110 protein-coding genes (1 of these 110 running past the window's edge) are annotated in these 110002 nt (G+C 70.4%); 51 read left to right on the top strand and 59 right to left on the bottom strand.

Annotated elements, in window-relative coordinates; all coding sequences use genetic code 11:
• Window positions 1-44 carry the beginning of a trans-sulfuration enzyme family protein gene (locus tag IZR02_RS16200; protein WP_025102768.1) on the bottom strand. 1195 nt of this gene lie to the left of the window's left edge, so 44 of the gene's 1239 nt are visible here — the first part of the coding sequence; the start codon lies at window positions 42-44; its stop codon lies off the left edge, out of view.
• Window positions 45-156: 112 nt separating this feature from the next.
• Between IZR02_RS16200 and IZR02_RS16205 the strand changes: the two genes are divergently transcribed.
• The gene (locus IZR02_RS16205; RefSeq protein WP_025102769.1) at window positions 157-624 is read left to right on the top strand and encodes an Lrp/AsnC family transcriptional regulator; all 468 of its coding nucleotides are present in this window, start codon (window positions 157-159) and stop codon (window positions 622-624) included.
• Between the two features lie 42 nt (window positions 625-666).
• Window positions 667-2376: an AMP-binding protein gene (locus IZR02_RS16210; protein ID WP_025102770.1), complete on the top strand. Its 1710-nt coding sequence runs from the start codon at window positions 667-669 to the stop codon at window positions 2374-2376.
• A gap of 3 nt (window positions 2377-2379) precedes the next feature.
• On the opposite strand, the gene IZR02_RS16215 is transcribed toward IZR02_RS16210, so the two are convergent.
• Entirely contained in the window at window positions 2380-2781 is a 402-nt protein-coding gene (locus IZR02_RS16215) for a hypothetical protein (protein WP_162817530.1), read from the bottom strand.
• Window positions 2782-2894: 113 nt separating this feature from the next.
• Window positions 2895-4367 carry an MATE family efflux transporter gene (locus tag IZR02_RS16220; RefSeq protein ID WP_025102772.1) on the bottom strand — a complete coding sequence of 491 codons (1473 nt, stop codon included), beginning with the start codon at window positions 4365-4367 and terminating at the stop codon, window positions 2895-2897.
• A gap of 170 nt (window positions 4368-4537) precedes the next feature.
• On the opposite strand from IZR02_RS16220, the gene cycA reads away from it, so the two are divergent.
• A complete protein-coding gene (cycA, locus tag IZR02_RS16225; RefSeq protein WP_051582169.1) occupies window positions 4538-6007 on the top strand; it encodes a D-serine/D-alanine/glycine transporter in 1470 nt (489 codons plus the stop codon).
• A gap of 3 nt (window positions 6008-6010) precedes the next feature.
• Here the strand turns inward: cycA and IZR02_RS16230 are convergent, their stop codons facing one another.
• From IZR02_RS16230 to IZR02_RS16240, 3 genes are all read right to left on the bottom strand, one after another.
• Window positions 6011-6463: a DUF2871 domain-containing protein gene (locus IZR02_RS16230; protein WP_025102774.1), complete on the bottom strand. Its 453-nt coding sequence runs from the start codon at window positions 6461-6463 to the stop codon at window positions 6011-6013.
• Between the two features lie 78 nt (window positions 6464-6541).
• Window positions 6542-7165 (bottom strand): response regulator, encoded by a 624-nt coding sequence (locus IZR02_RS16235; RefSeq protein ID WP_025102775.1) that lies wholly within the window; start codon window positions 7163-7165, stop codon window positions 6542-6544.
• Window positions 7162-8403, bottom strand: coding sequence for a sensor histidine kinase (locus IZR02_RS16240; RefSeq protein WP_036292299.1), 1242 nt, complete (start codon window positions 8401-8403; stop codon window positions 7162-7164). Before IZR02_RS16240 ends, IZR02_RS16235 begins: the two co-directional genes overlap by 4 nt.
• A 133-nt stretch (window positions 8404-8536) precedes the next feature.
• Here IZR02_RS16240 and IZR02_RS16245 point away from each other — a divergent pair, with 133 nt between their 5' ends.
• The 5 genes from IZR02_RS16245 to IZR02_RS16265 all read left to right on the top strand — a co-directional run bounded on the left by IZR02_RS16245 (window position 8537) and on the right by IZR02_RS16265 (window position 13114).
• On the top strand, window positions 8537-9190 hold the full coding sequence (locus IZR02_RS16245; protein WP_025102777.1) for an IMPACT family protein: 654 nt from the start codon (window positions 8537-8539) through the stop codon (window positions 9188-9190).
• 65 nt (window positions 9191-9255) lie between these two features.
• A complete protein-coding gene (locus IZR02_RS16250; protein ID WP_025102778.1) occupies window positions 9256-10173 on the top strand; it encodes a J domain-containing protein in 918 nt (305 codons plus the stop codon).
• A 69-nt stretch (window positions 10174-10242) separates the two neighbouring features.
• Window positions 10243-10662 carry a Fur family transcriptional regulator gene (locus tag IZR02_RS16255; protein WP_025102779.1) on the top strand — a complete coding sequence of 140 codons (420 nt, stop codon included), beginning with the start codon at window positions 10243-10245 and terminating at the stop codon, window positions 10660-10662.
• 64 nt (window positions 10663-10726) lie between these two features.
• On the top strand, window positions 10727-12196 hold the full coding sequence (locus tag IZR02_RS16260) for a catalase (protein WP_025102780.1): 1470 nt from the start codon (window positions 10727-10729) through the stop codon (window positions 12194-12196).
• Between the two features lie 117 nt (window positions 12197-12313).
• Window positions 12314-13114 carry an alpha/beta fold hydrolase gene (locus IZR02_RS16265; protein ID WP_025102781.1) on the top strand — a complete coding sequence of 267 codons (801 nt, stop codon included), beginning with the start codon at window positions 12314-12316 and terminating at the stop codon, window positions 13112-13114.
• An 87-nt stretch (window positions 13115-13201) separates the two neighbouring features.
• Here IZR02_RS16265 and msrA read toward each other — a convergent pair whose 3' ends face one another.
• From msrA to IZR02_RS16315, 10 genes are all read right to left on the bottom strand, one after another.
• On the bottom strand, window positions 13202-13744 hold the full coding sequence (gene msrA, locus IZR02_RS16270; RefSeq protein WP_025102782.1) for a peptide-methionine (S)-S-oxide reductase MsrA: 543 nt from the start codon (window positions 13742-13744) through the stop codon (window positions 13202-13204).
• Window positions 13741-14208, bottom strand: a complete 468-nt coding sequence (msrB, locus tag IZR02_RS16275; protein WP_025102783.1) for a peptide-methionine (R)-S-oxide reductase MsrB — start codon at window positions 14206-14208, stop codon at window positions 13741-13743. Before msrB ends, msrA begins: the two co-directional genes overlap by 4 nt.
• A gap of 107 nt (window positions 14209-14315) precedes the next feature.
• Window positions 14316-15230 carry a DUF4862 family protein gene (locus IZR02_RS16280; protein WP_025102784.1) on the bottom strand — a complete coding sequence of 305 codons (915 nt, stop codon included), beginning with the start codon at window positions 15228-15230 and terminating at the stop codon, window positions 14316-14318.
• On the bottom strand, window positions 15227-15913 hold the full coding sequence (locus tag IZR02_RS16285) for an N-acetylmannosamine-6-phosphate 2-epimerase (protein WP_025102785.1): 687 nt from the start codon (window positions 15911-15913) through the stop codon (window positions 15227-15229). Before IZR02_RS16285 ends, IZR02_RS16280 begins: the two co-directional genes overlap by 4 nt.
• Window positions 15910-16842, bottom strand: a complete 933-nt coding sequence (locus tag IZR02_RS16290) for an ROK family protein (RefSeq protein WP_025102786.1) — start codon at window positions 16840-16842, stop codon at window positions 15910-15912. The genes IZR02_RS16285 and IZR02_RS16290 overlap by 4 nt, the downstream gene beginning before the upstream one ends.
• Window positions 16842-17786, bottom strand: a complete 945-nt coding sequence (locus IZR02_RS16295; RefSeq protein WP_025102787.1) for a dihydrodipicolinate synthase family protein — start codon at window positions 17784-17786, stop codon at window positions 16842-16844. The genes IZR02_RS16290 and IZR02_RS16295 overlap by 1 nt, the downstream gene beginning before the upstream one ends.
• Window positions 17787-17801: 15 nt before the next feature.
• Entirely contained in the window at window positions 17802-18602 is an 801-nt protein-coding gene (locus tag IZR02_RS16300) for an ABC transporter ATP-binding protein (RefSeq protein ID WP_025102788.1), read from the bottom strand.
• Entirely contained in the window at window positions 18599-20650 is a 2052-nt protein-coding gene (locus tag IZR02_RS16305; protein ID WP_217316532.1) for a dipeptide/oligopeptide/nickel ABC transporter permease/ATP-binding protein, read from the bottom strand. The genes IZR02_RS16300 and IZR02_RS16305 overlap by 4 nt, the downstream gene beginning before the upstream one ends.
• 1 nt (window position 20651) lies before the next feature.
• On the bottom strand, window positions 20652-21608 hold the full coding sequence (locus IZR02_RS16310) for an ABC transporter permease (protein ID WP_025102790.1): 957 nt from the start codon (window positions 21606-21608) through the stop codon (window positions 20652-20654).
• A gap of 76 nt (window positions 21609-21684) precedes the next feature.
• Complete coding sequence (locus IZR02_RS16315; protein ID WP_025102791.1) at window positions 21685-23280, bottom strand: ABC transporter substrate-binding protein; 1596 nt, start codon at window positions 23278-23280, stop codon at window positions 21685-21687.
• Window positions 23281-23408: 128 nt separating this feature from the next.
• On the opposite strand from IZR02_RS16315, the gene IZR02_RS16320 reads away from it, so the two are divergent.
• The 5 genes from IZR02_RS16320 (at window position 23409) to IZR02_RS16340 (ending at window position 27776) form a co-directional block, all read left to right on the top strand.
• Window positions 23409-24131 carry a FadR/GntR family transcriptional regulator gene (locus tag IZR02_RS16320; protein WP_025102792.1) on the top strand — a complete coding sequence of 241 codons (723 nt, stop codon included), beginning with the start codon at window positions 23409-23411 and terminating at the stop codon, window positions 24129-24131.
• A gap of 48 nt (window positions 24132-24179) precedes the next feature.
• On the top strand, window positions 24180-25097 hold the full coding sequence (locus IZR02_RS16325) for a DUF808 domain-containing protein (protein WP_025102793.1): 918 nt from the start codon (window positions 24180-24182) through the stop codon (window positions 25095-25097).
• A 2-nt stretch (window positions 25098-25099) separates the two neighbouring features.
• The gene (locus IZR02_RS16330) at window positions 25100-25627 is read left to right on the top strand and encodes a GNAT family N-acetyltransferase (RefSeq protein ID WP_115642541.1); all 528 of its coding nucleotides are present in this window, start codon (window positions 25100-25102) and stop codon (window positions 25625-25627) included.
• A gap of 2 nt (window positions 25628-25629) precedes the next feature.
• The gene (gene pnuC, locus IZR02_RS16335) at window positions 25630-26337 is read left to right on the top strand and encodes a nicotinamide riboside transporter PnuC (RefSeq protein WP_025102795.1); all 708 of its coding nucleotides are present in this window, start codon (window positions 25630-25632) and stop codon (window positions 26335-26337) included.
• 74 nt (window positions 26338-26411) lie between these two features.
• Window positions 26412-27776, top strand: coding sequence for an LLM class flavin-dependent oxidoreductase (locus IZR02_RS16340; protein ID WP_029989156.1), 1365 nt, complete (start codon window positions 26412-26414; stop codon window positions 27774-27776).
• A 70-nt stretch (window positions 27777-27846) separates the two neighbouring features.
• Here IZR02_RS16340 and IZR02_RS16345 read toward each other — a convergent pair whose 3' ends face one another.
• A complete protein-coding gene (locus tag IZR02_RS16345; RefSeq protein ID WP_025102796.1) occupies window positions 27847-28023 on the bottom strand; it encodes a hypothetical protein in 177 nt (58 codons plus the stop codon).
• Between the two features lie 9 nt (window positions 28024-28032).
• Entirely contained in the window at window positions 28033-28398 is a 366-nt protein-coding gene (locus IZR02_RS16350) for a hypothetical protein (RefSeq protein ID WP_025102797.1), read from the bottom strand.
• 54 nt (window positions 28399-28452) lie between these two features.
• On the opposite strand from IZR02_RS16350, the gene IZR02_RS16355 reads away from it, so the two are divergent.
• Window positions 28453-29202 (top strand): DeoR/GlpR family DNA-binding transcription regulator, encoded by a 750-nt coding sequence (locus IZR02_RS16355; protein ID WP_025102798.1) that lies wholly within the window; start codon window positions 28453-28455, stop codon window positions 29200-29202.
• Here IZR02_RS16355 and IZR02_RS16360 read toward each other — a convergent pair.
• Window positions 29135-29935 carry a MerR family transcriptional regulator gene (locus IZR02_RS16360; RefSeq protein ID WP_231729530.1) on the bottom strand — a complete coding sequence of 267 codons (801 nt, stop codon included), beginning with the start codon at window positions 29933-29935 and terminating at the stop codon, window positions 29135-29137. The two genes, IZR02_RS16355 and IZR02_RS16360, sit on opposite strands and share 68 nt — an antisense overlap.
• Window positions 29936-29996: 61 nt before the next feature.
• On the opposite strand from IZR02_RS16360, the gene IZR02_RS16365 reads away from it, so the two are divergent.
• The 6 genes from IZR02_RS16365 (at window position 29997) to IZR02_RS16390 (ending at window position 34438) form a co-directional block, all read left to right on the top strand.
• Window positions 29997-30455, top strand: a complete 459-nt coding sequence (locus IZR02_RS16365; RefSeq protein ID WP_025102800.1) for a DUF6194 family protein — start codon at window positions 29997-29999, stop codon at window positions 30453-30455.
• A 5-nt stretch (window positions 30456-30460) separates the two neighbouring features.
• Window positions 30461-30961 (top strand): putative immunity protein, encoded by a 501-nt coding sequence (locus tag IZR02_RS16370; protein WP_367997123.1) that lies wholly within the window; start codon window positions 30461-30463, stop codon window positions 30959-30961.
• 150 nt (window positions 30962-31111) lie between these two features.
• Window positions 31112-31789 carry a response regulator transcription factor gene (locus tag IZR02_RS16375; RefSeq protein ID WP_025102802.1) on the top strand — a complete coding sequence of 226 codons (678 nt, stop codon included), beginning with the start codon at window positions 31112-31114 and terminating at the stop codon, window positions 31787-31789.
• Window positions 31782-33107 carry a sensor histidine kinase gene (locus IZR02_RS16380; protein WP_025102803.1) on the top strand — a complete coding sequence of 442 codons (1326 nt, stop codon included), beginning with the start codon at window positions 31782-31784 and terminating at the stop codon, window positions 33105-33107. The genes IZR02_RS16375 and IZR02_RS16380 overlap by 8 nt, the downstream gene beginning before the upstream one ends.
• A 169-nt stretch (window positions 33108-33276) precedes the next feature.
• The gene (locus tag IZR02_RS16385) at window positions 33277-34182 is read left to right on the top strand and encodes a hypothetical protein (protein WP_025102804.1); all 906 of its coding nucleotides are present in this window, start codon (window positions 33277-33279) and stop codon (window positions 34180-34182) included.
• A gap of 28 nt (window positions 34183-34210) precedes the next feature.
• Complete coding sequence (locus tag IZR02_RS16390) at window positions 34211-34438, top strand: RNA-binding S4 domain-containing protein (RefSeq protein ID WP_025102805.1); 228 nt, start codon at window positions 34211-34213, stop codon at window positions 34436-34438.
• Here IZR02_RS16390 and IZR02_RS16395 read toward each other — a convergent pair.
• On the bottom strand, window positions 34378-35370 hold the full coding sequence (locus IZR02_RS16395; protein ID WP_240183547.1) for a DMT family transporter: 993 nt from the start codon (window positions 35368-35370) through the stop codon (window positions 34378-34380). The genes IZR02_RS16390 and IZR02_RS16395 overlap by 61 nt on opposite strands.
• 32 nt (window positions 35371-35402) lie before the next feature.
• Here IZR02_RS16395 and IZR02_RS16400 point away from each other — a divergent pair, with 32 nt between their 5' ends.
• Complete coding sequence (locus IZR02_RS16400) at window positions 35403-36008, top strand: TetR/AcrR family transcriptional regulator (RefSeq protein WP_025102807.1); 606 nt, start codon at window positions 35403-35405, stop codon at window positions 36006-36008.
• Here the strand turns inward: IZR02_RS16400 and IZR02_RS16405 are convergent.
• On the bottom strand, window positions 36005-36481 hold the full coding sequence (locus IZR02_RS16405; RefSeq protein ID WP_025102808.1) for a hypothetical protein: 477 nt from the start codon (window positions 36479-36481) through the stop codon (window positions 36005-36007). The genes IZR02_RS16400 and IZR02_RS16405 overlap by 4 nt on opposite strands.
• Window positions 36482-36572: 91 nt before the next feature.
• Between IZR02_RS16405 and IZR02_RS16410 the strand changes: the two genes are divergently transcribed.
• The gene (locus IZR02_RS16410; RefSeq protein WP_085605250.1) at window positions 36573-37205 is read left to right on the top strand and encodes a winged helix-turn-helix transcriptional regulator; all 633 of its coding nucleotides are present in this window, start codon (window positions 36573-36575) and stop codon (window positions 37203-37205) included.
• A gap of 9 nt (window positions 37206-37214) precedes the next feature.
• Here the strand turns inward: IZR02_RS16410 and dnaB are convergent, their stop codons facing one another.
• On the bottom strand, window positions 37215-38588 hold the full coding sequence (gene dnaB, locus IZR02_RS16415) for a replicative DNA helicase (RefSeq protein ID WP_025102810.1): 1374 nt from the start codon (window positions 38586-38588) through the stop codon (window positions 37215-37217).
• Between the two features lie 516 nt (window positions 38589-39104).
• Here dnaB and IZR02_RS16420 point away from each other — a divergent pair.
• Window positions 39105-40169: a hypothetical protein gene (locus IZR02_RS16420; RefSeq protein ID WP_025102811.1), complete on the top strand. Its 1065-nt coding sequence runs from the start codon at window positions 39105-39107 to the stop codon at window positions 40167-40169.
• A 102-nt stretch (window positions 40170-40271) separates the two neighbouring features.
• Complete coding sequence (locus tag IZR02_RS16425) at window positions 40272-42134, top strand: beta strand repeat-containing protein (protein ID WP_025102812.1); 1863 nt, start codon at window positions 40272-40274, stop codon at window positions 42132-42134.
• Between the two features lie 206 nt (window positions 42135-42340).
• On the opposite strand, the gene IZR02_RS16430 is transcribed toward IZR02_RS16425, so the two are convergent.
• From IZR02_RS16430 to rpsF, 6 genes are all read right to left on the bottom strand, one after another.
• On the bottom strand, window positions 42341-42706 hold the full coding sequence (locus tag IZR02_RS16430) for a cupin domain-containing protein (RefSeq protein ID WP_062637798.1): 366 nt from the start codon (window positions 42704-42706) through the stop codon (window positions 42341-42343).
• Between the two features lie 16 nt (window positions 42707-42722).
• Entirely contained in the window at window positions 42723-44858 is a 2136-nt protein-coding gene (locus IZR02_RS16435) for a CapA family protein (RefSeq protein ID WP_217316533.1), read from the bottom strand.
• 140 nt (window positions 44859-44998) lie between these two features.
• Entirely contained in the window at window positions 44999-45451 is a 453-nt protein-coding gene (gene rplI / locus IZR02_RS16440; RefSeq protein WP_025102814.1) for a 50S ribosomal protein L9, read from the bottom strand.
• An 11-nt stretch (window positions 45452-45462) separates the two neighbouring features.
• Window positions 45463-45717: a 30S ribosomal protein S18 gene (gene rpsR / locus IZR02_RS16445; protein ID WP_017203799.1), complete on the bottom strand. Its 255-nt coding sequence runs from the start codon at window positions 45715-45717 to the stop codon at window positions 45463-45465.
• Window positions 45718-45788: 71 nt separating this feature from the next.
• The gene (locus IZR02_RS16450) at window positions 45789-46292 is read right to left on the bottom strand and encodes a single-stranded DNA-binding protein (RefSeq protein ID WP_025102815.1); all 504 of its coding nucleotides are present in this window, start codon (window positions 46290-46292) and stop codon (window positions 45789-45791) included.
• 5 nt (window positions 46293-46297) lie between these two features.
• Window positions 46298-46666: a 30S ribosomal protein S6 gene (rpsF, locus tag IZR02_RS16455; RefSeq protein WP_021201450.1), complete on the bottom strand. Its 369-nt coding sequence runs from the start codon at window positions 46664-46666 to the stop codon at window positions 46298-46300.
• A 224-nt stretch (window positions 46667-46890) separates the two neighbouring features.
• Here rpsF and IZR02_RS16460 point away from each other — a divergent pair, with 224 nt between their 5' ends.
• The gene (locus tag IZR02_RS16460) at window positions 46891-47595 is read left to right on the top strand and encodes a hypothetical protein (RefSeq protein ID WP_051582178.1); all 705 of its coding nucleotides are present in this window, start codon (window positions 46891-46893) and stop codon (window positions 47593-47595) included.
• Between the two features lie 59 nt (window positions 47596-47654).
• Here the strand turns inward: IZR02_RS16460 and IZR02_RS16465 are convergent, their stop codons facing one another.
• From IZR02_RS16465 to IZR02_RS16485, 5 genes are read right to left on the bottom strand one after another with little or no spacing between them, the layout of a single operon-like run.
• A complete protein-coding gene (locus IZR02_RS16465) occupies window positions 47655-48494 on the bottom strand; it encodes an ABC transporter ATP-binding protein (protein ID WP_025102817.1) in 840 nt (279 codons plus the stop codon).
• Window positions 48487-49302 (bottom strand): ABC transporter ATP-binding protein, encoded by an 816-nt coding sequence (locus IZR02_RS16470; protein WP_025102818.1) that lies wholly within the window; start codon window positions 49300-49302, stop codon window positions 48487-48489. The genes IZR02_RS16465 and IZR02_RS16470 overlap by 8 nt, the downstream gene beginning before the upstream one ends.
• Window positions 49299-50210: an ABC transporter permease gene (locus tag IZR02_RS16475; protein WP_025102819.1), complete on the bottom strand. Its 912-nt coding sequence runs from the start codon at window positions 50208-50210 to the stop codon at window positions 49299-49301. Before IZR02_RS16475 ends, IZR02_RS16470 begins: the two co-directional genes overlap by 4 nt.
• A complete protein-coding gene (locus IZR02_RS16480) occupies window positions 50207-51268 on the bottom strand; it encodes an ABC transporter permease (protein WP_025102820.1) in 1062 nt (353 codons plus the stop codon). Before IZR02_RS16480 ends, IZR02_RS16475 begins: the two co-directional genes overlap by 4 nt.
• 10 nt (window positions 51269-51278) lie before the next feature.
• Entirely contained in the window at window positions 51279-52862 is a 1584-nt protein-coding gene (locus tag IZR02_RS16485) for an ABC transporter substrate-binding protein (protein ID WP_062765825.1), read from the bottom strand.
• 151 nt (window positions 52863-53013) lie between these two features.
• On the opposite strand from IZR02_RS16485, the gene IZR02_RS16490 reads away from it, so the two are divergent.
• Window positions 53014-53601, top strand: coding sequence for an Lrp/AsnC family transcriptional regulator (locus tag IZR02_RS16490; protein WP_234024180.1), 588 nt, complete (start codon window positions 53014-53016; stop codon window positions 53599-53601).
• 1 nt (window position 53602) lies between these two features.
• Here the strand turns inward: IZR02_RS16490 and IZR02_RS16495 are convergent, their stop codons facing one another.
• A complete protein-coding gene (locus IZR02_RS16495; RefSeq protein ID WP_231729533.1) occupies window positions 53603-53962 on the bottom strand; it encodes a hypothetical protein in 360 nt (119 codons plus the stop codon).
• Window positions 53963-54027: 65 nt separating this feature from the next.
• Here IZR02_RS16495 and IZR02_RS16500 point away from each other — a divergent pair, with 65 nt between their 5' ends.
• Both IZR02_RS16500 and IZR02_RS16505 read left to right on the top strand, forming a co-directional pair.
• On the top strand, window positions 54028-54933 hold the full coding sequence (locus tag IZR02_RS16500) for a hypothetical protein (RefSeq protein WP_025102824.1): 906 nt from the start codon (window positions 54028-54030) through the stop codon (window positions 54931-54933).
• On the top strand, window positions 54930-56018 hold the full coding sequence (locus tag IZR02_RS16505) for a hypothetical protein (protein WP_025102825.1): 1089 nt from the start codon (window positions 54930-54932) through the stop codon (window positions 56016-56018). The genes IZR02_RS16500 and IZR02_RS16505 overlap by 4 nt, the downstream gene beginning before the upstream one ends.
• A 224-nt stretch (window positions 56019-56242) precedes the next feature.
• Here IZR02_RS16505 and IZR02_RS16510 read toward each other — a convergent pair whose 3' ends face one another.
• Complete coding sequence (locus IZR02_RS16510) at window positions 56243-57556, bottom strand: glycosyltransferase (RefSeq protein ID WP_025102826.1); 1314 nt, start codon at window positions 57554-57556, stop codon at window positions 56243-56245.
• 63 nt (window positions 57557-57619) lie between these two features.
• Between IZR02_RS16510 and IZR02_RS16515 the strand changes: the two genes are divergently transcribed.
• Window positions 57620-58258 carry a TetR family transcriptional regulator gene (locus IZR02_RS16515; RefSeq protein ID WP_025102827.1) on the top strand — a complete coding sequence of 213 codons (639 nt, stop codon included), beginning with the start codon at window positions 57620-57622 and terminating at the stop codon, window positions 58256-58258.
• A gap of 4 nt (window positions 58259-58262) precedes the next feature.
• Here IZR02_RS16515 and IZR02_RS16520 read toward each other — a convergent pair whose 3' ends face one another.
• The gene (locus IZR02_RS16520; RefSeq protein WP_025102828.1) at window positions 58263-59009 is read right to left on the bottom strand and encodes a 3-hydroxybutyrate dehydrogenase; all 747 of its coding nucleotides are present in this window, start codon (window positions 59007-59009) and stop codon (window positions 58263-58265) included.
• Window positions 59006-60391 (bottom strand): MFS transporter, encoded by a 1386-nt coding sequence (locus tag IZR02_RS16525; RefSeq protein WP_025102829.1) that lies wholly within the window; start codon window positions 60389-60391, stop codon window positions 59006-59008. The genes IZR02_RS16520 and IZR02_RS16525 overlap by 4 nt, the downstream gene beginning before the upstream one ends.
• 103 nt (window positions 60392-60494) lie before the next feature.
• Here IZR02_RS16525 and IZR02_RS16530 point away from each other — a divergent pair, with 103 nt between their 5' ends.
• Window positions 60495-61406 (top strand): LysR family transcriptional regulator, encoded by a 912-nt coding sequence (locus IZR02_RS16530; protein ID WP_025102830.1) that lies wholly within the window; start codon window positions 60495-60497, stop codon window positions 61404-61406.
• A 7-nt stretch (window positions 61407-61413) separates the two neighbouring features.
• On the opposite strand, the gene IZR02_RS16535 is transcribed toward IZR02_RS16530, so the two are convergent.
• The 5 genes from IZR02_RS16535 to IZR02_RS16555 form a co-directional block, all read right to left on the bottom strand.
• Window positions 61414-61818, bottom strand: a complete 405-nt coding sequence (locus IZR02_RS16535; RefSeq protein WP_025102831.1) for an arsenate reductase ArsC — start codon at window positions 61816-61818, stop codon at window positions 61414-61416.
• Window positions 61819-61899: 81 nt separating this feature from the next.
• On the bottom strand, window positions 61900-62289 hold the full coding sequence (locus IZR02_RS16540) for a DUF779 domain-containing protein (RefSeq protein WP_025102832.1): 390 nt from the start codon (window positions 62287-62289) through the stop codon (window positions 61900-61902).
• A 72-nt stretch (window positions 62290-62361) separates the two neighbouring features.
• Complete coding sequence (gene exaC / locus IZR02_RS16545; RefSeq protein WP_025102833.1) at window positions 62362-63912, bottom strand: acetaldehyde dehydrogenase ExaC; 1551 nt, start codon at window positions 63910-63912, stop codon at window positions 62362-62364.
• A 170-nt stretch (window positions 63913-64082) separates the two neighbouring features.
• On the bottom strand, window positions 64083-65405 hold the full coding sequence (locus IZR02_RS16550; protein WP_025102834.1) for a GAF domain-containing protein: 1323 nt from the start codon (window positions 65403-65405) through the stop codon (window positions 64083-64085).
• Window positions 65406-65487: 82 nt separating this feature from the next.
• On the bottom strand, window positions 65488-66054 hold the full coding sequence (locus IZR02_RS16555) for a TetR/AcrR family transcriptional regulator (protein ID WP_025102835.1): 567 nt from the start codon (window positions 66052-66054) through the stop codon (window positions 65488-65490).
• A gap of 70 nt (window positions 66055-66124) precedes the next feature.
• On the opposite strand from IZR02_RS16555, the gene IZR02_RS16560 reads away from it, so the two are divergent.
• The 5 genes from IZR02_RS16560 to treZ all read left to right on the top strand — a co-directional run bounded on the left by IZR02_RS16560 (window position 66125) and on the right by treZ (window position 73339).
• Window positions 66125-66694, top strand: a complete 570-nt coding sequence (locus IZR02_RS16560) for a dihydrofolate reductase family protein (RefSeq protein ID WP_025102836.1) — start codon at window positions 66125-66127, stop codon at window positions 66692-66694.
• Window positions 66695-66799: 105 nt separating this feature from the next.
• On the top strand, window positions 66800-67084 hold the full coding sequence (locus IZR02_RS16565; protein ID WP_025102837.1) for a hypothetical protein: 285 nt from the start codon (window positions 66800-66802) through the stop codon (window positions 67082-67084).
• A complete protein-coding gene (glgX, locus tag IZR02_RS16570; RefSeq protein WP_025102838.1) occupies window positions 67081-69255 on the top strand; it encodes a glycogen debranching protein GlgX in 2175 nt (724 codons plus the stop codon). Before IZR02_RS16565 ends, glgX begins: the two co-directional genes overlap by 4 nt.
• Window positions 69252-71600 (top strand): malto-oligosyltrehalose synthase, encoded by a 2349-nt coding sequence (gene treY, locus IZR02_RS16575; RefSeq protein WP_025102839.1) that lies wholly within the window; start codon window positions 69252-69254, stop codon window positions 71598-71600. Before glgX ends, treY begins: the two co-directional genes overlap by 4 nt.
• Window positions 71597-73339, top strand: coding sequence for a malto-oligosyltrehalose trehalohydrolase (gene treZ / locus IZR02_RS16580; protein WP_025102840.1), 1743 nt, complete (start codon window positions 71597-71599; stop codon window positions 73337-73339). Before treY ends, treZ begins: the two co-directional genes overlap by 4 nt.
• An 88-nt stretch (window positions 73340-73427) precedes the next feature.
• Here treZ and IZR02_RS16585 read toward each other — a convergent pair whose 3' ends face one another.
• The gene (locus IZR02_RS16585; protein WP_025102841.1) at window positions 73428-74855 is read right to left on the bottom strand and encodes a CCA tRNA nucleotidyltransferase; all 1428 of its coding nucleotides are present in this window, start codon (window positions 74853-74855) and stop codon (window positions 73428-73430) included.
• 243 nt (window positions 74856-75098) lie between these two features.
• On the opposite strand from IZR02_RS16585, the gene IZR02_RS16590 reads away from it, so the two are divergent.
• The 9 genes from IZR02_RS16590 to IZR02_RS16630 all read left to right on the top strand — a co-directional run bounded on the left by IZR02_RS16590 (window position 75099) and on the right by IZR02_RS16630 (window position 85451).
• Window positions 75099-77660, top strand: a complete 2562-nt coding sequence (locus IZR02_RS16590) for a fibronectin type III domain-containing protein (RefSeq protein ID WP_025102842.1) — start codon at window positions 75099-75101, stop codon at window positions 77658-77660.
• A 142-nt stretch (window positions 77661-77802) separates the two neighbouring features.
• Window positions 77803-78828, top strand: coding sequence for an Lrp/AsnC family transcriptional regulator (locus IZR02_RS16595; protein WP_025102843.1), 1026 nt, complete (start codon window positions 77803-77805; stop codon window positions 78826-78828).
• Between the two features lie 115 nt (window positions 78829-78943).
• Window positions 78944-80434 (top strand): aldehyde dehydrogenase family protein, encoded by a 1491-nt coding sequence (locus tag IZR02_RS16600; protein WP_025102844.1) that lies wholly within the window; start codon window positions 78944-78946, stop codon window positions 80432-80434.
• On the top strand, window positions 80431-81189 hold the full coding sequence (locus IZR02_RS16605) for a gamma-glutamyl-gamma-aminobutyrate hydrolase family protein (protein ID WP_025102845.1): 759 nt from the start codon (window positions 80431-80433) through the stop codon (window positions 81187-81189). The genes IZR02_RS16600 and IZR02_RS16605 overlap by 4 nt, the downstream gene beginning before the upstream one ends.
• Window positions 81186-81656, top strand: coding sequence for a DUF3830 family protein (locus tag IZR02_RS16610; protein ID WP_025102846.1), 471 nt, complete (start codon window positions 81186-81188; stop codon window positions 81654-81656). Before IZR02_RS16605 ends, IZR02_RS16610 begins: the two co-directional genes overlap by 4 nt.
• A 42-nt stretch (window positions 81657-81698) precedes the next feature.
• Window positions 81699-82781 carry an ABC transporter substrate-binding protein gene (locus tag IZR02_RS16615; protein WP_025102847.1) on the top strand — a complete coding sequence of 361 codons (1083 nt, stop codon included), beginning with the start codon at window positions 81699-81701 and terminating at the stop codon, window positions 82779-82781.
• Complete coding sequence (locus IZR02_RS16620; RefSeq protein ID WP_025102848.1) at window positions 82778-83605, top strand: ABC transporter permease; 828 nt, start codon at window positions 82778-82780, stop codon at window positions 83603-83605. The genes IZR02_RS16615 and IZR02_RS16620 overlap by 4 nt, the downstream gene beginning before the upstream one ends.
• A gap of 2 nt (window positions 83606-83607) precedes the next feature.
• The gene (locus tag IZR02_RS16625) at window positions 83608-84408 is read left to right on the top strand and encodes an ABC transporter permease (protein WP_025102849.1); all 801 of its coding nucleotides are present in this window, start codon (window positions 83608-83610) and stop codon (window positions 84406-84408) included.
• Window positions 84408-85451, top strand: a complete 1044-nt coding sequence (locus IZR02_RS16630; protein ID WP_025102850.1) for an ABC transporter ATP-binding protein — start codon at window positions 84408-84410, stop codon at window positions 85449-85451. Before IZR02_RS16625 ends, IZR02_RS16630 begins: the two co-directional genes overlap by 1 nt.
• 109 nt (window positions 85452-85560) lie before the next feature.
• Here IZR02_RS16630 and IZR02_RS16635 read toward each other — a convergent pair whose 3' ends face one another.
• The gene (locus IZR02_RS16635; RefSeq protein WP_162817531.1) at window positions 85561-86367 is read right to left on the bottom strand and encodes a PrsW family glutamic-type intramembrane protease; all 807 of its coding nucleotides are present in this window, start codon (window positions 86365-86367) and stop codon (window positions 85561-85563) included.
• A gap of 121 nt (window positions 86368-86488) precedes the next feature.
• On the opposite strand from IZR02_RS16635, the gene IZR02_RS17965 reads away from it, so the two are divergent.
• Window positions 86489-87361: an alkaline phosphatase family protein gene (locus tag IZR02_RS17965; RefSeq protein WP_254385405.1), complete on the top strand. Its 873-nt coding sequence runs from the start codon at window positions 86489-86491 to the stop codon at window positions 87359-87361.
• Complete coding sequence (locus IZR02_RS17970; protein WP_254385407.1) at window positions 87358-88251, top strand: alkaline phosphatase family protein; 894 nt, start codon at window positions 87358-87360, stop codon at window positions 88249-88251. Before IZR02_RS17965 ends, IZR02_RS17970 begins: the two co-directional genes overlap by 4 nt.
• 81 nt (window positions 88252-88332) lie before the next feature.
• Here IZR02_RS17970 and IZR02_RS16645 read toward each other — a convergent pair whose 3' ends face one another.
• The 3 genes from IZR02_RS16645 to IZR02_RS16655 all read right to left on the bottom strand — a co-directional run bounded on the left by IZR02_RS16645 (window position 88333) and on the right by IZR02_RS16655 (window position 91676).
• A complete protein-coding gene (locus tag IZR02_RS16645) occupies window positions 88333-88983 on the bottom strand; it encodes a dihydrofolate reductase family protein (protein WP_025102853.1) in 651 nt (216 codons plus the stop codon).
• A 97-nt stretch (window positions 88984-89080) separates the two neighbouring features.
• The gene (locus IZR02_RS16650) at window positions 89081-90139 is read right to left on the bottom strand and encodes an LLM class flavin-dependent oxidoreductase (protein WP_025102854.1); all 1059 of its coding nucleotides are present in this window, start codon (window positions 90137-90139) and stop codon (window positions 89081-89083) included.
• A 28-nt stretch (window positions 90140-90167) separates the two neighbouring features.
• Window positions 90168-91676, bottom strand: coding sequence for a DUF7059 domain-containing protein (locus IZR02_RS16655; protein ID WP_025102855.1), 1509 nt, complete (start codon window positions 91674-91676; stop codon window positions 90168-90170).
• 96 nt (window positions 91677-91772) lie between these two features.
• Here IZR02_RS16655 and IZR02_RS16660 point away from each other — a divergent pair, with 96 nt between their 5' ends.
• The 4 genes from IZR02_RS16660 (at window position 91773) to trxA (ending at window position 97023) form a co-directional block, all read left to right on the top strand.
• Window positions 91773-93968: a DUF6049 family protein gene (locus IZR02_RS16660; RefSeq protein ID WP_025102856.1), complete on the top strand. Its 2196-nt coding sequence runs from the start codon at window positions 91773-91775 to the stop codon at window positions 93966-93968.
• Window positions 93961-95577, top strand: a complete 1617-nt coding sequence (murJ, locus tag IZR02_RS16665; RefSeq protein WP_217316534.1) for a murein biosynthesis integral membrane protein MurJ — start codon at window positions 93961-93963, stop codon at window positions 95575-95577. Before IZR02_RS16660 ends, murJ begins: the two co-directional genes overlap by 8 nt.
• Window positions 95578-95656: 79 nt before the next feature.
• Window positions 95657-96631 carry a thioredoxin-disulfide reductase gene (trxB, locus tag IZR02_RS16670; RefSeq protein ID WP_025102858.1) on the top strand — a complete coding sequence of 325 codons (975 nt, stop codon included), beginning with the start codon at window positions 95657-95659 and terminating at the stop codon, window positions 96629-96631.
• Window positions 96632-96699: 68 nt separating this feature from the next.
• Entirely contained in the window at window positions 96700-97023 is a 324-nt protein-coding gene (gene trxA, locus IZR02_RS16675) for a thioredoxin (RefSeq protein ID WP_025102859.1), read from the top strand.
• Window positions 97024-97133: 110 nt separating this feature from the next.
• On the opposite strand, the gene IZR02_RS16680 is transcribed toward trxA, so the two are convergent.
• From IZR02_RS16680 to IZR02_RS16735, 12 genes are all read right to left on the bottom strand, one after another.
• Entirely contained in the window at window positions 97134-97469 is a 336-nt protein-coding gene (locus tag IZR02_RS16680) for a hypothetical protein (protein WP_025102860.1), read from the bottom strand.
• A gap of 9 nt (window positions 97470-97478) precedes the next feature.
• Window positions 97479-98927 carry a sugar porter family MFS transporter gene (locus tag IZR02_RS16685; protein WP_197426474.1) on the bottom strand — a complete coding sequence of 483 codons (1449 nt, stop codon included), beginning with the start codon at window positions 98925-98927 and terminating at the stop codon, window positions 97479-97481.
• Window positions 98928-98988: 61 nt separating this feature from the next.
• Window positions 98989-99963: a ParB/RepB/Spo0J family partition protein gene (locus tag IZR02_RS16690; protein ID WP_062765882.1), complete on the bottom strand. Its 975-nt coding sequence runs from the start codon at window positions 99961-99963 to the stop codon at window positions 98989-98991.
• The gene (locus IZR02_RS16695) at window positions 99963-100835 is read right to left on the bottom strand and encodes a ParA family protein (RefSeq protein WP_283398922.1); all 873 of its coding nucleotides are present in this window, start codon (window positions 100833-100835) and stop codon (window positions 99963-99965) included. The genes IZR02_RS16690 and IZR02_RS16695 overlap by 1 nt, the downstream gene beginning before the upstream one ends.
• Before the next feature lie 3219 nt (window positions 100836-104054).
• Window positions 104055-104702, bottom strand: a complete 648-nt coding sequence (gene rsmG, locus IZR02_RS16700) for a 16S rRNA (guanine(527)-N(7))-methyltransferase RsmG (RefSeq protein ID WP_025102864.1) — start codon at window positions 104700-104702, stop codon at window positions 104055-104057.
• A gap of 24 nt (window positions 104703-104726) precedes the next feature.
• Window positions 104727-105218 (bottom strand): protein jag, encoded by a 492-nt coding sequence (locus tag IZR02_RS16705; RefSeq protein ID WP_025102865.1) that lies wholly within the window; start codon window positions 105216-105218, stop codon window positions 104727-104729.
• Window positions 105215-106285: a membrane protein insertase YidC gene (gene yidC / locus IZR02_RS16710; protein WP_217316535.1), complete on the bottom strand. Its 1071-nt coding sequence runs from the start codon at window positions 106283-106285 to the stop codon at window positions 105215-105217. Before yidC ends, IZR02_RS16705 begins: the two co-directional genes overlap by 4 nt.
• A 3-nt stretch (window positions 106286-106288) precedes the next feature.
• Window positions 106289-106639, bottom strand: coding sequence for a membrane protein insertion efficiency factor YidD (gene yidD, locus IZR02_RS16715; RefSeq protein WP_025102867.1), 351 nt, complete (start codon window positions 106637-106639; stop codon window positions 106289-106291).
• Window positions 106636-106986 (bottom strand): ribonuclease P protein component, encoded by a 351-nt coding sequence (gene rnpA / locus IZR02_RS16720; RefSeq protein WP_081811539.1) that lies wholly within the window; start codon window positions 106984-106986, stop codon window positions 106636-106638. The genes yidD and rnpA overlap by 4 nt, the downstream gene beginning before the upstream one ends.
• Before the next feature lie 6 nt (window positions 106987-106992).
• Window positions 106993-107130 (bottom strand): 50S ribosomal protein L34, encoded by a 138-nt coding sequence (rpmH, locus tag IZR02_RS16725; RefSeq protein WP_022879826.1) that lies wholly within the window; start codon window positions 107128-107130, stop codon window positions 106993-106995.
• Window positions 107131-107259: 129 nt separating this feature from the next.
• Window positions 107260-107751: a hypothetical protein gene (locus IZR02_RS16730; protein ID WP_029989164.1), complete on the bottom strand. Its 492-nt coding sequence runs from the start codon at window positions 107749-107751 to the stop codon at window positions 107260-107262.
• Window positions 107748-109070: a hypothetical protein gene (locus tag IZR02_RS16735; protein WP_025102869.1), complete on the bottom strand. Its 1323-nt coding sequence runs from the start codon at window positions 109068-109070 to the stop codon at window positions 107748-107750. The genes IZR02_RS16730 and IZR02_RS16735 overlap by 4 nt, the downstream gene beginning before the upstream one ends.
• Before the next feature lie 113 nt (window positions 109071-109183).
• Here IZR02_RS16735 and IZR02_RS16740 point away from each other — a divergent pair, with 113 nt between their 5' ends.
• Window positions 109184-109819 carry a hypothetical protein gene (locus tag IZR02_RS16740; protein WP_025102870.1) on the top strand — a complete coding sequence of 212 codons (636 nt, stop codon included), beginning with the start codon at window positions 109184-109186 and terminating at the stop codon, window positions 109817-109819.
• Window positions 109820-110002 lie beyond the last annotated feature (183 nt).

Genomic DNA, 110002 nt, shown 5'->3' on the forward strand with positions numbered 1-110002 from the left:
CCGCTGTGGACGGCCACGGTGTCGGGATGCAGCGGTGCGGTCATCCCTCCACGCTGGCCGAATCGCGGGGTTCTCGCTGGTCTTCGACAGAACAACTCATCGAATCCGGGATCCTCGCTATTCTGTGCAACATCCGGCCGTACCGTGGAGGGCACGTTGGCGAAAGCGCAACTCGACGAGATCGACCTGGAGCTGCTCGCCGCCCTGAGCCGCGATGCGGCCGTCACCAACAAGGCTCTGGCCCACCGCCTCGGACTCGCGGAATCCACCTGCGCCCACCGGATCCGCGGCCTGCGCGAGCGCGGAGTCATCCGCGACACGCGCGTCCGCCTCGACGGCTCCGCTCTCGGCTACCCCCTGCAGGCGATCATCAAGGTCCGCCTCGCGCATCACACCGGGCCCAAGGTCACGGCGCTCTTCGACGCGCTCGTCGCGATCCCCCGCGTGCTCCAGGTGTTCCACGTCGCCGGGGTGGACGACTTCCTCGTGCACGTGGCCGTCCAGGACGCGACCGCCCTCCGCGACATCGTGCTCGAGCACATCACCGTCCACCCCGTCGTCCGCGGCACCGAGACCCAGCTCGTGTTCGAGCTCCGCGACGGCACGGGTTTCCTCCCCCGCTGAACGAGGGGGCAGGATGGAGGGACGCCGTTGCAAAGGAGCACCATGAGCCGTCGTGCCACCCCCGCCACCGAAGCGATCCGCGGGATGAGGGACCTCCTCTTCACGCACGCCACGGACTACGACGCCGCGCGCCGCGAGTTCGCCTGGCCCGACCCGACCGCCTTCAACTTCGCGCTCGAGTGGTTCGACGTCGTCGCCGGGGAGAACCCCGACCGTCCGGCCGTGCAGATCGTCGAGGCCGACCTCAGCCTCCGCTCCTGGACGTACGGCGAGCTCTCCGCCCGGTCCGACCAGGTCGCCGCCTGGTTGCGCGGCCTCGGCATCGGCCGGGGCGACCACGTGATCGTCATGCTCAACAACACGATCGAGCTGTGGGAGGTGATGCTCGCGATCACGAAGCTGGGCGCGGTGTCGATCCCGACCTCGACGCTGCTGTCGGCCTCCGACCTCGCGTACCGCATCGAGCACGGCCGCGCCGGCGCCGTCGTCACCCTCGGCACCCTGGCCGACCGCCTCGAGGGGATCGACCCCGCGGTACTGCGCATCGGCGTGGGCGCGTCGCTGCCTGCCGACTGGAAGCGGTTCGCGGACGCCGCCGCCACCACGGAGGAGTTCGTTCCGGACGGCCCGACGCCCGCCGGCGACACGGCCCTGCTGTACTTCACGTCCGGCACGACGAACCGCCCGAAGCTCGTGCAGCACACCCACGTCTCCTACCCGGTCGGCCACCTCTCCACGATGTGGTGGCTCGGCGTACGCCCGGACGACGTGCACCTCAACATCTCCTCCCCCGGGTGGGCCAAGCACGCCTGGTCGAGCTTCTACTCGCCGTTCCTGGCCGAGGCGACGGTGTTCGTCTACAACTACGACCGCTTCGACGCGAACACGCTCATGGAGGTCATGGACACCCATCACGTCTCGACGTTCTGCGCCCCGCCCACCGTCTGGCGCATGCTCATCCAGGCCGACCTCTCCCGGCTCGGGCACCCTCCGCGCGAGCTCGTCGGCGCCGGCGAGCCGCTGAATCCCGAGGTCATCGACCGGGTGCGCGAAGCATGGGGCGGCACGATCCGCGACGGCTTCGGGCAGACGGAGATGACCGCCTGCATCGGCAACTCCCCGGGGCAGACGGTCAAGGTGGGATCGATGGGCCGTCCGCTGCCCGGGTACCCGGTCGTGCTGCTCGATCCGTCGACGGGCGAGGTCGTGGAGGACGAGGGCGAGATCGCGCTCGACCTCGCCCAGCCGCCACTCGGCCTCATGGCGGGGTACTACGACGATCCGGAGAAGACCGCGGAGTCGCGGGCCGGGGGCTTCCATCACACCGGAGACATCGCCGTGCGCGACGCCGACGGCTACCTGACCTACATCGGACGCTCCGACGACGTGTTCAAGGCCTCCGACTACAAGATCTCGCCGTTCGAGCTCGAGTCCGTGCTGCTGGAGCACGACCTCGTCGTCGAAGCGGCCGTCATCCCCAGCCCCGACCCCACGCGCCTGGCGGTCCCGAAGGCGTACGTGTGCCTGACGCCGGACGCGGGCGCGGACGAGGCCGCCGCCGCGCGCGCCGTGTTCGGCTACGCGCACGAACGGCTGTCCTCGCACCTGTGGGTGCGGATCATCGAGTTCGTGCCCGAGCTGCCGAAGACGATCTCCGGGAAGATCCGCCGCGTCGAGCTGCGGGCACGCGAGAGCGCCCGCGTGGCCGCGGGCGACGAGGCGCGGCAGCACCGCGACCGCGACTACCGCTGAGCGCTAGGAGACGACGGCGACCGGCGCCGTGGGCGTCGCGGTCGAGCCGGTCTTGAGCGTGGCCGTCGTCGTGGTCGACGGCGCCGGCTTCACGCGCGCGGCCCGGCGTCGCGACTCGAAGCCGCCCGCCGTGAGCATCGCGCGCACGACCCCGCCGATCACGAGCATGCCCACGAGCGACGCGCCCGCCGCGATCAGCGGAAGCCACTGATTGGCGAAGCTCGCGGTGAAGCTCATCAGCGCGCACACGATCCACAGTCCGACCGCGCCGCCCGCGAGCCCCCCGGCTCCGCGGATGATCGCGATCGCGGCCACGATCGCGCAGACCGCGGCGAGCGCCGCACCCACGTATCCGATCGGTACCAGAATGGCGGCCAGGTCTCTGGCCACTCCCAATGTCGTCATGACGACCCCCCGTCCGGCGGAACCCCTCCGCACCTTCGACATTAGAAGTGTCTCTCCGGAAGGCCATCCGTCTCAAGTCCGATCCGGGTCATCCTTCCGGTGGATATCGCGGATCAGCGCCGGACCGGCCACCGCAGCCGGCGGGGGCGCACGACGCGGACCGGGCGGGTGACGACCGCGTCGACCACCATCGAGCCGTCGGTGGGGCCGACGATCGCGATCGCGGAGGTCTCCGTGGCCTCGGCCGGGGCCACGGGTTGCGTCGCGAGCGCGCGATGCGCCTTGACGTAGGCCGGCACGAGGAGCACGATCGCGCCCACCCAGGCGAGCGGGTTGCTGAGGGCCACGCCGTCGAACCCGATCATCGCCCCGAGGACGACCGCGGCGACGACGCGCATCACGAGCTCGATCACGCCGGTGACCGTCGGCACCAGCGTGTGGCCGAGCCCCTGCAGCGCGCCGCGGAGCACGAAGAGCATGCCGAGCGCCCAGTAGCCGCAGCCGTTGATGATGAGCATGCGGTGCGCCATGTCGACGACGTCGTCCGAGCCGTCGCCGACGAACAGCCGGACCATCGGCGCGCCGAACGCGATGAGCAGCCCGCCGAGGACGATCGCCGCGGCGACCGCCATCCAGGTGGCCTCGACCACACCGCGCCGGATGCGGTCGGGGCGGCGGCCGCCGTGGTTCTGCGCCGCGTACATCGACACGGCGAGCCCGAGCGAGGAGAGCAGGGCGACCGCCAGGCTGTCCACGCGGGACGCCGTCGTGTAGGCCGCGACCGCGTCGGCGCCGAGCGTGTTGAGGGCGACCTGCACCGTGAGGGTCCCGATCGCGATGATCGAGGCCTGGAAGCCCATGGGCAGGCCGAGGCGCAGGTGGTCGGCGATGTCCGTGCGGGAGATGCGCCAGTCCGAACGACGCAGGTGCAGCATGGGCAGCCGCCGGCGCACGAACTCCAGGCAGAGGATCACCGAGACGGCCTGTGCGACCACGGTGGCGAGTGCGGCACCCGCGACGCCCCACTCCAGCGGACCGACCATGAGCACCACGAGGCCGACGTTGAGCGCACAGGAGACCGTGAGGAACACCAGCGGGGTCTTCGAGTCGCCGATGGCGCGGATGATGGCGGAGAGGTAGTTGAAGAACATCGTCGCGCCCGCGCCGAGGAAGCTGATCTGCGTGAACACCGTCGCCTCGGCCATGAGCTCGGGCGGCGTCTGCAGCAGTGCGAGGATCGGCCCGGCGATGAGCGGCGCGACCACCGTGAGGACCACGCTCGTGATGCCGCTGAGGAGCACGCCCGTGGCGACCGAGCGGCGCACGGCGGCGTCGTCGCGCGCACCGAAGGCCTGGGCGATGGGGATCGCGAAGCCGCTCGTGAGACCCCAGGCGAAGCCGAGGAGGAGGAAGAGCAGGCTGCCCGTCGCGCCGACGGCGGCGAGGGACTGGACGCCGAGATGGCGTCCGACGACGATCGCGTCGGCGAACTGGTAGAGCTGCTGCACGACGTTGCCGAGCAGCAGCGGGATCGAGAAGGCGAGGATGACGCGCCACGGACGGCCCGTGGTGAGGGTGGTGGCCATGAAGGAAGGGGCTCGCAGGGAAAGAGGGGATGGATCGGGGGTGCGCCCAGTTTATCGAATCGTTTCGGGCGAACGGAACACCCCGGGCCGGATTGCCATCGCCGGGGCGTCGATTTCGGACGAGCGGGCCCCGGTGGTTACTCTGCATCAGTCGAGGACGACCGGAGGAGATGAGCGTGACGAAGGAAGACACGGGGGCCATCCGCCAGGGGCAGACCGCAGCCGGAGGCGAGGAGCACCTGCGGCGCGCGCTCAGCAACCGGCACATCCAGCTGCTCGCGATCGGCGGGGCGATCGGCACGGGCCTGTTCATGGGCAGCGGCAAGACGATCTCCGTCGCCGGCCCCTCCGTGATCTTCGTCTACATGATCATCGGGTTCATGCTGTTCTTCGTCATGCGGGCGATGGGCGAGCTGCTGCTGTCGAACCTCAAGTACAAGTCGTTCAGCGACTTCGCGAGCGACCTGCTCGGCCCGTGGGCGGGCTTCTTCACCGGCTGGACGTACTGGTTCTGCTGGGTGGTCACGGGCGTGGCCGACGTGATCGCGATCGCGGGGTACACCGATGCGCTCATCCCCGGCATCCCGCTGTGGATCCCCGGCCTCCTCGTGGTCGTGATCCTCCTGGCGCTCAACCTGCCCACCGTCGCGGCGTTCGGCGAGATGGAGTTCTGGTTCGCGCTCATCAAGATCGTCGCGATCGTCGCCCTCATCGTGACCGGTCTCGTCATGATCCTCACCGGCTTCTCGCACGACGCCGGCACCGCGAGCTTCGCCAACCTGTGGGAGCACGGCGGCATGTTCCCGCACGGCTTCCTCGGCTTCGTCGCCGGCTTCCAGATCGCGGTGTTCGCGTTCGTCGGGATCGAGCTCGTCGGCACGGCCGCCGCGGAGACGAAGGACCCGAAGCGCAACCTTCCTAAGGCCATCAACGCCATCCCGATCCGGGTCCTGCTGTTCTACGTGGGCGCGCTCATCATCCTCATGTCCGTCACGCCGTGGACCGAGTACGTCGCCGGCGAGAGCCCCTTCATCGCGATGTTCGCCCTCGCCGGACTGGGCATCGCCGCCACCGTCGTCAACCTCGTGGTGCTGACCTCCGCGATGTCCAGCGCGAACTCCGGCATCTACTCCACCTCGCGCATGGTCTTCGGGCTGGCGCAGGACGGCGACGCCCCCCGGTTCTTCGGCCGGCTCTCGAAGCGCCGCGTGCCGCAGAACGCCCTGTTCCTGTCCTGCATCCTGCTGCTGTCCGGCGTCGTGCTGCTCTACGCGGGCAAGGACATCGGTACGGCGTTCGAGATGGTCACCACGGTGTCGGCCGTGTGCTTCATGTTCGTGTGGACGATCTTCCTCTGCAGCTACCTCGTGTACCGGCGCCGGCGTCCGGAGAAGGCGGCGACCTCGGCGTTCAAGATGCCGGGCGGCGTGTTCATGGTGTTCGTGGTGCTCGCGTTCTTCCTGTTCATCCTCTGGGCGCTGACCACTCAGCCGGACACCCTGATCGCCCTGCTCGTGACACCGATCTGGTTCGCGATCCTCATCGTCGCCTGGCTGTTCGTGCGGAAGTCGCCGCACCACCTGGAGCGCCACGCCGCGCACATCGCGTACCTGCGCGACGACACGATCCCGGCCGACTGAGCGTCAGGCGACCGACTCGAGGGTCGCGGGCCGTGCGGCCGCGACCTTCGGGGCGAAGACGCGGGGGCGGAGCGCGAGGAACAGCAGCACCATGCCGGCGGCGAGCAGCATGTGCCCCACGCCCGCGATGCCGGCGATCATCTTCGTCGACTCCTGGCCGAGCACCGTGAGGCAGCCGTGCCAGACGAGCATCGCCGAGGTCAGCACGAGCCCGGCGGTGTAGGTCCAGAAGAACCAGCCGAACAGCCGGCTCTCGGAGAGCGCGAAAGCCTTCTCCAGGAGCATCACCACGAGGAAGACGACGAAGCCCAGCACGAGCAGATGCGTGTGCACGAGTCCGAGCTGCGTCGGCGCCCCCTCCGGGAAGCCGTTGATCTTGGTGAACTCACGGTAGAAGAGTCCGGAGGCGACGCCCACCAGCATGGAGGCGAACGCGGCGGTGAAGAGCCTGCGCATGGGAGTCCTTTCTGTCTGCCTCCAGCCTCGCCGTGGGGCCGTCGCCGCGGATCCATCGAACGGTTGAGACCGCGGGCGTCAGAGCAGACCGGACTCCCTGGCGATCGCGACCGCCTTCGCGCGGCTGTCGGCCCCGAGCTTCTCGAAGACGTGCACGAGGTGGGTCTTCACCGTCGCCTCCGTGACGAACAGCGCCTTCGCGATCTCCCGGTTCGAGGCCCCGGTGTCGAGCAGCCGCAGCACGTCGAGCTCGCGCCCCGTGAGCTGCACCCGCGGGGCGCGGAGGGCGCGGCCGACGCGCGCCGTGAGCTCCGGCGTCAGCGCCTGCCCGCCCGACGCGGCCTGTCGCACGGCCCGGACGATGTCCTCCGGGTCGATGTCCTTGAGCAGGTACCCCGCCGCCCCCGCCTCGATCGCGCCGAGGATCTGGGCGTCGCGGTCGAACGTCGTGAGGATGAGCACCGCCGGGGCCGGGTCGAGCGCCCGGAGCGCCGCCGTCGTCTGCACGCCGTCCATGCCCGCCCCCAGCCGCAGATCGCAGAGGACGACGTCGGGACGGAGGTGCCGGGCGAGGACGACCGCCTCCTCCCCCGACGCGGCCTCGCCCACGACCTCGGCGTCGTCGCGGCGGTCGAACAACGAGCGCACGCCGGCGCGCACGATGGGGTGGTCGTCGACGAGCAGGATCCGTACAGGGGTCACGACCGGCCTCCGAGGGGCAGGTGGGCCGACAGCGCGGTGCCGTCGCCGGGGGCGCTCTCCACGTCGAGACCGCCGCCGAGCTCGCGCAGTCGGGCGCGCATCGACCGCAGGCCGTAGCCGCCGCCGGGCCCCGCCGAGTCCAGCCGCGACGGGTCGAAGCCGCGACCGTCGTCGACCACGTCCAGCCGCACCGCGTCGCCGGCGTCCGCGAGGGTCACCACCACCCGAGTGGCGCCGGCGTGGCTGCGCACGTTGGCGAGCGCGGACTGCGCCGTCCGCAGCAGGGCGACCTCGGCATCGAGGCCGAGTGCGGGCAGATCGTCGGCATGGAAGGTGGCCGCGATCCCGGTCTCGGCGGTCAGGCGCTCGAGCATCCGGGCAAGGGCGTCGCTCAGCGCGGAGCCGTCCAGCTCGGCGGGCATGAGGTCGTCGACGATGCGTCGGGCGTCGGCGAGCCCTTCCGCGGCGAGCGCCCCGATCTGCCCGAGCGCCCGCTCCCGGCCGTCCTCGTGCTCGGCCGCCGACCGCGCCAGCAGGACGATGGAGGACAGGCTCTGGGCGACCGTGTCGTGGATGTCGCGCGACACCCTGGTGCGCTCGGCGGCGGCGCCGGACTCCCGCTGGGTCCGGGCGAGCTCGTCCTGGAGGGCCGCCATCTCCTGCTGCGTCGCGACGAGGGACGCGATGAGTCGCCGCCGCTCCCGCCCGTCGCGGACGAGCTCCAGGTAGCCGCGGGAGATCCCGAGGGCGAAGATGCCGCCCACCAGCGGCCCGATCACGTTCGCGTAGGTGGTCGTCCCGGTGTGCAGCAGCGGCGCGACGATCACGACGGCGAGGATGAGGACGCTGAGCAGCACAGCCCATCGCAGTCGCAGCAGGAAGCCGGCGAGCAGCCACAGCGAGAACGCCAGCCAGACGAACTCCGGCGACAGCGCCACCGCCCCCAGCCAGATGGCCGTGAGCCCCAGCAGCCAGCCGGCGGCGAGCGCCCGGTCGTCCGTGCGGGAGGAGAGCAGGAGTCCGCCGCCGTACCAGCCGAGGAAGGCGAGGGCGGTCGCGAGCAGCCACGGCACCGGGACCCCGTCGGCGAGGGAGCGGACGACGCCGACGACGGTGAGCACGACCGTGATGACGGCCTGGCCGATGCGGAGCGACGTGACCAGGCGCCCCCAGGAGCGCGTGCGTGCTCCCGACCGCCCACCGGGGTGGTCGGTCGCGGCGGTGTCTCCGGTCGGCATGCTGACATTCTCGTCCGCCGGGCCGGTGTGCGCCTCCATCGTTCGGTCGACCCGGTTCGAATCGCCCGATTGGCGGCATCCGGCCCGGATTTGGGACCAATCAGGCGATTCGAACGGAGGTATCGTGGGGCCGATGTCGACACCGCACCCGTTCCCGGCGACGATCGCGGCAGCCGTCGACCACGAGCTCGTCATCCGCAAGTCGCGCTTCCTCACGCACGTCGCACCGGTGTCGACGGTGGCCGAAGCCGAAGCCGTCATCGCGACGATCCGGAAGCGCGCCTGGGACGCGAACCACAACTGCACCGCGATGGTGACCGGTCTGCACGGGGATCAGGCGCGCTCCTCGGACGACGGCGAGCCCTCCGGAACAGCCGGCGTCCCGATGCTCGAGGTCCTCCGGCGCCGCGGCCTCACGGACGTCGTCGCGGTGGTCACCCGCTACTTCGGCGGGGTGAAGCTCGGGGCGGGCGGCCTCATCCGCGCCTACTCCACCGCGGTGTCCGAGACGCTCGACCGCGCCGCACTCGTCCGTCGCGCGGCGCTCACCCAGGCGACCGTCGAGGTCCCGCACGCCGAGGCCGGCCGCTACGACAACCTGCTCCGCGACTGGGCGGCGTCCCACGGGGCCACGCTCGGCACGCCGACCTACGGGGCCTCCGCCCAGCTGGAGCTGTGGGTACCCGCCGCCGCGCTTCCGCGTCTGACCGCCGACCTCGCCGCCGCGTCCGGGGGCGCCGTGGCCCCGGTGGCCGGGATCGAGCAGATCGTCGACGTCGCGGACTGAGGCCTCCCGGCGGCCGCACACCGTCCGACGGATATCCTGGACGCCGCGGTCGCGGAAGGAGAGCGATGTTCGACAGTCCGCTCTCGGCCTCGCCGTACGAGATCCTCGGCGTGGATCCGGCCGTCGACGACGCCGAGCTCCGGCGGGCGTATCGGCTGCGACTGCGGCAGACCCACCCCGACACCGGCGGCGACGCGGCCGTGTTCATCCAGGTCCAGCGCGCGTGGGAGCTCATCGGCACTGCAGAGGACCGCGCCGCGTACGACCGCCGCGCGGGCCTGACCGACGACGGCGGCGAATGGAGCGGCTGGCGTCCCCCGACGGTGCGCACCGACACCCGGCCGCGCGCCCGCTCCTACGGACACCCCGGGGGCTGGCGCCGCGAACGCTACCTCTCCCTGATCCGCGAGTGGGCGGGTCACGGGGTCGAGGTCCCCGATCCGTACGCCCCGGCCCTCGTCCGCGCCGCCCCGCGGGAGCTCCGCCGGCTGCTCGCCGACGCGCTCGCGGAGGAGGCCACGGCCCGCACGGTCTCCGACCTCGGCATGGGCTTCACGGTCTGGCACGACGTCGCCGCAGGACAGACCCCCGAGGACAAGCTCGACCACGTGGTGCTCAGTCCCTCCGGCCTCTACGGCGTCATGTCCGAGGACTTCGGCGGGGTCGTGGGGTTCCGCCGCGGGGAGATCACCGGCCCGAGCCTCGGCACGCGGGCCCCGGTCACCGCGGCTCTCGCCCGGATGCGCGCGGTGGCGAAGGCCGCGAAGGTGAAGTTCGGCGGGGCGATCGTGGTGCTGCCCGACGACGACCTCGCCCAGGCGGTCACCCCGCTCGGCAGCAACCGCGGGGTCCCGGTCGTGGTGGTGCGGCGCAGCGCGCTGGCGATGGTCCTGCGGCAGGGCGTCCCCGGGGCGCGGGCCATCGGCGGCAACGAGCTGTTCGATGTCCGCACCCGTCTGCAGCAGACGGTCCGCTTCGTCTGACGGCGGCGACGCGCCCGGCATCCCGGCATGCTCTTTTGAATCACTCAAAACACGTGTAGAGTCGAGGGCATGGAGACGGAACTCGACTCGGCGTTGCGCGACGCCGGGCTGCGTGCGACTGCGGGCCGCGTCGCCGTTCTCGAGGCTCTCGGCTCCATGGCCCACACGGATGCGGAGCGGGTGTACCGCGCCGTGTCCGACGTGCTTCCGACCACGTCGATCCAGTCGGTGCACAACATCCTCGCGGACCTGACGACGGCGGGCCTCATCCGCCGGATCGAACCGGCAGGCTCCGCGGCGCTGTACGAGCGGCGCATCGACGACAACCACCACCATGTCGTCTGCACCTCCTGCGGTGCGGTCGGCGATGTGGACTGCGTCGTCGGCGAGGCGCCGTGTCTCACCCCGTCCTCGACGGGGGGCTTCACCGTGCAGACAGCTGAAGTCACCTTCTGGGGCCTCTGCCCCAGCTGCCAGAACGCCGCGTAGGCGCATCCACCGATCCCCTCCCCGAGGGTCCGTTCGGCATGTCCGCGCGGAGAAGGAGAAGACCATGACCAACCCCACCGACGCGGGCCGTCCGGCCACGACGACGCAGGCCGGAGCGCCGATCGCGAGCGACACGCACTCGCTGACCGTGGGCCCCGACGGCCCCACCGCGCTGCACGACCACTACCTGGTCGAGAAGCTCGCCTCCTTCAACCGCGAGCGGGTGCCGGAGCGCAACCCGCACGCCAAGGGCGGCGGCGCGTTCGGCGAGTTCGTCGTCACCGAGGACGTCTCGAAGTACACGCGTGCGGCCGTGTTCCAGCCGGGCGCCACCTCGGAGACCCTCCTCCGCTTCTCCTCCGTCGCCGGTGAGCAGGGCTCGCCCGACACCTGGCGCGACGTCCGCGGGTTCTCGCTGCGCTTCTACACGACCGAGGGCAACCTCGACATCGTCGGCAACAACACCCCGACGTTCTTCCTCCGCGACGCCATCAAGTTCCCCGACTTCATCCACTCGCAGAAGCGCCTCGGCGACTCCGGCCTGCGCGACGCGGACATGCAGTGGGACTTCTGGACCCTCTCGCCCGAGAGCGCCCACCAGGTCACCTACCTCATGGGCGAGCGCGGCCTGCCCCGCAGCTGGCGTCACATGAACGGCTACGGCTCGCACACCTACTCGTGGATCAACGCCGAGGGCGAGGTGTTCTGGGTGAAGTACCACTTCATCTCGCACCAGGGCGTCGAGGCGATGAGCCCGGAGGAGGCCGAGCAGCTGGCCGGTTCCGACGCGGACCACTACCGTCGCGACCTGTTCCAGTCGATCGCCGAGGGCGACTTCCCGAAGTGGGACCTGTACGTGCAGATCATGCCGTACGACGAGGCCAAGGACTACCGCTTCAACCCCTTCGACCTCACCAAGACGATCTCGAAGAAGGACTACCCGCGCATCAAGGTCGGCACGCTGACCCTGAACCGCAACCCGGAGAACTTCTTCGCGCAGATCGAGCAGGCCGGCTTCGCGCCGGGGAATCAGGTGCCCGGTACCGGCATCTCCCCCGACAAGATGCTCATGGGCCGCATGTTCGCCTACCCGGACGCCCAGCGTCACCGCATCGGCGCGAACTACAACCAGCTGCCGGTCAACCAGCCGCACGCCGCCGAGACCCGCAACTACCAGCACGAGGGCTCGATGCGGTACCAGTACAACGACGCCGCGCACCGCACCTACCAGCCGAACTCCTTCGGGACCCCCGGTGGCCCCGCGGCCGACCCGGCGAAGGGCATCGAGGTGAACTGGTCGGCGGACGGCGAGCTCACCCGCTCCGCCGCGACGCTGCACGCCGAGGACGACGACTTCGGTCAGGCCGGCACGCTGTACCGCGAGGTCTTCGACGGCCCGCAGCGCGCCCGCTTCCTGGAGGTCTTGACCGGTCAGGGCCGCTCGATCACGGTCGACGCCATCCGCGAGCGCTTCTTCCAGTACTGGACGAACGTGGACGCCGAGCTCGGCGCCGCTCTGCGCGACCGCGTCTGACCCGAGACCCCGGGTTCTCCTCGAAACCCCCTCTCCGCGACACCGCGGGGAGGGGGTTTCGGCGTGTAACCGGGGTCTCGGCGCCAGGGAAGGGAGGAGTGGGGGGAGGATGGTGGGGTGGCTGTTCCCCTCTCCGACCTCACCGAGATGCCCGACCCGCAGCACGTCTACGCGGCGGACGGCACACGACTGGCGACGTACACGTGGGGAGAGCTCGACGCCCCCGTCGTGGTGACCGTGCACGGCTTCGCCTCGGGCGCGCGCGACAACTGGGTGCTCACCGGCTGGGTGCGCGAGCTGACCAGGGCCGGGTACCGCGTGCTCGCACTCGACCAGCGGGGGCACGGGCAGAGCGACAAGCCGCACGAGTCCGACGCCTACGCCATCCGCAACCTCGTGACCGACGTCGAGACCGTCATGGACACGTACCTCGTCGACGACGCGTTCTACCTCGGCTACTCGCTCGGCGCCCGGGTGGGGTGGGAGGTGGCCCGCGAGCTCCCGCATCGGATCGGCCGGGCGGTCCTGGGCGGGGTCCCCGACGGCATCCCCCTCGCGCGTCTGGACCTCGACCAGGTGCGCGCGTACATCGCGGACGGCACCCCGGTGGAGGACCGCACGACGCAGAACTACATCGCGCTGACCGAGCGGGTGCCCGGGAACGATCTGCGCGCGCTCATCGCCCTGGCCGAGGGACTTCGGGGCTCCGGCACGATCGATCCCGATCCCGCGGACGCCCCGGTCGTGCCGCTGCTGTTCGCGACGGGATCGAAGGACGCGATCATCGAGGGCTCCCGGGCGCTGGCGGCCGCGGCTCCCGATGCCCGTTTCGTCGAGCTCCCGAACCGCCACCACTTCAACGCCCCCGGCTCCCGCGACTTCAAGCAGGCCGCGCTCGGTTTCTTTGCCGAGTCCTGACCCCGCGAGACCCCGTCTACGCGCCGAGACCCCCTCCTACACTCGCGTGCAGGAGGGGGTCTCGGCGGGAAAGCGGGGTCTCGGGGATCAGGCGGTGGCGTCCTCGCGCTTCGGGAGGACCCAGCCGGCGCGCGGGAAGTGGCACGTGTAGCCGTTCGGGTACTTGATCAGGTAATCCTGGTGCTCGGGCTCGGCCTCCCAGAACGGACCGGCGGGCTCGATCGTCGTGACGGCCTTCCCTGGCCACAGCCCGGAGGCGTCGACGTCGGCGATCGTGTCCCGGGCGACCTGCTCCTGCTCGGGGGTGAGCGGGAAGATCGCCGACCGGTAGCTCGACCCGATGTCGTTGCCCTGGCGGTTCAGCGTCGACGGGTCGTGGATCTGGAAGAAGAACGCCAGGATGTCGCGATAGGTCGTCGCGCTCGGGTCGAAGACGATCTCCACGGCCTCCGCGTGACCGGGGTGGTTGCGGTAGGTCGCGTGGTCGTTCTCCCCGCCGGTGTAGCCCACACGGGTGTCGATCACCCCGGGCTGACGGCGGATGAGGTCTTCCATGCCCCAGAAGCAGCCGCCCGCGAGGACGGCCGTCTCGGTCCCGGGGGTGCGGGTGATGGTTCCGGTGTCGGTCATGACTGCTCCTCAGAGGTGTCGGTGGTGAAGAGGGGGCTGTAGCGACCGTACCCCTCCTTCTCGAGATCCTCCGCCGGGATGAAGCGGAGGGCCGCCGAGTTCATGCAGTAGCGGAGGCCGCCCTCGGCGCGGGGCCCGTCGTCGAAGACGTGTCCCAGGTGGCTGTCGGCCCCGGACGACCGCGCCTCGGTGCGGGTCATCCACAGCGTGCGGTCGGTCTTCGTGGTCACGGCGTCGGCGTCGATCGGGCGCGTGAAGCTCGGCCAGCCGGTGCCGCTGTCGTACTTGTCCCGGGAGGAGAACAGCGGCTGCCCGGAGACGACGTCGACGTAGATGCCGTCGTCGTGATTGTTCCAGTAGGCGTTGCGGAAGGGCGGCTCGGTGGCGTCCTGCTGCGTGACCTCGTACTGCAGGTTCGTGAGACCGCTGACGGCCTCGGGGGTCCTGCCGTAGTCGTTCGACATGAGTGGCTCCTTGTCCGACGCCGCTGGCTGCGGCGTCACTGAGGAGAACCAGGGACGAGCCCGTTTTGGTCCCGCGGGGCTGGGAGCGGGCTGAGAGTTTCTCGCGCTCAGTCTGCGTCTCGGACGACGGCGAGGTTCCGGTCCGCGGTGCGGACGATCTCCGCGACCGTGCGATCCTCCGGCCGTCGCGCGACCTTGAGGCCGAGCCAGGGCACGTCGCCCGCGACGCGGAGCCCCGCGCGGACGTGTGCCGCGTCGAGCAGTGACGCGGACGCGGGATGGGTCTCCGCGATGGGCAGGTGCGCGTCCACCCAGGCGGGGCCGTACGGGCTCTCGACCGGCGCGGCCCCGGAGAACGCGAGCCCGGTCAGCAGCCCCGAGGCCGCGGCGTCGGCGATCTGCGCGGTCACCGCGTCCGCGTCTCGCAGCTCGATCGCCGACCGCCCCCAGTTGAGCCAGAGGCCGACCGGGGCGTCGGCGGACCGGATGGCCGCGATCTCGGCAGCGAGCGGAAGGAACCCCTTCTCCGGCGTCTGACCGGGAACGGCGGCGTCGCAGTGCTCGATGACGAGCCGGGTTCCGCTCCAGTCGAACGCCGCGACCTCCTCCAGCGACCGGGCGAGCGCGTCCCCGTCTCCCCTCCCGCGGGGCGCGGTGTGCAGCATCACCACCGCGACCGATGCGGCGCTCTCGGCGGTGAGCCGCGCGACGTCGTCCGCCACGCGCCGCAGATCCGCCACCGCCGCGGCTCTCCCCTCCGCCTGCGAGGCGAGGCCATACGACGGGTCCTCCCCGAGCCGCCGCATCACGAAAGGCACCGGGGTGACCGCGAGGGGCACGCCCGGTACCTGGCCGAGGAACCAGGACGGGTCGTGCGGATGGACCGCCCCCATCCACGGCACCTCGAGCCCGGCCACCCCGGGGAGCGCGCAGAGCTCCGGCAGCAGCGCGGCCTCCAGCGCCGGATCCCACCGGGCGTGCGCGGGCGACAGCGGATAGGCGCTGAGGAGCACGGGGGTCACGGACGGGCCTCGGCGAGACTCCGCGCAAACCACGACGTGATGGTGGCCGGATGGGTGATGGCCGTGCCGACGCACACGGCGTAGGCCCCCGCGGCGATCGCGGCGGCGGCGTGCGCCGGGGTGTGGATGCGCCCTTCCGCGACGATCGGGCGCGTGCAGCGTGCCGCGATGAGGCCGATGAGCTCGAGGTCGGGGCCGTCGCCCTTCGGACGCTCCCCGGTGTAGCCGGACAGGGTCGTGCCGAGGATGTCGGCGCCCGCGGCTTCGGCGGCGATCGCGTCGTCGAGCGAACCGCAGTCAGCCATGATGAGCGCGTCGGAATGCGCGCGCAGCCCGACGATGGTCTCCGCGAGGGTCCGGCCGTCGGGCCGCGGGCGTCGGGTGCCGTCGATCGCCACGATGTCGGCGCCCGCGTCGGCGACGGCCACGGCATGCTCCAGCGTCGGCGTGATGAAGACGTCGGCATCGCCGTCCTTCCACAGTCCGATGATCGGCACCGCGAGGTCCGCGACCGCGCGGATGTCGTCGATCCCCTGCACGCGGATCCCGGCGGCACCGCCGACGAGGGCGGCGTCGGCGACCTGCGCCATGGTCCGCGGGTCGCGCATCGCCTCCCCGGGGTAGGCCTGACAGGAGACGATCAGGCCGCCGCGCAGGCGTTCGAGGATGGGGGTCGGTGTCATGGTCGCCTCCAGGCGGATGCCGCGGCTCCTCGCAGCGGCGCGTCGTCGCCGAGGGTTCCCGGCAGGATGGGGGTGTCGTGCAGGGCGTCGATGGCGTCCGCGTGGAAGGTCGCACGCAGGGAGTCCCACCACAGCTCGCCGATGCGCGGCACGCCGCCGGTGACGACGATCCGCTCCGGGTCGAGGAGGGTCGCGGCTCCCGCGAGCGCGCGGCCGACGGCGGCGGCGGAGTCCTGGATGGCGCGGGCGGCGAGCGGGTCCCCCGCGCCGGCCGCGACGGCGACCCCGCGCGCATCGCGCAGCGCCGGGTCGCCGCCGAGCGAGAGGTAGTGCCGGTGCAGGCCGATGCCGGAGCCGAGGGCTTCGAGGTGTCCGTTCCGCCCGCAGGGACAGCGGAGGTGCGCGGCACCCGGGATCGGGAGATGCGCGAGCTCGCCCGCCACGTGATGGGCGCCGCGCACCGGACGGCCGTCGAGGATGACGCCCGCGCCGACGCCGGTGCCGACGGCGACGACGAGGGCGCTCGCGGCTCCGGCGGCGGCTCCGTGCCGGTGCTCCCCCGCGGCGTGCGCGTCGACGTCGTTCTGCACGGCGACCGGCGCATCGGCGGGGAGGCGATCCGCAAGGGCTTCCCGGATCAGGGCGGCCAGCGGGGTGCCCGGCCAGTCGGCGAAGGTATCGGTGGCCGACACGATCGTCCCCGTCCGCGCGTCGACCACGCCCGCGGTGCCGATGCCGACGCCCGCCAGCGCGGACTCCTCGTCGAGCAGTTCCTCCGCGAGCGCGGCGACGGTCGCCACGACGGCGGCGGGTCCCGCGCTCGCGGGGGTCGGCGCCGCGGCGGTGCGCAGCAGCGCGTCCGCCCGATCGGCGAGCGCCGCGGCCGTCTTGGTGCCGCCGATGTCGACGGCGAGGACGACCTCGCGCATCAGACGGCGACCGGAAGCAGACCGAGCTCGTCGAGGATCGTGCGGATGCCGGCGACGGCCTCCGGGGAGAGCGACTCCACCGTGTCGGCCATCGCCGCGTGGTCGATGATGCCGCGCGCGTGCATCGCCGCCTTGAACGCGCCGACGCCGGTGGCGTCGCCGGACAGCCCCTGCGGCTGGAACACGATGTCGAAGAGCCGGTTGATGCGCTCCTGCTCGGCCCGGGCGGTCGCCCAGTCACCGCGCTGCGCGGCCTCCCAGAGGCGCACGTAGCCCGCGGCCTCCACGTTCGCCAGGCCCGGGACGACCCCGGCGGCACCGACGAGGGCCATCGCGTCGACCACGACCTCGTGCCCGGTGAGCAGCTGCAGCGGGCGACCGGCGGCCTCGTTCGCCGCGATCAGTCGGCGGAATCCGACGTCGTCGCCGGAGGAATCCTTCACCCCCTGGATGACGCCCTCCCGGCCGAGCTGCACGAGCAGGTCGATGCCGAGCTTGGAGTGCACCCGCACCGGCACGTCGTAGGCCCAGAGCGGCACGTCGATCGCGGCGGCGATCGTCCGGAAGTGCGCGGCGACCTCGGCCGGGGAGTTCAGCGTGTACAGCGGCGCGGTGGTCACGATCGCCTGCGCGCCCGCGGCGACGAGCCGGCGGGCGGTCTCGATGATGCGCGGGGCCGTGAGCTCGATCGCGCCGGCGATGACGGGCACGCGTCCGGCGTTCGCGGCGACGATGGTCTGCAGCAACTCGACGCGCTGGTCGTCCGTGAAGTACGCCGTCTCCCCGGTGGAGCCGAGCGCGAACAGTCCGGAGACGCCCTCCCCGATCAGGCGCTCGACCAGGCGGGTGAGCGACGCGTGGTCGATCGTCCCGTCGGGGAGCAGCGGGGTGGCGACCGGCGGGACGACGCCGGAGAACGACAGGGCGGGAGCGGGGGAAGGCATAGGTGTTCCGTCTTTTCAGTGGTGGGGTTCGAGCAGCGAGGGCGCGGCGCCCAGCAGCGTGCGGGTGTAGGGGTCGGCGGGGGCGTCGAAGACCCGGGCGGCGTCGCCGTGCTCGACGACGCGGCCCTTGTTCATCACCGCGATCTCGTCGGAGAGGTAGCGGACGGTCTGGATGTCGTGGGAGATGAAGACCATGCCGAGCCCGAGCTGCTGCTTCAGGTCGGTCAGCAGGTTCAGGATCTGCGCGCGCACGGAGACGTCGAGGGCCGAGGTCGGCTCGTCCGCCACGATGACCTGGGGGTCGAGGACGAGGGCCCTGGCGATCGCGACGCGCTGCCGCTGGCCGCCGGAGAGCTGGCTGGGCAGCGCCTCCAGCGCCGACGACGGCAGCCCCACGAGCCCGATGAGGTCGCGCACCTTGCGCTCCCGGCTCGCCGGGGAGCCGAGGCGATGCACCTGCAGCGGATCCAGCAGCGCGTCCCGCACAGTCATGCGGGCGTTCAGAGCCGTCGCCGGGTCCTGGAAGACCACGGAGAGGATGCGCCCCAGGCGCTTGCGCACCGCGGGGGTGAAGGAGCGCACCGTCTCCCCGTCGAAGACGACCTGACCGCTCGTGGGCTTCTCGAGGCCGATCAGCACCTTCGCGGAGGTGGACTTGCCCGAGCCGGACTCGCCCACGATGCCCAGCGTCTGTCCGCGGCGGACCGTGAGCGAGACCCCGGCGAGCGCGTCGACGTAGTGCGGGCGGAACAACGACGAGCTGCGGGCCCGGTAGCGGACGCGCACGTCCTGCAGCTGGATGACGGGTTCGCTCATCGTCCTGCTCCGATCGGTTCGACGGGCGCATCGTCGGGATGCGCGGAGTAGTAGTGCTCGGTGCCGTCGATGTGCCGCCGCACGGGTTCCACTCCGGCGTACCGGGCGGGTTCCGCGGAGCGCGGCGCGAAGCGGTCGCCCTGCGGGAAGTCCCGCGGGGAGGGGACGACACCGGACACCTGGTGCAGGCGGTCGGAGCCGGCCTCGATCGAGAGCACCGCCCCGAGCAGGCCCTGGGTGTACTCGTGGACGGGCTGCGTGAGCACCTCGCGGGTGGTGCCCTGCTCCACGACCTGGCCCGCGTACATCACGGTTATCCGGTGCGAGAGCTCGGCGACGAGGGCGAGGTCGTGCGAGACGAACACCAGTGCGAACCCGAGCTCGCGCTGCAGCCGCATGAGCAGCTCCACGACCTGCGCCTGCACTGTCACGTCGAGGGCCGTGGTGGGCTCGTCGGCGATCACCAGCCGCGGGTCGCGGGTCAGGGCCATCGCGATGAGCACGCGCTGCCGCTGGCCGCCCGAGAGCTCATGCGGGTACGAGGCGAGCGTGCGCTTCGGATCGAGACCGACGAGCTCCAGCAGCTCCTCGGCCGTGCGAGTGCCGCCGCGGGAGGTGAGCTGCTTCATCTGCGCGCGGATCAACATCGCGGGGTTCAGCGAGCTCAGGGCGTCCTGGTAGATCATCGCGATGTCGTGTCCGCGCAGCGCGTTGCGCTCCTTCGGCGTCATCCGCAGCAGATCCTTCCCGTCGAACAGGATGCGCCCGCGGATGTCGGCCTTCGGATCGAGCAGCCCCATGATCGCCAGCGAGGTGATGGACTTGCCGCACCCCGACTCCCCCACGAGCGACATGGTCTCGCCGGGGCGCACGGTGAAGCTGACGTGGTCGACCACGTCGACGTCGCCGTGGCGCGGGAAGGAGATGCACAGGTCCTGCACCTCGAGCAGCGGCGTGGCGTCTCCCGTGTAGACCAGGCGATCGGTAGGGGAGAGTTCGCGGACGCGCAGCTCGGCGAGGCGCTCCGCCAGCGGCATCGTCTCCGCGGTGGGCACGAGCACGTCGGGCACACCGCTGGGCACCGAGAGGTTGACCGCGGTATCGACCGTCGGGATGACGTGGGTGTCGTCCGGGGCGGCGGCCTCCTCCAGGTCGTGCGTCGACTCCTCCGTGTTCGCGGCGTCGGCCGTGATCTTCCTGGCGCGCGGCGAGACCATGGCGTCGGTCATCCCCTCGGACAGGATGTTGAGGCACAGCACCGTGATCATGATGAGGATGCCGGGGAAGAAGGTCGCCCACCAGGCTCCGCTCATGAGCAGGTTGCGCCCCGCGGCGATCACGTTGCCCCAGGACGGCTCGGGGTCCGGCACACCGGCCTGGAGGAAGGACAGCGAGGCCTCGAACACGATCGCGTCGGCGACGAGCACCGTGGCGAAGACGAGCACGGGTGCCATGGCGTTGCGGGCGACGTGCCGCACGATGATCCGCGGGGTCCCCGCGCCCATCACGCGGACGGCCGAGACGTAGTCCTCGCCGTACTGGTCGAGGATGTTCGCGCGGACGATGCGGGTCAGCTGCGGCACGTAGAGGAATGCGATCGTGAGCACGAGCACCGGCAGCGACTTGCCGAACACCGCCACGAACACCGCGGCGAGCGCGATGCCGGGGAACGACATGATCACGTCCATGACGCGCATGAGGGTCTCGGAGATCCACTTCGGCGCGGTCGCGGCGATCGTGCCCAGCACGCAGGCGACGGCGAGGGCGACGAGGGTGGCCCCGAGCCCGATCACGAGGGAGTAGCGGGCCCCGTAGACCAGTCGGGAGAAGATGTCGCGGCCCTGCCTGTCGGTGCCGAACCAGTGCTCCCCGCTCGGCGGCTGCACCGGCGGGCCGGAGGCGAGCGGGTCGTACGGCGAGATCAGCGGAGCGAGGATCGCGGCGAGCGCGATGATCGCGAGCACGGCGAGGCAGATGATCGAGCCGAGGGAGAGACGGCCCCAGCGGAGGCCGGGGACGGAGAGCCGTTCCGTGAGTCTGCGTCGCATGTCACACCGCCCGGATTCGAGGATTGATGAGCACGTACAGGAGGTCGACGATGATGTTGATCACGACGAACGCGAGCGCGACCGCGAGCGTCACGCCCTGCACGAGGTTGGGTTCGTTGTTGGTGACCCCGTTGAGGATGAGGGTGCCCATCCCGGGGATCGCGAAGATGATCTCGATCACCACGGCGCCGCCGAGCAGGTACCCGATGCGGAGACCGAGCACGGTCACGGGGGTGATCAGCGCGTTGCGCAGCACGTTGCGGCCGACGACGATCACCCGCGGGATCCCGGCGCCGAGGGCGGTGCGCACGTAGTCGCGGTCGAGCTCCTCGACCATCGAGGTGCGCACGACCCGGGAGAGCTGCCCGATCACGGGCACGGCGAGCGCGACCGCGGGAAGGGTCATCCGGGCGAGCCACCCGGACGGGTCGTCGGCGAAGGCCGGCAGCGGGCCCGAGGCCGGCAGCACGCCGAGCGCCAGGGTGAACACCTGGATGAGGAGGATCGCGAGCCAGAAGGAGGGCGTGGACAGCGCGGCGACGCCGAAGACGCGGATGACCTGGTCGGGCCAGCGGTCGCGGTAGACCGCGGCGAGGACGCCGATCACGAACGCCACGACCACCGCGATCGCCAGCCCGAGGAAGGTCAGGGCCAGCGTCACCGGGAAGGCCCTGGCGACCTCGTCGACCACGGGCAGGCTGCGGGCGGAGTAGGTGCCCAGGTCGCCCTGGACGAGGCCGAACAGGAAGTTCACGTAGCGGACGAACAGCGGGAGGTTCAGTCCGTGGTCTTCGCGGTACGCCTCCAGCGCTTCGGGGGAGGCGGTCTCGCCGAGCGCGGTGCGTGCCGGGTCGACGGGCGAGAAGGACATCACGAAGAAGACCAGGAACGTGATGCCGAGGATCATCAGCGGCAACTGCAGCAGTCGCCGGCCGACGAGGCGGAGCGTGTGGGACACGTGCCGCTCCTTCCGGGGGTGGGGTGGCGGGGGCGCGCTCTTCGGGCGAGCGCGCCCCCGCCCTGTCGGGCAGGTGCTACTTCGCGGCCACGCCGACGTCGAGGAACGACAGTCCGGTCGTGGGGACCGGCTGGAAGCCGACCAGCTCCTGCGAGCTCCAGGCGGTGGGCAGCTTGCGGTGGAACAGCGGGTACAGCACGGCCTGGTCGGAGATCAGGTCGTACGCCTGGTTCCAGGACTCCTGCTGCTCCTCGCCCTCCTGGGTGACGGCGGTGTCGAGCAGCGTGCGCAGCTCGGCGTACTCCGGGGAGTCGGCCCAGGCGGTGCGCGTCTGGGTCCAGACGTTCTCGCCGTACCACCAGTTCATGAGCAGGTCGGGGTCCACGCCGAACACCGACGGGTCACCGGGGGCGATGGCGACGGTGTAGTCGCCGGAGTCGACCTTCTCGTACATCGACGCCGACTGGCTGATGTCGAGGGTGGTGTCGATGCCGATCGCGTCGAGGGACTCCTTGATGAGCGGGGCCACCTCCTTCACCCATCCGGTGTCGGTCATGCGCAGCGTGATCGCGAGGTCGGAGACCCCGGCCTCCGCCAGCAGCTCCTCCGCCTTCTCCGGGTCGTACGAATAGACCGTGGAGGCCTCGTGGTAGTTCGGGTAGTCCTCGGGAAGGAACGACGTGGCCGGGGTGGCGTTGCCGAGCATGCCGGTCTCGATGATCTTGTCCATGTCGAGCGCGTAGTGCAGGGCCTGGCGGACGCGGACGTCGTCGAACGGCTCGGCCTTCGTGTTGAACATCATGAAGAGGAGGCCGAACGACTGCACGCTCTCGACCTCGGCCGAGGCGGCCAGCCCGTCGGCGTCGATGTAGGGCACGTCCTCGATCGCCTGCACCGTGCCGGTCGACATCGCGGTGACGCGGGCGGAGGCGTCGGCGAGGAGGTTCCAGTTCATGCCCGCGGCGAGCGCGGGACGCGGGCCGTTGTAGTCGTCGTACCGCTCGAAGACGATCTTGTCCTCGGGAACGGCGGAGACGAGCGCGTACGGACCGGAGCCGATCGGGTTCGCGCCGAACTCCTCGGGATCGGCCTCGACCACGGCCTTCGGCACGATCTTGACGACGCCGAGACGGTCGTCGATGAGGGAGAACGGGTAGTCGGTGGTGATCCGGACGGTGTCCTCGTCGACGGCCGTGACGGTGTCGATGAACTCGACGAACGAGCGGAACAGGGAGTTGTTCGCGGGGTCGAGGACGCGCTCGTAGCTGAAGACCACGTCGTCGGCGGTGACCGGGTCTCCGTTCTGGAACGTCGCGCCTTCGCGGAGGTCGATGTCGTAGGTCGTCTCGTCGACCTGCGTCGGGAAGTCGGCGGCGAGGGCGGGGGCGGGCTCCTGCGTGACGGGGTCGAGGTCGATGAGTCCCTCGAAGACGTGCCAGTTCGCCGAGACCGTCACGGCGCCGGAGGCGACCATCGGGTCGAAGCTGCCGTTCAGGGTGTACGAGATCCCGGCCTCGATGATGCCGTCCGGGTCGATGTCGCTCGCGGCGGGGCTCTCGGCGGTGCTGGCGGCGCCGCCGCCGCAGCCGGCGAGGGCGAGGGACGCGGCGACCGTGCCGGCGACCGCCATCGCGAGACGACCCGCGCGGCGGCGAGTGCTGTGTCGGTTCATGTGTGCTCCAGGTGGTGGGGGGCGACGCCTTGAGGACATCTGACGTCTGATGTACTCTAAACACACGTTCGACCGGATCACAAGAGTGAGAGGATCGGAGCGTTTCCGGCAGGCAGGAGAGGGACCCTATGAAGTCCACCACGGGGAGGGCGTCGCGGATGCGGCGAGCCACGACGGCGGATCAGATCAAGCAGCTCATCCTCACGCGCGGACTCACCCCCGGCGACCCGCTGCCGACCGAGGCCGAGCTCTGCGAGGAGCTCGACGTGTCGCGCTCCTCGGTCCGTGAGGCGATCCGCACGCTCTCCACCCTCGACATCGTCGACGTCCGGCACGGACACGGCACCTACGTGGGTCCGATGTCGCTGGACCCGATGGTCGAGGCGCTCGTCTTCCGGGGCGTGCTGTCCCCCGAGGGGTCGCTGCAGGCCCTGCGCGAGGTCGTCGAGGTGCGCCTCGCGCTCGACCTCTCCATGGCCGAGCGCGTGGTCGAGGCCGCTCAGGCGCAGGCGGACCCGGAGCTCGACGAGCTCGTCGCCGAGATGGTCGACAAGGCCGGCCGCGGCGAGTACTTCCTCGACGAGGACAGGGCGTTCCACACCCGCCTCTTCGGCGCCATCGACAACCGCCTGGTCGGCCAGCTCGTCGGCGCGTTCTGGGACGTGCACACCGCCGTGCTCCCGCAGCTCGGCATCGCGCAGCCCGACGACATCCACAAGACCGCCAAGGCGCACGGCGACATGCTGGACGCCGCGCGCTCCGGCGACGTCGAGCGCTACCGCCGGGCCGTCATCGAGCACTACCAGCCGCTGCAGCGGGTGCTGGCGACCGCGGAGGACGTGCGGGCCTGAGCCCGGGAGTCGGTAGTCTGACTTTCCCACCACGGAAAGAGGACCTGCATGTCCGTTGGACTGCTCGCCGTCGTCGACGACATCCTGAGCGCCGCGATGAAGGCGTCGGCGAAGGCCGCCGGAGTCGTCATCGACGACGCCGCCGTGACCCCGCAGTACGTGCAGGGCCTCACCCCGGCCCGCGAGCTCCCTGTGGTCGGCAAGATCGCCCTCGGGTCGCTGGTGAACAAGTTCGTCATCATCATCCCCATCGCCCTGCTGCTCACGGCCTTCGCGCCGTGGGTGCTGCCCTACCTGCTGATCCTCGGCGGCTCGTACCTGTGCTTCGAGGGCGCGGAGAAGGTGCTCGAGTGGTTCGGCGTGCAGCACGGCCACGCCGACGAGGGCGCCCGCGACGAGAGGAAGCTCGTGCTCGGCGCCGTCCGCACCGACCTCATCCTCTCGACCGAGATCATGCTCATCTCCCTCGCCAGCCTCGACAAGGGACTCGGCATCTGGTCCACCCTCGCGATCCTCGCGGTGATCGCGCTGGTCATGACCGTCGCGGTGTACGGGGCCGTGGCGCTCCTGGTGAAGATCGACGACATCGGCCTGAAGATGGCGAAGAACCCCGCGCAGCGCGTCCGGCACACCGGCACCCGCATCGTCCGCTCCATGCCCGCGGTCTTCCGCTTCATCAGCGTGCTCGGCACGGTCGCCATGCTCTGGGTCGGCGGGCACCTCGTCCTCATCAACCTCGGCGAGGTCGGGCTGCACGCCCCGGCCGACGTGCTCCATGCGGTCGAACACGCGCTGGAGCCCCTCGGCGGCTTCGTGGTGTGGGTGGTCGACACCCTCATCTCCGCGATCGCCGGTCTCGTCTGGGGCCTCGTGATCGTCGGCGTCGTCCTCGGCATCGCGAAGCTCTTCGGCAGGAAGCCGAGCTTCCACGAGGGCGAGGCCTCCCCCGCCGACATCCACGTCTGACGATGACCGCCGTGCACCTCAGGCCCGCCGAGAGCGCCGACCTCGACACGATCACCGAGATCCACAACCACGCCGTCCTGCACACGACCGCGATCTGGAACGAGGAGGCCGTGGATCGCGCCGACCGGGAGGCGTGGCTCGCCGACCGGACCGCGCGCGGCTGTCCCGTCATCGTCGCCGCCGACGAGAGCGGCGTCGTGGGCTATGCGTCCTACGCCCAGTGGCGCCCGCACAGCGGCTACCGCCTCACCGTGGAGCACTCCGTCTACGTGCGCGGCGATCAGCGCGGACGCGGCATCGGCACGCTCCTCATGATCGAGCTCATCGCCCGGGCCCGGGCAGCCGGGATGCACGTGATGATCGGCGGTGTGGAGAGCGGCAACACCGCCTCCCTCGCCCTCCACGAACGCCTCGGATTCCGGGAGGTGGGCCGCATGCCCCAGGTCGGCGCGAAGTTCGGCCGGTGGCTCGACCTCAGCATGCTGCAGCTCGTGCTCGACGAGCGCCCCACCCCCGACGCGGCGCTCTAGCGATGGGCTTCCTGCAGTGGCTCGTCGACGCCTTCTCCTCGTCCTGGGTGCTTCCGGGTGGGCAGACGCTCCTGGTGCGTGAGGTCGTCGGGAACGCGTTCGGACTCGCGAGCGCCCTCGGCGGCATGCGGCGCAAGGTCTGGGCGTGGCCGATCGGCATCGTCGGCAACCTCCTGCTGCTCACGGTGTTCCTCGGCTCCGCACTGAGCCCCGACCCGTCGCTCCCGCATCTGCTCGGTCAGGCCGGGCGGCAGATCATGTTCATCGCCGTCGCGATCTATGGATGGGTCCGCTGGCGGAATGCCGACGGCGGTCGCATCGTGCCGCGGTGGGCGCCGACCGGGGCCCGCATCGGTCTGGTCGTCGTCCTCGTCGTCGGGACCGTGGCGCTCACCCCCCTGTTCCGCGCCCTGGGTTCGTGGGAGCCGGTCTGGGCCGACGCCTGGACCTTCGTCGGGTCGCTGCTCGCGACCTACGGCATGGCCAAGGGCTGGACCGAGTTCTGGCTCATCTGGATCGCCGTGGACGTGGTGGGGGTGCCGCTGCTGTTCAGCTCCGGCTACTACGCGACCGGCCTCATGTACGTGTTCTACGGCGTCTTCACGGCGGTCGGGTTCGTGATCTGGTGGCGAGCGCAGCGACAGGCCGCACACCCGATCGAGATCCTCCCTCCCGACCCGAGCCCCCGCCGTCCGGACGACGAGGCCTGAGCCGCACCACGGATTGTTTCCGTGCGTGTCGATCCCGCTCGCCCCGGCCCCGTCCGGTCCCGTTTCATGGGGGCATGACCCGGCAGATCCGCTTCAACGCGTTCGACATGAACTGCGTCGCCCACCAGTCGTCCGGCCTGTGGCGGCATCCGGAAGACCGCTCGCGGCAGTACAACACCCTGTCGTACTGGACCGACCTGGCGAAGCTGCTGGAGAGCGCGACCTTCGACGGCATCTTCATCGCCGATGTCCTGGGCACCTACGACGTCTACGGCGGTACGAACGAGGCCGCCATCCGCAACGGCGCCCAGGTGCCGGTGAACGACCCGATCCTCCTGGTCAGCGCGATGGCCGCGGTGACCGAGCACCTCGGCTTCGGCGTCACGGCCGGCACCGCGTTCGAGCACCCCTACCCGTTCGCTCGACGACTCAGCACGCTCGATCACCTCACCCAGGGCCGCGTCGGCTGGAACGTCGTGACCGGCTATCTGCCCAGCGCCGCGCGGAACATGGGCCAGGAGGACCAGCTCGCCCACGACGACCGCTACGACCACGCGGACGAGTACGTCGAGGTGCTCTACAAGCTCTGGGAGGGGTCGTGGGAGGACGACGCGGTGGTGGAGGACCGTGAGCGCGGCATCTTCACCGACCCGTCGAAGGTGCACCCGATCCGGCACGAGGGGAAGCACTTCTCCGTGCCCGGCATCCACATCTCGGAGCCGTCGCCGCAGCGCACCCCGGTGATCTACCAGGCCGGCGCCAGCCCGCGCGGGGTGCGGTTCGCGGCGGAGAACGCCGAGGCCATCTTCGTCGCGGCGCCCTCGAAGGAGGTGCTCGCCGGGACGGTGAAGCGCATCCGCGACGCCCTCGAGGCCGCGGGGCGCGACCGTTACGACGCCCGCATCTACACGCTGCTGACGGTGATCACCGCGGCGACGAGCGAGGAGGCGGCCGCGAAGCACGCCGAGTACCTCTCCTACGCGAGCCCGGAGGGGGCGCTCACCTTCATGTCGGGGTGGATGGGCGTCGACCTGTCGCAGTACGCCGAGGATGAGCCGGTCGGGAACGTCGAGTCGAACGCGATCCAGTCCGTGCTGCAGCACCTCAAGGAGGAGGCCGACCTCGGTCGCGAGTGGACGGTGGGCGACTTCGGCCGCCACAACGCGATCGGCGGGCTCGGTCCGACGATCGTCGGCTCCGGGGTCGAGATCGCCGACGAGCTGCAGTCCTGGGTCGAGCAGACCGACATCGATGGCTTCAACCTCGCGTACGCGGTCACTCCCGGCACCTGGCAGGACGTCATCGAGCACGTCATCCCGGTGCTGCGGGAGCGGGGCGCCTACCCGGAGGAGTACGTGCCCGGCACGCTCCGCCACAAGCTGCACGGCCGCGGCGACCGGGTCCAGCCCACGCACCGCGCCGCCCAGTATCGCCTCTGACCCCGTTCGAGTCGCCCACTTTGCTGCAAAACCGGCCGTTTTGCCGCAAAGTGAGCGATTCGAAGGCAGGTCAGTCGGCGTCGCGAGTGAAGAGGCTCCGCAGCACGAGGAAGACCACCACGGCGACGACAGCGACGATGGCGAGCTTCGCGATGAACCAGAGCACCGAGAACAGCGCGCTGACGATCCACCACGCGATCACGACGGCGAGGATGACGCCGAGGACGGTCCAGATGTTCTTGGTCATGCCTCCAGCCTACGGAGTCGACGCTGCGGGAATCTCGTCGAGCGATCGGTAGACGGGCAGCCCGAGCTCGTGGGCGATGGCGACGTCCTTGTCCGCGCCCGACGATTCCCCCGGCAGCCGGAGCACCGCGTCGCAGTGCAGGAGCAGTCGGCGGGCGGTCTCGTACATGACGTCGCCCTCGCCGGAGTCGGCGGGCTCGAGGGTGCGGAGGACCGGGAGCGCGACCCACTCCCCGATCATCGGCACGTGGCCGAGGCGGAAGATCGGACCGGACGCCTCCTCCAGGCGCGCCAGATTCCGAGCGATCAGGGCGGGGTCGCCGTCGGTGCCGGAACGGTAGGGACCCGCGATCAGGATCAGGAGTGGCTTCATCATGGAGACGACTGTAATCTGAATCGTGCATAAACGTGCAACTTCGTGAGGAATCGTATGCTCGCTGCTCAGCGCAAGGACCACCTGCTCGCCGCGCTCGCCCGCGAGGGACGGGTCGTGGCGAAGGCTGCGGCCGATGAACTCGGAGTCTCGGAGGACGCCATCCGCCGCGACCTCCGCGAGCTCGCCGAGGAGGGCAGGCTCCAGCGCGTGTACGGCGGCGCGCTGCCCATCGCCGCGGCCGATCGCCCGGTGCGGGAGCGCCACGATCTGGCGACCGAGAGCAAGGAGCGGGTCGCCCGCCAGGCGGTCACGACCATCCTCCCCGGATCGACGATCGTGCTGGATGCCGGAACCACCACGCTCGCAATGGCGCGACTGCTTCCCTCCGGCACCGACATCACGGTCATCACCCCGAGTCCTGCCGTCGCCCTGGCCGTCGCCGAGCACTCGGATGCGCGCGTGATCATGATCGGCGGCGAGCTCGCCCGGCACTCCCTCGTCGCCGGAGGGGGACTCGCGATGGAGGCGATCCAGCACCTCGCCGCCGACGTGTTCTTCGTCGGCGTCACGGGCGTCGACCCCCGACACGGTCTCACGACGGGCGAGCTCGACGATGCCGTCACCAAGCGGGCGATCGCCTCCCGATGCGCCGCGACCGTCGTGCTGGCCAGCGACGAGAAGATCGGCGCCGCTTCGCGCTACCCGGTGTTGCCGTTCGACGCGGTCGCCGCGGTCATCACCGACCCGCTCGACGAGAATCCGCTGATCCAGGATGTGCTGGCGCAGATCCCGGCGCGGGCGTGAGCGACGAACCCGCCTCCTCCGCGAGGCGTTCCGTCAGCAGGGCGTGCAGGTGACCTGCCGCCGCGAGAAGCGCGATGCTGCGGCGCGTGAGGTCGGCCAGACGCTCCGCGAGGATGCGCTGCACGTCTTCGGTGTCACCATGCGCGCGCACCTCGTCGATGATGCGCGAAACGGCGGGGATGCCGTAGCCGCCCGAGCGCAGAGCGGCGGCGATCCGCGCCTCGGTGATCGCGAGGGAGTCATAGGAGCGCACCGATCCCGCACGACGACGGGGGCGCACGAGCCCTTCTCGCTCCCAGTGCCGCAGCGCGGAGGACCGGACACCGAGCGCCTGGGCGAGTTCGCCGATGGCCATCGCATCGTCCTCGACGAACGGATCGTCGGCCTCCGCCACCGCGTCCTCGAGTCCCCGCAGGGCCGCGCGCACCCGTGAGCGTTCGAGGGCGAGATCCGCGTGCAGGGTGTCGATCCGCTCCGCCGCCTGCTCGACCGATCCGCCGATGAGAGCGGGCATCAGTCGACGCGCGGGTACCGGACCGAGTGCCGTCGCCAACGCGCGGTAGGCGCGCAGCGCCAGGGCATGCGGCATCCGATACCGCCGGTACCCGTTCGCACCGCGCTCTGCGGCGGGGAGGACACCGAGGCGCTCGAGGTCGCGCACCTGCTGGGTCGAGTAGTCGACCAGCCGTCCGAGCGCCGCCGTCGTCATCACCTGCTCTTGAGGGTTCTGCACGTGCTTCCTCGTCTTTCCGGGCCTTGCGTCCACATAAGCACATCAGCCACAGCATTGAAGGATGGATATGCAGGAGATCATCGAAGAGGTCCGCTCGTTCGACGGCGTGCTCGTCGTGGCCCCGGAGGCAGGTAGCGACTTCCCCGAACTGTCATGGGGAGACGCGTACTTCTACCACGCGCCCGACGGCCGGATGCCGGAGCGCACGCAGCCGTACGGGACGATCATCACGAAGGACTATCCCGACGACACGTCCTCCGCGCTGGATGCTCCCGGGCGCTTCCGGGTGAACATCCACGTCGGACGCGAGCGCGCGGAGTCGATCGTCGCGGCGGGGGCTCTCACGGGCGGCGACACCGACCCGACGGCGGTCGACGTCTTCCGCCCCCACCCCCTGTACGGCGACGCCGGCTGGGTGTGCGTGATCGATCCCGCCGAGGCGACGGCGGGTACCGTGCTCGCCCTTCTCCGGGAGGCACACGAGGCGGCACGTGCGCGCACCGGACGACGGGCGAGGTGAGTCCCATGTCGACTCCTCAGGGCATGACCGAGGCCGACCGCCGGATCGTCGCGGTGTGGGCGGCCGACTGCGCCGAGCGCGTGCTGCCGCTGTTCGAGAGCGAGGCCCCGGACGACGACCGTGCGCGCGATGCCATCGCCAGGACGCGCGCCTTCGCGCGGGGCGAGCTCACAGCTGCAGGCGAGATCCGTCGCCGCTTCGTCGCGGGCAGGGCCGCCCGCAGCGCCGTGACCCCTGCCGGCACCGCGGCCGCCCGCTCCGCGGCGCAGGCCGCCGGGGTCGCGCACATGGGAGCGCATGCTCTCGGGGCAGCCGCCTACGCCGCGCGAGCTGTCGAGCTGGCACGCCCGGATGATCCGGACTCCCGTGCCGCCGAGGTGCGCTGGCAACTCGCGCACCTCTCCCCGGAGGCCGCTGCAGCCCTGCGCACCCTCCCGCCCTGGGCACCGACCCCGCCGGCCCCCTCGGCCCCGGACTCCTCTCCTCCGGCCCCCTCGGCGAGGTGATCCGCGAGATCCAGGCGCACTTCTCGTCGTAAGTCGCTCTTCGAATCGCGCAACTTGCTGCATCTGAGCCCGGAATGGAACCAGGTGCGCGATTCGAAAGCGGCCGACGGCTTCAGCCCCGATTCAGCGACGAGCCACCACACTGGAGGGATGCGGATCCTGGTGGTGGACGACGAGGTGCGTCTGGCCGAGGGCGTGCGCCGCGGACTCGAGGCGGAGGGCTTCGCGGTCGACGTCGCCCACAACGGCATCGACGGCCTCTGGCGGGCCCGCGAGACCCGGTACGACGCCATCGTGCTCGACCTGATGATGCCCGGCATGAGCGGGTGGAAGGTGTGCGAGGCCCTGCGCGCCGAGGAGAACTGGACTCCCGTGCTGATGCTCACCGCCAAGGACGGCGAGTGGGATCAGGTGGAGGCGCTGGAGAGCGGCGCCGACGACTACGTCACCAAGCCCTTCTCGTTTGCGATCCTCGTGGCGCGGCTCCGGGCTCTCGTGCGCCGCGGTGCCGTGGCACGACCGACGATCCTGGAGGCCGGCGACCTGCGGCTGGACCCCGCCGGACACCACGTGTGGCGTGGCGAGACCCCGATCTCCCTCACGGCCCGCGAGTTCGCGGTGCTCGAGCATCTGATGCGCCACCGCGGGCAGGTGCTGTCGAAGCGCGACCTCCTGGCCGGCGTCTGGGACGACGACTTCGACGGCGACCCGAACATCGTCGAGGTGTACATCGGCCACCTCCGCCGCAAGGTCGACAAGCCGTTCGGGCGCGAGGCGATCGAGACCATCCGCGGTGCAGGCTACCGGCTGGCGGCCAACGGTGGCTAGGCGGCTCTGGCGGTCGGTCCGCGGTCGGACGACCCTGGGCGCCACCCTCGTCGTCGCGGTCGCGCTGCTCCTCGGAGCCTTCTCCTTCTACGGGGTGCTGAGCGCGAGCATCCACGGCAGCACCGAACGCGCGGCGGAACAGCGGCTGGAGGAGCTCGTCAGCCGATTCGACGGTCCGGGCCGACGCGGACCCGACCAGCTCGACGATGACCTCGTGCAGCTGCTCGGGCGGGACGGAGCGGTGCGCGCGGCGAGCGAGGAGGCCGCCGATGCGCTCGGCGCCACCCCGCTGCCCGTGGACGACGATCCGCAAGTCGTCCGGATCGACGGCGAGCCGATGGTCGTGGTGTCGGAAGACGTCGAGGGCGACCAGACCCTCGTCCTCGCGGTGCCGATGGACGAGGATGCGGAGACCCTGTCGACGGTGGCGACGCTGCTCGTGATCGCCGTCCCCGCGCTGCTGCTGCTCGTGGCCGTCACGACCTGGCTCGTCACGGGGCGCGCGCTGCGCCCGGTCACCCGCATCCGCCAGGAGGTCGAGGGCATCACCGCCGAGCGCCTCGATCACCGGGTGCCCGTTCCCGACACCGCGGACGAGATCCACTCCCTCGCCGTGACGATGAACGGGATGCTCGACCGGCTCGACGCGGCGGCGACCGCGCAGCGCCGCTTCGTGTCCGATGCCTCGCACGAGCTCCGCTCGCCCCTGGCGACGATCCGTCAGCACGCCGAGCTCGCCCAGGCGCACCCGGAGGTGACGAGCATCGACGAGCTCGCGGAGGTGGTGTCCGAGGAGGGGCTGCGGCTGCAGGGCATCGTGGAGTCGCTGCTGCTCCTCGCCCGCCTCGACGAGGGTGTCACCGGGAGCACCGAACCGGTGGACCTGGACGACCTGGCCCTCGCGGAGGTGCGTCGGCTGCGAGCCACCGGGCTCGACGTCGACGGCTCCGGAATCCGTGCGGCCCGCACCGTCGGCGACCCCCGGCTGCTCGGCCAGCTGCTGCGGAACCTCGCCGACAACGCCGCGCGGCACAGCAACGGCCGCGTGGCGATCGGGGTGGAGCCGCAGGCGGAGCACGTCGTCCTCACGGTCGAAGACGACGGGGCCGGCATCCCGCCGGAGGAGCGGGACCGCATCTTCGAACGCTTCGTCCGGCTCGACGAGGCCCGCAGTCGCGACGTGGGAGGCAGCGGGCTCGGTCTCGCGATCGCGCACGGCATCGCCACCGCCGCCCACGGCGCGATCACGGTGGACACCTCCCGGTGGGGCGGCGCCCGCTTCACCGTCACCCTCCCCCTCGCCGGCCCTCTCTCCTGACCGACCGCCCGGGCACAGTTTCGGAGATCCCCGACGACACCCCGGTCATGGCCGCCGCGCGGCGGCGTGTCGTTCCCGAGCTCCGAAGTCGGGCCCGAGATATCGGTTCCTGAACGGGGCTTCAGGAGGCTTCAGGGTGGCTTCAGCGGCGTCGGGAGACCATCGAGACATGAACGACAAGACTCCTGCTCCCGACCAGAACCCCACGCCGGACGAGAACGACACCGCAGGTCAGAACGCGGCTCCCGCCGTCCCGAATGCGGGCCAGGACGAGCACGCCGGACAGGACACCCCCGCCGGCCCCGGCACCACCGCCGACGCCCCGACGGTCCCGGTCGCACCGACCCCCGGCCCCGCCTCCGGCCCTGCCGCTGCCCCGAACGCCGCCCCGGAGGCACCGGCCGCCGCCGCAACCCCCGCCACGCCCGGACGCAAGCGCGCGCTCCTGATCGGCGGCGGGATCGCGGCCGCGGTGCTGCTCGCCGGCGGAGGCGTCGCGGTGGGTGCCGCGATCGGCGACGAGTTCGGCGACGACGACGACCGCCCCGCCATGGAGGGCCCCCGACACGAGGGCGACCACGGCCCGCGCGGTGACCACCGCGGCGACGAGGATGCCCGCCCGAGCGGAGACCGGGGCGACCGCGGCCCTGTCACCGGCATCGGCACCGACGACGTCGACGAGCTCCTCGCGATCGCCGCCGCCGCCCAGGACGCCGCCGAGGGCGAGGTCACCTCGATCGACGCGAAGCGCGACGGAACGTGGGAAGTGCAGCTGACCACGTCCGCCGGGGACGAGACCGAGGTGCGCGTGGACGACGACCTCACCGCGACCGTGGTGTCGACCGACGCCGCAGACGACGACGACAAGGGACCGACTCTCACGCTGGACGAGGAGACCATCCGCACTCTCGTCGACGCCGCCCTCGCCGTGGCCGAGGGGATGATCACCGACCTCGATGTGGAATCCGACGACGTGAGCCCCTACGACGCCTCCGTCCTCACGACGGACAACCGCTCGATCGACATCTCCTTCGACGCCTCGTTCGCGGTCGTCGGCACCGACGTCGACGAGTGACCGCGGCCCTGACGGCTAGCATGCAAGGATGACGAACTCCGATCCGATCGACGAGGTCTCCATCGGCGGCGAGGTCATCCGCCTCGGCCAGTTCCTCAAGTTCGCGGGACTGCTGGACTCGGGCGGCGACGCGAAAGAGGTCATCATCGACGGCTACGTCACCGTGAACGGCGAGGTGGACCGGCGCCGCGGGCGTCAGCTCCGCGACGGCGATGTGGTGACCTTCGAGGGCCGGGCGGTCCGCGTCCGGCCCTGACCCGGCATCGCGGAGCCTCCCTCCACCTCCGCGCCCCGGTTCCGCGCCTCGCTCACGAGCACCGCGGTCACCCCGGCGCCGCACAGCACGAACCCGCCGAGCGTGATCGCCGTGAGGGGTTCGCCGAGCAGCAGCGCCCCGCCGATCGCGGTCGCCGGGGCGACGAGGAAGAGCAGCGCCTGCAGTGCGGTGATGCCGACCCGGCGCAGTAGCCACCAGTAGAGGCCATAGGCGCCGAGCGTGGGGAAGACGGCGGTCAGGACCACGGCGATCCAGAACGACGGTCGCGCCGGCGGAACGAGTGCCCCGGCGAGCGCGGCGATGACGAGGAGCAGCACGGCGGTCACGCTCACGTGGATGGTCAGGGTCAGCAGCACCCCCGTACGCACGGCCGTCCGCCGCTGCACCAGGGTGCCGATCACGAGGCAGACCATCGCCGCCGCCGGAAGCAGATACGCGACGAGCGGCGCGGAGCCCGCGCCGAACTGGGACTGCACCACGAGCAGCACCCCCACCGCCCCGATCACCAGTCCCGCCACCTGGGCGCCGCGCACACGGAGGCCCAGCACCGGCCCGACCAGCACGGCGACGAGCAGCGGCTGGACCGCGTCGATCAGCGCGACGGTGCCGGTGGCGATCCCTGCGGCGACGGCTGCGTACACCGCAGCGCAGTACCCGAATTGGGCGAGCGCTCCGATGACCGCTTGGACACCGAGCTCCCGCGCGGTCATCCCCTTCGCCGCTCCGGACACCGCGACAAGGGTCACGAGCAGGACGGCGAGCGGCGTGAACCGCCAGACCAGGAGCGTCAGCGGGTCGACGTCCGCGGTGGCGACCGCAGGGATGAGGAATCCCGAGCTCCACGTGAGGACGAAGGCCACCGCTGCACCCGCGGTCACGACCCGGGAGAGTATACCGATCTGTTTACTCATCCCGTCACTATACAGGTTGGTATACTCATCGCATGTCGACCGCCGTGCCGGAGCTCCCGCCGCTGACCCCCGGGGCGCGCCGCGTGCTCGATGCCGCCTCCGACCTCTTCTACGAGCGCGGCATCCACGCCGTCGGGGTCGACACCATCGCCGCTGCGGCCGGGGTGACGAAGAAGACCCTGTATGACCGCTTCGGATCGAAGGAAGCGCTCGTCGTGTCCTACCTGCAGCACCGGGACGCCCGCTGGCGGGATCACGTCGCCGCTCACCTCGCACGGGTCCCGGATCCGGGGCACGCCCGCGTGCTCGCGATCTTCGATGCCGCCATCTCCTGGGCGCCGGACCACAGCACCAAGGGATGCAGCGCCATCAACGCGCGCGCCGAGATCGACGGCCCCGGGGACGCCCCGCTGGTGCTCGCCGAGGCTCGTCGCGAGAAGGAGTGGCTGCTCGCGGTCTTCGCTGAGCTCTGCGGTGAGGCCGGGCTCCACCACCCGGACCGGCTCGCCGAGACGCTCATGCTGCTCTATGAAGGCGCGATCGTCACCGTCGGCATGGGGACGTTCGCGGAGCCGTTCGCGACCGCTCGGGACAGCGCGCGCCGACTGCTGGAATCCGCTGCGTCCGACGCGTCCTAGACGCCGGTCGTCGGTGAGGACGCGCGCGGCGGCAGCACCGCGCGCACCGTGACCACGAGGAACGCCACGAGCAGCACCACCATCGTCACGTCCGCGACGATGTAGGCGTAGTGCGCGCCGTCGGTTCCCGGAGCCTCCTGCCCTGCGATGACGAGGTCGCTGCGCCGATTGAGGATCGGGCGGATGACGATGACCTCGACGAGGAACACCAGCCACAGCCCGCCGAGCAGCAGAGCCGAGGAGCGCCCGGCACGGGCACGGACGCTGACCGCCGTCAACACGAGGAGCACCGCTCCCGCGAGGACGTTGAGGGCGATGAACACGAGGCGACCGATGCCGAGACCCAGCGGGATCGTGATTCCGGGAGCCAGGAACTTCAGCGGTGCCTCCAGGAACGAGATCGCGATGATCGCCCCGAGCAGGAAAGCGGGCAGCAGCAGGCGAAGTGCCGTCACCGTGCGTCCACCCGTCATGGCCTCAGGCTAACCGGGCGGTCCGCACCCCCGGCGGCGGGTGACCGTGGAAATCGGCCCCTCGCTCTGCGCTCAGGGGATAATGGGTAACATGCCACGTCCTACCGACGCCTACCGCGGACTCATGCAGAGCAGCCGGCTGCGGGTTCTCGCCGCCTTGATGGACACTCCGGGAATCGGCCTCGCCGAGCTCTCCCTCCGCATGGGCCTCCACGTGAACACCCTGCGCGACCACCTCCGCGTGCTCGAGGGTGAGGGTCTCGCCCGGTCCGAGGTGGAGCACACGGGCCGCCGAGGAAGACCGCGCCTCCGCTTCTCCCCCGTGCTGCCGAGTGAGCCGAATGAGATCGAGGAACGGCGGGTCCAGGAGGCGATCCGCCACGGCGACCTCATGCGCGCGGTGCTCCCGGCGACGCGATCAGGCCTGCCCGAGGCCGCGACGCATCAGCTCGACGCACTGTTCCACCACCTCGACGACGTGGGCCTGCAGCCCGACATCGACGAGAAGGCGATGACCGTCGACCTCTCCCCCTGCCGCTTCCACACGCTGCTGACCGATGACCAGACCGTGGTCTGCCGGGTGCACGAGGAGCTCATGAAGTCGGTGCTGGCGAGAGCGGGCGGACCCGTGGAGATCGAACGCGTGATCCCGTTCACGAGCGCGCACTCCTGCCACGTCCGGCTCAGCCTCCGCGAGGAGTCGGCGTCCGACGCAGGAAGCTGACGCCACAGCTCAGTTGAAGTCGCCGCCCGGCGCCATGTCGGCGAACCGGGAGTAGTGCCCCTGGAAGGCGACGGTGATGGTCGCGGTCGGACCGTTACGGTGCTTGGCCACGATGAGGTCGGCCTCGCCGGGACGGACGTCCTTGTCGTAGACCGAGTCGCGGTGCAGCAGGATGACCATGTCGGCGTCCTGCTCGATCGATCCGGACTCTCGCAGGTCGCTGATCGCGGGCTTCTTGTCCTGGCGCTGCTCGGGACCACGGTTCAGCTGCGACAGTGCGATGACCGGGACCTGCAGCTCCTTGGCGATGAGCTTGAGGCTTCGAGAGAACTCCGAGACCTCCTGCTGACGGGACTCGACGCGCTTACCCGACGTCATGAGCTGGAGGTAGTCGATGATGACCATGCGCAGACCGGCACGCTGCTTCAGCCGTCGGCACTTCGCCCGGATCTCGACGAGCGTCATGTTCGGGCTGTCGTCGATGTAGAGCGGGGCGTCGTTGATGCGGCCGCGGGTGGCGGCGACCGTCGTCCAGTCCCGCGGGTCGAGCGTTCCCTTGCGCATGTTCTGCAGCGGGATCGCCCCCTCGGCGCTGAGCAGACGCATCGCGATCTCGCTCTTGCCCATCTCGAGGGAGAAGAAGATCGAGGGGAAGTCGTGCCCGATCGAGGCCGCACGGGCGAAGTCGAGGGCGAGCGTGGACTTTCCCATCGCGGGTCGCGCGGCGACGACGATCATCTGCCCGCCGTGCAGGCCGTTGGTGAGCTCGTCGAGCTCGCGGAAGCCGGTGGGGATGCCGGTCATGGAACCGTCGCGGCCGTTGGCCGCCTCGATCTCCTCGACCGCGGCGTCGACCGCGACCGTGAGCGGCACGTAGTCCTCGGCCGTCTCCGAGCCGGTCACCGAATAGATCTCGGCCTGCGCGTTGTTGACGATGTCGGTCGCGTCGCCCTGGCCGTCGTAGCCGAGCTGGACGATGCGCGTCCCGGCGTCGACGAGGCGGCGGAGGATCGCGCGCTCGGAGACGATGCCGGCGTAGTAGCCGGCGTTGGCCGCGGTCGGGACGATCGACGTGAGCGTGTGCAGGTAGTCGGCGCCGCCGGCCTTGTTCAGCTCACCGGTCTTGATCAGCTCGTCGGTGACCGCGACGACGTCGGTCGGTTCACCGTGGGAGTAGAGCGAGAGGATCGCCTCGAAGATGAGTTCGTGCTTGGGGATGTAGAAGTCGGCGCCCTTGAGCGTCTCGATCACGTCGGCGACCGCGTCCTTCGACAGGAGCATGCCGCCCAGGGCGCTCTGCTCGGCGAGGAGGTCGTGCGGAGGGGTGCGCTCGGGCGGACGCTGCCCTCCCAGGCGCTCCTCGGAGATGTCGGCGATCGACACTGTGTTCCCTTCGATGCGACGATTCTGAGGCGGGCCCCGCGCGCGCATCCGCGGATGCCGGTGCGGGGGACCGCGGCCGCGCGGCGGCCATCCCCAGACAAGCAGGTGCCCCCGACATTCGGTCGCTCGACCACGCTATGAGCGGTCTCCACACGGTGCAACACGGCCTGTGGATAACCATGTGGACAGCGTGCGGACAATCTCGGAGTGTCTGTGCAGAACAGGTGTGGATAACCCGGTGGACGGTGTGAACGCCGAACTTTTTTTATTGCCCTGACCGGGGTTTCATCGTTTCCCCACCCTGTGGATGAAAACGAGTTTAAATTGCGCGTTGAAGGTTTCCCCTCCGGAGGGGGCATGTGTAGAACCTGGGGAAAGTCAAGCCGGAAATCCGCCGGGCGCGTCACGATCTGACACGAGAAGAATCGGATGTAAACGCCCCTGGACAGACAGGGGGTGCGCGAGTATTCTGCCTCCCATCGACACACCCGTGGACCTTCGGAGGGGGAGGACGACGTGGACGCTCGGACCACCCGACGCGGCGTACCCCACGCCGTCCTCTGGGGTGGAATCGGCGCGCTCGCCTGGGCAGCCCTGACCGTCCTCACCGGCGGCGGCTCCGCGCACGCGGACGAGCAGCCGAAGGGTCCGCTCGACAGCCTCACCTCGGTCGTATCCGAGACCGTCACCGCCGTGACGAAGCCGGTCGTGAACGACGTCGTGGCTCCGGTGGTGAACCAGGTGGCGACTCCGGTGGTCCAGGAGGTCGTCGCGCCCGTGGTGCACGAGGTCGTGGCTCCGGTCGTGACCCACACCGTCGCTCCCGTGCAGGAGGCCGCTCCCGCCGTCGTCGAGACGGTGACCGAGACGGTGACGCAGGTCCCGGTCGTCGGAGACACCGCGGCCCCGGTGCTCGAGGCGGTGGCCGAGACCACCGAGACGGTCGCCGAGCCCGTGACCGACGTGCTCGGCTCTGCACCGGTCTCGCAGATCACGGCGCCCGTGCTCGACCTCGTCGGCGGCCTTCCGCTGGTCGGCGGCATCGTCGTCGACTCCGGCGCCATCGACCTGGTCGAGAACGTCGTCGGCGTCGTCGATGGCACGACCGGCCTGATCGGCGGCGTCGTCGAGGAGACCGTTCCGCCGGTCGTCGAGGTGCTCACGCCACACGAGCCGGCCGCACCGCAGACCCCGGAGGGCTCCGTCCCCGCGGGTGTGACCACAGCGCGCGACGGGATCGCCGCGCTTCCCGAGCCTGCGCCCGCACCGTCGGCCTCCCCGAGCACGGGCCAGCACTCTGCGCTCCGTACCGTGGCTTCCTTTGCAGGCCCGGTCTCCGCGCCCCACTCCTCGGACGCCGGCGCCGGTGACGCTGCTCCGGTGCCGCTCGGTGCTCCTCCGGCCGCTCCGGCCGCCCCCGCCTCTTCCTCCGCCACCTCGGCCGGAGGTTCCACCAGCGCCCCCGCTCGCCTCAGCGAGATCGGGGCGACCCCGCTCCGTGCTGGGGAGCGGGCAGCCGGCGCACGGGACGACGTCCTTCCGGGCGCCCCCGTCGCCGACACCGACGTCTCTCCCGACTGACGGACTGTCGCGTCATCCCACCCGGATGACAGATGCCGTGCTGCGCGCGCACTTCCTCGCGTGCATCCCATCAGACAGACCAGTCACGTCAGGAGAACCATCATGCGTACCTACGCGAAGCGCGTCCTCTGGGGCACGCTCATCGCCGGCGGGATCACCCTGCTCGGCGCGACGGCCGCCAATGCGGCCGAGACATCCGGAGACGACGGCTTGCTCTCCGGCACCCAGGCCGTAGCGCCCATCACCGCCCCGATCACGGTCGTCGACAACGCGATCTCCGTGCTCGGCGATGCGGCATCCACGGCGCCTGCCCCGGCCCCTGCTCCGGCACCGGCTCCCGCTCCCGCCCCCGCTCCGCAGACGAGCGGCGAGGAGGGCACGGCATCCGGCACCCAAGCCGTGGTGACCGTGAACCTTCCCGTCACGGTGACGGACAACGCCATCAGTCTCACCGAAGACTCCACGACCAGCACCCCGGCCGCCGCTCCTCCCCAGAGCGCGGCTCCCCAGGCCCCTGACGCGGCCGGGGTGCTTTCCCTCGACACGGACGGCCTGGATGGTGTGCTCTCGGGCACCCAGGCTCTCGTGGCGGTCAACGCCCCGGTGACCGTGTCCGACAACGCCATCTCGCTGCTCGGTGACTCCGAGTCGGCCGCCGAGGGGGAGAGCGCCGCAGCACCGGCGCCTGCCCCGGCGACCGGGTCGAGCACCTCGGGCGAGGACGGCACCGCGAGTGGCACGCAGGTCGTCGCCCCGGTGACGGCCCCGGTCACGGTGGGCGGCAACGCCATCTCGGTCCTCGGCGACAGCGAGGCCACCGGCACCACCGGCGGCACCACGGCCCCGACCGCACCCGCGGCCGGCGGGAGCACCACCGGCGGTGGGGACAGCATTTTCGGAGGCACGCAGGCCGTGGCACCCGTGACGGCTCCTGTCACCGTCGGCGGCAACGCCATCTCGGTCCTCGGCGACAGCGAGGCCTCCGGCACCACCGGCGGCACTGCGACCCCGACCGCACCCGCGACCGGGTCGAGCACCTCGGGCGAGGACGGCACCGCGAGCGGCACCCAGGTCGTCGCCCCGGTGACGGCCCCGGTCACCGTCGGCGGCAACGCCATCTCGATCCTCGGCGACAGCGAGGCCTCCGGCACCTCCGGCGGCACCGCGGCCCCGACCGCACCCGCGACCGGGTCAAGCACCTCGGGCGAGGACGGCACCGCGAGCGGCACCCAGGTCGTCGCCCCGGTGACGGCCCCGGTCACCGTCGACGGCAACGCCATCTCGGTCACCGACGACGCCACCGTCACCGGCACCACCGGCGGCACCACGTCCCCGACCGCACCCGCGACCGGAGGCAGCACCACCGGCGGCGACGACAGCACCCTCGGCGGCACCCAGGTGGTCGCACCCGTGACCGCCCCCATCGGCGTCACCGGCAACGCCATCTCCGTCACCGACGACGCCACCGTCACCGGCACCACCGGCGGCACGTCCCCGACCGCACCCGCGGCCGGCGGCAGCACCACCGGCGGCGACGACAGCATCCTCGGCGGGACTCAGCTGGAGCTCCCCGTGACGCTTCCCATCACGATCGGCGGGAACGCGATCTCCGTCGTCGGCGAAAGCACGGTGACCGATCCCGGCACGAACCCCGGAACGGACCCGGGCACGGATCCGGGCACTGATCCCGGAACGGACCCGGGCACCGACCCCGGCACCGACCCCGGCACCAACCCCGGCACGGACCCCGGCACCAACCCCGGCACCGACCCCGGAGTGAACCCGGGAACGACGCCGAGCACCGGAGCCGGCATGACCAGCATGCCCTGGGCTGCGGGTGCCGCCGCGACGGGTGAGGCCACCGGCCTCGCGATGACCGGTGGCGCCTCGGCCGCGTGGCTGTGGGCCCTCGCCGCTCTCCTGCTGCTGGGAGGTGCGGGCCTGCTGCGCCGTCGCACGGCGTAGGCGCTGAGCCCCGGCGGCGGCGATGTCCTCGGGGGAGGAGACTCGCCCCCGCCGGTGCGCGGCAGCGTCCGCACGTGCGGTGCAGCCCTCGCTGCGCTTCCTCTGCCGAGCGTGACCGCCGCGCAAACGGCGGATGCCCCGTGGTCCCCCCACCGCGGGGCATCCGTGCGCCCGTTCTGCGGACGCACGGGACGCGATGCGGGGGCTTAGCCGAGCTCCTGGAGCTCCGCTGTCATGTCGCCGCCTGCGTCTCCGGTGTTGACCGTGCCCTTCGGCTCGAAGAGGATCGCCTGCACCTCTTCCTCGGCTTTCGGGCAGTGCTCGACGCCCCGGGGCACCACGAACACGTCGTTCGGGTTCAGGACGACGTCGCGGTCGCGGAGCTGGATCGTCAGGCGTCCGCTCACCACGAAGAACAGCTCGTCGGTCTCGGGATGCGTGTGCCAGACGAACTCCCCCTGCAGCTTCACGACCTTGACGTCGTAGTCGTTGACGCTCGTCAGCCGGTGCGGCTGCCAGTGCTCGTGGATGGTGGACAGGGCCTCGTGCACGTTGCGAACGTCGTCCGTCATGGCCAGCAGCCTATCCTCACGGCGGGGCGATCGACCCGTCGGCGTCGACGACGACAGCACTGCCCGGGAAGTCCCGCCGGCCGCGCTCGTCCATCAGGGCGCCGGCCCGACCGGTCGAATCGGGCGCCGGGGCGCCGCCGTCGGCCTCCAAGCGGATCGAGCGGACCTGTCCGCCGAGAAACGTTCCGTCGGCACGGAGACGGACCGACAGGTAGGCGCCGAAGCGGGTCTCCTCCTCGGCCCCGAAGACGCCCCCTCCCGCGAAGTTGCCCAGGCTGTAGGCGATGAGGCGGCCGCGGTAGAACTCCGCACCCCGGACGACGTGCGGGCCGTGCCCGACCACCAGATCAGCCCCGGCGTCGACGGCCGCGTGCGCGAACGCCTGCGGATCTCCCCGGTTCTCCCCGAAGCTGAGCTCGGTCCCCCCGGTGACCGCGTCGGCCTCCGGTCCCTCGGCGCCCATGTGCGCGTGGACGACGACGAGGTCGGCCTGCTCCGCCGCCGCACGCACGACCTGACCGACGTGACGCAGGTCGGTGACCCGGTTGAATCCCCCATAGGGCGCGAAGCCGACCAGGGCCACGGTGGTCTCCCCCACCCTCGTCACGACGACCTCGTTCCGGTCCCCGACGGCGTCCATGCCCTCCGCGCGCAGAACGGCCCTCGTCTCGTCGACGCCCTTCCGGCCGAAGTCGTGACTGTGGTTGTTCGCCTGATTGAGCACGTCGAAGCCGCGCAGCGCCGCAGCGGCATCCGGCTCGCTGCGGAACGCGAGGCAGTGGTCGCTCCCGCCGCACTTGTCGCCGCCGGTGTCCGCCGCGATCACCTGCTCCAGATTGCCGGTGACGAGGTCCTCGGTGAACCAGGGGCGTACCTCGTCGAAGGTCGATCGCCCGCGATCCGCCGGGATTCCGCGCGACGCGTCGTACAGCAGGATGTCGCCCACGGCGCCGATGCTGACTTCTCCCTCGCTGGTGGCGGCGCGGTCGATGATCGCGGAAGGCCGAGCGGGGATCGCCGCTGCCGCGGTGACGGCGAGGCCGACCCCCAGCAGTGCCAGCACCGCGACCGGGGTCCGCCAGGGGACTCTGCGTGGCGCGCCGTCGACCGCGGCCCGCCGACGAGGCAGATCCCACAGCCAGGCGAGTCCGTCGCGAGCGGTGAGCCGATCGAGGCCGATGCACGCGGCGACGAGACCCACCGTGAGCACGATCGGGAGCAGGAGGGCCGCGATCAGCTGCACCGCCTGCCCCGCGTCGGACAGCACTCCCACGAGCGCGGCGTCGGCGAGCGCGAGCAGCGGCATGTGCAGGAGGTAGATCGGCAGGGTGCGGACGCCGAGCGCCTGCAGACCCCGCCCGACCAGAGGGAGGCCCGCGAGGATCGGGGCGACCGCGATTCCCATCGCCACCCCGAGGACGGACACGGTCGGCCACACCCCGGGAACGGTCTCCGTGCCCGTCACGCGCATGACGGCGTAAGCGGCGAGGTACCCGAGGATCAGGGCCCCGGCGAGTGCGGGTCGCGGTCGAGCGGTGAAGCGACGGATGCGCGGCGCGAGGTATGCACCTCCGAGGAAGAAGAAGAGGTTGTAGAGGAGCGATCCGCGGTTGCTCACCACGTCGACCAGTCCGGCGGCCACCGCCACCGAGAGCATGCCGGCACCCACCAGCAGGACGCCGCGCGGCAGTCGGTGCAGGCCCTTCGCGACGACGAAGTACAGCGCGAGCGCGTAGAGGTACCAGGTGTTCGGCGGGCTGATCGTCACCCCCTCCACGAACGCGGAGACGCTCCGCGGCACGAACGTCGGGAAGTCCGGGAATGCCCGCATCGCGGCGGCGTGGATGAGGCTCCACAGCAGATACAGGTAGAGGAAGCGGACGACGCGGGGACGGAACACGACGGCCCACGGTCGGGCCAGCGCCGCGGAGGCGAAGTACCCGGACAGGAACAGGAACAACGGCATGAGGAACGGCCAGATGAGGTCGCTCGCGAGACCCCAGGCTCCGGGGAGGGGGATGCCGAGCCGCCAGTCGACCTGCAGGTAGGTCTTCAGCACGACGTGCCAGAACACCACGAGGACGATCAGCAGCCCCTTCGCGGCATCGCCCCAGGGCGCTCTGGATGTCGGGAAGGGGGGTGGTGTCACCATGGAATCGAGCCAACAGCACAGCATGTTGCGTCGGCGTATGAGAAATGTCGCCTGATCCTCACCTCGTCCCGATGCAGAACGCCCCCTGTCCCGGAGGACAGGGGGCGTTCCGTTCGACAGGCGTGCGCCCGTCGGGTGCCTTACTTGGCGGCGACGACCTGCAGCGTGATGACGGCAGTGACGTCCTCGTGCAGACGCACGGTCGCCTCGTGCTCACCAGTCGCCTTGATGGGCGAGGGGATGTGCACCTTGCGCTTGTCGATCGAGCCGAGGCCCGCAGCCGTGACGGCCTCTGCGACGTCGGCGGTCTTCACCGAGCCGAACAGACGGCCTTCCTTGCCGGCCTTCACCGCGAGACGCACCTTGGTGCCCTCGAGGGTGTTCTTCAGGGCCACAGCCTCGTCGCGGTCGTGGATCGCGCGTGCCTGACGCGCGGCCTGGATCGACGCGACCTGCTTTTCGCCACCACGGGTCCACGCCGTAGCGAAGCCCTGGGGGATGAGGTAGTTGCGGGCGTACCCGTTCTTGACCTCGACCACGTCACCGGCGCTACCCAGCCCGGCGACCTCGTTCGTGAGAATCAGCTTTGCCATCTCAGTACCCCTTACCGGCCGGCGCCAGCGTAGGGCAGGAGCGCCATCTCGCGCGCGTTCTTGATCGCGGTGGCGATCAGACGCTGCTCCTGCACCGACACACCGGTGATGCGACGGGCGCGGATCTTGCCGCGCTCCGAGACGAACTTGCGGAGGGTGGCGACATCCTTGTAATCGATGACGCCGACCCGGATGGACTTCGCGGGAGCGGCGTTCTTCGCGCCCTTCCGCGGCTTGCGGCGGTCGCCGCTCGACTTTCCAGCCATTGCTTTTCCTTAGTGATGAGCGGGGTGCGGCCCTTCGACAAGCTCAGGGACCCACCCGTGAAGAAGTGTTTTCAGAAGGGGGTGTCGTCGCCGAAGCTGCCCGGAGTGCTCCAGGCATCGGCGCTGGTCGACGAGCCGGGCGTGGACCACGGCTCCTCCGACACCTGCTGCTGCTGCGCGGGACGGGACTGTCCCCCGCCGCCACCGCCCGAGGCCGCACGGGTGACCTGCGCGGTCGCGTACCGCAGCGAGGGGCCGATCTCGTCGACCTCCAGCTCGATCGCGGTGCGCTGGTTGCCCTCACGGTCCTGGTAGGAACGCTGGCGCAGACGACCCTGCGCGATCACGCGCATGCCCTTGGTGAGCGAGCCCGCCACGTGCTCGGCGAACTCACGCCACACCGAGGCGCGGAGGAACAGCGCTTCGCCGTCCTTCCACTCGTTCGCGGCACGGTCGAAGTTGCGAGGCGTCGATGCGATGGTGAAGTTCGCCACCGGCAGCCCGTTCTGCGTGTAGCGCAGCTCGGGGTCGGCGGTGAGGTTGCCCACCACGGTGATGACGGTTTCGCCGGCCATGAGACTTAGGCCTTCGCAGCCTTGGCGGCCTTGCGGGCAGCCTTCTCTTCGGAGCGCTTGGCCTCGGAAGCGATCATCGCCTGAGCCTCTTCGGCGCGGAGCACCTTGGTGCGCATGATCTGCTCGTTCAGCTTGAGCTGACGGTCGAGCTCCTGCGTGGCGGCGCTGGTCGCGGTGAAGTTGACGACGGCGTAGATGCCCTCGGTCTTCTTCTGGATCTCGTAGGCGAGACGGCGCTTGCCCCAGATGTCGACGTTCTCGATAGAGCCACCATCGTTGGTGATGACCTTCAGGAACTTGTCGAGCGTCGGGGCGACCTGGCGCTCGTCGATCTCGGGGGTCAGAATGACCATGAGTTCGTACTGGTGCGTCACTTACCCACCTCCTTCGGACTAGAACGGCTCTCGGGACTTTCCCGGGAGCAGGAGGGTGTGTGCACGTGCCCGCCCCAGGCGACCGAGCGGACGCCGGAAGGCAGACAACCTCGACAGTGTAGCGGAGTTTCCTCGGAGCTGCCTCCCGCACTTCCCGCCCGACCTTGGCATGCTGGAGGGCGTGCCTGGTGACGGTCATCGGCACGGACCTGGAGGGGGGCGCCATGCGCGTCAACAAGTGGGGGGTCGGCGTCGTGCTGGCCGCCGCCGTCATGCTCACCGGATGTTCGGCGGGAGCCTCGGAGAAGCCGGCCGAGTCGAAGCCGAGCGGTGCCGCATCGCAGGAGGCCGAAGCGCCGTCCAGCGACTGCCCCGAACTCGCCGACGGTGCCACCGTCGACGGCTCCGCGCTCGGCGCCTGCATCGCCGAGGCCATGACCGACACCGCCGGCTACGCCGCCAAGACCGTCGTGATGGGCATGGAGTCCACCACGCGCTTCAACCCGTCCGAGAAGGCGCTGGAGTCGCTCTCGCCGATGGGCTCGATCGTCGCGATCGGCGACGACGTCTGGGTGAAGTCGCCGTCGAGCGACTGGCAGGCCGCCGACCCGTCGTCGAGCGACCCCATCATCGCCGGCCTCAGCACCACCGCGAAGGACGTCACCGCGATGGACCCCGCCGAGACGGCGAAGGCCATCACGGGTGACTTCACCGTGACCGGCACGGGCGAGCGCCTCGGCCAGAAGGTCTACCTCGTCAGCGGCACCGTCGAGCAGGCGGGCACGCCGGTCGAGGTCGTGTTCGAGGTCACCGAGGACTACGTCAACCTCGCCTCGACCAGCTCCGCGACCGTCCAGGGACAGTCGGTCGACGTCGCCCTCGAGATCACCGAGTGGGACGTGAAGCAGGACATCGTCGCGCCGCTCTGATCGGACGAGACACACGGAAGGGCCGGAGCGCACGCTCCGGCCCTTCGCCGTATTCGGCGTCAGTAGGCGACGGGAGGAACCTCGGCCCAGACCGCGCGGTCGTCGGCGGAGGGCGCCTCAGGGATGCGCCCCGTGCCGTCGGGCTCCGGGATCGCGGCGAGCAGCGCCTGCGTGTAGGGGTGCCGCGGCGCCGCCCAGAGCTCGTCGGTCGGCCCGGACTCGAGCACCCTCCCGCCGAACATCACGAACGTGCGGTCGGCGATGCGGCGCACGACGGCGAGGTCGTGGGAGATGAAGAGCATCCCCGCGCCGGACTCGGCCACGAGATCGCGCATCAGTCCCGCGACACTCGTCTGGGTGGACGCGTCGAGGGCGGAGATGGGCTCGTCGGCCACGAGCAGCGAGGGCCGCGCGGCGAGGGCCCGGGCGATCGCGATGCGCTGCTTCTGGCCGCCGGAGAACTGATGCGGGAAGCGGGTGCGCACCTCGGCGGGCAGTCCCACCCGCTCCAGCCACTCCTCCACGGTGGAGCCGGCGGCACCGCGCGCACGGGCGGTCGCGATGCCGTCGGAGATCTGGTCGCCGATCCGCCGGCGCGGGTTCAGCGAGGTCGCCGGGTCCTGGAAGACCATCTGGATGCCGGTGAGCGCCGTGTCACGACGACGGATCCCCAGCGGCGCGACGGGGGCGCCGCGGAACGACACGGTCCCGGCGGCGGTCTTCTCGATCCCGACGACGGCGCGGGCCAGGCTCGACTTGCCGCTGCCGGACTCGCCCACGAGGGCGACCGTCTCCCCCGCCGCCACGCTCAGCGAGACGCCGTTCACCGCGATCACGGGCGGGGTGCCCGGGTACCGCACCACCACGTCGCGGGCGTCGAGGACGCTGACCTCACTCATCCGCAGCCTCCTCGGGGCTCTCGTCGATGCGCGACCCCGGCAGGGCCGCGAGCAGCATGCGGGTGTACTCGTGCTGCGGAGCGCGGAAGAGCGTCTCCCGATCGGCGAGCTCGACGATGCGGCCGTCCTTCATGATGGCGACCGTATCCGCGATCGCGCTCATCACGCCCAGGTCGTGGGTCACGAGCAGCACGGCGAGGTTCCGCTCGGTCGCGAGGTCGCGCAGGAGCTTCAGGATGCCGGCCTGCACCGTCACGTCGAGGGCGGTCGTCGGCTCGTCCGCGAGCAGCACCTCCGGGTCGCACGCGAGGGCGCACGCGATCGCGATGCGCTGCCGCTGTCCGCCGGAGAACTGATGGGGATACCGCTTCAGGGCCTCGGCCGGGTTCGGCACCTGCACGGTCTGGAGCAGCTCGACCGCCCGCTCGCGCGCAGCGGCGCCCTTGAGTCCGAGGTGCACGCGCATGTGATCGGTGAGCTGACGGCCGACCGGCAGCTGCGGGTGCAGCGAGGCCGACGGGTCCTGGAAGACCATCGCGATGCGCTTCCCGCGGACGCGGTTGAGCCCCCGGCGGTTGCGACCGACGAGCTCCTCCCCCGCGAGCAGGATCGAGCCGCCGGTCTTCGCCTGTCGCGGCAGGAGGCCGAGCACCGCCAGGGAGGTGAGCGTCTTACCGGAGCCCGACTCCCCCGCGAGGCCGTGGATGCGCCCGGGTTCGAGCTCCAGGGACACGCCCTTCACCAGCGGACGGCCGATGTCGATCGTGAGGTCGCGGATGCTCAGCGTCGCCGTGCTCTGCGCGGTCATGCGGGCACCCCCGTCGCGGAGGCGGTGTGCTCCGCCTGCTTCTCGTGTGTGATCTCGGCGGTCGGGTCGAGCACGTCGCGCATCGCGTCGCCGAGGAAGTTGAACGCGAGCACCACGGTGAGGATCGCGAGGCCGGGGAAGACTCCGAGCCACCAGGCGTCGAAGTTCTGCATCGCCCCGGAGATCATCGACCCCCACTCCGCCGTCGGCGGCTGCGCACCGAGACCGAGGAAGGAGAGCCCTGAGAGGAGCAGGATCGCCGCGCCGATGTCGAGCGTCGCGAGCACGAGGACCGGGCCGGCGATGTTCGGCAGGATGTCGACGAAGAGCGTGCGCAGCGGCGAGTGGCCGAGCAGGCGGCCGGCGATCACATAGTTCTGCCCGCGGAGACCGAGCACGATGCTGCGGGTGACGCGGGCGTACTGCGGCCACGAGACCACGATCGCGGCGATGACGGCGTTGAACAGCGAGGGGCCGAGCGAGGCCGCGACCACCATGGCGAGGATCACGGTCGGGAAGGCCATGAAGAGGTCGGTGATGCGCATGAGCGTCTCGTCGACGGCGCGCCCGAAGTACCCGGCGACCGCACCGACGAGGGTACCGATGATGAGGGCGGCGATCACGAGCATGAGCGCGAGCGGCAGACTCACCGTCGCGCCGGTCATCAACCGGGAGAAGATGTCGCGGCCGTTGCCGTCGGTACCGAGGATCGTGTCGATGCCCGGCGGCTGCAGGCGCGGCAGCACCTGCGCGTTCGGCGGGTAGGGCACCCACCACTGCGCGGTGAAGGCGACGATGATCCACGCACCGGCGATGACGGTGCCGATGATGCCGAGCGGAGTGCGCCAGGCACGCGGCCAGCGGAAGCGGAAGCGTCCGGCGGGGGTCGCTGCGGCGATGCGGCTCATGCGATCCTCACTCTCGGGTCGAGCACGCCGTAGAGCAGGTCCACGATGAAGTTGATGAGGAGGTAGATGACGCCGACCACGAGACCGACGCCCATGATGCCGGGCAGGTCGAGGTTGGCGGCGGAGTTGTAGGCGTACGTTCCCAGTCCCGGCCAGGCGAACACCGACTCGACGAGCACGGTTCCGGAGAGCAGGGCCCCGAACGCGACACCCACCACGGTGAGGATCGGCAGCGAGGCGCCCCGGAGCACATAGTCGATGATGACGCGCATCGCCGGCAGGCCCTTGGCCCGGGCCGCGCGCACGTAGTCGCTGCCGAGGACCTCGAGCACCGACGTGCGGATGAAGCGGGTGAGCAGCCCGATGGTCACGAGCGAGAGCACCATGACCGGAAGCGCGAGGTGCGCGAGGGCGTCGAAGAAGCCCACCGCGTCGCCGTTGAGCAGGTAGTCGACCGTGTAGAGCCCGGTCACGCGCGGCGGCGGGGTGATCGACGGCGAGATGCGTCCGGAACCCGGGGCGATCCGCAGCTCCAGGAAGAACACGTAGAAGCTGACCAGAGCGAGCCAGAAGGTCGGGACGCTGAGCCCGACGAGCGTGACGACGCGGATGACCTGGTCGGTGACGAGGCCGCGGCGGTAGGCGGCCAGGGTGCCGAGCACGATGCTGACCGCGAGGCTGACGATGATCGCGCCGATCGCGATCTCGATGGTCGCGGGCACGGCGGTGGCGAGGTCGCTGGTGACCGGGCGTCCGGTCACCAGCGACGTGCCGAGGTCCCCGCGGAGCAGGTTCCCCATATAGATGAAGTACTGCACGAACAGTGGCTGGTCGAGTCCGTTCGCCTTGATGAACGCCTCGCGCGTCGCGGGGTTCTGCGACGCGCCCTCACCGAGCGCGGCCGAGACCGGGTCTCCCGGCACCAGGTTGGTGAGCGCGAACGTGACGATCGTCACGCCCACCAACAGGAGCAGAGAGGTCCCGGCCCGCCGCAGCAGGTATCCGACGAGAGGCGAGCGGCGCCGCTGCGCCTGCCTCTGCACGGCCACTGTCGTCATGGCGATCCGCTCAGCCGGCCGGCTGGATCTCGGCGATGTCCATCTCCCACACGGAGTTGTACACGGCGCCGGACACGCTGGAGGCGGAGGAGATGTTGCGACCGGGGACGATCAGCGGCACGAACGGGCCCTCGGCCTGCATGGCCTCGGCGAACTCGGTGAAGGCCTCGGTGCGCTGCTCGGCGTCGGTCGCGGCGGCCGCACCGGCGGCGATGCCCGCGATCTCCGGGTTGGCCTCGGCCGCCCAGCCGGCGCGGAGGCCGACCTTCAGACCCGGGGCGAAGGGGAGGAAGTTCGCCGAGTCGGCGTAGTCCGGACCCCAGAACCACAGGCCGAAGCCCTCGGTGCCGTTGACGTACGCATCGAGCTCGGTCGCGAACGGTGCCGGAGCCAGGTCGACGGCGATGCCGGCGTCCTCGAGCTGCGCCTGGATGCGCTCCGCGAGCGGGGTGAACTCCACGCCGCCGACCGGGTAGTCGTTCGGGAACTGGAGCTTGAGGGTCTGACCGGTGTACCCGGCCTCCTCCAGCGCGGCCTTCGCCTTGTCGAGGTCCTGCTTCACGCCGCTGTCGAGGGCGCCCTCGAACCCGGGCGGGATGACGCCGGTCGCCTGGACGGCACCGGCGCCGGCGAGCTCGAGCAGCGCGTCGTAGTCGAGCGCGTAGCGGATGGCCTCCGCGATCTTCACGTTCGCGAGGTCACCGCCGGCCTCGCCCTGGTTGAGCAGCAGGAAGATGGTCTGGCCGGACGGGACCGAGTCGACGCTGATGTCATCGCCGAGACCGGCGACCTGGTCGCCGTTGAGGTCCATCGCGACCATCGAGTCGCCGCCCTTGAGGTTGGCGAGCTGGGTCGCGCTCTCCGAGACGTTGCGCACGACGACGCGGCTGTAGGCCGACTCCTCGTCGCCGTTGTACTCGTCGTTGCGCGTGAGCACGACCTGCGAGCTGAGGTCGAGCGTGTCCAGCACGAACGGGCCGGATCCGGCGGACTCGCCGTCGAGGAAGCCCTGGGCGCTGTCGGAGCCGTCGGTGCTTCCGCCGTTCTCCATCACGACGTCGGCGTTGACGATGCCGAGCGCCGGGTTCGCGAGGATCGCGGGGAGCTGCAGCAGCGGGGTCTCCGAGGTGAACCGGATGGTCTTGTCGTCGACCTCCTCGATCGTGAGGCCGCCGAGCAGGAAGTTCGGCTTGGCGTCTTCCATCCCCTGGATGCGCTGCAGCGAGAACACGACGTCCTTCGCCTCGACGGGCGAGCCGTCGGAGAACACGCGGTCGCCCTCGAGCGTGAACGTGAACTCGGTCGCCTCGTCGTTCTGCTCCCACGACGCGAGGCCCGGGACCGGAGTGGAGACGTCGGAGCCCTCGAAGTCGACGAGGGTCTCGTACAGCGCCTTCGCGATCATGTTGCCGGTCGGGTCGTACGTGTGACCCGGGTCGGCCGTCTCGATCGAGAACGCGGTGTCGATGACGAGGGAGTCGGAGCCCTGGGACGACTCGGAGGTGTTCGCCGAGTTCCCTCCCGAGCAACCTGCGAGCGCCAGGAGCGCGACGGCTCCGAGCGCGATGACCGGCGTGATACGGCGTGACGACATCAGGGCCTCCAAGGGCGAGGAGTACATTCGGGTCCGGTCGCCACCGATGTGGACGACCGGGGATCAGATTCGCATCATATGCGACGATGTGTCCAGCAAGTGCGCGTCACACAGGCACGCATTGTCGAGAACCTCGGATGTGAGGAGCAATATGTCCAGCAAGGACGCGGATCCGTCGAAGCAATCTGGACGAAGTGCCGCCCCTTTGGATGAGACGGCGTACAGAATCCTCGATGTGCTGCGCGATAACGGTCGCGTCTCGATCGCCGCGCTGGCCGAGAAGGTGGGCATCTCGCGGGCCAGCGCGTACACGCGGGTCGAGTCGCTCGTGCACGACGGCGTCATCACCGGATTCAGCGCACGCGTGGATCAGGCGAAGGCCGGGCTGTCGATCGGAGCCCTCGTCTTCGTGACCGTGATGCCGCAGGCCTGGGCCTCGTTCCGGGAGCGGATCATCGAGATGCCGGACGTGGAGTGGTGCGCGATCACGACCGGGGAGCACGACGCGATGCTGCTCATCCGCGCGGTCGACGTGAGCGGTGTGCACGAGTTCTCGACGGGAGTCATCGCGCAGCTTCCCGAGGTGCGGACGGTGGTCAGCGTCGTCGTGCTCGACGAGGTCATCCGGCGGCCCTACCTGCTGCCCGGAGACCTGCCGGAGCGGCAGACGGAGGTTCCGCTCGGGATGACGCGATGGACGCCCGCCTCGCCGGGGCGGGATGCGCTCCCGCCGCGCTGAGTCAGGCGGCCGGGATCTCCTCGACGACACTGAGCTGCGGGAGGCCGTGCATCTCGTAGTGCTCCACCAGACGGATGCGGCCGTCGTCGGTGAGCTCCAGCTCGCTCTCGCCATCCCCGGTGACCACGGTGCCGTCGGCCTTGAGCACATGGACGAACGAGACCCAGATCGTGTCGCCGGTGCGCGTGCCGACGAACTTCCCGAAGGTGACCGTGTCACCCTCGTAGCCGCCCCAGATCGCGCCGTCGCGTTCGAAGTACTCGAAGACGCTGGGGGCGTCGGGGTCGACGGCGGAGGTCGTGGACGAGACCATGCGGAAGCGTCGGCCGTCGAGGGAGGGGAGGGTGGCGGTGGCAGTCACCCCTCGATTATGGGGGATCGACGGCCGCGGCTCGCGTCGTCGGACGCGGCCGGTACCGTGGTCGCATGGAGTGGATCGCAGACCCCGGCGTCGGCGCGTGGCTGCGGGAGACCCTCGACGACGGTCTGGGGAGCATGCACGCGGTCGTCCCCCGCGGCTTCCCCGCGTACGCCCGGATCTTCCATCCCGCCACGGTGCGGGAGAGTCCCACGGCGGCGGGTTCCGACGTGCGCGTCAGCTGGGCGGACACCGCCGCCGCCTTCGGCACGACGATGCACGCAGAGGCGCAGTGGCACCGGATCGTGCGCACTCCCGTCGACGCCGACTGGCGGACCCGCATCGCTCCGGACGGCCGCGAGTTCACGGCGCCGATGGAGGGCGCGCTCGACAGCGACCTCGTGACGGTCCTGGGCGGGCACCTCGCCGCCCACACCGCGACACCGGACGACGGGGTCGTCGCGCTCTGGGAGGGATTCGGCGGTCTGGTCGGCTTCTTCGGAGACGGGCCGTCCCGTGTCTTCCTCACGTTCAGCGAAGACCCGCACCATCAGGCGATGCTCGACCGCAGCACGCACGACCCCTTCAACAACGTCTTCCGGAAGCCCACCTGGCAGGACGGCATCCTCTCCCGCGAGATCTCCGAAGGGCCCCGGCTGCAGCTCCCCGGGCGCGACTACGTGCTGTTCTCCGGGGGTGCCAGGGCCTTCGCGGATCCGGACTGGGTGCTCGGCGTGCCGTGGCGCGACCGGGTCGGCGAGGAACGCGGCTTCCCGCCCGCCGCCCAGAGCCCGAACATCCTGTGGCCCGCCGATCGCGCCTGGGTGATGGTCTCGGAGATCGACTACGACTCCACGATCGTGGCGGGCTCGCCCGACCTCATCCGTGCGATCTGCACGGACGAACGTCTGGAGGCGAAGGCTCTGCGCGCGGGTGCCGACCTCACGTGGGACGCCGACGAGGTCAACCGATGACGTCTCCGCAGGCATCGGCGTCGTTCGATGCGCGTCCCCTCACCGATCCGGTCGACCCGGCCGCCGTCCGCGCCTTCACGGCGGAGCTCCGGTCCCGGCGGACGACCGGCATGGCGGTGTCGTCGATCATCGCCGTCGTGGCCGTCGCGATCGCCGGGGTCGTGATGCTTCCGATCCTCGCCTCCGTGGTGGTGGCGCTGGCAGCGGGAAGCGGCTCCCCCGCCGCGGCGGCGATCCCCCTCGTGCTCCTCCTGCTGGTGGCCGCGGGGGTGGGCGTGCTCATCTGGATGGGCGTCCGCAACGCGCGCACCGCGCGGTACCGCCTGCACCGGTTCGCCCAGGCCAACGGCATGACGTACGAGCCGCGCGTGGACGATCCGCCGCTCCCCGGGATGATCTTCCATCTCGGCCGCTCGCGCATGGCGACCGATCTGGTCCGCGGCACGAATCCACGGTTCGTGGAGTTCGGCAACTACCAGTACACGGTGCAGTCCGGGAAGAACTCGACGACGTATCGCTGGGGCTATGTGGCCGTGAAGCTGGATGTGCCCCTGCCGAACATCGTGCTCGACGCGAAGGGCAACAACGGCTTCGGCTCCAACCTGCCGGCCTCGTTCCAGCGGGCACAGCGCCTGTCGCTCGAGGGCGACTTCGACCAGCACTTCACCCTGTACTGCCCGGACGGCTACGAGCAGGACGCGCTCTACCTCTTCACGCCCGACATCATGGCGCGCTTCATCGACAACGCCGCGCAGCTCGACGTCGAGATCGTCGACGACTGGCTGTTCCTCTACACGCCCCGCCGCGCCTCCACGCTCGATCCGGCGACCTGGGCGTGGCTGTTCGGGGCGGTGGGGGCGCTCTTGACCAAGCTCGACCAGTGGGCGCGGTGGCGCGACGACCGCCTCGCCGCCGCGGCGACGCCCGGGGGCCACGCTCTCCCGTTCGCTGCGCCGGCCGGGATGATCACCCCACCGCCGGGGGTCGCGCCGCAGGGTCGGCGCCTCAAGCGCACGGGGACCTGGGTGCCGATCGTCGTGGTGATCGGATTCGCGGTCTTCTGGATGCTCAGCCGCTGGAACTGACGACGAACCCGATGTGGGGGTGGGTGCCGTTCTGGGGAACCGACGCCCACCCCATCCCCCCTCGGGATCGAAAGGAATTCGACGTTCCCTCCGCATTGACGGTTCGACCGTCCCGCCCGTGGTCAGCTGGGGACTGACGCTGCGTGGCGATACCGGGATGGTATACCGGCGGACGTTGCACCCGGTTGCGTTCATGCGCGGGAATGCACTTTCCCGCGCGGCGCTCAGCGGTGCATCGAGCTGTCGGCTGCGGCCCCGCTCGCGGTCTCCGCGGCCAGGACCGCGTCGAGCGTCTGCCAGGCGTCCGCAGCGCGCATCGCCTCTCCGACCTGCCGTGCGCGGTCGCGGAACGCCGGCTCGACGAGCACCCGGTGCACGGCCTCGGCGACCTGTCCCGGCTTCGGCGCGTTCGTCCGCAGGTTGATGCCCACGCCGGTCCACCCGACTCGGGCGGAGACCTCGACCTTGTCCTCCGTCTGCCCCGCGACCACCAGCGGGACGCCCTGGGCCAGCGCCTGCTGCACCCCGCCGAAGCCGCCGTTCGTGACGAACACGTCGACCTCCGGCAGCAGCCGGTCGTAGGGCAGGTACTCGGCGACGCGGACGTTCGCCGGGAGCTCCGCCGGGAGCGCCTCGACGGGGCGTCCACCGGTGGAGACCACCACGAGGGCGTCCGTCGCGGCGAGCCCGGCGATCGTGGGAAGCACGAGCTGGCCGAAGTCGGCGTTGGCGATCGTCCCCTGACTGACATGGATCACGGGCCGCCGTCCGTCCAGGTCGGACCACCACTCGGGCAGTGGCACGGTCGCCGCCGCCGCGGGCAGGGGGCCGGCGAAGTGCACGGACGCCGGGAGGTCGGAGCGCGGGTACTCGAACGCCGGCACCGAGAACTGCACGTACGCGTCCGCGCGGCCCGCCCAGTCGAGCACGAATCCGCCGAGATCGCGGCCGACCGCCTCGCGCGCCATGGCGTCGGCCTCCTTCTGCACGCCGCCGAAGATGACGCGCTCCGCCACGGTGCGGAGGAAGGCGTTGCGCATCCGGCCGAACGGCCCGCGCATCGGCGTGACTCCGAGCCCGAACGGGGCCGTGTCGACGCTGCGGGCGCCGAGCGGGAAGATGCCGAGGACCACGACCGGGGGCCGTTCGGCCTTCGGCAGCCGCTGCAGCAGCGCCGCACCGACGAACAGCGGTTCGGTGAGGACGGCGTCGACGCGGTTCCGCGCGAGCTCGACGCGCACGGCCTCGAGCTGAGCCCGCCCCGGACGAATGAACAGAGTGCTCATGTCGAAGCGGAGCGCAGCCACCCCGGTGAGACCTTCGCGCTCGGGGAACGCGCCGTTCGCGTCGTCGAGATCGACGTCGGCCTCCGCCGGCAGCGGACGGAACCGCGCGCCCGCCGCGGTCACCTGCTCCTCGTACCGGGTGCTCGTGAGGAAGAGGACCTCGTGCCCATCGGCGACCAGGTGTCTGGCGACCTGCAGCAGCGGGAGCACATGCCCGTGGGCGGGAGTGCAGGTGAGGAGGTAACGGGACATGGCGGCTCTCTCGATAGGGTTGGTTGTACCGTTGAAGTATTCATCACCCTCTGAGGAAAGTCAATGACGTCGACTGCACGCCCCTACCGCTCCGCCCTGCGGACCCGACAGGCCGAGGAGACCCGTGCGCGCATCGTCGCGGCAGCCGCCCGCCTGTTCGCCGCGCAGGGATACCAGGCGACGACGATCTCCGCGATCGCCAAGGAAGCCGGGGTCTCCGCGGAGACGGTGAAGACCACGGCGGCGAAGGCGGAGTTGCTCATCGCCGCCTTCGAAGTCACCTTCTCCGGCTCGGAGGCCGCCGAGACCCTCGCCGACACCGAGGCCGGCTCCGGGTTGACGACTCTGCCGGACGACGTCTTCCTCGACGCGGTCATCGCGCAGATCGGCGCGGCGAACGAGCGGGGGCATGCCCTCTGGACGGTCCTCCTGGGCGCGGCGCTCTCCGACCAGGTCGTCGATGCCGCCCTCCAGCGCATCCTCGAGAACCGGGCGGCGGACTACCGGGGGTTCGCGGCGGAACTGCAGCGCCGGGGCATCGTCGACTCGGACCACGACGGCGACGCCCTCGCCGACGTGCTGTCGTTCCTGCTCTCGCCGGAGAGCCACCAGCAGCTCGTCGTGCAGTCCGGATGGTCGCCGGAGCGCTATCGCTCCTGGCTGCGGAGCGCTGTGCTCGCCGCGGCCTCTCCGTCGGCATGACGACTCACCGCGCGGACCAGCCGCCGTCCATCGTGTAGCTCGCGCCGGTCACCATCCCGGCGGCGTCAGCGGCGAGCCAGACGGCAAGGCCGGCGACCTCCTCCGGCTCCACGAGGCGTTTGATCGCGGCTTCGGTGAGGAGCACCTTCTCCAGGACCTCGCTCTCCGGGATGCCGTGCACCCGCGCCTGGTCGGCGATCTGGCGCTCGACGAGAGGCGTGCGCACGTATCCGGGATTGATGCAGTTGCTTGTGACGCCGTGCGCGGCACCCTCCAGCGCCGTCACCTTCGACAGCCCTTCCAGGCCGTGCTTGGCCGCCACGTAGGCCGCCTTGAACGGCGAGGCGCGAAGACCGTGGACGCTCGACATGTTGATGATCCGCCCGAAGCCCCGCTCGTACATCCCCGGGAGTGCGGCCCGGGTCAGCAGGAAGGGCGCCTCGAGCATCAGCTGCACGAGGAGCGAGAAGCGGGCGGGGTCGAACTCCTCGATCGGGCTGACGTGCTGCACGCCCGCGTTGTTGACGAGGATGTCGGTGTCGAGGCGGAGTGCGGCCAGCGCATCGCGGTCGGTGAGGTCGACCTGCCACGCCTGCCCGCCGATCTCGTCGGCGAGGGCTTCGGCCGCGTCACCGTCGATGTCGGCGATCGTCACGCGGGCGCCCGCCTGCGCGAAGGCTCTCGCGCAGGCGGCACCGATGCCGCTCGCTCCCCCGGTGACGAGAGCACGACGTCCGCGCAGATCCGTCATGCGGCACTCGCAGCCGCGGTGCGGGCGTTCGTGCGGGCGGCATCCGCGTCGTCGATGGCCTGCAGGGACACGCCCTTCGTCTCCCGCAGCGAGAGCACCGCGATCGCCGTGACGATGCAGGCGAACACGATGTAGAGCGCGATCGGCAGCCAGGAGCCGAAGTCCCGGAGCCACTGGATCGCCAGGATCGGCGCCAGCGACCCGGCGAGGATCGCCGTGACCTGCGACCCCAGCGAGACGCCGGAGTACCGCATCCGCGTCGGGAACAGTTCGGCCATGACCGCCGGCTGCGGCGCGTACATGAACGCGTGGAAGCAGAGGCCGATGGTGACGGCGAGCACGATGAGCACGGGGTTCAGGGTGTCGAACATCGGGAAGGCGAAGAAGGCCCAGGTCGCGCTGAGGATCGCGCCGGTCAGGTACACGGGCTTGCGGCCCCAGCGGTCGGCGAGCCGTCCCGCCTGCGGGATGATCGCGAAGTGCACGACATGCGCGATGAGCAGAGCGAGCAGCAGCTGACTGGTGTCGTACTCGTGGACGGTCTTCAGGTAGACGATCGTGAAGCTGACGACGATGTAGTAGACGATGTTCTCGGCGAAACGGAGACCCATCGCCTGCACGATCCCGATCGGATACCGGCGCAGCACCTCGACGACGCCGTAGGAGGTGGCTTTCTCCGCCTCGACCTGCGCCTTCGCCTCCAGGAAGATCGGAGCCTCCTCGACGTTGCGGCGGATGTAGTAGCCGACGAGCACGATCACCGCGGAGAGCCAGAACGCGATGCGCCAGCCCCATTCGAGGAACGCCGCCGAGCTCATCGCCCACGAGCTCACGAGGAGCACGAGCGTGGCGAGCAGGTTGCCGACGGGAACCGCGGCCTGCGGCCAGCTCGACCAGAACGCGCGCGAGCGGTCGGGGCTCTGCTCCGCGACCAGGAGGACGGCCCCGCCCCACTCGCCGCCGACAGCGAAGCCCTGGATGAAGCGCAGCGCGACGAGCATCGCAGGCGCCCAGTAGCCGATGCTCTGGAAGCCGGGGAGGCACCCCATGAGGAAGGTCGCGGCGCCGACGATGATGATCGTGGCCTGCAGCGTGGGCTTGCGGCCGAAACGGTCGCCGATCTGACCGAAGACGATGCCGCCGAGCGGCCGCGCGATGAAGCCGACCGCATACGTCACGAAAGCGGCGATGATGCCGTCGAGCGGCGATCCGGTGGCCGGGAAGAAGTAGGTGCCGAAGACGAGGCTGGCGGCGGTCGCATAGAGGAAGAACTCGTACCACTCGACGACGGTGCCGGCCATGGAGGCGGCGACGACGCGCTTGAGCTTCGAGGAGGACGGGGCGGCGGCGGGGTGACCGGAGGCGCGGGTGGGGGCGGTCATTTCTCTCCTTCGGTGTCGACGGTGACACATCCGTTCCAGTGTCGGCACGGGCCGGATTTGCAGCAATGCCCAGTGCCGCGCAGTGGCTGTGCATAATTGCAGCATGGATGCGGCGAAGAGGCCTCGTGCCGACGATCTGCTCGTGCTGCTCGCGGTCGCCCGCACCGGCCGGTACACGAGCGCCGCCGCCCACCTCGGTCTCGATCACACGACGGTGGCGCGCCGCATCGCTGCCCTCGAGGACGCGCTCGGCGGACGGGTCGTCGCGCAATCCGCGTCCGGGTGGGAACTCACCGATCTCGGGCGCACCGCCGCCGAGACCGGTGGACGCATCGAGGCCGCGCTGTCCCAGCTCGACTCCGTCCCCGGCGAGACTCCTGATCCGATCGCCGGCGTCGTGCGCATGTCCGCCACGGACGGCTTCAGCGCCTACATCGCCGCCCCCGCGATCGCCGAGCTGCGCCGAGCACACCCACGGCTGACGGTCGAGATCGTAGCGGCCACGCGGAGGGCCGCCGAGCACCGCGCCGGGCTCGACCTGGAGGTGGTCGTGGGCGCGCCGCAGACCCGCCGCGCGCAGGCCGTGAAGCTCGGCACGTACACCCTCGGCATGTACGCCTCCCGGGACTACCTCGGCCGCACCGGCACCCCGGCATCGCGTGCCGAGGTGGAGCAGCATCGACTCGTGTACTTCGTCGACTCGATGCTCCAGGTGGACGCGCTCGACCTTCCGCGCCGCCTCGTTCCCGGCATGCAGGACGGACTCACCTCGACCAACGTGTTCGTGCACGTCGAGGCCACCCGAGCGGGAGCCGGGATCGGCCTGCTCCCCTGCTTCGCCGCCGATCGGCATCCGGACCTCGTGCGCCTGCTGCCCGAGGTCTTCGCCGAGAAGCTCCCGTACTACATGGTCGCGCGGCCCGAGTCGCTGCGTCTCCCCGCGGTCGCGGCGCTCGCCGAAGCCCTGCGCGCCCGCACGCGTGCTGCCAAGGCGATGCTCGACGGGGCCGGCTGAGCGCCGGTCAGAGCAACTCGGACACGAGGGTTTCGATGCGACCGCGGATGTCGTCGCGGATCGGCCGGACGGCGTCGATCCCCTGGCCGGCGGGGTCGTCGAGCACCCAGTCCTCGTAGCGCGTGCCGGGGAAGAACGGGCAGGCGTCGCCGCAGCCCATCGTGATCACGACGTCCGACGCCTGCACGGCCTCGGTCGTGAGCACCTTCGGCTGCTCGGCCGTGATGTCGATGCCGACCTCCGCCATCGCCGCCACCGCGACGGGGTTGATCTCGGCAGCGGGCATCGACCCGGCGGAGCGCACCTCGATGCGGTCGCCGGCGAGGTGCCGGAGGAAGCCGGCGGCCATCTGCGAGCGCCCCGCGTTGTGGACGCAGACGAAGAGGACGGAGGGCCGGTACGGTGCGTTCACGGGGCCAGCGTATCCCGTTCGAATCGCCTGATTGGCTGCATCTCCGGCCGAAATGGGACCAATCAGGCGATTCGAAAGTCCTCAGACCAGGCCGAGGCTCGCCAGCTCCGCGGGGTCGAGCATCCGCGACCGGATGAGGAACCGCATCCCCGTCGGACCTTCGACGCTGAACCCGGCGCCGCGTCCCGGCACGACATCGATCGTCAGGTGCGTGAACTTCCAGTACTCGAACTGCGAGGCCGACATGAAGACCTCGACCGAATCGTCGAGTCCGACGTCGAGGGCGCCGAGGAGCACGTCGCCGGGGCCGGTGAGGAACATCCCCACCGGGTAGCACATGGGCGCGGAGCCGTCGCAGCAGCCGCCGGACTGGTGGAACATGAGCGGCCCGTGCTGCGCGGTGAGCTCGCGGACGAGCGCGGCAGCGGGGGCGGTCACCGCGACGCGGGCGGGCGGGGCGGCGTCGGCCATGGGGACTCCTTCCGGTATGCCGGGTGCGGGACGGCGGCCGCGGCCCGCCGTCCCGCACCGCGGCGTCGACGATCAGAAGAAGCCCATCGGGCCTTCCGCGTACGAGACGAGGAGGTTCTTCGTCTGCTGGTAGTGGTCGAGCATCATCTTGTGGTTCTCGCGCCCCACCCCCGACTGCTTGTACCCGCCGAACGCGGCATGGGCCGGGTACTGGTGGTACGTGTTCGTCCAGACGCGGCCCGCCTCGATCGCCCGGCCCGCGCGGTACGCCGTGTCGCCGCTGCGACTCCACACCCCGGCGCCCAGGCCGTACAGGGTGTCGTTCGCGATCGAGATCGCGTCGTCGAAGTCGTCGAACGAGGTGACCGAGAGCACCGGACCGAAGATCTCCTCCTGGAAGATCCGCATGTCGTTCGTCCCTTCGAACACGGTCGGCTGCACGTAGTAGCCCTCGCTGAGATCGCCGCCGAGGTCGGCGCGCTCGCCTCCCGTGAGCAGCCGGGCCCCGCCCTGCTTCCCGATGTCGATGTAGCTGAGGATCTTCTCCAGCTGATCGTTCGAGGCCTGCGCGCCGATCATGGTCGCGGGGTCGAGCGGATTGCCCTGCACGACCTTCTTCACACGCTCGAGGCCGTCGGCGAGGAACCCGTCGTAGATGGAGCGCTGGATGAGGGCGCGTGACGGGCAGGTGCAGACCTCGCCCTGGTTGAGCGCGAACATCGTGAAGCCCTCGAGCGCCTTGTCGTAGAACGGGTCGCTCGTGGATCGGGCCACGTCCTCGAAGAACACGTTCGGGCTCTTGCCCCCGAGTTCCAGGGTGACGGGGATGAGGTTCTGCGAGGCGTACTGCATGATGAGGCGCCCGGTCGTGGTCTCCCCGGTGAAGGCGACCTTGCGGATGCGCTTGTGCTGGGCGAGCGGGGCGCCGGCCTCGATGCCGAAACCGTTCACGATGTTGACGACTCCGGCCGGAAGCAGGTCGCCGATGATGTCGAACAGGAACAGGATCGATGCGGGCGTCTGCTCCGCGGGCTTGATGACGATGCAGTTGCCCGCGGCGAGCGCCGGCGCCAGCTTCCACACGGCCATGAGGATCGGGAAGTTCCAGGGGATGATCTGGCCGACGACGCCGAGCGGTTCGTGGAAGTGGTACGCGACGGTGTTCTCGTCGAGCTGGCTGATGCCGCCCTCCTGCGCGCGGAGCACGCCGGCGAAGTAGCGGAAGTGGTCGATCGCGAGCGGGATGTCGGCGGCGAGCGTCTCCCGCACGGGCTTGCCGTTCTCCCAGGTCTCGGCGACCGCGATCTCCTCCAGGTGCTGCTCCATCCGGTCGGCGATGCGGTTCAGGATCACGGAGCGCTCCGCGGGGCTGGTCTTGCCCCAGGCGGTGAAGGCCTTCCAGGCGACGTCGACGGCGCGGTCGATGTCCTCGACGGTGCCGCGGCCGACCTCGGTGAAGGGCTTGCCGTTGACGGGACTGATGTTCTCGAAGTACTGGCCCTTGGCCGGTTCGACGAACTCGCCGCCGATGTAGTGGCCGTAGCGGGGCCGATAGCTCGCGACTGCTCCGGGCTGCCCGGGGGCCGCGTAGGCGAGGGACACGTCTTCTTCGACGATGGTCATGGGGGTCTCCTTCGACGGGGGCGCCGCGGCGTCGATGCCGCGGTGTTCCCTCGACGCTAGGCCGCTCCCCGTTGCACTCCCGGTGCGCAACGTTGCAGCCGGTTGCACCCGTTCGAATCGCGCACTGTGCTGCATCCGCGGCCGGAATGGGACCAATCGGGCGATTCGAATCAGGTGAGGCGCTCGATCCGGGTCACGAGACCGGCACGACGCGGCGAGCGCGCCGGAAGCATCTCCAAGGCGAGCCGCAGCACCTCCGCGTCCTCGCTCCCCTCGGGGGTGTCCGCGTAGGCGAGCAGCACGTCGAGACTCGCCCCCGACAGCATCACCTCCCGCAGCGCCGCCCGGACCGAGTCACGGAACTCCTCCACGCCGGGTGAGGCCGACTCCGGCAGCACCGGCCCCCGATACGCCGTCAGAGCGACCCGGTGCGCCCCGCGGTCGAGGAGGGACAGCACGTCGTGGGCGTCGGTCTCCAGCGGCACCGGAAGACGATACGGGCGGGACTCCGGCACGAGGTCGGAAGCCGCCCGCTCCAGGACCTTCCGCAGACGCACCATCTCCGGCCGCAAGGTGTCCGGCGAGACGCCGGGGCCGTAGACGAGCTCGGCGAGCCGGTCGGCGGAGAGCCCCTGACGGTGCACGGCCAGCATCAGGAGGATGGCGGCGTGCCGGGCGCTGAGCTCGGTGACCGCCTCCTCGTGCGCCGACACGGTCTCCAGCCGGGCGCGGTCGCGTCCGAGCACGTGCAGTCGCGCGCGGGCGAGGGGTTCCGGCGGCGTCCTGCCGGGCAGTCGTCGAGCCGGAGGCTCCGCCCGTCGCTGCAGCCGGGCCACGAGGAGCTCGGACTCGACCGCTCGCGCCGTCGCGTCGACGAGCAGTCGCGCCTGCGGGGTCACCACCTCCGGCCCCCCGGTGATGTCGATCACGCCCAGGACCCGCTGCGTCTCCGGGTCGCGCACGGGCGCCGCGGTGCATGACCACGGGTGCACCAGCCGGTTGTAGTGCTCGGCCCCGCGGATCTGCACCGACCGTTCCAGGGCGAGCGCGGTGCCGGGAGCGCTCGTGCCCACGGCGTCCTCCGCCCAGTTCGCGCCGGCGACGAACCCCATGCCCTCGGTGAGGGACCGCAGCTGCGCGTCCCCCTCGATCCACAGCAGGCGCCCGGCCTGGTCCCCCACGGCGATCACGACCCCCGAGTCCTCGGAGTCGCCGGGAAGCAGCAGCGCGCGGATCATCTCCATCGCCGAGGCGAGCGGATGAGCCAGACGATAGGCGTCGAGCTCGTCCTCATGCAGATCGAGCGGCGGCAGCCCCTCCGGACCGACGCGGCGGCGCCAAGACCGCTCCCACGACTCGCGCACGAGCGGACGCACCTCGCGGAGGCGGTGATCGTCGAGGTTCCCGGCGATGAGCTCCTCGTGCGCACGCTCGACGAGGAGGCGAGACGCCGTCGGCGACGCCTCCCGCGGATCGTGCCACGTCGCAGACACGCGTTCTCCGTTCCTGGAGCCGGGAGCGTGCCCTCAGTGTACGAGCAGGATCGACCGGGCGGAACAGCAGCCGCGGCGGCGGTCAGGGCAGCAGCCCGGCCACGAGATCGTCGATCACGTCGTCGGTGGAGGTCTCCGGGTCGATCGGTGTGGTGAGCCGGTCGAGCAGCAGACCGTCGATCGCGTAGTGGAACAGGGCGATCTCCCGCCGGCCCCCGGGGAGACCCGCCCCGGTGTTGAAGGCGACGTCCGCATCGAAGCCGGCCCGTTGCCAGTCGCCGAGCACGGCGGCGAGCTCGGGACGGCGCGCACTCTCGAGCCGCAGTTCGAAGAGGGCGAGGGTCACGTCGCGATCAGCGGTGAGGCGGCGCACGATGTCCCGGATGTAGTCGGCGAAGAGCTCCCGGCTCGGCGTGATCTCGGCCCTCCGCTCCAGGTCCTCGGGCGTCGGAGCCAGGCGTTCCCCGATGCGGTCGACGAGGCCCTCGATCAGCGCCTCCCTGCTGCGGAAGTAGTTCGACGTCGTCCCCGCGGGGACGTCCGCCTCGGCGTCGACCGCGCGGTGCGTGAGCCCCCGGGATCCCTCGCGGGCGAGCACCGCCAGCCCGGCATCCGCGATCTGCCGTCGTCGCGGCTCATTCCTCGCCATGCCGCCACCCTAGCGCAATCACTACGACTGTTGTACTCTCAACCGCAACAGATGTAGTGATTGGAGAACGATGCGAGAGCTCGTGTACTACGCCGCGGTGACCCTGGACGGGTTCATCGCCGGCCCGGGCGGGGAGTTCGACGCCTTCCTCGTCGAGGGCGACCACATGGACGGCATCAACGCCCGCTTCGCCGACACCCTGCCGACCGTGGCCGCCGAAGCCCTCGGCATCCCGCAGCGCAACGACGTGTTCGACACCGTGTTGATGGGCAGGAACACGTACGAGGTGGGCGGGCTCGCAAGCCCGTACCGGCATCTGCGGCAGATCGTCTTCAGCCGCACCCGCACCGCCGAGGCCGAGAACCTCGAGGTGACGGCGGAGGACCCGGTGCAGGTCGTGCGGCGGCTCAAGCGTGCCGAGGGCGGCGCGATCTGGCTGTGCGGCGGCGGGGCTCTCGCGGCGACGCTCGCCGACGAGATCGACCGGCTCATCCTGAAACGGCAGCCGCTGCTCTTCGGATCCGGCATCCCGCTCTTCGGCGACCGCCCCTACCGTCCCGAACGGTTCGAGGCCGTGGAGACGACCCCGTATGAATCGGGCGTCGTGGTGACGGAGTACGTGCGATGGCGCGGCGAGTGATCTCGTCGTCATCGGGTGCATAGCCGGTCGACGCCCGGTTGGCAATACCGTTCTCGGATCCGTTCCCGGTTCCTATCGTGGTCCCATCACGAGTCAGGAGGCGCCATGAACGTCCACACCCCCACCAGCACTGGCTCCTCGCAGCGCGCCGACGCGGCCCACCCCGCCGCGATCGAGCCGGCCTGCGAGCGGATCGACTTCGACCGGTACGTCGTCGCGCACGACGCCCCTGTCGGGTACATCGAGGTCGTGCCGCCGCTCTATGTCTGCTACCTCGGACACCCGTATCCTCGGGCTGTGGAGATCGCTCAGGTGTACGACTACGACCATGCCGTCAGCATCGTCAGTGCCATGGCCGCGGGTTCGCGCGACCACGCCCTCGCCGGATGAGCCGCGAGGTCTGGCCCGGGTCCGCCTACCCGCTGGGGGCCACCTTCGACGGGCAGGGCACCAACTTCGCCCTCTTCAGCGAGGGCGCGGAGCGCGTGGAGCTCTGCCTCTTCGACGCGGACGGCACGGAGACGCGCGTGCCCCTCACGGAGGTGGACGCCTTCGTCTGGCACGGCTACCTGCCCACGGTTCAGCCGGGACAGCGCTACGGCTACCGGGTGCACGGCCCCTACGACCCGGCCCAGGGGCAGCGGTTCAACCCGAACAAGCTGCTCCTCGACCCGTACGCCAAAGCCGTCGCCGGCGAGATCGACTGGGGTCAGTCCCTGTTCGGCTACGACTTCGGCGACCCTGACTCCCGCAACGACGACGATTCCGCGGGCGCGATGGCGAAGGGCGTCGTCGTCAGCCCGTTCTTCGAGTGGGGCGGCGACCGGCCGCTGAAGACGCCGTACGCCGAGACCGTCATCTACGAGGCCCATGTGAAGGGGCTCACCCAGCGGCATCCCGAGGTGCCGGAGGAGTTGCGGGGGACCTACGCCGGCATCGCGCATCCGGCGGTCGTCGAGCACCTCCAGCGTCTCGGCGTCACCGCCCTGGAGCTGATGCCCGTGCACCAGTTCGTCAACGACTCGGTGCTGCAGGACAAGGGCCTGTCGAACTACTGGGGCTACAACACCCTCGGCTTCTTCGCCCCGCACAACGCCTATGCCGCCGGCGGCCAGGACGGTCAGCAGGTGCAGGAGTTCCGTGCCATGGTGCGCGCGCTCCACGAGGCCGGCATCGAGGTCATCCTCGACGTCGTCTACAACCACACGGCGGAGGGCAACCACCTCGGTCCGACGCTCTCGATGCGCGGGATCGACAACGAGGCGTACTACCGGCTCGAAGAGGACAAGCGGTACTACATGGACTACACCGGCACGGGCAACAGCCTGAACGCGGGCAACCCGCACGCCCTGCAGCTGCTCATGGACTCGCTGCGGTACTGGGTGACCGAGATGCACGTCGACGGCTTCCGTTTCGACCTCGCCGCGACCCTCGCCCGCGAGTTCTACGACGTCGACCGCCTCGCGGCCTTCTTCGAGCTCGTGCAGCAGGACCCGATCGTCTCGCAGGTGAAGCTCATCGCCGAGCCGTGGGACATCGGACCCGGCGGCTATCAGGTGGGCAACTTCCCGCCGCAGTGGACGGAGTGGAACGGCAAGTACCGCGACACCGTGCGCGACTTCTGGCGCGGTGAGCCACAGGCGCTCGGCGAGTTCGCCTCCCGCCTCACCGGCTCCGCCGACCTGTACGAGCACTCCGGCCGACGACCCGTCGCCTCCATCAACTTCGTGACCGCGCACGACGGCTTCACGCTGCGCGACCTCGTCTCCTACAACGAGAAGCACAACGAGGACAACGGCGAGGACAACAACGACGGCGAATCCCACAACCGCTCCGACAACATGGGCGCAGAGGGACCGACCGACGACATCGACATCAATCGCCGCCGCGCGCGTCAGCAGCGGAACTTCCTCGCGACGCTGCTGCTCTCGCAGGGCGTGCCGATGATCTCCCACGGCGACGAGCTCGGCCGCACGCAGCACGGCAACAACAACGGCTATGCGCAGGACAACGAGCTCACCTGGATCGACTGGGAGGCGGCCGACCTGCCGCTCGTGGAGTTCACGGCGGCGGTCGCACGGCTCCGGCACGACCATCCGACCTTCCGCCGCAGCCGCTTCTTCGACGGACGCCCGGTCGCGGACGAGGACGGCGAGCGCATCCCCGACGTCGTGTGGCTGCGACCGGACGGCGCCCGCATGACCCCGGAGGACTGGGACTCGGGCTTCGGGCGCTCTGTCGGCATGTTCCTCAACGGCCGCGGGATCCGCGAGAACGACCGGCGAGGGCGGCCCGTGGAGGACGTGAACTTCCTCGTCTACTTCAACAGCGGCGACGAGCCCGTCGACCTCGCCCTGCCGGACGATCGCCACGGTGCGGAATGGCTCGTCGCAGTGGACACCGCCGGCGAGCTGGGCGACCGGAACCTCCGCGCCCGCGACACCGTGCCGCTCGAGGGCAAGGCCATGCTCGTGCTGCAGGAGATCGACGGCGAGCCGGTCGACACCGACGACTCCGTCGACGCCTCGCTCCGCGCGCAGAGCGAGCAGGCCGCCTCATGACCGACAGGCCGCTGTCGACCTATCGCCTCCAGATCAGCGGCAGCTTCCCCCTCGAAGCGGCGGCCGATGTGGTCGGCTACCTCGCCGAGCTCGGCGCGTCCTGGGCGTATCTGTCGCCGCTGCTGGCGGCGACGCCGGGTTCGAACCACGGCTACGACGTGGTCGACCACGCGCGCATCGATCCGGACCGAGGGGGCGAGGACGGTCTCGTCCGGTTCGCCTCGGCGGCGCGCACGGCCGGCCTCGGCATCCTCGCCGACATCGTCCCCAACCATGTGGGCGTCGCGGTGCCGCGGCAGAACCCGTGGTGGTGGGAGGTGCTGCGACTCGGCCGGAAGACCCGTCGTGCCGCCGCCTTCGACATCGACTGGGACGCCGGAAGCGGACGGCTCCTGCTCCCGCTGCTGGGCGCGAGCCCGGAGGAGGTCGTCGCGAACGGCGAACTCGACGTCGACACCACCCCGGCCGCCGATGCGCCGGACGGGGTGCTGCGCTACTTCGAGCACGAGCTGCCGCTCGCCCCCGGCACCGCGGCGCTGGCCGACGACCTCCCGGCACTCCTGGCGGCCCAGAACTACGAGCTGCGATTCTGGGAGGACCAGAACACCGATCTCACGTATCGCCGATTCTTCGCGGTCTCCGAACTCGCCGGCATCCGGGTGGAGCGTCCCGACGTCTTCGCGGAGTCGCATCGGGAGATCCTCCGCTGGCTCCGGACCGGACTCGCGGACGGGCTGCGGGTGGATCATCCGGACGGCCTCGTCGACCCCGGTGCGTATCTGGAGCAGCTCGCCGACGCGACCGGGCGCGCGTACACGCTCGTGGAGAAGATCCTGGAGCCCGGCGAGGCCCTCCCGGCCTGGTGGCGCACCGACGGCACGACCGGCTACGACGCGCTGGCCGAGCTCGACCGCCTGTTCGTCGACGCGGAGGGTGTCGCGGCGCTGGACCGGCTGGACGCCCGGCTCCGCGCGGAGACCGGCCTCCCGGACGCGCTCCCCTGGCACGACCTCATCCACGACACGAAGCGGATGATCGCCGACACGCTCCTGGCCGCGGAGGTGCGCCGCCTGGTCCGCACGCTCCCCCACGGGATCGTGCACGCCGACGACGCCCTCGCCGAGCTCCTCGCCTGCTTCCCCGTGTACCGCTCCTATCTCCCCGAAGGTCGCGAGCACCTGTGCGCCGCCTTCGCGGAGGCCCGGCATCGACGCCCCGACCTCTCCGCCGCCTTCGCGGCGCTCGAACCGCTCCTGGTCGACCCCTCGCTCGAGGTCGCGCAGCGGTTCCCGCAGGTGAGCGGCGCCGTGATGGCGAAGGGCGTGGAGGACACCGCGTTCTACCGGTTCACCCGCCTCGGGACGCTGACCGAGGTCGGCGCCGATCCGTCGATCCCCGCCCTGTCGGTCGAGGAGTTCCACGACGCGCAGCGGGCACGACTGGCCGCCTGGCCGCACTCGATGACGACGCTCTCCACGCACGACACGAAGCGCTCGGAGGACGTGCGGGCACGCCTGTCCGTGCTCTCGGAGATCCCGGAGCGGTGGGGCGAGGTGCTGGCGGAGCTGCGCGCCGTCGCGACCACCGGACACGGTCCCCTCGACGCGCTGATCTGGCAGGCCGCCGTCGGAGCCTGGCCGCTGCCCTCCGACCGGCTCCTCGCCTATGCCACCAAGGCCGCGCGCGAGGCCGCCGAGCGGACCACCTGGCAGCATCCGGACGCGGCCTTCGAGGAGGGTCTGGCCGCGATCGCGCGATCCGTGGAGGGCGACGCCGCGCCGATCCTCGACCGGTTCGTGGCGGAGATCGTCGATGCGGGCCGTTCGAACTCCCTCTCCGCCAAGCTGCTGCAGCTCACCGGCCCCGGCGTGCCCGACGTCTACCAGGGCACCGAACTGTGGGACCTCTCGCTCGTCGACCCCGACAACCGTCGACCCGTGGACTTCGCTCTGCGCGCCCGGATGCTGCGGGAGCTCGACGCGGACCACGCCCGCGGTGTGCTCCCGCCCATCGACGACTCCGGTGCCGCGAAGCTGCTGGTGACCTCGCGGGCCCTGCGACTGCGGCGGGACAACCCGGAGCTGTTCCGCTTCTACCGGCCGGCCGTCGTCGAGGGCGCGGCCGCCGACCACGCCGTCGCCGTGCACCGCGGCGGCGCGACCGCCGTGGCCACGCGGCTGCCGGTGACGCTGGCGCGCCGCGGCGGCTGGGGCGACACCGTCCTGATGCGCCCGGAGCTGCCGGGGACGGATCTCCTCACCGGTCGGCGGATTCCGCCCGGACCGGTGCGGCTGGCGGAACTGCTCGACACGTATCCGGTCGCGCTGATCGAGCTGGCCCGATGATCTCGGTGTGGGCGCCGCGGGCGAGGCGTGTGCGGGTGCGACGCCTCGACGCCGCGGGCGCGACCGTAGAGGAGCGGGAACTCACGGCGACCACTGAGGGGCACTGGACCGCCGACCTCGTCCTCGCGGACGGCGAGCGCTACGGGTTCCTGCTCGACGACGGCGACGACCTGCGCCCGGACCCGCGCTCGCGGCGGCAACCGGACGGCGTGCACGGCGCCTCGGCGGCGTTCGACCCCGCGGCCTTCGCCTGGACCGACGCCTCCTGGACCGGACGGCAGCTCGCGGGCGGGCTGATCTACGAGCTGCACCTCGGCACCTTCACGCCGGAGGGCACGCTCGACGCGGCGATCGGCCGCCTGGCGCATCTCGTCGACCTCGGCGTCACCCATGTCGAGCTGCTGCCCGTCAACGCCTTCAACGGCGCCTGGAACTGGGGATACGACGGCGTGCTCTGGTACGCGGTGCAGGAGGAGTACGGCGGTCCCGCGGCGTACCAGCGGTTCGTCGACGCCGCCCACGCACACGGGCTCGCCGTCGTGCAGGACGTGGTCTACAACCACCTCGGTCCGAGCGGGAACTACCTCCCCCTCTTCGGTCCGTACCTGCGCGAGGGCGAGAGCAACACGTGGGGCGACTCGGTGAACCTCGACGAGGACGCGGTGCGGGAGTACATCCTCGACAACGCCCTGATGTGGCTGCGCGACTTCCACGTCGACGGGCTCCGCCTCGACGCCGTGCACGCACTCCACGACCGGCGGCCCGTGCACCTGCTGCGGGAGCTCTCCGAACGGGTGGACGCCCTCTCCGCGCAGCAGAATCGGCCGCTGACCCTCATCGCCGAGTCCGACCTCAACGACCCGACGCTCATCCTGCCGCGGGAAGCCGGGGGCTATGGACTCACGGCGCAGTGGTCGGACGACTGGCATCATGCCGTGCACGTCGCGCTCACCGGGGAGACCGCCGGGTACTACGCCGACTTCGCCGCGGCCGAGGCGGTGGCCAAGGTGACAGAGGGCGGGTTCTTCCACGACGGCACCTTCTCGTCCTTCCGCGACCGTCCGCACGGGTCGCCGATCCCGGCCGAGGTGCCGAGCTGGCGGCTGGTGACCTTCGCGCAAGATCACGACCAGATCGGGAACCGCGCGGCCGGGGACCGGCTCTCCGCCACCCTGTCCCCCGATCGGCTCGCGGTGGCCGCCGTCCTCACGCTGACGGCCCCGGGCACCCCGATGCTCTTCATGGGCGAGGAGTGGGGCGCGACGACACCGTGGCAGTTCTTCACCGCCCACCCCGAGCCCGAACTCGGCCGCGCGGTCGCCGAGGGTCGCACGGCGGAGTTCGCCCGCATGGGCTGGGATCCGGATGCGGTGCCCGACCCGCAGGATCCCGACACCTTCCATCGCTCGCACCTCGACTGGGCGGAGGCCGAGGCGCCGGTGCACGCCCGGCTCCTGGCGCTGTACCGCGACCTCGCCCGACTGCGGCGAGCGCGACCGGAGCTCACCGACCCGGACTCCGCGCACACGACGGTCGAGGTCCGGGAGACGGACGGCCGCCCCGAGCACCGCGTCTACCGCATCGATCGCGGAGGAGTGTCGGTGCTCGTGAACCTCTCCCCCACCCCCGCAACGTTCGCGGTGCCCTCGACGGCCGAACTCCTCCTCACAACCGCCCCCGCGTCGAGCACCCCCACGCTCCTGACTCTCCCCCCGGACGCCGCCGCCATCATCAACTGAGGTCGACCCACCCCTCTGCGGTCGGCCCGGCCCTTTACGTGCGGGCGCAGGGGGCCGGGAGGCACGCAAGGGGGTGGGTCGGCAGGAGTCAGCCGCGCGAAGCCCACCACTCGCGGAGACGCTGCTCAGCGACGTCCTCGCCCAGCACGCCCTCATCGAGGCGCAGATCGAGGAGGAACCTGTACGCCTCGCCGACCTCCCGGCCCGGAGAGATGCCGAGGACCTCCTGGATGCGGTTGCCGTCGAGCTCCGGACGGATCGCGTCGAGCTCCTCCTGCTCGCGAAGAGCCGCGATCCGGGACTCGATGTCGTCGTAGGCGGCGGCGAGCCGCGCGGCCTTGCGCTTGTTCCGCGTGGTGACGTCGGCGCGCGTGAGGATGTGCAGCCGCTCCAGCAGGTCCCCGGCATCGCGGACGTAGCGGCGCACGGCGGCATCCGTCCACGCCCCCTCCGCATAGCCGAAGAACCGCAGATGCAGCTCGATCAGGGTCGCGACGGCATCCGTGGTCGCCGAGTCGAAGCGCAGGGCCTGCAGCCGCTTGCGGGCCATCCGGGCGCCGACGACGTCGTGGTGGTGGAAGGTCACCGCGCCACCCGGCTCGAGCTTGCGCGTGCGGGGCTTGCCGATGTCGTGGAGCAGAGCCGCGATCCGCAGCGGCACATCCGCCGGGGCCCCGGGGTTCCTGGCGTGCTCGAGCGCGATGGCCTGACGGAGCACCGTGAGCGAGTGCTCGTAGACGTCCTTGTGGTGGTGGTGCTCGTCGACCTCGAGCTTGAGGGCGCTGACCTCGGGGAGGAACTCCTCGATGAGTCCGGTCTCCACCAGCACCCGGATGCCGCGGACGGGGTCGTCGGTCTGCATGAGGCGCACGAGCTCGGACTGCACGCGCTCCGGGCTCACGATCGTCAGGGTCTCGCGGAGCTCGGTGATCGCCCGCTCCGTGTCCTCCTCCACCGTGAAGCCGAGCTGCGCGCTGAACCGGGCGGCGCGCAGCATCCGGAGCGGGTCGTCGCCGAACGACACCCGGGGATCCGTCGGTGTCCGCAGCACCCCCGCCACGAGGTCCTCGACCCCGCCGGTCGGGTCGACGAGCTTCACCGCGGGCACCTGGAGGGCCATCGCGTTGACCGTGAAGTCGCGGCGGACGAGGTCGCCGTCGATCGAGTCGCCGAACTCCACGGTGGGCTTGCGCGTCACGCCGTCGTAGCTGTCGGCGCGATAGGTGGTGATCTCGACCTGCTCGCCCCGCACCCGGGCGCCGATGGTCCCGAAGGCCCGACCGATGTCCCAGTGCGCGGAGGCGACCGGCTTCACGATCGCGAGGATCTCGTCCGGCGAGGCGCTCGTCGTGAAGTCGAGGTCGTGCGTCTCACGGCCGAGCAGCGCATCGCGCACCGGACCGCCGACGACGGCGAGCTCGAAACCGGCTTCGTCGAAGGCCTCCGCGAGGGTGCGGACGACGGGATTCTCGGCGAGCGCGCCGAGACGGGCGAGGCCGTCGGCCATGTTGAGCATGGGTTCTAGCGTACCGGCCCGCTTTCCACCCCTTCCGGACCGGGCACGACTTCGGAGCTTCCGGCCGACGCGCCGGCTCCGAGCCGGTACCCCCGGCGTGTCTCGGGCGATCTCCGAAGCTGTGCCCGCCCGCGCCGCGTTCACCTCCCCGTCGCCTCGATGTCAGACCGCGGTCATCCGGCTCCGTTGGGCTGGGGGCGCCCCGTGCGGCTGAGCACGGACACCCACCCACGAAGGACTGACATGACCTCCCCCACCCCTGCGGTGCGGTGGCGGCGTCGCGGACTGACGTCCGTCGCGCTGCTCGCCGTGCTCGGCGGCGCCGTCGTCGCCCCCGCGGCCCTCGCCGCGCCCGATCCCGAGGTGCCCACCGGATCGCTCGTCACCGGCGACACCCCCTGGCACTACCTCGACGACGGCTCCGACCCGTCCCCTGCCCCGGCCGCACTGCGCGATTGGACCCTGCCGGCCTACGACGACAGCGCGTGGAAGACCGCACCGGGCTCGTTCGGCGCCAAGGGCGGGAAGCTCGCCCCCGTCGGCCCGCAGACGCCGAAGACGCTCCTCAACCACTACCTCGACGGCGCCGCGGCCCCGACCGTGCCCACCTACTTCTTCCGGACCACGTTCGAACTCGAAGCCGGCGTCGCCGAGCAGGTCGCCGCTCTGCAGAGCACCATCACCTACGACGACGCCATCATCGTCTGGATCAACGGCGAGGAGGTCGCCCGCTACGTCGACGGCCGCATCACCGACACCACCAACGTCGAGTACGCCGGCGACTCCAACGGCGACCCGCTGACCAGCACGTTCAGCGCCGAGGGCGACCTGCTCCGTGACGGCACGAACACGATCGCCGTGTCGCTGTTCCAGGACCGCGCGTCCAGCTCCGACATCTACTTCGACATGTCATCGCTCACCCTCGTGAAGGCTTCCGACCCCGGCACGCCCGTGGTCGCCCCGCCGACCCGTGTCATCCTCACCCCCACCGAGAAGCCCGAGGTGTCGCAGTCGTTCTCCTGGCTCGCCGGCGACGCCTCGCACACGGTCGGCCAGGTCGAGATCGGCCTCGCGACCGGTGGTGCCACCCGCACGGTCGACGCGTACGACGCCGGTGTCGTGAACGGCAACCCTAACAAGCACTTCTCGGCCACGGTCACCGACCTCACCCCCGCCACGGCGTACCGCTACCGGGTGGGTCTCCCCGGGAGCTGGAGCGACTGGTACGAGTTCCGCACCGCCGACCCGAAGGCGAACGACTTCCAGTTCATCTACTACGGCGACGCCCAGATCGGTCTCGACACCACATGGCCGAGCGTCGTGAAGCAGGCCGAGGCACACGCTCCTCGCTCGATCGGCTCCGTGCACGCCGGCGATCTCATCAACACCTCCAGCAACGAGAACGAGTGGCTGAACTGGTTCCAGGGCATGAAGGACTCGGCGGTCCGCACCAACGTCATGGCCGCCCCCGGCAACCACGAGTACTCGGGCGACAAGCTGCTCACGGCGTGGAAGGCCGCGTTCGAGTACCCGCACAACAACCCGTCGACGAGCTCGATCGGCGAGCTGGCGGACCTCGCGAAGGGCGACTCCGAGGTCGCGCAGCAGTACCGCGCGTTCTTCGACCACTGGAGCTCGTTCGCCGCCGAGACCGCGTACTACACCGACTACCAGGGCGTCCGTTTCATCACCCTGAACGCGACCCGGGACACGACCTTCCTCACCCCGGCCGGGCTCCCGTCCTGCACGGGAGCGGAGTGCCCGTCGTCCCAGATCGGCACCCTGTGGACGCGCTTCCAGGCCGCCTGGCTCGACCTGCTGCTGCAGAACAGCCCGTCGAAGTGGAACGTCGTCACGTTCCACCAGCCGGTCTTCTCGGCCTCGGCCGGTCGTGACGAGCCGGTGCTCCGCGCCGAGTGGCTGCCCGTCTTCCAGCGCAACGACATCGATCTCGTGCTCATGGGCCACGACCACACGTACGCCCGCGGCTACGTGAACACGGATGCGACCGAGACTCCGGGCCTCACCACCGGTCCGGTCTACGTCGTGTCGAACTCCGGCGCGAAGCACTACGACCTGGAGACCCCGGAGAAGAACGTCTGGACCAACAACGGCGCCACGCAGGTGCTGCGCGGTCAGGGCGTGACGACGTACCAGGTGATCGACGTCTCGAAGAACCAGCTCGTCTATCGGTCGTACCTCGCCGAGAAGCAGCCGGACGCCACGACCGACCTCCCCGTCGGCGCCGTCTACGACACGTTCACGGTGACCAAGTCGGATGCTGGTGAGAAGTGGGTCACCGAGGCCGGTGTCACCCCGCCGGTCACGGAGGAGCCGGAGCCGGAGAAGCCCGCGGCGGTCGAGCTGGGCGCGTCCTCGGTCCCGGCCGGCGGCACGCTCGCGGTGTCCGGAAGCGGCTTCGCGGCCGGCGCGGAGCTCGCCCTCGAGCTGCGGTCCGACCCGGTCGCGCTCGGTACGGTCACGGTCGCGGCCGACGGCACGTTCTCGCGCACCGTCACCATCCCCGCGGCCACCCCGGCGGGGACGCACACACTCGCCGTGATCCTCCCCGACGGCACCGAGGTGACGGCCTCCCTCACCGTGACCGCAGCGGCTGACGGCGGTGCGATCGCCCCCGGTGAGAGCGACTCGGGCGGCGCGACCGACGGCGACCTCGCGACGACCGGTGCGGACAGCACGCCGTTCGTCATCGGCGCCATCGTGCTGCTCGCCGCCGGCCTCGGCCTGTTCGCGCTGCGTCGCCGTCGTGCGACCGCGGTCGTCGAGACGACGGACGCCGGGTAACCCGGTCGTCTGTCCCTCCGCGGGCGCCGCCGGTCCTCCGGCGGCGCCCGTGCCGTCTCTCCCGGCTCTCGCCTCGGACCATGCACCGGTCCCCTCCGGGTCTGGGATAACCTTCACGTGCCCGACCCGCGAAGGAGAACCCGTGCCCGCGAACGATGCCCTGGCCGATGAGACCGATCGGATCGTCGCGGCGGCCCTGCAGGTGAACGGCCGCGCGTCCTGGGGCGAGATCGCCCGCGTGGTCGACCTCCCGGAGCGGACGGTCGCCCGCCGCGGGCAGCGTCTCCTGGACCGCGGGCTCGTGCGCGTCTCGACCTACGTCGACCCCGCGCGCGTGCTCCATGCCCGCGCCGTCCTTTTCCGGATCACGACCGAACCCCATGCGCTCTGGCACGTCGCCCGCACCCTGGCGCGTCGTGCCGACGCGTCGTCCGTGTCGGTCCTCGAGGGCAGCAGCGACATCGCCGGCATGCTCCTCCCCCACGACGACGCATCGATCCGCGAACTGCTCTTCACCGACTTCCCCGAGGTGGAGGGCATCGCGTCGATCAACGTCACCACGGTGCTGAAGTTCTTCCGCTCCGGACACGACTGGCGGGTGGGGGTGCTGTCCGACGAGCAGGTTCGGATGCTGGACGAGTCCTCCGGGTCCGAGGTCGACCCGGCGGACGCCTTGAGCGAGGACGAGGAGGCGCTGATCCGACTCCTGCTGAAGGACGGACGGATGCCCGTCGCACAGCTCGCCCGCGCGCTCGGACTGAACGTCACCACGACGCGCCGACGGATGGAATCGCTCAACCGCCGCGGTCTCATGCACCCCCGCACGGAGATCGTCCCGAGCCTCTTCGGCCTCGGGCTGGAGGCACTCGTGTGGCTGCGGGTGCCGATGGATCGGCTGGAGAAGGTGGGATCCGCCCTCGCCGCCGCCCCCGAGGTGAAGTTCATCGTCGCGACGACCGGCACGTCGCAGCTCCTCATGAACGTGCTCGTGCGCGACGCGGACGAGTTCTACGACTTCCTCACCGGTCCCGCGGTGGCGGGCCACGACGGGCTGGAGGTCGTCGAGTCGCTCGTCGTCATCACGCCGGTGCTCCGCGGGTCGCTGATCGTGGACGAGGCGCCGGCGGCGCTGGCGCAGGACATGCCGACGGGAGCCATCCGGTTGTAGGCCGATTCTGTTACGGACGTGTAAAGAAATGGCGGAATCGTTCGCATTGCCTTGACGCAATGGCGAAATAGAGCGAGTATCCCTTCCAGGGCCTTCACCCCTGGAGAGGACGACCGTGTTCACGGCAACTGGAGACGACTGGGCGGACCGCGCGGCGGCGCTGTCGCTGCACACCCGCATGTTCATCGACGGCTCCTGGGAGGACGGGGCCGCCGAGCCCCTCGCACCGATCAGCCCCCGCGACGGCCGGGCACTGCCTCCGATCGCGGCCGCCTCCGCCGCCGACATCGACCGCGCGGTCCGCTCCGCCCGTGCCGCGTTCGACGCGGGCGTCTGGTCGCGCATCGCCCCCCGGGAGCGCGGCCAGCTGCTGATCGCCTTCGCGCAGAAGATCCACGACAACGCCGAAGAACTCGCCCTCACCATCTCCCTCGAGATGGGCAAGCCCGTGCGCGAGGCGCTGCAGACCGAACTCCGCGCGGTCGTGAACTGCTTCCGCTGGTACGGCGAGGCCGCAGACAAGGTGCTCGACGAGCTCCCCGTCACCGCCCCGAACAGCCTCGCGCTCGTCACCCGCGAACCGGCCGGCGTCGTCGCCGCGGTCGTGCCGTGGAACTTCCCGCTCACGATGACGGCCTGGAAGCTCGCCCCCGCTCTCGCCGTCGGCAACAGCGTCGTCCTCAAGCCCGCCGAGCACACCACCTTCTCGGCCCTGCGCCTGGCCGAGCTCGCCCACGAGGCCGGCCTCCCGGCCGGCGTGCTGAACGTCACCCCCGGCGCCGGCCACGTCGCCGGCCGCGCACTCGGCGAGCACCCCGATGTCGACGTCGTCACGTTCACGGGCTCGCCCGAGGTCGGCCGCCGGTTCCTCGGATACGCCGCGGCGTCGAACGGCAAGCGCGTGTGGCCGGAGCTCGGCGGCAAGACGGCGAGCCTCGTGCTCCCGGACGCCGATCTGGAGCGGGCGGTCCGGGCCACGGCCGACGGCTGCTTCTACAACCAGGGGCAGATGTGCACGGCCTCGTCCCGGCTGCTCGTCCCCCGCGCGCACTACGACAGGGCCCTGGAGATCGCCGCCGAGGTCGCCCGCACGAGCCTTCCCGCAGACCCGTTCGACGTGTCCACGTCGATGGGGGCGATCGTCAGCGAGAAGCAGCTCGCCGGGATCGCCGGGTTCGTCGAGCGCGCGGAGGCCGACGGCGCCGAGCTCGCGGCCGGCAGCACCGAACGGTTCTCCGCCGTCGACGGCGGCAGCTACTTCGCCCCCGTCGTGCTCGGCGTGACCCCCGCGCACGAGGTGGCGCAGCGCGAGGTCTTCGGCCCCGTGCTGTCGGTCATCGCGTACGACGACGTCGAGGACGCCCTCGCCATCGCCAACGGCACCGAGTACGGCCTCGCCGCCGCGCTGTGGAGCACCGACCTCAACGCCGTGCACACCCTCTCCCGCCGGCTGCGGGCGGGTGTCGTCTGGGTCAACTGCTTCGAGGAGGGCGACATGACCATCCCCTTCGGCGGGGTCAAGGGCTCCGGCTTCGGGCGCGACAAGAGTCTGCACGCGATGGAGAAGTTCACCGACCTGAAGACCACGTGGATCGAGCTGTCGTGACCCGCCCGCTCATCGGCATCACCACCTGGCGCCGCGCCATCGACACCGACCTCGGCACGGGCCGCCCCGCGCACAGCCTCGGCACCGAGTACGCCACGCCGATCGAGGCCGCCGGCGGCGCCGTCGTGCTGCTGCCGCCGACCGCCGGTGTCGACGAGGTCCTCGATCGGCTCGACGGGCTGGTGCTCTCCGGCGGGGAGGATCTGCACCCCTCGCACTACGGCGCCGAGCCCCAGGACGGGAAGTCCTACGACTCGGCCCGCGACGGCTACGAGATCGCGCTCGCCCTCGGCGCCCGGGAACGCGGCCTGCCGGTGCTGGCGATCTGCCGCGGGCTCCAGGTCTGCACCGTCGCGCTCGGCGGCTCGCTCATCGTCGACATCCCCGCCACGGCCGACCATCACCCGGTGCGAGGAGCAGACGAGCAGCTCTCCGCCCGGCACGCCGTCGCGTTCGCGGAGGACAGCAGGCTCGCCGCGCTCTACGGGACGACGACGCGGACCGTCAACACCATCCATCACCAGTCCGTCGACACCCCGGCCCCCGGGCTGCACCCCGTCGCCTGGGCACCCGACGGCATCGTCGAGGCCGTCGAGTCGGACGACGACTGGGCCATCTGGGCGGTGCAGTGGCACCCCGAGAAGATGACAGCCCCCGAAGAGGCCGCCGAGGAGCGCCCGCTGTTCGCGGCGTTCGTCGCGGCCGCCCGTGAACGCGCAGCGGAACCGTCCGCTGGCCAGAAAGGAACACGATGACCAAGCAGGTCTTCCTCGAGTACGAGAACGGCGTCCGCGCCGTCGCCACCCTGTTCGAGGACCTCGCCCCTCGCACGTGCGAGGCGATGTGGGGCGCGCTGGAGAAGCCGGTCACCATGCAGGCGATGCACGCGATGTACGCCGGACCCGAGGTCATGGTCGGTCTTCCCGAGGAGGCCCAGAACTTCGACCCCGAGGCCGTGCCCGCGGAGAACCAGCAGGTCGTGCCCGCACCGGGTGACCTGCAGTGGTACTGGCAGCGCCCCATGCAGATGGGCGGACTGCCGTTCGAGTGGTACGAGATCGGAGTCTTCTACGATCGTGGTGCCCGTATTCTCGGCCCCCTCGGATGGACACCCGTCAACATCTGGGCCGGCATCACCGAAGGACTCGCGGAGTTCGCTCAGGAGAGCGCCGCGATCCGCATCGACGGAGCGAAGCAGCTCACCATCGGACGCCTGGTCTAGGCGTCCACCCCCCGTGCTGGACCCATCCCGAAGGAGCAGTGCATGAACACCCGCAGAATCCTCACCGCCGGCGCGCTCGTCGCCACCGGTGCCCTCGTCCTCGCCGGCTGCGCGTCCGGCGACGGCGAGTCCTCGTCCGGTGGTGACAAGGAGTTCGCCGGCGAGACCCTGATCGTCACGTCGTTCGGCGGAGACTGGGAGAAGGCCTTCATCGAGGCCGTCGTCGACCCGTTCGAGGAGGAGACCGGAGCGAAGGTCGAGCTGATCACCCTGTACAGCGCCGATGCCCTCGCCCAGGTCACCGCCCAGAAGGCGAGCCCGCAGATCGATGTCGTGCACTTCTCCGGCGGACAGGAGTTCACCGCCGCCGAGCAGGGCCTCATCGCCCCGATCGCCGCCGACGACCTGTCCGCGTCGGGGGACCTCATCGACATCGCGACCGCCGGCCTCGAGCGCGGCGAGGGTCCGGTCATCCAGCTCGCGCCCATCGGGCTCGTCTACAACACCGAGGCAGACGCCCCGGCGCCGACGTCCTGGGAAGACCTCTTCGACGACGCCTACGCCGGTCACGTCGCCCTGACGGACTTCTCGAACACCTACGGGGTGCTGTCGATGCTCCGCGTGGCCGACGCGCTCGGGGGTGGCATCGAGGACCCGTCCGCGGCCATCGCCGACCTCGGGGCGCTGGCGTCCTCGGGCGACGCGATCGTCGTCCCCACCTCGCCGGACCTGCAGACCGCCTTCGCCCAGCGCGGCACCTGGCTGGCCCCGTACGCGATGGACTACGCGGGCACCCTGCAGGACGCGGGTCTCCCCGTCGAGTTCATCGTCCCGGAGGAGGGCGCCACCGCGTCGCTCATCACGGCGAACGTCGTCGAGGGCCGGGACAACCCCGAGCTGGCGACGCTCTTCATCGACTACGAACTGCGCCCCGAAGCGCAGGCCGTCTTCGCGGAGAACATGCGCTACTCCCCCGTCAACACGAAGGCCGAGCTGTCGGACGAGGCGGCCGAGGCCGTGCTCACCGGCGACGAGCTCGACGACGTCGTGGTCTACGCCCCGGGCGACATCGCCGCGTCGCGTCAGGCGTGGACCGATGAGTGGAATGCGCTGATCACCAAATGAGCGTCCGAACCCGTAAGGAGCCCTGGCTCCTGCTCCTGCCGGCGATCGTGCTGCTCGCGCTCGCCTTCGTCACCCCGGTGGCCGGCATGCTGCTCATGAGCGTGCAATCGCCGGCAGGCGGGTTCACCCTCGACAACTTCACCCGCTTGTTCGCGAGCGAGTATCACCTCCAGGCGGCGCTGCGATCGCTCCGCCTGGGGGTGATCCAGACGGTGATCACCCTCATCATCGCCGTCCCGCTGTCGTACATCATGGCGCGCGCCGGCTCGAAGGTGCGCTCCTTCCTCCTCATCGTGGTGATCCTGCCGCTGATGACGAGCGTCGTCGTCCGCACCTTCGGCTGGGTGGTGCTCATGGGGCCGTCCGGCCTGATGATGCAGATCCCCGGCGCGGAGTTCCTCGTCGGCGGCACCCAGGGATTCCTCGGTACCGAGACCGGCGTCGTGATCGCGATGGTGCAGGTGCTGCTGCCGTTCGCCGTGCTCAGCATCCTCGGCGTCATCTCCGGCATCCGTCCGCAGCTCGAAGAGGCCGCGCGCACGCTCGGCGCCGGATTCTGGCGCACGCTGCGGCACGTCGTGCTGCCGCTGTCGGTGCCCGGCATCGTCGCCGGTGCCTCCCTGGTGTTCGTGCTCTCGGTGAGCTCCTTCATCACCCCCCGCTTCATCGGCGGCTCGCAGATCCCCGTGTTCGCACAGACGATCTACGTCGACGCGACCACCAACCTCGACTGGGCGTTCGCGGCGGCGCAGGCCGTGCTGCTGTTCGCGGGCGTGATGCTCGTGCTCGCGGCCACCTCCCGGCTCGGGAAGCAGAAGGTGTGACCATGGTCCGTTCCGTCCCGATCCTCGGCCGTATCCTCGCGATCCTCCTCGGCGTCATCGTGACGCTGTACATGCTCGTCCCGTTGCTCGTCGTCGCCGGCGCCTCGGTGGGCGAGAACCGCTTCCTCACGTTCCCCGGCCAGGGCTTCACGCTCGACTGGTACGTGGAGGCCCTCACCTCCGACACCTACCTGGAACCGTTCCGTCTGAGCCTCGTGGTGGGTGTGACGGTCGCGATCCTCGCCGCCGCCATCGGCACCGCGGCCGCCCTCGCGCTGACGCGGTTCCGCGTTCCGGGAGGCGCGGCGATCCAGGCGCTGCTGATGTCGCCGCTGACGATCCCCACGATCATCCTCGCGATCGGCGCCCTCTCCATCGCCTCGCTCACGATCGGCTCCCCGAATGTGGGCGTGCTCATCGCGATCCACGTGGTCATCGCGATCCCCTACGTCATGCGCACCGTGACCGGCGTGATGACCCGTGCCGACCACTTCACCGAGGAGGCCGCGCGCACCCTCGGCGCCGGCACCTGGAACCGCTACCGGCTCGTGGTGCTGCCCATCGCGCGTCCTGGCATCGCGGCCGGAGCGTTCTTCGCCTTCAACATCTCGTTCGACGATGCGGTCATCGCCCTCTTCCTGCGCACCCCGCAGCTGGAGACCCTGCCCATCGCCATCTACGGCCAGCTGGAGTTCAGCACGTCGCCCACCGTGGCGGCCGTCTCGACCCTGATGGTCCTGCTCACCGTCGTCCTCATGATCGTCCTCGAACGCATCATCGGCCTGGGAAGGTTGTTCGTCTGATGACAACGCTCACCATCACTGCACTCACCAAGGACTTCAAGGGGACGAAGGTGCTCAAGGGCATCGACCTCTCGATGCGGTCCGGCGAGTTCGTCTCGCTCCTCGGGCCTTCGGGCTGCGGGAAGACGACGCTGCTCCGCTGCATCGCCGGGCTCGAGTCGCCGACGAGCGGCACGATCGAGATCGCGGGGCAGGACGTCACGAAGCTGCCGCCCGAGAAGCGTCACCTCGGCATGATGTTCCAGAGCTATGCGCTCTTCCCGCACATGAGCGTCGCCGAGAACGTGCGCTTCGGGCTGCGGATGTCGGGCGAGAAGTCGAAGACGGAGCAGAAGGAGCTCGCCGTCCGGGCGCTGGAGCGTGTGCAGATGGGCCACCTCGCCGATCGCATGCCCGCGCAGCTCTCCGGCGGACAGCAGCAGCGCGTGGCCCTGGCCCGCGCCATCGCGTTCGAGCCGCGCGTGCTCCTGCTCGACGAGCCGCTGTCGAACCTCGATGCGCGTCTGCGCGAGGACATGCAGGTCGAGCTCAAGGAACTGCACCGCACGCTCGGTCTCACGACCGTGTTCGTCACGCACGACCAGGAGGAGGCGATGAGCCTCTCCGACCGGATCGTGCTCATGAACGGCGGGATCATCGAACAGGAGAGTGCGCCGGCGGAGCTGTACAGCGCCCCGCTCACGCCCTTCGCCGCCGACTTCATCGGTGCCGCGAACCTCCTTCCCGCCACGCGCTCCGGCGCGATCGCGACCCTCGACGGCACCTCCGTGCAGGTCCCGCTCACGGGCGCCGGACCGGACGGCTCCGGCGAGGTCGTGCTCCGGCAGGAGGATCTGCATCTGTCGCCCGCGGCGGGTCCGGGTGCCCCCGTCCCGGTCGAGGTCATCGCGCACGTCTACCGCGGCGCCGACGTCGTCTACATCGTCGAACTCGCGGGGCGCCGCCTCCGCGTGGTCCGTCCCCGGCACGAGGACCCGCTCCCCGAGGGCGCGGCCGGTCTCGGCTGGCGTGACGGCGCCGTCCTCTGGATCCCCGCCGCCTGAGCCACCCCGCGCACAGCTTCGGAGATCAGCCCCGACGCGCCGTGCGGCCACCCCGCACGACGGCGTGGCGGCCGCGATCTCCGAAGCTGTGCCCGTCCGACCGGGCAGCTCAGACCCGGCGGGTCAGCACGAGACGGAGGGTCACGGCGAGGATCGTCGACACCACGATCCAGCCGAAGGCCGTGCCCAGGGCCACGAAGAACGAGGCCTGATCGGTGGCGCCGGCCACGTTCCCGTAGTTGATCGCGCCGTGGGCCCCGATCGCCACCAGGAGTCCGGCGAGCGCGAGGAGCGGGCGCGACCAGGCGCGTCGGGCGTCGAGAGCGAGACCGAGCGCCGCGCCGGTCCAGATCGTGAGCGCGGCATGGGTGGGGAAGGTCAGGGTGCGGACGATCCACGTCGCGATGCCGGAACCGAGATCGTTCGCCGCGATGTCCGCCGCGATCGCGGAGGCGTCCTCCACCGCTGCGAAACCGACGCCGACCAGGGCCCCGACCATCGCGCCGAAGAGCACGCCGCGCAGCCCGATCCGCCGTGCGAGCAGAAGGATGAGCAGCACCCCGAGGCCCTTCCCCACCTCCTCCACGACGGGCGTCAGCACCCACATCGTGGGGATCGCCTCCCGGAGGATGCCCTGATCGTCCACGTACATCGCCTGCTCGGCAGACCACGCGCCGATCCCGGTGGCGAGGAGCACGGCCGCGCCGGCGCCCCAGGCGAGGGCGAGCAGGGACGACCCCCATGACCGCGCACCCCGCGGAGCGATCCAGCGGGCGACGAACGTCGTCACGGCTGCCGCGGGCAGAACGGCGGCGAGACACAGGAGGAAGACGGGGCCGGATTCGATCGTGAACAGCACGATCGCGAGTGCCAGCGGGAGGAGGAAGACGGCGAGCACCACGGGGCGGCGAGTCACGAAAGGGGCGGTTTCGGAGGGACGACCGCGGAATGCACTCCCCGATCCTTCCAGACCCGTTCCGCGACATTCCTGGGACACCGGAATGCTGCACTGGCTCGCGCGGTCATAGGATCGCGGCATGGTCGACGACGACAAACCCTCCGGCGCCTCTCCCCGCGACCCCTCCCGGCGCGGATTCCTCACCGTGGGCGGTGCCGCCCTGGCCGGAGCGGTGATCGGGGGCGCGGGAGGAGCGGCGATCGGGGCCTCCGTTGCCGGGGCCGGAGGCCGGGACGGCTTCGCCGACGATCCGGATCCGTTCGCCGCACTCGCGCCCCGCTCGGAGCCCGGCTTCGATCACGTGGTCGTGGTGATGGGCGAGAACCGCTCCTTCGACAACCTCCTCGGCTACCTCCACACCGCCGAGACGCTGCCGGCGGGCGAGACCTTCGAAGGTCTCGCGTTCGGCACCCACAGCAACACCGCCCCGGACGGCACGGTGGTGGAGGCGCACGTCTACCGGGGGGACACGGATCGCATCATGAGCCTCCCCGATCCGGACCCGGGTGAGGAGTACCCGCACGTCAACACGCAGATCTTCGGCACCGTCGATCCGAAGACCAACGCCGACCTGTTCGTCGACGAGATGACCACGCCCTTCAACGCCCCCACCCACGGGGAGAAGGCGACGATGTCCGGGTTCCTCGAGGACTACATCATCAACTTCCGCCGACTGCGCGACGGGAAGGAGCCGAGCCTGGACGAAGCGCGGCACATCATGGGCTCGTTCTCGCCGGAGATGCTCCCGGTGCTCTCCACCCTCGCCGCCGAGTTCGCCGTGTTCGACCACTGGTACGCCGGAGTGCCCTCCCAGACCTTCTGCAACCGCTCCTTCTTCCACGCCTCGACCTCGCACGGCTTCGTGACGAATCAGGGGGCGGCGGCTACCGGAAGTGGCTCGACGCCCCGGCCGCACCGACGGTGTTCAACCGCCTGGAAGACCGCAAGGTGAGCTGGCGGATCTACATCGACAAGCTCCAGCTGGTCTCCTTCACGGGGATGCTGCATGCGGCGGTGCTCGAGAAGTACTGGCGCACGGATCATTTCGGCACCATGGAGGACTTCTACGCCGACGCGAAGAACGGCACGCTCCCGGCGTACGCGTTCATCGAACCCCGGATGGTCTACGACCACAACGACTTCCATCCGCCGTTCGGGAAGCCGCGGGAGAGCGTGGTCGACGGCGAGCCCGTGTTCGACAGCGCCATCTCCGATGTGCGGGCGGGCGATCGGCTCATCCACGACATCTACGAGGCCGTGCGCACGAGCGCGACGCCCGGCGGCTCGAACGCCGTGAACACCCTGCTGCTCATCACCTTCGACGAGCACGGCGGCTGTTACGACCACGTGCCGCCGCCCGCGGCCACGAAACCCACGAAGGACGCCGGCGCCGGGGAGATGGGTTTCACGTTCGACCGGCTCGGCTGTCGTGTCCCGGCGATCGCGGTGTCGGCGTACACGCGGCGCGGCACGATCATCCACGACGAGATGCACCACGGATCGGTCACGGCCACGCTGTCGCGCCTGCACGGCCTGGAGCCGCTGAACGACCGGGACCAATCGGCCAACACGCTGCTCAACGTCGTGAACCTCGACAAGCCGCGGCACCCGGCCGACTGGCCCGTCACCACACCCGCGTACACCCCGCCGAACCCCGAAGACGGCACCCCGCAGCCGAACGACGCGGATCACCTCAAGCCGCTCACGCCTCCCGCCCGCGGCCTGCTCGGGCTCCTTCTCGCCCGCTACGGCGCGCCGGGCGAGAAGGAACCCGAGACCTTCGCCGACGCGTTCCGGCTCCTCCACGAGCACGGCGAGGAGCTGTTCGGCCCTCCGCTCTGACGCCGCACTTCCGCACGAGGTCGCAGGGATTCACGGAGTCCCCGCGACCTCGGTGCGATTCTGCGACCGCGCGCCGGCGCCTCAGCCCTCGCGGGAGAACGTGATGTGGGTCACTCCGGACTCCGCGACCTCGGACGTCACGCGATAGCCGGCCTCGAGGCCGCGCAGGTCATCCCAGAGTCGGATGCCGCTGCCGATGAGGATGGGTGTGATGCCCACGTGCAGGTCGTCGACGAGCCCGGCGCGCAGGAACTCCCGGACCGTGGTCGCCCCGCCGCCGACGCGCACATCACGCCCTCCGGCCACCGCCACGGCTTCCCGCAGCGCCTCCTCCGGTGTCGCGGAGAGGAAGCGGAAGCTCGTGCCGTTCGCGAACTCGATCGACGGGCGCGGAGTATGCGTGAGGACGAACACCGGCACCTCGAACGGCGGCTCCTCGCCCCACCAGCCGCGCCACTCCGGGTCGTCCGGGTTCGCGTGGAGCCCGAACATCCCGGCGCCCATGATTTCGGCGCCGATGCCCTGGAAGTACTGCGCCGCGTACTTCTCGTCGACCCCGGTCGTGCCCGCGCCGCTCGTGTCGTGGAAGACGCGCTCCTGGAAGGTGCGGGTCGCCGTGTAGGCCGCGGTGAGTCGTCCCCAGTCCTCGCCGAAGGGGTTCTCCGGGGTCTGATCGGTCGTCGTGGCGAAGCCGTCGAGGGTGATGTTGAGGTCGACGCGCACGCGGGTCATGGTGCCTCCGAAGCGGTGGGGACGGGCACCGGTCGGCGCGCCGTCCCCAGCGTCGGGCGTAACGCGGCCCCTGTCAAGAGCGGACCGCCGTGCCGGATCAGGCCACGGGGTCGCCCTGGACCGGACCCTCCGTGTTGGGCTTCCACCCGAGGGCCGGCGCCACGTGCTCCGCGAACGCCTCGAGCACATGCAGGTTGTACTCCGGCCCGAGCTGGTTCGGGATCGTCAGCATGAGGGTGTCCGCGGCCATGACGGCCTCGTCCTGTCGGAGCTGCTCGATGAGCACATCGGGCTCCGCGGCGTAGGTCTTGCCGAACGTGGAGCGGAACCCGTCGATGATGCCGATCTGGTCGGCGTTCTCCTCGCTGCGCAGCCCGAAGTAGGCGCGGTCCATATCCGACACGAGCGGGAACACGCTGCGGCTGACCGAGACGCGCGGTGTGCCGGTGTGACCGGCCTCGCGGTAGGCGGAGCGGAACAGCTCGATCTGCTCGCGCTGCAGCTCGTGGAACGGCTGCCCCGTGGCCTCCGTCACGAGCGTCGAGCTCATCATGTTGAGCCCCTGGCGTCCGGTCTCCTCGGCCGTGGCGCGCGAACCCGAGCCCCACCAGATGTGGTCGCGCAGCGTGGGCGACTGCGGCTCGATCGCGAGGTACTGTCCCGCGCCCACCATGCGGGGGTCGCCGGGGGCGAGTCGCTCGCCGTCGATGGCCCGCAGGAAGATCTCGAACTTCTCCCGTGCGAGCACGCTGCCGCGCTCCGGGTCCTCCTCGTCGCGGAAGCCGAAGGTCTCGTAGCCGCGCAGCGCCGTCTCGGGTGACCCACGGCTCACGCCGAGCGCGATCCGGCCGTCCGCGATGAGGTCGAGTGCGGCCGCCTCCTCCGCGAACTGGAACGGGTTCTCGTAGCGCATGTCGATCACGCCGGTGCCGACCTCGATCCGCTCGGTGCGCGCGGCCATGGCCGTCAGCAGCGGCATCGGGGACGCCGCCTGGCGGGCCCAATGGTGCACGCGGACGTAGGCGCCGTTGACGCCGAGCTCGTCCGCGCCCTCCGCGATCTCGATGGTCTGCTTCAGCATGTCGCCTGCGGTGCGGGTCGCCGAGCCGGGCACGTCGGCATAGTGACCGAACGAGAGGAATCCGAAAGCCTTCATGGTGTATTCGAACGCATGGAAGCCGGGACTATTCCCCCGGGAGGAGGAAGCCGTCGAGCACGAGTCCCCGGATGCGCGGCTCGAGCTCCGCCCACAGCTGCGGGAAGGGCACCTCGAAGAGGTCGGCAAGGGCGGGGGCGATCTGCAGAACCTGGAGCTCCCCGTCGCAGGCGCCGACGAACCCGGCGAGCGCGGGATCCACCGCGACGGTCCGCGCGAATCCGCCGCCCTGACGCAGCTCGATCACGCTCGGGTCGTCGTTGCCGGGAAGCAGGTGGCGCGCCTCCGTCACGTCAGGGGCCACGACGAGGGTGTCCGGCAGTCCCTCGGCGAGCGCATCGTGGGCCGCCAGGCCGAGAGCGAGCGCCGCCCCCACGTTCGCCACGGGCTGCGAGACACGCTCCGACCGCCGCAGCGGCTCGCCCTGCTTCCGGCGGAGCAGCACATAGCCGAAGCCGATCGCGGTCACACCCCGCGCCGCGAAGTCGTCGAGCCACGCGGTGAGCAGCGGAGTGAACGCGGCGTCGCGCGGCGTGATGCCGCCGTCCCTGATCCAGAGCTCGGCGTACGCGAGGGGCGACAGCTCCTCCCGCTCCACCACCCACAGGTCGAGGTCGGCGGGCACCCACGCGTCCAGCCGGGCAAGGCCCGTGATCCCCGTGCGGGACTCCCAGTTGCCGAGAAGCTGCGCGATGCCGCCCGGGGTGAGGTGGGCCGGTGCCGTGCGCACGAACTGCTCGACGAGCGCGTCGCCGACCAGACCGCCGTCGCGGTAGTCGTAGGCGGGCACCCCCTCCGTGCGCGGGGTGATCACGAACGGCGGGTTCGAGACGATGAGATCGAACGCCTCCCCGGCGACCGGCTCGAACATGCTGCCGTGGCGGAACTCGATGTTCGTGACCCCGTTGAGCTGCGCGTTCAGCGCTGCGTAGGCGAGAGCCCGGCGGGAGACATCGGTGGCGACGACCCGGCCGGCTCGCCGCGCGACAAGGAGCGCCTGGATGCCGCAGCCCGTGCCCAGGTCGAGGGCACGATCCACCGCGAGCGGCACGACCGTCTCGGCGAGCGTGCGCGAGGCCCCGCCCACGCCGAGCACGTGATCGGCGGGCAGCGGACCGTCGAGGGCGACCTCGTCCAGATCGCTCGCGATCCACCACTCCCCGACACCGTCCTCGTCGACGAACGACTGCGGGCGCAGCAGCGCGACCGGGATCACGGAGTCGGCGTCGACCGTCGCCAGCCCCAGGGCCTCCAGACCGTCCACGCCGAGGGTGGGCAGGGCGCGCTCCACCGCCGCGCGGGGCTGCGGAAGCCCGAGCACCAGGAGACGTCCGAGGGTCGCGAGCACGCCCTCGTCCCCGGCGATCGCCCGCAGGATGGGTTCGCGCAGGCCGCGGGCGAGGGCATCGTCCGCCTCCTCTCCCCAGAGGCGACGCAGGGGCTCGGATCGGAGGTCGGCGGCGTCGAGATCCGCGGCGAACGCGGCACTGCGGAGCGGGTCGGGATGGGGGGCGGGGGTGTCGGACACGGCCGTCACTCTACGCGTCTTCAGGGTTCTCCTCCCTCCGGCCTCCTAGAATCGCAGGGTCAGTACTCACGATCCGCCTCCTCCCGGCGTTCGAGGAAGACCTTCATGACCGCGATCACTCCCGAGACGGGCCTCCGCGCGCGCGTGCGCCGGCTCGCGGCGTTCGTGGTCGCCGCCGGCGTCTGCGTCCTGGGGGTCGGCGGACCGGCGATGGCGGCCGACCAGCCCCCCGCGGACGACGACCAGCGGGTGGAGCTGCATGTCACGGCGGGCCTGCGCGGCACCGTCGCGCCGGGCACGTCGACCTCGGCGGTGATCACGATCGACAACGAGACCGCGTCGGAGCTCTCCACGGGCCGGGTCGAGGTCGAGCTCGGCAGCACGCCGCTCGGCGACGATGCCGCCGTCACGAACTGGCTGGACGAGGGGCGTGCTGCCGGTTCGTTCCTCCCGCTCGGCGACGAGACCACGAAGACGGCCGAGGCCGGAGGATCCGCGACCACGACGGTGTTCGTGCCGCAGGAGACGCTCGAGCCCCTCGCGCCCGGCGTGTACCCGCTGCGGGCCGTCCTGAGCGATGCCCGCACGAAGGACACCGCGGGGCAGCGCACCACCACCTGGGATGCGACCGCGACGAGCGTCCTCGTCGTCACCTCCGCGCCGACCAGTCCGATCGGGGTGCTCGTCCCGATCACCGCGACCCCGGCCGGCGGAGCCCTGCTGAGCGCCGAGGAGCTCACCGACCTCACCGCCCCCGACGGCGACCTCACCGCACAGCTCGACGGCGTGGCGGGGACGACGGCCGTGCTCGCACTCGATCCCGCCATCCCCGCCGCCATCCGCGCCCTCGGCACGGCCGCCCCCTCGACGGCCACGGACTGGCTGGAGAGGCTCGACGAGCTCCCCAACGCCCGCTTCGCCCTGCAGTTCGGCGACGCCGACCTCACCGTGCAGGCCCAGGCCGGTCTCCCGGATGCCCTGGCGCCACTCCCCCTGACCTCCCTGCTCGACCCCGCCGCCTTCCCGCAGCAGCGCGCCGTCACGCCCACGAGCACGCCCGGGACCGCGGCGGTACCGTCTCCCACGCCGACCGACGGCCCCGCGCTGCCCACCGATGAGGAGCTGGCGGAGATCGACGGGGCCATCCCGGGGATCGTCTGGCCCGAGAGCGACCTCGCGCAGGGCGACCTCGCCGCCTTCTCCGGGTACCTGGACCGGAAGACGACGACGGTGGTGTCGTCGACGACGGTCGGTGGGCAGAGTTCCGCCCACGCGACGTCGGGCGGCCAGGACCTGCTCGTCATCGACGCCGCCACGTCCGCCGCGCTGTCGGCCGCCGCGGCCGAATCCTCCTCCGCCCCGCGTCAGGCGCACCTGGCCGAGGCCGCGGCGCGGCTGTTCCTCGCGGGCGCCCGTGCCCCCGGTGCCCCGCTCCTCGTGGGGCTGGATCGCGACGAGAACCGCTCGGCCGACGCGCTCCGCGACGCGATCTCGGCGGCGGACTCCGTCGGATTCGAGCTCTCCGCGGTGCGCGCGGCCCCTGCCGCCTCCGTCACTGTCCCGGAGGCCGCTGCGGCCACCAGGGCCCCTGACCTCGCGAACCTGCTCACGGACGAGGGCGCCCTCACCGCGTTCGCCACCGTCCTCGACGACCCCCTCGTACTGCTGAGCCCGGAGCGCATCCGGATCCTGCGCACGATCGCGGTCGGCTCGTCCGATGAGGCCTTCGCAGAGAAGGTCGCGGCCCATCGAGCCCGCACCACCGAGACGCTCGGCGCGGTCAGCATCCCCGACTCCAGCACCATCCAGCTGCTCACGGCCAACGCCGACCTGCCGATCGCGGTGCGCAACGACCTCTCCTGGCCCGTGACCGTGCGGCTGTTCGCGGCTCCCAGCGATCCGCGCCTCGAGGTGAAGCCCGTGATCGACGTCGAGGTGCAGGCGAACTCGACGACCAGGGCGAAGGTGCCCGTCTCCGCCCGGGTGGGCAGCGGCGAGCTCGATCTGCGTCTCGCGCTGACCAGCCCGACGGGAGTGCCGATCCAGTCGGAGCAGACCGTCCGCGTGGCGGTGCGGGCAGAGTGGGAGACCATCGGGCTCGTCATCTTCGGCGGCCTGGCCGTGCTGCTCATCGCTCTCGGCGTCGTCCGCACGGTGCGTCGGAAGCGCCGGGAGGCGATCGAGGAGCAGGCGGTCGAGGCAGCCGTCGAGGAACTGATCGAGGAGAAGGAGGCGGAGGCCGCGGTGCAGGAGCGTCTCGACGGCCCTGATGCCCCTTCCGCGAAGGAGTCGCGTGACTAGTCTCGGGCGCGCCAGCGCCATCATCGGCGCGGGCACCCTGGTCTCCCGCGTGACCGGGCTGCTGCGCAGCATCATCCTCGTGGCGGTGATCGGCTCGTTCGGGTCGGGTCCTGCCGACGCGTTCGCCGCGGCCAACACCCTGCCGAACAGCGTCTTCTCCCTCATCTCCGTCGGGATCCTCACCGCGGTCATCGTGCCGCAGATCGTCAAGGCCACGGCTGACGCCGACGGGGGAAACACCTTCATCTCGAAGCTCTTCACCCTCGGCACCGTCGTCCTGGTCGCCGTCACGGCGGTGGCCACGATCGCAGCACCCTGGCTCGTGCAGATCGTGGCCGGCGGGTTCTCGCCCGCGACCCAAGCGCTCGCGACCGCCCTCGCCTACTGGTGCCTGCCGCAGATCCTGTTCTATGGCCTCTACGCGCTGCTGGGCGAGGCTCTGAACGCGCGGCGTATCTTCGGGCCGTTCACCTGGGCCCCCGTCGTCAACAACATCGTCTCCATCATCGGGTTCCTCATCCTCGGGTGGGTCTTCGCACCGGTCTCCCGGAACTCCGCCGAGTGGACCCCGGAGATGATCGCCACTCTCGGCGGCACGGCGACCATCGGCATCGCCGTGCAGGCGCTCATCCTGCTCCTGTTCTGGAGGCGGACGGGCCTCTCCCTCCGTCCGGACTTCCAGTGGCGAGGGGTCGGCCTCGGCAACGTGGGGAAGCTCGCGGGATGGACGTTCCTGATGGCATTCGCCTCCCTGGCTGCGGGCGTGCTCCAGGGCAACATCGTCAGCAACGCGTCCGGCACCGGGGCGTCCCTCGCCGTGACCACGAACGCGTGGCTCATCTTCATGCTGCCGTACTCCGTCATCGTCCTGTCGATCGGAACCCCGTACTTCACGCAGATCAGCGAGCACGCCGCCGCAGGTCGCGATGACGAGGTCCGGGGGGACATCTCGCGAAGCATCCGCACTCTGCTCTTCTTCATCGTCGCCGCCGTCGCCGCCGTCGCCGCCGCGGCCATCCCCGCCTCCCGCGTCTTCACCGAGAGCCCCTCGGATGCCGAGGGCGCGGCCATCGTCCTCCTCTGCTATCTGATCAGCCTCATCCCGCTCACGATCCTGTTCATCGTCCAGCGCACCTTCTACGCCTACGACGACACGCGCACGCCCTTCTGGTTCACAATCTTCCAGTGCACGTTGATCGTCGTGACCGCGCTGGGCGCCGCCGCGCTCCTGTCCGCAGAGGTCATCGCCCTGACCCAGCTGGCTGCCGCCGTGGCTCTCGGCCAGTCCATCGCCAGCACGCTGCAGACGATCGTGGCGACCTGGCTGCTGCATCGCAAGATCGGCGGGCTGGGCGTCCTCTCGTGGATGCGTGCCCTGGCGCTCTTCGCGATCGCCGCGATCCCGGCCGGTCTCGCCGGCTGGGGCACCTTCCTCCTCCTCGGCGGGACGACGGGATGGGCGACGTCCGGAGTCATTCCCGGCACCCTGGCGACCGCCGTCATCGGCCTCGTCGTCGTGCTCGTCTACGTCGCGATCCTCGCGGTCTTCCGCGCCCCGGAGCTGAAGGCCGCCGGCGGCCTCGTCCGCCGCTTCCTTCCCGGTCGCTGACGCGGGAATGCCCCGCGGTTACCATGGGTTGAAGCAGTCGGACGTCTTTCGACAGCACCGCCTTTCTAACGGAGATCACATGCGTCAGGTCATCATCATCGGCTCCGGCCCCGCCGGATTCACCGCTGCCATCTACGCGGCGCGCGCGAACCTGGAGCCGCTCCTCATCGCGAGCTCCGTCGAGGTCGGCGGAGAGCTCATGAACACGACCGAGGTCGAGAACTACCCCGGCTTCCCGGAGGGCATCCAGGGCCCCGAACTCATGGCCAAGTTCCAGGAGCAGGCTGAGAAGTTCGGCACCGAGGTGCTCTACGACGACGTCACCGAGCTCGACGTCGCCGGCCCCGTCAAGAAGGTCACCCTCGGTTCGGGCGCCACCCACGAGGCGAAGACCATCATCTACGCGACGGGTTCCGCTTACCGCAAGCTCGGCATCGAGGGCGAGGAGCGTCTCTCCGGCTTCGGCGTCTCCTGGTGCGCCACCTGCGACGGCTTCTTCTTCCGTCAGAAGACGATCGCCGTCGTCGGCGGCGGTGACTCGGCGATGGAGGAGGCCACCTTCCTCACGCGCTTCGCGGACAAGGTGTACGTCATCCACCGCAAGGACACCCTGCGGGCCTCGAAGATCATGCAGGAGCGCGCCTTCGCGAACGAGAAGATCGAGTTCGTGTGGAACAGCGAGGTCGTGGAGATCCTCGGCGACAACGCCGTCTCGGGCGTGCAGCTTCGTTCCACCGAGGACGGCTCGCTGCGCGACCTGCCCCTCGACGGCCTGTTCATCGCCATCGGCAACGACCCGCGCACCCACCTCGTCCACGAGAAGCTCGAGCTCACGCCCGAGGGGACGATCTGGGTCGACGGTCGCTCCTCGCGCACGTCGGTTCCCGGAGTCTTCGCCGCCGGCGACGTGATCGACCCCACCTACCGCCAGGCCATCACCGCCGCCGGGACGGGCACGATCGCGGCCCTCGACGCCGAGCACTTCCTCGCAGACCTGGAGGACTCCTCCGTCGAGGTCCCCGCGGCCGAGGCCGCCGAGGTCATCACGGCCTGACCACGGCCGGGAACACTTTCCTCCCGCCCGTTGTTGCAACAGGCGAACCTCGAACAAGGAGAACTCTGATGAGTGCAAAGGCAACGAGCCAGGCGACCTGGGAGCAGGACGTGCTGCAGGCCGATGGTCCCGTGCTGGTGGACTTCTGGGCCGAGTGGTGCGGTCCGTGTCGTATGGTCGCGCCGGTGCTGGACGAGATCCAGTCCGACAACCCCGACAAGATCACCATCCTCAAGCTCAACGTGGACGAGAACCCGGAGCTGGCCATGAAGTACCAGATCACGTCGATCCCGGCGATGAAGGTCTTCCAGGGCGGAGAGGTCAAGACGACGATCATCGGCGCCAAGCCGAAGTTCGCCCTCGAGCAGGATCTCGCCGCTTTCCTCGGCTGATCCCCCACGACCACGAAAAGGGCCGCACCTCCGGGTGCGGCCCTTTTCGCATTCTCCGCGCCGCCCGTACCGGTCAGCGACGGATCAGGAGAGAACGAGGAGCATCGGCGTCAGGAGGCGTCAGCGATGCGCGGGTCCCAGCGACGGTGTCGCTGCTTCTCATCCAGAAGCCCCCAGACGGCCGGGGTGAGCTCCGGGTATTCGAGGGCGATCTGGCGCAGCACCCGGTAGTGTCGTGCGGCGTTGGGTCGCACACCGTCGTTCGCAGCGATGTTGTCCGCACGGAGCAGGTAGACGACGAGTTCGTCGACGCTGGGCAGCTCCTCCATGAACTCCCAGGGGTCCTCACCGCCCAGAAGGCGCTCCTGGACGAGGACGGCGAGTTCGTCCGACGCCTCGGCGCGCAGCACTTCCAGGCTGGCGCGACGGGGGACGGATTCGGTCATCCCTCCAGCCTACGCGCGTGCGCGACGGGGTCGGCGCTCCACCTTCGCATCCTCGCTCATGTCCTCGAGCTCGCGGCCCTTGGTCTCCGGCACCTTGAAGAACACGAAGAAGAACGACAGCAGCGCGAAGAACGCGTAGAAGCCGTACGCGAAGGTGAGGCCGATCTCGGCGAACGCCGGGAACGTCGTCGAGATGAAGAAGTTGGCCACCCACTGCGCCGCCGCGGCGACGGCGAGAGCGCCGGCACGGATCGAGTTCGGGAAGATCTCGCCCAGGAGCACCCACACGAGCGGGCCCCAGCTCGCACCGAAGAATACGACGAAGCCGTTGGCGCAGATGAGGGCGACGGTGGCCCAGGGATCGGGCAGGGTCGCGGTTCCGGAGGCGTCGAGCGTGCCGAACGAGAAGGCGAGCGCCATGAGCCCGAGGGTCACCGTCATGCCGACCGAGCCGACGAGGAGCATGATCCGACGACCGACCCGGTCGACGAGGAGGATCGCGACGATCGTGACGACGATGTTCGTGACGGAGGTGATGACGGACGTGAGGAGCGCGCTGGACTCGTCGAAGCCCACCGACTGCCACAGCGTCGTGGAGTAGTAGAAGATGACGTTGATGCCGACGAACTGCTGGAACACCGACAGCAGGATGCCGACCCAGACGATCGGCTTGAGCCCCAGTCGGCTCCCCCGCAGATCCCGCAGCGACTCGGAGCGCTCCGTGTCGATCGTGCCCGTGATCTCCTTGATCTTCGCTTCGGTGTCGATCGTCCCCGTGACGGTCTGGAGCACTTCCGCGGCGCGCTTCACCTCGCCCTTGCGGACCAGGTAGCGCGGCGACTCCGGCAGCCGCAACGACACGAGTCCGTAGACGAGCGCGGGGATGGCCGCGACCATGAACATCCACCGCCACGCGGTCAGGCCCCACAGCGGCTGGTCGGCCTCCCCCGCGATGCCCGCCAGCAGGGCGTCGGACAGGAGGGCGGCGAAGATGCCGAGGACGATGGCGAGCTGCTGCAGCGATCCGAGCCGACCGCGGATCGCTGCCGGCGAGACCTCCGCGATGTACGCGGGTGCGATCACCGACGCCGCACCGACGCCGAGGCCGCCGATCACGCGCCAGACGATGAGGTCGACGACACTGAAGGCGAGGCCGGAGCCGATCGCCGAGACGAAGAACATGGCCGCGGCGACCACCATCACGGGGATTCGTCCGAACTTGTTCGAGACGGGCCCGGCGAACCAGGCCCCCACGGCGCAGCCGATCAGGGCGGACGACACGGCGAAGCCCTTGAGGCCCGTGCCCAGATCGAAACCGGAGACGTCTCCGGCCAGAGCGTCGACGGCGCCGTTGATCACCGCGGTGTCGAATCCGAAGAGGAATCCGCCCAGAGCCGCCGCGATACTGACGGCGATCACGCGACGCTTGATACTCGCTGGATCAGCTGATCTGGACATGACATCCCCCTCGCATCGTCAAGATGACGCGAGTCTATGTCACCCCCGACCGGGGGCGCGGTCACCGCGCGGAGCCGTACCCTTCTTCGCCCAGCTCCTCGAGAATGCGGTTCAGATCCTGGATCGATGCGAAATCGATCGTGACCTGGCCTTTTCGTGCACCCAGGGAGATCCGGACGCGCGTGTTGAGCCGGTCTCCGAGCTTGCCGGCGACCTCGTCCAGGTAGGCCCGCCGCGCACCCGGGGTGGGCTTGGGAGTCTTCCCTGCGGACGGCTGCGACTTGGCGGCTTCCTCCGTCGCGCGAACGGACAGGTCTTCGTTGACGACCTTGTCCGCCAGACGCTGCATCGCTTCCGGAGAGTCCACGCTGAGGATCGCGCGGGCGTGTCCGGCGGTCAGCACACCGGCGGCCACTCGCTGCTGCACCGGCACCGGCAGCTTGAGCAGGCGGATGGTGTTGCTGATCTGCGGACGGGAGCGCCCGATGCGCGTGGCCAGCTCCTCCTGAGTGATGCCGAAGTCGTCGAGGAGCTGCTGGTAGGCCGACGCCTCTTCCAGGGGATTCAGCTCCGAGCGGTGGAGGTTCTCCAGCAGCGCGTCACGCAGGAGGTCCTCGTCGGCCGTGTCGCGGACGATGGCGGGGATCGCCTCGAGTCCGGCCTCGCGGGCGGCCCGCGTGCGCCGCTCCCCCATGATGAGCTCGTACTCGCCGTCGCTGTTCTTCCGGACGACCACCGGCTGCAGTACGCCGAACTCACGGACGCTGTGCACGAGTTCCGCGAGGTCCTCGGGGTTGAAGTGCGTGCGGGGCTGCCGCGGGTTCGGCACGATCGCCTGCGGGTCGACCTGGATCAGGTGGATCCCCGGCACCGCCTCGAGTTCGGTCTCGGGCGCGGCGTTGGCGCTCGCGGAGGGAGCCTCGGGGGTCGGAGCGATCTTCGCACCGGGGAAGAACACGTCGACGGGACGCTCGGTCTGGTCCGCCGTCGGGATGAGGGCGCCGATGCCGCGGCCGAGTCCAGTGCGCTTCGCCATTATTTCTCCTTGCTCTGCGTCTGTCGCGACGCGATTTCGACGGCGGCCTCGCGGTACGCGATCGCCCCGGCGGACTGACCGTCGTAGGCGATGACCGTCTGGCCGAAACTGGGGGCTTCCGACACACGGACGGAGCGCGGAATCACGGTGTCCAGCACCTGCGAGGGGAAGTGGGACCGCACTTCCTCCGCCACCTGCTGGGCCAGCCGCGTCCGTCCGTCGAACATCGTGAGGAGGATGGTCGACAGATGCAGCCCCGGGTTGAGGTGCTTCTGGATCATCTGGATGCTGCCGAGCAGCTGGCTCAGACCCTCCAGGGCGTAGTACTCGCACTGGATCGGGATGAAGACCTCGTTCGCGGCAGTGAAAGCGTTGATCGTGAGCAGCCCGAGGGAGGGAGGGCAGTCGATGATGACGAAGTCCACCGGATGGTCCGCGAGGTAGTCCTCCAGAGCCCGGCGGAGGCGGTGCTCTCGCGCCACCTGCGCGACGAGTTCGATCTCAGCACCCGCAAGATGGATCGTGCTCGGCGCGCAGAAGAGATTCGGGCTCTCGGGGCTGGGCTGAACGATCTCCGCAAGGGGGAACTCGTCGATGAGGACATCGTAGACACTCGGGGTGTCGGCGTTGTGCGGCACCCCAAGGGCAGTGGAGGCGTTCCCCTGCGGATCGAGGTCGATGACGAGCACCTTCGCGCCCAGTCCCGCAAGCGCGGATGCGATGTTCACGGCGCTGGTGGTCTTACCCACACCGCCCTTCTGATTCGACACCGTCAGGATGCGAGTGTCGCCACTGAACTCGACGGAGACCCCTTCCAGCGCGCGGCGCCGGGCGGAGAGATCCGCGATTTCTCGCGCGAGGGGTGTATCCATCCCGAACGACTCGTTCGACGATGCCTTCTCGGACTGTTTCACGTGAAACATCCACTCCTTTCGGGGCCGCGTTCCACTCTAATCGCAGGGACCGACCTCGCAGCACAGGCGCGACCAGGCAGCAGGGTGCGTGCCTCGCGCGCCGTGTCCGCCGAATGGACCGCATGGCGCTGGACACGGACGTTTCACGTGAAACGCCTGGCTGCCCTCCCGTCCTGGAGAACGGCCTAGGTGCCACACCTCTTTGGCCTGTGGTCCGGCGTGACGGGCGGAACTGGCTTCGGCATCATCCGCGTCCTCCGGATCACGTCGGATCGGGAGCAGACTTCCACCAGGTCCGCGAATCAGCGCCTCGTTCACCGATTCGGTCGCATACGAGGCCCTGGCACGCTCTCCCCGGCCACCGCAGATGCTCCTCCCCCCCCGTCTGTGTTTCCGCGCAGTCCCGCACCCCAGAATCCGTAAGGGCCCCGACACCGGGGCCCGGGCCTGGACATGGGCACTCCGGCACACGCAGGCCCCACCTCTACGGGTCCCAATCGGAGACCGAGACAGCCACCACGGAGCCAGGCCACCACGCGGGAACGCTCACGGTGCTGGCTTCCTTGTCCTGTCTGAGCAGCCCCCTGCACCCCCCAGCTCGCCCGAACCACGCCAACGTCGTGTGAACCTCCACATCGTGCCTTGGTCTACCCCAGGAACTCGGCGCAGTCTGCGTGCGTCTTGGTGCTCCGTTCGCGCCCGCCTCCACCCGTCGCTACCGCGCGGGCCACAAGTGGCGCATGCCCCTCCCCGGCACGCAATCCACGCGTCCGGTGAGAACGCACTGCTCCTTACGCGTGGGAACAGGCGATGAGTCCATACTCTCGGTGCCGTTTCACGTGAAACGCCCGGGCGTGCCCCCTGGGGGCGTGCGCTCACTCCGTGTCGCTGAGTACCGCAGGTGATCCAGGAGGCCGGCGTCACGCGATCTGTCGAAGACCGCGAGCACTGACGCCCGCTGGAGTGCGCCCTCCATGCCGTGCCGCAATCGAGTAGCTCAGCACCAGTGCTCGCCACGGTATGCCCCCGCGATTTCCCCAAGCCGACACGCGAGCTCCCGTGCGGACCCCGTCGATATCACGGCCATCCGTCGGCGCTCGGTCACGCACATGAAACCCACGCAGTCGCCGGCCCAGAAAGCACAACTCATTCCCCCGCGCCCGCCGGGGTGCTCACTGCCGCCTACAACCAGAGAATCAGACAGCCCACGCCGAATCCCTCACCAGCGGAGCACCCGCGCCCGCCAACGACCGCTCACCAGCCGTGTCAAACACCGCGGGCACCACCGTGAGCGTGGGGCAACCCACGACCGACCCCCCACGACTAACGCCTCACGACGAACTGACTCTCAGCGTGCCGGGCTTCGTCAGATGACACAACCGCCCCGACCCCCGCCGCACCCGAGAGGGTGTGCCCGTGAACCAGCGGCACGGCGCCCGGCTCTCGGCTCTGCGCGCTGCGATCCTTAGCCGGGGACGCCGCGCGGCATTAGATGCTGGGCTTGGATAGCGAAACGCCTGGTCACCTCACGGCCCGCGGTCCGTACCCACCTGCTGTCGCGGTGTTTCACGTGAAACTGCCGAGTGACGCCCGACGCTAGCCTCTACGTGCTGCCACCCGTGGCCCATGCGGCCTCGCAGCATGAGGCAGTCCTTTTGGGTATTGTCCCGGCCGTCCCGCACACCCACAGCCCTCGGCCGTCAACCGCTGTCAGTCATGGTTTCACGTGAAGCAGCCGTACCTGGCCGATGCTCGGCAATGCGCGCAGCACTCCCTGCCAACTCCCGCCGCGCGGCGGATCAGGCACGGCCCTTGGATCGCAAGGCGATCGCTCTGCTTACTGAGAGCCCTGCACCCCCGCAGGTGTCGCCAGCGTTTCACGTGAAACGGCCGCACCCCTCCCCGACCCTTGTCCCTGCGCTCTACGCTCCTTGACCTACGTCGCCGCGCAGCCGTACGTACTGGCTCTGCCAGCGAGGCGACATCTCGCCTCGATACCGGGGCTTGGCCACCAGCTGCATTCAGCTGCCGTTTCACGTGAAACGTCGGTCCGGCACTCAGCCCTCAGCGCACCGACAGGGTCGGACGCCAGACGCTGCGACTGCCGACAATGCGCCCGCGTACGCTATCGAGCCGCCCGGACCCTTGGTGAGCCGCAGTCCAGTTACCTCGTCGCCCTTGTTCCACATGAACGGACCAGGGCCGACAGGGCGCCGGCAAAGCAACGCACACACCTCTCATCAATGTGTCCGGGGCGGCTGAGCCAGCCAGTCCTCCACCCGCCGTCGCGAGGACGCGCTGAGCGGGGCCGAACTTGCATTGCCACCCGATCTCGTATCTGGGCGCCGCTTTTCGGATTGCGGGCCCCACGACACATCGTGCCAGGCGTTCGTGACGAGTGGTTCTGCACGGCACGTGGCGTGGGCACCTATTGGGGCGCCCGGGCCCTGCTCGTGCGGACACGGAAGTCCTGCCTTGGCAGCTCCGGGAAGACAAGGTGTGGCGACAACAGTTACGGCGCGGACGCCGCCCCACCCCAACGGTCGACGCGCACGGCGCACCCTCAACCGACGTCCCGCCCGCCTTAGTGACACCTCCCCCTCACCATCGCGCCACGGCCCATCCGCGTTCAGGTACCCACTGATGAGGCCAGGGAAACGACACCTGTCGACGCATCGGCGCACGGCAGTGTGACGGTTACCTACTCCCCTGCATCGCTTTCCTATCCGCCTCGGCCAACGGTGCGGAAATGAAGCTGTTTCACGTGAAACAACTCGAGTCCGCCGCAAGGAGAGATCTGCCGTAGACCACCCGAACTGCAGCGTTCACACGCGCCATGCAGACGTCCGGACCCGTCAAGTTCGCCGCAGCCAGTCGGATTCACGCCCATTGCGCGGCGCACCGACTCAGCGCTTCCCAGCCCTGGCGCATCGATCCGCGCAGCGGCTCAATCGATGCGACGACAGGACGAACCTTCGCGGGGCGCGGTGAACGACGACTGCTCCGACTTCGATCTGGACGAACACAGCCGCAACCGCAGCGGAGCGGCCTACGGACGTGATCGCACGACATCGCCCCATGGAGAGTGATCTCCCGGCGACGTATCGACGGCGCCGGAAACATGGGGGCACGGTAGGACCCCGGGTCAGCCCCGTGTCCCGGGAGACGGCGACGTCTTCAGCGCACGGAGGCGCGGACGACTCGAGTGGTCTCCGGGAGCAACCCCTCGCCCAGCACTTCGACCCGAACATCCGCGAGCTTGAACTTCGCGATCTGCTTCCGTGCCGCTTCGATCTCGTTCGCGGCGTTCATCCCCTTCAACAGGGCCAGTTCCCCACCATCGCGGACCAGCGGAGCGGTCAGAGGGATCAGGGTCCGCAATGCGCTCACCGCACGAGCCGTGACGACATCGAAGGCGCCCTTCGCACGCACGTCCTCGGCACGCGCGCGGAGAATGGTGACATTCGTGAGCTCCAGGTCGTTCAGTTGCTCAGTCAACCAATTGATCCGACGCTCCATCGGCTCCACGAGGGTCCACGACACGTCGGGCCGCGCGATCGCGAGCACCAGACCGGGCAGTCCGGCCCCGGACCCGATATCCGCGACGGAGCCGTGGAAGAGGGGCGCGGCGATCGCGCTGTTCAGGATGTGGCGCGTCCACAAGCGCGGCAGTTCCAGCGGCCCGATCAGGCCCCGCTCCTCCCCCTCACGCGCAAGGGAGTCCGTGAACCGTCGAGCGAGTTGCAGGCGCTCCCCGAAGATCCGGGCAGCGACGGCCGGCTCCTGCTCGACGGTCTTCTCGCCGAAATCCTGCGTCTCGGACACGTGCCAGCGCTCGCCTTCCGCGCGTCAGTGCCGACGCAGGACCGTGTGGCGGTCCGCGCCCTCGCCGTACGACTCGGAGACGAGCCCGCGCTCGGCAGCGATGTCGTGGACCAGCTTGCGCTCATAGCTCGACATCGCCGGGAGCGAGGCCTGCGACGAGCCCTCATCGAGCTTCGCGGCCGCCGCCTCGACCAGAGTCACGAGCTGACGGCGCCGTGCGTCGCGGGATCCGCCGATGTCGAGGATGAGGCGCGAGAACGAGCCGGTCTTGTTCTGGACGGCGAGACGCGTGAGCTCCTGCAACGCCTGCACGGTATCGGGAGCGGAGAGCAGCGCGAGCCCGTCCCCCTCGGCCTCGACGGAGACGTAGGCGCGACCCTGACGGACGTCGAGGTTCAGATCACCGTCGATGTCTGCGATGTCGAGCAGCTCCTCGAGGTAGTCCGCCGCGACATCCCCCTCGTTCTCGAGCTGCGCCACAGTGGGCTCTGTGCTCCCGGTCACGACCTCGCTCATGACGCGTTCCCCTTCTTCTTCGCACGCTTCTTGCCGACCGGCTGCTGCCGCTTCGGCGCCGCCGCCTTCGCCTTCTCGGCCTCCTCGAGCAGACGCTGCTGCTCGGCCTCGTAGGCAGCCATCGGGACGACCTTGCCGGAGGAGTCGATCGCCTTGCCCTTGCGGGCGAGCCGCTCCTCGCGAGCCTTGGCGGCTTCAGAGCCGGGAGTCGGCATCTCACGGATGACGAGGAACTGCTGCCCCATGGTCCAGAGGTTCGAGATGAACCAGTACACGACCACGCCGAGCGGGAAGAAGACACCGGAGAAGATGAAGCCCAGCGGCAGAACGTAGAGCATGATCTTCTGCATCTGGTATGCCTGGCCGGTCTTGGCCTCCGGCGAGAGGTTCTTCGAGATGATCTGCAGCTGCGTGAAGAACTGCGACGCGATCATCAGGACGACCAGGGTGATCAGGATGATGATCGCCGTGACGTTCTGGGCCTCGATCGCGTTGCCGAGGTTCTCGTGCAGGGACGCGACCCCGAAGAGCTTGGCGTCGTAGAACTCCTGCGTGAGTTCCGCGCTCAGCAGCCCGACACCGCCGACGCCCTGCGTCGCATGCTTACTGACGTCGCTCAGCACGTTGTAGAGCGAGAAGAAGATCGGCATCTGCACGAGCAGGGGCAGACAGCTCGACATCGGCGTCGTGCCGTGCTTCTTGTACAGCGCCATCGTCTCGCGACTCATCGCCTCGCGAGAGAGCTGGTCCTTCTTTCCGCGGTACTTCTCCTGGACTTTGCGCAGTTCAGGAGCGATTTCCATCATCTTCCGCTGGCTCTTGATCTGCTTCACGAACAGCGGGATGAGCGCTGCACGGACCACGATCACGAGGCCGACGATCGAGAGGACCCAGGTGATGCCGGACGCCGCCGGGAGACCGACGGCCGTCAGCAGCCAGTGCCAGGCGACGAGGATGAGCTCGACGACCCACTTCAGCGGCCACAGGATCGTGCCGAGCAGGTCGAATCCGCCGGATGCCGGTTCCGGGCTGGGGGTGGCACTGGCGAACAGAAGGTCAAGACCCACCGATCAGTCCTTTCGGGAGGGGACGACGAAACCGTGTGCGGTCAGGTCGTAGCGGAAGTGTCGATGCGGTGTGACGTCGTCGACGCCTCCGCGAGACCAGGGGTTGCAGCGGAGGATGCGCCACGCCGAGAGCAGAGCCCCCCGCACGGCGCCGTGCTGCTGCACCGCACCTACAGCGTAGGCGGAACAGGAGGGGTAGTACGCACACACGTCCCCGTACATCGGCGAGACCACCTTGCGGTACCCCGCGAGAAGAGCCAGCACGGCGTTGCGCGGAAGGAGCGGAATGCTCCGGAGCACGTCGCGTCCGTGCATCTCTCCCGTGCCCACCGACGACGCCGGCAAGGCGGTCATGATGTGGCCTCGACGGGCGCGAGCCGCGCGAGACAGCGGTGCACGTCACTGCGTAGTTCCGCATACGACGCCGTCGCCGACGCAGGAAGGGCACGGATGACGACATCCGTGCCCTGAGGAACACGTGGGAGCGCCTCCGCACAGACGGCTTTGAGTCGCCGGCGCACGGTGTTGCGCACCACAGCGGTGCCCACCTGCTTGCTGATGATGAAACCGAAACGCGCTGCTCTGCTCTCACCGGTCGCCAGCATGGAGGTGAGGACGCGGGCCCCGCCACAACGCGATCCGCGTCGAACGACCAGTCGGTAGTCGCTCCCGCGGGTCAAACGGAACGGGCGGGCGAGCACAGCTGCTTACGCGGAGAGCTCGGTACGGCCCTTCGCGCGGCGTGCCGAGAGGATGGCACGGCCGGCGCGGGTGCGCATGCGGGCACGGAAGCCGTGCTTCTTGGCGCGACGACGGTTGTTGGGCTGGAAGGTGCGCTTGCTCATGAGATCACTCCGGGAATGCTGCCACCGGATTCACTTCGACCGGAGACATAGGGAACTGCCGTACAGGCATAAGTCAACCGATTAAGGGTACGTCTTGGCGGCGCACAGGGCAAATCTGCCTGTCACGGCCTAGGCGGCCCCGCGCGCGAGGGTGCGATCCACCTCCGGCGGCGCCCACTGCCGAAGGCGCACCGTCACCAGTCCGGTCGCCGAGCCGTCACCGACCCCGTAAGCGAGGACCACACGGTCCGGGTTCACCCTTCCACCATCCGGGGTGATGGTCATCGCGACAGGCCGAAGCGCCCGCAGGAACTCCTCCTCCGAGCTGTCCCTCCCCCAGCGCGCACCCTCCCACGCCTGGAAGAGCTGCGCCGCGGCGGAGTCCTCCCGGCGCAGCGCGGACGCGATGGTGTCCCGGGCGAGGCCATCGGCCACCTGGGGGTGATCGAGCATCACATCGATGTCGTCGACGGCCGCCTGCGTCAGCCGGTCGGGATAGTCGATCTCCAGTCGCGCGCGGATCTGCTCTCCCGCGAAGTCGATCGTCTCCTCCATGGCGCCGCCGCCGGCGCCGCCGTCGAGAAGGATGGGTCCGAGATGCCGACTCTCCATGGCCGTCACACCCCGAGATCCGCGCTCAGGCGCTCATCGGCCAGCAGCGTCCGCACCGTCTGCTCCGCGTTCGCATCGGTCTGGAAGTAATCCGCCACCGTCGCGTCGAACAGGTCGTGGCCGCGGGAGTACTCGGCGATCGTCAGGTCAAGGCAGCGCACGACGAGGGCATGCAGGGCGGTCGCCTCTGCGTGCGTTCCGTTCGAGGACCAGCCGATCCCCGCGCTTCGCGGCGTGGGCGCACTGGCCGGTGCGCTGCCGAGCGCCGATCGGGCACCGGACAGCGTCTCCTCGATCCGCCCCATGTTGCGTGACACGATGTTCGCGTCCGTCTTGTCGATCCGCATCGCCCCGTCGCGGACCGGATACTCGCCCAGGGTGGACGCGTCGAGGTTGTAGCTCACGAGATCACCGCGGATCGTCGCTTCGGCGGACGTCAGCATCGTGGCCAGCGCCTTCTCCTGGGCGGTGATCGTCTCGTCCAGCTTCTCCAGCGCGTCGGTCAGGGACTTCAGGATCGTGTCGTAGGAGCTCCCCGAGATCGCGGCATTGGCGGTGATACCGGCGAGGGCCGTGTTCGCCGCGAAGGCCACACCGCCCAGACCGGCGACGGCAGCGACGGTTCCCGCGCCCGCCGTGACGATCGATCCCACTGCACCGGCGACCGCGGCGAGCACCGTCAACTGGAACGTCGCGGTCGCCGCCGACGAGTTCTTCGCCTGGGTCTCCCAGGCCACCCGGGCGCTGTCGCAGATCGTCGCGACGTCGTCACCCACCGCCGGCCACATCGCCCCGCACGCGGCGTAGTTCGCCTGGAGGATCTTCGCGGCCTGCCCGATGCCCGGGTGCACCGCCGAGAACTGGGTGTAGTACTTGTCGACGAAGGGATCCCGGAAGCTCCCGTCCATCCGGTTCAGGACCACCTCGGCGACGGTCCCGTTGGATGTGGCGATATCGCTCCCGCCCATGGCGTTCGGATCCGTCCCCGAGGCGCCGAGCTGAGCTGCCGCCGCGTTGGCGGCACTCTGCGGGGTGGCACACGCGGAACCGTCCGGGAGATTCCGCCACCGCTCGACGAGGCCGTCGATCGTGGAACGGATGGCGTCGAACTGGGCGACGCAGGACACACCGTCCCCGTACCCCACGCTCTCACCGCCGCCGGAGCCGTCGGCTTCGGGCCGGAAGTACTGATACGGGGCCCAGCCCCACTTCGCGTAGGTGCCCTCGTTCCCCCACACGGGGTCGAAGCCCTGGTCCGCCATCCAACAGTCGATGGCGGCTCGTTTCATCTTTCCGATGATCTCGTCCAGCTCGGCGTATCCGGCCACTTCTCATCCCCCCGTCTCGTCGAATGAGGGCGGCATCGATCCGGTCGACCATGCGAACCGGAGGACGTCCGTATCCCCCCGGGTATGCTATTCGAACCGTCGATGAGCGGGAAGTGCTGTCCCAGCGAGAGGCCGCGATGACCCACCAGCAGACCCATTCCGACTCCGGTTCCGAGACCACCCGCGACGGCAGGCGGACTCGGACGCTCCCCACCGCGGCGATCGCCACGGGAGTCGTCTCTCTCATCCTCCTGGTCGCCCTCGCCGTTCCGTACTACGCGCTCCAGAATCCCTGGCTGATCCCCGTCTTCGTCCTCGGCGCCGCAGCCGCGATCGGCGGAATCGTCCTGGCCCGCCGCGCGCGCCGCGCTCCTTCGGACGAGCGCCGCACGGCGGGTCTCGGGCTGGCAGCCGCCCTCGCCGCCCTCCTCCTCGCGCTCATCCTGCTGATCGTCTTCCTGAGCGGACTCTGGTCACCCCCGCTGAACAAGGTGTTCCTCGAAGGAACGGGACCGCAGTCCGGGGTGACAGCCACCTTCAGCAGCGACACCGAGACCAGGACCCTCCCCTGGCCGGCGGTCGGGAACGCGCAGTACACCACGTCGGAGTCGTCGGCCTGGATCACGATCACGGCACCCACCGACAGCGACGATCAGACGGTGGGATGCAAGATCTACTGGAACGACGAGCTGGTCGTCGAGGAGACGTCGGATTCCGGCACGGTCAGCTGCGAGTACGACGCCGACTGAGAGCACTCGCCTCCGCTCCACACAGGAGCTATCCACAACCCCGGCCACGCGACCGAGCCGCCACGGGGCTTGATTCTCCGCGGCAGGTTGCCGTTCCCGACGACGATGACTAGCGTGGGCATCCGTAGTTATCCACAGGGCAGCCTCTCCCGCGCTCCCTTCCCGAACATCGTCCGGAGCACC

Origin of the sequence: Microbacterium paraoxydans, from assembly GCF_019056515.1 — a bacterium.
GTDB lineage: Bacteria > Actinomycetota > Actinomycetes > Actinomycetales > Microbacteriaceae > Microbacterium.

Excerpts from the sequence above, each read along its gene's own strand:
- IZR02_RS16210 (WP_025102770.1), top strand. The coding sequence starts at position 667 with ATGAGCCGTCGTGCCACCCCCGCCACCGAAGCGATCCGCGGGATGAGG.
- IZR02_RS16215 (WP_162817530.1), bottom strand. The coding sequence starts at position 2,781 with ATGACGACATTGGGAGTGGCCAGAGACCTGGCCGCCATTCTGGTACCG.
- IZR02_RS16220 (WP_025102772.1), bottom strand. The coding sequence starts at position 4,367 with ATGGCCACCACCCTCACCACGGGCCGTCCGTGGCGCGTCATCCTCGCC.
- cycA (WP_051582169.1), top strand. The coding sequence starts at position 4,538 with ATGAGCGTGACGAAGGAAGACACGGGGGCCATCCGCCAGGGGCAGACC.
- IZR02_RS16230 (WP_025102774.1), bottom strand. The coding sequence starts at position 6,463 with ATGCGCAGGCTCTTCACCGCCGCGTTCGCCTCCATGCTGGTGGGCGTC.
- IZR02_RS16240 (WP_036292299.1), bottom strand. The coding sequence starts at position 8,403 with ATGCCGACCGGAGACACCGCCGCGACCGACCACCCCGGTGGGCGGTCG.
- IZR02_RS16245 (WP_025102777.1), top strand. The coding sequence starts at position 8,537 with ATGTCGACACCGCACCCGTTCCCGGCGACGATCGCGGCAGCCGTCGAC.
- IZR02_RS16250 (WP_025102778.1), top strand. The coding sequence starts at position 9,256 with ATGTTCGACAGTCCGCTCTCGGCCTCGCCGTACGAGATCCTCGGCGTG.
- IZR02_RS16255 (WP_025102779.1), top strand. The coding sequence starts at position 10,243 with ATGGAGACGGAACTCGACTCGGCGTTGCGCGACGCCGGGCTGCGTGCG.
- IZR02_RS16260 (WP_025102780.1), top strand. The coding sequence starts at position 10,727 with ATGACCAACCCCACCGACGCGGGCCGTCCGGCCACGACGACGCAGGCC.
- msrA (WP_025102782.1), bottom strand. The coding sequence starts at position 13,744 with ATGACCGACACCGGAACCATCACCCGCACCCCCGGGACCGAGACGGCC.
- msrB (WP_025102783.1), bottom strand. The coding sequence starts at position 14,208 with ATGTCGAACGACTACGGCAGGACCCCCGAGGCCGTCAGCGGTCTCACG.
- IZR02_RS16285 (WP_025102785.1), bottom strand. The coding sequence starts at position 15,913 with ATGACACCGACCCCCATCCTCGAACGCCTGCGCGGCGGCCTGATCGTC.
- IZR02_RS16290 (WP_025102786.1), bottom strand. The coding sequence starts at position 16,842 with ATGCGCGAGGTCGTCCTCGCCGTCGACATCGGCGGCACCAAGACGGCC.
- IZR02_RS16295 (WP_025102787.1), bottom strand. The coding sequence starts at position 17,786 with ATGCCTTCCCCCGCTCCCGCCCTGTCGTTCTCCGGCGTCGTCCCGCCG.
- IZR02_RS16300 (WP_025102788.1), bottom strand. The coding sequence starts at position 18,602 with ATGAGCGAACCCGTCATCCAGCTGCAGGACGTGCGCGTCCGCTACCGG.
- IZR02_RS16305 (WP_217316532.1), bottom strand. The coding sequence starts at position 20,650 with ATGCGACGCAGACTCACGGAACGGCTCTCCGTCCCCGGCCTCCGCTGG.
- IZR02_RS16315 (WP_025102791.1), bottom strand. The coding sequence starts at position 23,280 with ATGAACCGACACAGCACTCGCCGCCGCGCGGGTCGTCTCGCGATGGCG.
- IZR02_RS16320 (WP_025102792.1), top strand. The coding sequence starts at position 23,409 with ATGAAGTCCACCACGGGGAGGGCGTCGCGGATGCGGCGAGCCACGACG.
- IZR02_RS16325 (WP_025102793.1), top strand. The coding sequence starts at position 24,180 with ATGTCCGTTGGACTGCTCGCCGTCGTCGACGACATCCTGAGCGCCGCG.
- IZR02_RS16330 (WP_115642541.1), top strand. The coding sequence starts at position 25,100 with ATGACCGCCGTGCACCTCAGGCCCGCCGAGAGCGCCGACCTCGACACG.
- pnuC (WP_025102795.1), top strand. The coding sequence starts at position 25,630 with ATGGGCTTCCTGCAGTGGCTCGTCGACGCCTTCTCCTCGTCCTGGGTG.
- IZR02_RS16340 (WP_029989156.1), top strand. The coding sequence starts at position 26,412 with ATGACCCGGCAGATCCGCTTCAACGCGTTCGACATGAACTGCGTCGCC.
- IZR02_RS16345 (WP_025102796.1), bottom strand. The coding sequence starts at position 28,023 with ATGACCAAGAACATCTGGACCGTCCTCGGCGTCATCCTCGCCGTCGTG.
- IZR02_RS16350 (WP_025102797.1), bottom strand. The coding sequence starts at position 28,398 with ATGATGAAGCCACTCCTGATCCTGATCGCGGGTCCCTACCGTTCCGGC.
- IZR02_RS16355 (WP_025102798.1), top strand. The coding sequence starts at position 28,453 with ATGCTCGCTGCTCAGCGCAAGGACCACCTGCTCGCCGCGCTCGCCCGC.
- IZR02_RS16365 (WP_025102800.1), top strand. The coding sequence starts at position 29,997 with ATGGATATGCAGGAGATCATCGAAGAGGTCCGCTCGTTCGACGGCGTG.
- IZR02_RS16370 (WP_367997123.1), top strand. The coding sequence starts at position 30,461 with ATGTCGACTCCTCAGGGCATGACCGAGGCCGACCGCCGGATCGTCGCG.
- IZR02_RS16375 (WP_025102802.1), top strand. The coding sequence starts at position 31,112 with ATGCGGATCCTGGTGGTGGACGACGAGGTGCGTCTGGCCGAGGGCGTG.
- IZR02_RS16385 (WP_025102804.1), top strand. The coding sequence starts at position 33,277 with ATGAACGACAAGACTCCTGCTCCCGACCAGAACCCCACGCCGGACGAG.
- IZR02_RS16390 (WP_025102805.1), top strand. The coding sequence starts at position 34,211 with ATGACGAACTCCGATCCGATCGACGAGGTCTCCATCGGCGGCGAGGTC.
- IZR02_RS16395 (WP_240183547.1), bottom strand. The coding sequence starts at position 35,370 with ATGAGTAAACAGATCGGTATACTCTCCCGGGTCGTGACCGCGGGTGCA.
- IZR02_RS16400 (WP_025102807.1), top strand. The coding sequence starts at position 35,403 with ATGTCGACCGCCGTGCCGGAGCTCCCGCCGCTGACCCCCGGGGCGCGC.
- IZR02_RS16405 (WP_025102808.1), bottom strand. The coding sequence starts at position 36,481 with ATGACGGGTGGACGCACGGTGACGGCACTTCGCCTGCTGCTGCCCGCT.
- IZR02_RS16410 (WP_085605250.1), top strand. The coding sequence starts at position 36,573 with ATGCCACGTCCTACCGACGCCTACCGCGGACTCATGCAGAGCAGCCGG.
- IZR02_RS16425 (WP_025102812.1), top strand. The coding sequence starts at position 40,272 with ATGCGTACCTACGCGAAGCGCGTCCTCTGGGGCACGCTCATCGCCGGC.
- IZR02_RS16430 (WP_062637798.1), bottom strand. The coding sequence starts at position 42,706 with ATGACGGACGACGTTCGCAACGTGCACGAGGCCCTGTCCACCATCCAC.
- IZR02_RS16435 (WP_217316533.1), bottom strand. The coding sequence starts at position 44,858 with ATGGTGACACCACCCCCCTTCCCGACATCCAGAGCGCCCTGGGGCGAT.
- rplI (WP_025102814.1), bottom strand. The coding sequence starts at position 45,451 with ATGGCAAAGCTGATTCTCACGAACGAGGTCGCCGGGCTGGGTAGCGCC.
- rpsR (WP_017203799.1), bottom strand. The coding sequence starts at position 45,717 with ATGGCTGGAAAGTCGAGCGGCGACCGCCGCAAGCCGCGGAAGGGCGCG.
- IZR02_RS16450 (WP_025102815.1), bottom strand. The coding sequence starts at position 46,292 with ATGGCCGGCGAAACCGTCATCACCGTGGTGGGCAACCTCACCGCCGAC.
- IZR02_RS16460 (WP_051582178.1), top strand. The coding sequence starts at position 46,891 with ATGCGCGTCAACAAGTGGGGGGTCGGCGTCGTGCTGGCCGCCGCCGTC.
- IZR02_RS16465 (WP_025102817.1), bottom strand. The coding sequence starts at position 48,494 with ATGAGTGAGGTCAGCGTCCTCGACGCCCGCGACGTGGTGGTGCGGTAC.
- IZR02_RS16470 (WP_025102818.1), bottom strand. The coding sequence starts at position 49,302 with ATGACCGCGCAGAGCACGGCGACGCTGAGCATCCGCGACCTCACGATC.
- IZR02_RS16475 (WP_025102819.1), bottom strand. The coding sequence starts at position 50,210 with ATGAGCCGCATCGCCGCAGCGACCCCCGCCGGACGCTTCCGCTTCCGC.
- IZR02_RS16480 (WP_025102820.1), bottom strand. The coding sequence starts at position 51,268 with ATGACGACAGTGGCCGTGCAGAGGCAGGCGCAGCGGCGCCGCTCGCCT.
- IZR02_RS16485 (WP_062765825.1), bottom strand. The coding sequence starts at position 52,862 with ATGTCGTCACGCCGTATCACGCCGGTCATCGCGCTCGGAGCCGTCGCG.
- IZR02_RS16490 (WP_234024180.1), top strand. The coding sequence starts at position 53,014 with ATGTCCAGCAAGGACGCGGATCCGTCGAAGCAATCTGGACGAAGTGCC.
- IZR02_RS16500 (WP_025102824.1), top strand. The coding sequence starts at position 54,028 with ATGGAGTGGATCGCAGACCCCGGCGTCGGCGCGTGGCTGCGGGAGACC.
- IZR02_RS16505 (WP_025102825.1), top strand. The coding sequence starts at position 54,930 with ATGACGTCTCCGCAGGCATCGGCGTCGTTCGATGCGCGTCCCCTCACC.
- IZR02_RS16510 (WP_025102826.1), bottom strand. The coding sequence starts at position 57,556 with ATGTCCCGTTACCTCCTCACCTGCACTCCCGCCCACGGGCATGTGCTC.
- IZR02_RS16515 (WP_025102827.1), top strand. The coding sequence starts at position 57,620 with ATGACGTCGACTGCACGCCCCTACCGCTCCGCCCTGCGGACCCGACAG.
- IZR02_RS16520 (WP_025102828.1), bottom strand. The coding sequence starts at position 59,009 with ATGACGGATCTGCGCGGACGTCGTGCTCTCGTCACCGGGGGAGCGAGC.
- IZR02_RS16525 (WP_025102829.1), bottom strand. The coding sequence starts at position 60,391 with ATGACCGCCCCCACCCGCGCCTCCGGTCACCCCGCCGCCGCCCCGTCC.
- IZR02_RS16530 (WP_025102830.1), top strand. The coding sequence starts at position 60,495 with ATGGATGCGGCGAAGAGGCCTCGTGCCGACGATCTGCTCGTGCTGCTC.
- IZR02_RS16540 (WP_025102832.1), bottom strand. The coding sequence starts at position 62,289 with ATGGCCGACGCCGCCCCGCCCGCCCGCGTCGCGGTGACCGCCCCCGCT.
- exaC (WP_025102833.1), bottom strand. The coding sequence starts at position 63,912 with ATGACCATCGTCGAAGAAGACGTGTCCCTCGCCTACGCGGCCCCCGGG.
- IZR02_RS16555 (WP_025102835.1), bottom strand. The coding sequence starts at position 66,054 with ATGGCGAGGAATGAGCCGCGACGACGGCAGATCGCGGATGCCGGGCTG.
- IZR02_RS16560 (WP_025102836.1), top strand. The coding sequence starts at position 66,125 with ATGCGAGAGCTCGTGTACTACGCCGCGGTGACCCTGGACGGGTTCATC.
- IZR02_RS16565 (WP_025102837.1), top strand. The coding sequence starts at position 66,800 with ATGAACGTCCACACCCCCACCAGCACTGGCTCCTCGCAGCGCGCCGAC.
- glgX (WP_025102838.1), top strand. The coding sequence starts at position 67,081 with ATGAGCCGCGAGGTCTGGCCCGGGTCCGCCTACCCGCTGGGGGCCACC.
- treY (WP_025102839.1), top strand. The coding sequence starts at position 69,252 with ATGACCGACAGGCCGCTGTCGACCTATCGCCTCCAGATCAGCGGCAGC.
- treZ (WP_025102840.1), top strand. The coding sequence starts at position 71,597 with ATGATCTCGGTGTGGGCGCCGCGGGCGAGGCGTGTGCGGGTGCGACGC.
- IZR02_RS16585 (WP_025102841.1), bottom strand. The coding sequence starts at position 74,855 with ATGCTCAACATGGCCGACGGCCTCGCCCGTCTCGGCGCGCTCGCCGAG.
- IZR02_RS16590 (WP_025102842.1), top strand. The coding sequence starts at position 75,099 with ATGACCTCCCCCACCCCTGCGGTGCGGTGGCGGCGTCGCGGACTGACG.
- IZR02_RS16610 (WP_025102846.1), top strand. The coding sequence starts at position 81,186 with ATGACCAAGCAGGTCTTCCTCGAGTACGAGAACGGCGTCCGCGCCGTC.
- IZR02_RS16615 (WP_025102847.1), top strand. The coding sequence starts at position 81,699 with ATGAACACCCGCAGAATCCTCACCGCCGGCGCGCTCGTCGCCACCGGT.
- IZR02_RS16620 (WP_025102848.1), top strand. The coding sequence starts at position 82,778 with ATGAGCGTCCGAACCCGTAAGGAGCCCTGGCTCCTGCTCCTGCCGGCG.
- IZR02_RS16625 (WP_025102849.1), top strand. The coding sequence starts at position 83,608 with ATGGTCCGTTCCGTCCCGATCCTCGGCCGTATCCTCGCGATCCTCCTC.
- IZR02_RS16630 (WP_025102850.1), top strand. The coding sequence starts at position 84,408 with ATGACAACGCTCACCATCACTGCACTCACCAAGGACTTCAAGGGGACG.
- IZR02_RS17965 (WP_254385405.1), top strand. The coding sequence starts at position 86,489 with ATGGTCGACGACGACAAACCCTCCGGCGCCTCTCCCCGCGACCCCTCC.
- IZR02_RS16645 (WP_025102853.1), bottom strand. The coding sequence starts at position 88,983 with ATGACCCGCGTGCGCGTCGACCTCAACATCACCCTCGACGGCTTCGCC.
- IZR02_RS16650 (WP_025102854.1), bottom strand. The coding sequence starts at position 90,139 with ATGAAGGCTTTCGGATTCCTCTCGTTCGGTCACTATGCCGACGTGCCC.
- IZR02_RS16660 (WP_025102856.1), top strand. The coding sequence starts at position 91,773 with ATGACCGCGATCACTCCCGAGACGGGCCTCCGCGCGCGCGTGCGCCGG.
- trxB (WP_025102858.1), top strand. The coding sequence starts at position 95,657 with ATGCGTCAGGTCATCATCATCGGCTCCGGCCCCGCCGGATTCACCGCT.
- trxA (WP_025102859.1), top strand. The coding sequence starts at position 96,700 with ATGAGTGCAAAGGCAACGAGCCAGGCGACCTGGGAGCAGGACGTGCTG.
- IZR02_RS16680 (WP_025102860.1), bottom strand. The coding sequence starts at position 97,469 with ATGACCGAATCCGTCCCCCGTCGCGCCAGCCTGGAAGTGCTGCGCGCC.
- IZR02_RS16685 (WP_197426474.1), bottom strand. The coding sequence starts at position 98,927 with ATGTCCAGATCAGCTGATCCAGCGAGTATCAAGCGTCGCGTGATCGCC.
- IZR02_RS16690 (WP_062765882.1), bottom strand. The coding sequence starts at position 99,963 with ATGGCGAAGCGCACTGGACTCGGCCGCGGCATCGGCGCCCTCATCCCG.
- IZR02_RS16695 (WP_283398922.1), bottom strand. The coding sequence starts at position 100,835 with ATGGATACACCCCTCGCGCGAGAAATCGCGGATCTCTCCGCCCGGCGC.
- IZR02_RS16705 (WP_025102865.1), bottom strand. The coding sequence starts at position 105,218 with ATGAGCGAGGTCGTGACCGGGAGCACAGAGCCCACTGTGGCGCAGCTC.
- yidD (WP_025102867.1), bottom strand. The coding sequence starts at position 106,639 with ATGACCGCCTTGCCGGCGTCGTCGGTGGGCACGGGAGAGATGCACGGA.
- rpmH (WP_022879826.1), bottom strand. The coding sequence starts at position 107,130 with ATGAGCAAGCGCACCTTCCAGCCCAACAACCGTCGTCGCGCCAAGAAG.